Source organism: Saccharopolyspora indica (genome assembly GCF_027853965.1).
Classification (GTDB): Bacteria; Actinomycetota; Actinomycetes; order Mycobacteriales; family Pseudonocardiaceae; genus Saccharopolyspora; species Saccharopolyspora indica.
Map to the genome: position 1 here is coordinate 167,401 of NZ_JAQGLB010000007.1, position 112,884 is coordinate 280,284.

Annotated in this window: 109 protein-coding genes, 3 tRNA genes and 1 pseudogene (2 of these 113 cut by a window edge); 58 read left to right on the top strand and 55 right to left on the bottom strand. The window is 70.7% G+C overall.

Features of this window, described 5'->3' with window-relative positions; genetic code table 11:
- A protein-coding gene (locus OU416_RS17840) for a hypothetical protein (protein WP_270928113.1) crosses the window boundary here: on the bottom strand, positions 1-448 show its 5' portion. It extends 65 nt beyond the left edge of the window; the window shows 448 of its 513 coding nt (coding positions 1-448); the start codon lies at positions 446-448; the stop codon falls past the left edge of the window.
- 185 nt (positions 449-633) lie between these two features.
- On the opposite strand from OU416_RS17840, the pseudogene OU416_RS17845 reads away from it, so the two are divergent.
- From OU416_RS17845 to OU416_RS17860, 4 genes and pseudogenes are all read left to right on the top strand, one after another.
- Positions 634-903: pseudogene (locus OU416_RS17845) on the top strand (ArsR/SmtB family transcription factor); the annotation flags it as partial.
- Positions 900-1,379 (top strand): SRPBCC family protein, encoded by a 480-nt coding sequence (locus OU416_RS17850; protein WP_270928114.1) that lies wholly within the window; start codon positions 900-902, stop codon positions 1,377-1,379. The pseudogene OU416_RS17845 and the gene OU416_RS17850, both read left to right, overlap by 4 nt.
- Positions 1,380-1,516: 137 nt before the next feature.
- Positions 1,517-2,839, top strand: a complete 1,323-nt coding sequence (locus tag OU416_RS17855) for an MFS transporter (protein WP_270928115.1) — start codon at positions 1,517-1,519, stop codon at positions 2,837-2,839.
- 108 nt (positions 2,840-2,947) lie between these two features.
- On the top strand, positions 2,948-3,289 hold the full coding sequence (locus OU416_RS17860) for a helix-turn-helix domain-containing protein (protein WP_270928116.1): 342 nt from the start codon (positions 2,948-2,950) through the stop codon (positions 3,287-3,289).
- Between the two features lies 1 nt (position 3,290).
- On the opposite strand, the gene OU416_RS17865 is transcribed toward OU416_RS17860, so the two are convergent.
- Positions 3,291-3,881, bottom strand: a complete 591-nt coding sequence (locus tag OU416_RS17865; protein ID WP_270928117.1) for a ClpP family protease — start codon at positions 3,879-3,881, stop codon at positions 3,291-3,293.
- On the bottom strand, positions 3,878-4,504 hold the full coding sequence (locus OU416_RS17870) for a ClpP family protease (RefSeq protein WP_270928118.1): 627 nt from the start codon (positions 4,502-4,504) through the stop codon (positions 3,878-3,880). Before OU416_RS17870 ends, OU416_RS17865 begins: the two co-directional genes overlap by 4 nt.
- A 563-nt stretch (positions 4,505-5,067) precedes the next feature.
- Between OU416_RS17870 and OU416_RS17875 the strand changes: the two genes are divergently transcribed.
- On the top strand, positions 5,068-5,370 hold the full coding sequence (locus OU416_RS17875) for a tyrosine-type recombinase/integrase (protein ID WP_270928251.1): 303 nt from the start codon (positions 5,068-5,070) through the stop codon (positions 5,368-5,370).
- A 94-nt stretch (positions 5,371-5,464) separates the two neighbouring features.
- Here OU416_RS17875 and OU416_RS17880 read toward each other — a convergent pair.
- From OU416_RS17880 to OU416_RS17890, 3 genes are all read right to left on the bottom strand, one after another.
- Positions 5,465-5,537, bottom strand: a tRNA-Arg gene (locus OU416_RS17880).
- Between the two features lie 41 nt (positions 5,538-5,578).
- A tRNA-Ser gene (locus tag OU416_RS17885) sits at positions 5,579-5,668 on the bottom strand.
- A gap of 111 nt (positions 5,669-5,779) precedes the next feature.
- Complete coding sequence (locus OU416_RS17890) at positions 5,780-6,445, bottom strand: dienelactone hydrolase family protein (protein WP_270928119.1); 666 nt, start codon at positions 6,443-6,445, stop codon at positions 5,780-5,782.
- 198 nt (positions 6,446-6,643) lie between these two features.
- Between OU416_RS17890 and hisC the strand changes: the two genes are divergently transcribed.
- Entirely contained in the window at positions 6,644-7,693 is a 1,050-nt protein-coding gene (gene hisC / locus OU416_RS17895; RefSeq protein WP_270928120.1) for a histidinol-phosphate transaminase, read from the top strand.
- A 481-nt stretch (positions 7,694-8,174) separates the two neighbouring features.
- Here the strand turns inward: hisC and OU416_RS17900 are convergent, their stop codons facing one another.
- The 5 genes from OU416_RS17900 to OU416_RS17920 all read right to left on the bottom strand — a co-directional run bounded on the left by OU416_RS17900 (position 8,175) and on the right by OU416_RS17920 (position 11,238).
- Entirely contained in the window at positions 8,175-8,627 is a 453-nt protein-coding gene (locus OU416_RS17900; protein WP_270928121.1) for a hypothetical protein, read from the bottom strand.
- A gap of 46 nt (positions 8,628-8,673) precedes the next feature.
- A complete protein-coding gene (locus OU416_RS17905; RefSeq protein WP_270928122.1) occupies positions 8,674-9,462 on the bottom strand; it encodes a L,D-transpeptidase family protein in 789 nt (262 codons plus the stop codon).
- A gap of 329 nt (positions 9,463-9,791) precedes the next feature.
- On the bottom strand, positions 9,792-10,346 hold the full coding sequence (locus tag OU416_RS17910; protein WP_270928123.1) for a DUF4352 domain-containing protein: 555 nt from the start codon (positions 10,344-10,346) through the stop codon (positions 9,792-9,794).
- A 286-nt stretch (positions 10,347-10,632) separates the two neighbouring features.
- A complete protein-coding gene (locus OU416_RS17915; protein WP_270928124.1) occupies positions 10,633-10,902 on the bottom strand; it encodes a hypothetical protein in 270 nt (89 codons plus the stop codon).
- 18 nt (positions 10,903-10,920) lie between these two features.
- Positions 10,921-11,238: a zinc finger protein gene (locus tag OU416_RS17920; protein ID WP_333779643.1), complete on the bottom strand. Its 318-nt coding sequence runs from the start codon at positions 11,236-11,238 to the stop codon at positions 10,921-10,923.
- Between the two features lie 25 nt (positions 11,239-11,263).
- Here OU416_RS17920 and OU416_RS17925 point away from each other — a divergent pair, with 25 nt between their 5' ends.
- The gene (locus OU416_RS17925) at positions 11,264-12,112 is read left to right on the top strand and encodes a helix-turn-helix domain-containing protein (protein ID WP_270928125.1); all 849 of its coding nucleotides are present in this window, start codon (positions 11,264-11,266) and stop codon (positions 12,110-12,112) included.
- Positions 12,109-12,300, top strand: a complete 192-nt coding sequence (locus OU416_RS17930; RefSeq protein WP_270928126.1) for a DUF397 domain-containing protein — start codon at positions 12,109-12,111, stop codon at positions 12,298-12,300. Before OU416_RS17925 ends, OU416_RS17930 begins: the two co-directional genes overlap by 4 nt.
- Before the next feature lie 149 nt (positions 12,301-12,449).
- Here the strand turns inward: OU416_RS17930 and OU416_RS17935 are convergent, their stop codons facing one another.
- The 4 genes from OU416_RS17935 to OU416_RS17950 all read right to left on the bottom strand — a co-directional run bounded on the left by OU416_RS17935 (position 12,450) and on the right by OU416_RS17950 (position 16,184).
- Positions 12,450-13,859, bottom strand: coding sequence for a cytochrome P450 (locus OU416_RS17935; protein WP_270928127.1), 1,410 nt, complete (start codon positions 13,857-13,859; stop codon positions 12,450-12,452).
- Positions 13,860-13,976: 117 nt separating this feature from the next.
- Positions 13,977-14,747, bottom strand: a complete 771-nt coding sequence (locus tag OU416_RS17940; protein WP_270928128.1) for an ABC transporter permease — start codon at positions 14,745-14,747, stop codon at positions 13,977-13,979.
- Positions 14,744-15,727, bottom strand: coding sequence for an ABC transporter ATP-binding protein (locus OU416_RS17945; RefSeq protein ID WP_270928129.1), 984 nt, complete (start codon positions 15,725-15,727; stop codon positions 14,744-14,746). The genes OU416_RS17940 and OU416_RS17945 overlap by 4 nt, the downstream gene beginning before the upstream one ends.
- Complete coding sequence (locus OU416_RS17950) at positions 15,711-16,184, bottom strand: MarR family winged helix-turn-helix transcriptional regulator (protein ID WP_270928130.1); 474 nt, start codon at positions 16,182-16,184, stop codon at positions 15,711-15,713. The genes OU416_RS17945 and OU416_RS17950 overlap by 17 nt, the downstream gene beginning before the upstream one ends.
- Before the next feature lie 118 nt (positions 16,185-16,302).
- On the opposite strand from OU416_RS17950, the gene OU416_RS17955 reads away from it, so the two are divergent.
- The 5 genes from OU416_RS17955 to OU416_RS17975 all read left to right on the top strand — a co-directional run bounded on the left by OU416_RS17955 (position 16,303) and on the right by OU416_RS17975 (position 19,466).
- A complete protein-coding gene (locus OU416_RS17955; RefSeq protein WP_270928131.1) occupies positions 16,303-16,731 on the top strand; it encodes a MarR family winged helix-turn-helix transcriptional regulator in 429 nt (142 codons plus the stop codon).
- A 47-nt stretch (positions 16,732-16,778) separates the two neighbouring features.
- Positions 16,779-16,866 (top strand) — tRNA-Ser (locus OU416_RS17960).
- A 199-nt stretch (positions 16,867-17,065) separates the two neighbouring features.
- Positions 17,066-17,863 (top strand): bestrophin-like domain, encoded by a 798-nt coding sequence (locus OU416_RS17965; protein WP_270928132.1) that lies wholly within the window; start codon positions 17,066-17,068, stop codon positions 17,861-17,863.
- Between the two features lie 433 nt (positions 17,864-18,296).
- The gene (locus tag OU416_RS17970; protein WP_270928133.1) at positions 18,297-18,806 is read left to right on the top strand and encodes a hypothetical protein; all 510 of its coding nucleotides are present in this window, start codon (positions 18,297-18,299) and stop codon (positions 18,804-18,806) included.
- Positions 18,807-18,986: 180 nt separating this feature from the next.
- Positions 18,987-19,466 (top strand): hypothetical protein, encoded by a 480-nt coding sequence (locus tag OU416_RS17975; RefSeq protein WP_270928134.1) that lies wholly within the window; start codon positions 18,987-18,989, stop codon positions 19,464-19,466.
- A 57-nt stretch (positions 19,467-19,523) separates the two neighbouring features.
- Here the strand turns inward: OU416_RS17975 and OU416_RS17980 are convergent, their stop codons facing one another.
- Entirely contained in the window at positions 19,524-20,177 is a 654-nt protein-coding gene (locus tag OU416_RS17980) for a hypothetical protein (protein ID WP_270928135.1), read from the bottom strand.
- A gap of 106 nt (positions 20,178-20,283) precedes the next feature.
- A complete protein-coding gene (locus OU416_RS17985; protein WP_270928136.1) occupies positions 20,284-20,982 on the bottom strand; it encodes a VOC family protein in 699 nt (232 codons plus the stop codon).
- Positions 20,983-21,158: 176 nt separating this feature from the next.
- Here OU416_RS17985 and OU416_RS17990 point away from each other — a divergent pair, with 176 nt between their 5' ends.
- Positions 21,159-23,207, top strand: a complete 2,049-nt coding sequence (locus tag OU416_RS17990; protein WP_270928137.1) for a TIR domain-containing protein — start codon at positions 21,159-21,161, stop codon at positions 23,205-23,207.
- Here OU416_RS17990 and pcaD read toward each other — a convergent pair.
- Entirely contained in the window at positions 23,204-23,995 is a 792-nt protein-coding gene (gene pcaD, locus OU416_RS17995; RefSeq protein WP_270928138.1) for a 3-oxoadipate enol-lactonase, read from the bottom strand. The two genes, OU416_RS17990 and pcaD, sit on opposite strands and share 4 nt — an antisense overlap.
- Positions 23,996-24,096: 101 nt before the next feature.
- On the opposite strand from pcaD, the gene OU416_RS18000 reads away from it, so the two are divergent.
- Together OU416_RS18000 and OU416_RS18005 are read left to right on the top strand one after the other, a co-directional pair.
- Positions 24,097-25,011 (top strand): LysR family transcriptional regulator, encoded by a 915-nt coding sequence (locus tag OU416_RS18000; protein ID WP_270928139.1) that lies wholly within the window; start codon positions 24,097-24,099, stop codon positions 25,009-25,011.
- 60 nt (positions 25,012-25,071) lie between these two features.
- Positions 25,072-25,905, top strand: a complete 834-nt coding sequence (locus OU416_RS18005; protein ID WP_270928140.1) for a M15 family metallopeptidase — start codon at positions 25,072-25,074, stop codon at positions 25,903-25,905.
- Here the strand turns inward: OU416_RS18005 and OU416_RS18010 are convergent.
- Positions 25,902-26,582 (bottom strand): DUF899 family protein, encoded by a 681-nt coding sequence (locus OU416_RS18010; protein WP_270928141.1) that lies wholly within the window; start codon positions 26,580-26,582, stop codon positions 25,902-25,904. The two genes, OU416_RS18005 and OU416_RS18010, sit on opposite strands and share 4 nt — an antisense overlap.
- 69 nt (positions 26,583-26,651) lie before the next feature.
- A complete protein-coding gene (locus OU416_RS18015; protein WP_270928142.1) occupies positions 26,652-27,134 on the bottom strand; it encodes a cupin domain-containing protein in 483 nt (160 codons plus the stop codon).
- A gap of 110 nt (positions 27,135-27,244) precedes the next feature.
- Here OU416_RS18015 and OU416_RS18020 point away from each other — a divergent pair, with 110 nt between their 5' ends.
- Positions 27,245-28,135, top strand: a complete 891-nt coding sequence (locus tag OU416_RS18020; RefSeq protein ID WP_270928143.1) for a LysR family transcriptional regulator — start codon at positions 27,245-27,247, stop codon at positions 28,133-28,135.
- Here OU416_RS18020 and OU416_RS18025 read toward each other — a convergent pair.
- The gene (locus OU416_RS18025; protein ID WP_270928144.1) at positions 28,089-28,694 is read right to left on the bottom strand and encodes a cysteine hydrolase; all 606 of its coding nucleotides are present in this window, start codon (positions 28,692-28,694) and stop codon (positions 28,089-28,091) included. The genes OU416_RS18020 and OU416_RS18025 overlap by 47 nt on opposite strands.
- A 59-nt stretch (positions 28,695-28,753) precedes the next feature.
- Between OU416_RS18025 and OU416_RS18030 the strand changes: the two genes are divergently transcribed.
- Together OU416_RS18030 and OU416_RS18035 are read left to right on the top strand one after the other, a co-directional pair.
- On the top strand, positions 28,754-29,113 hold the full coding sequence (locus OU416_RS18030) for a VOC family protein (RefSeq protein ID WP_270928145.1): 360 nt from the start codon (positions 28,754-28,756) through the stop codon (positions 29,111-29,113).
- 140 nt (positions 29,114-29,253) lie between these two features.
- A complete protein-coding gene (locus OU416_RS18035; protein ID WP_270928146.1) occupies positions 29,254-29,985 on the top strand; it encodes a D-Ala-D-Ala carboxypeptidase family metallohydrolase in 732 nt (243 codons plus the stop codon).
- Positions 29,986-30,023: 38 nt separating this feature from the next.
- Here the strand turns inward: OU416_RS18035 and OU416_RS18040 are convergent, their stop codons facing one another.
- Positions 30,024-30,695 (bottom strand): hypothetical protein, encoded by a 672-nt coding sequence (locus tag OU416_RS18040; RefSeq protein ID WP_270928147.1) that lies wholly within the window; start codon positions 30,693-30,695, stop codon positions 30,024-30,026.
- Positions 30,696-30,879: 184 nt separating this feature from the next.
- On the opposite strand from OU416_RS18040, the gene OU416_RS18045 reads away from it, so the two are divergent.
- On the top strand, positions 30,880-31,422 hold the full coding sequence (locus tag OU416_RS18045) for a DUF4352 domain-containing protein (RefSeq protein WP_270928148.1): 543 nt from the start codon (positions 30,880-30,882) through the stop codon (positions 31,420-31,422).
- On the opposite strand, the gene OU416_RS18050 is transcribed toward OU416_RS18045, so the two are convergent.
- The 4 genes from OU416_RS18050 to OU416_RS18065 all read right to left on the bottom strand — a co-directional run bounded on the left by OU416_RS18050 (position 31,419) and on the right by OU416_RS18065 (position 36,128).
- Positions 31,419-31,949, bottom strand: coding sequence for an NADPH-dependent FMN reductase (locus tag OU416_RS18050; RefSeq protein WP_270928149.1), 531 nt, complete (start codon positions 31,947-31,949; stop codon positions 31,419-31,421). The genes OU416_RS18045 and OU416_RS18050 overlap by 4 nt on opposite strands.
- Before the next feature lie 41 nt (positions 31,950-31,990).
- Entirely contained in the window at positions 31,991-33,070 is a 1,080-nt protein-coding gene (locus OU416_RS18055) for an alpha/beta hydrolase family protein (protein WP_270928150.1), read from the bottom strand.
- Positions 33,071-33,121: 51 nt separating this feature from the next.
- Positions 33,122-34,285, bottom strand: a complete 1,164-nt coding sequence (locus OU416_RS18060; protein ID WP_270928151.1) for an endonuclease/exonuclease/phosphatase family protein — start codon at positions 34,283-34,285, stop codon at positions 33,122-33,124.
- A 337-nt stretch (positions 34,286-34,622) separates the two neighbouring features.
- On the bottom strand, positions 34,623-36,128 hold the full coding sequence (locus OU416_RS18065; RefSeq protein ID WP_372907183.1) for a M28 family metallopeptidase: 1,506 nt from the start codon (positions 36,126-36,128) through the stop codon (positions 34,623-34,625).
- A gap of 257 nt (positions 36,129-36,385) precedes the next feature.
- Between OU416_RS18065 and OU416_RS18070 the strand changes: the two genes are divergently transcribed.
- The gene (locus OU416_RS18070; protein WP_270928153.1) at positions 36,386-37,363 is read left to right on the top strand and encodes an NAD(P)H-quinone oxidoreductase; all 978 of its coding nucleotides are present in this window, start codon (positions 36,386-36,388) and stop codon (positions 37,361-37,363) included.
- Positions 37,364-37,465: 102 nt separating this feature from the next.
- Here OU416_RS18070 and OU416_RS18075 read toward each other — a convergent pair whose 3' ends face one another.
- Positions 37,466-38,665, bottom strand: coding sequence for a cysteine desulfurase-like protein (locus OU416_RS18075; RefSeq protein WP_270928154.1), 1,200 nt, complete (start codon positions 38,663-38,665; stop codon positions 37,466-37,468).
- Between the two features lie 227 nt (positions 38,666-38,892).
- Here OU416_RS18075 and OU416_RS18080 point away from each other — a divergent pair, with 227 nt between their 5' ends.
- The 6 genes from OU416_RS18080 to OU416_RS18105 all read left to right on the top strand — a co-directional run bounded on the left by OU416_RS18080 (position 38,893) and on the right by OU416_RS18105 (position 46,187).
- On the top strand, positions 38,893-39,420 hold the full coding sequence (locus tag OU416_RS18080) for a bacterial proteasome activator family protein (RefSeq protein WP_270928155.1): 528 nt from the start codon (positions 38,893-38,895) through the stop codon (positions 39,418-39,420).
- Positions 39,421-39,609: 189 nt separating this feature from the next.
- Positions 39,610-40,461 (top strand): galactan export ABC transporter permease subunit Wzm/RfbD, encoded by an 852-nt coding sequence (gene wzm, locus OU416_RS18085; RefSeq protein ID WP_270928156.1) that lies wholly within the window; start codon positions 39,610-39,612, stop codon positions 40,459-40,461.
- Between the two features lie 13 nt (positions 40,462-40,474).
- On the top strand, positions 40,475-41,293 hold the full coding sequence (gene wzt / locus OU416_RS18090) for a galactan export ABC transporter ATP-binding subunit Wzt/RfbE (RefSeq protein WP_270928157.1): 819 nt from the start codon (positions 40,475-40,477) through the stop codon (positions 41,291-41,293).
- A complete protein-coding gene (glfT1, locus tag OU416_RS18095; protein ID WP_093150243.1) occupies positions 41,290-42,204 on the top strand; it encodes a galactofuranosyltransferase GlfT1 in 915 nt (304 codons plus the stop codon). The genes wzt and glfT1 overlap by 4 nt, the downstream gene beginning before the upstream one ends.
- Positions 42,205-42,410: 206 nt before the next feature.
- On the top strand, positions 42,411-45,713 hold the full coding sequence (locus OU416_RS18100; RefSeq protein WP_270928158.1) for an arabinosyltransferase domain-containing protein: 3,303 nt from the start codon (positions 42,411-42,413) through the stop codon (positions 45,711-45,713).
- A gap of 207 nt (positions 45,714-45,920) precedes the next feature.
- Complete coding sequence (locus OU416_RS18105; RefSeq protein ID WP_270928159.1) at positions 45,921-46,187, top strand: hypothetical protein; 267 nt, start codon at positions 45,921-45,923, stop codon at positions 46,185-46,187.
- A gap of 171 nt (positions 46,188-46,358) precedes the next feature.
- On the opposite strand, the gene OU416_RS18110 is transcribed toward OU416_RS18105, so the two are convergent.
- Both OU416_RS18110 and OU416_RS18115 read right to left on the bottom strand, forming a co-directional pair.
- Entirely contained in the window at positions 46,359-46,856 is a 498-nt protein-coding gene (locus OU416_RS18110; protein WP_270928160.1) for an LppP/LprE family lipoprotein, read from the bottom strand.
- A gap of 209 nt (positions 46,857-47,065) precedes the next feature.
- On the bottom strand, positions 47,066-47,509 hold the full coding sequence (locus tag OU416_RS18115; protein ID WP_270928161.1) for a GtrA family protein: 444 nt from the start codon (positions 47,507-47,509) through the stop codon (positions 47,066-47,068).
- Between the two features lie 199 nt (positions 47,510-47,708).
- Here OU416_RS18115 and OU416_RS18120 point away from each other — a divergent pair, with 199 nt between their 5' ends.
- From OU416_RS18120 to OU416_RS18140, 5 genes are all read left to right on the top strand, one after another.
- Positions 47,709-49,073, top strand: coding sequence for an FAD-binding oxidoreductase (locus OU416_RS18120; protein ID WP_270928162.1), 1,365 nt, complete (start codon positions 47,709-47,711; stop codon positions 49,071-49,073).
- Positions 49,074-49,099: 26 nt separating this feature from the next.
- Positions 49,100-50,434, top strand: a complete 1,335-nt coding sequence (locus OU416_RS18125) for an FAD-binding oxidoreductase (RefSeq protein WP_270928253.1) — start codon at positions 49,100-49,102, stop codon at positions 50,432-50,434.
- Complete coding sequence (locus OU416_RS18130) at positions 50,431-51,186, top strand: decaprenylphospho-beta-D-erythro-pentofuranosid-2-ulose 2-reductase (protein WP_270928163.1); 756 nt, start codon at positions 50,431-50,433, stop codon at positions 51,184-51,186. The genes OU416_RS18125 and OU416_RS18130 overlap by 4 nt, the downstream gene beginning before the upstream one ends.
- A 390-nt stretch (positions 51,187-51,576) precedes the next feature.
- Entirely contained in the window at positions 51,577-52,833 is a 1,257-nt protein-coding gene (locus tag OU416_RS18135; RefSeq protein ID WP_270928164.1) for a hypothetical protein, read from the top strand.
- A gap of 137 nt (positions 52,834-52,970) precedes the next feature.
- Positions 52,971-53,516 carry a DUF4232 domain-containing protein gene (locus OU416_RS18140; protein ID WP_270928165.1) on the top strand — a complete coding sequence of 182 codons (546 nt, stop codon included), beginning with the start codon at positions 52,971-52,973 and terminating at the stop codon, positions 53,514-53,516.
- 3 nt (positions 53,517-53,519) lie between these two features.
- On the opposite strand, the gene OU416_RS18145 is transcribed toward OU416_RS18140, so the two are convergent.
- Positions 53,520-55,004: a hypothetical protein gene (locus OU416_RS18145; RefSeq protein WP_270928166.1), complete on the bottom strand. Its 1,485-nt coding sequence runs from the start codon at positions 55,002-55,004 to the stop codon at positions 53,520-53,522.
- A 185-nt stretch (positions 55,005-55,189) separates the two neighbouring features.
- Between OU416_RS18145 and OU416_RS18150 the strand changes: the two genes are divergently transcribed.
- The 5 genes from OU416_RS18150 to OU416_RS18170 all read left to right on the top strand — a co-directional run bounded on the left by OU416_RS18150 (position 55,190) and on the right by OU416_RS18170 (position 64,340).
- Positions 55,190-58,348 carry an arabinosyltransferase domain-containing protein gene (locus tag OU416_RS18150; protein WP_270928167.1) on the top strand — a complete coding sequence of 1,053 codons (3,159 nt, stop codon included), beginning with the start codon at positions 55,190-55,192 and terminating at the stop codon, positions 58,346-58,348.
- Between the two features lie 155 nt (positions 58,349-58,503).
- Positions 58,504-61,665, top strand: coding sequence for an arabinosyltransferase domain-containing protein (locus OU416_RS18155; RefSeq protein ID WP_270928168.1), 3,162 nt, complete (start codon positions 58,504-58,506; stop codon positions 61,663-61,665).
- Between the two features lie 2 nt (positions 61,666-61,667).
- The gene (locus OU416_RS18160) at positions 61,668-62,681 is read left to right on the top strand and encodes a glycosyltransferase family 2 protein (protein ID WP_270928169.1); all 1,014 of its coding nucleotides are present in this window, start codon (positions 61,668-61,670) and stop codon (positions 62,679-62,681) included.
- Positions 62,668-63,069, top strand: a complete 402-nt coding sequence (locus OU416_RS18165; RefSeq protein WP_270928170.1) for a GtrA family protein — start codon at positions 62,668-62,670, stop codon at positions 63,067-63,069. Before OU416_RS18160 ends, OU416_RS18165 begins: the two co-directional genes overlap by 14 nt.
- Positions 63,066-64,340: an NAD(P)/FAD-dependent oxidoreductase gene (locus tag OU416_RS18170; protein ID WP_270928171.1), complete on the top strand. Its 1,275-nt coding sequence runs from the start codon at positions 63,066-63,068 to the stop codon at positions 64,338-64,340. The genes OU416_RS18165 and OU416_RS18170 overlap by 4 nt, the downstream gene beginning before the upstream one ends.
- Before the next feature lie 37 nt (positions 64,341-64,377).
- Here the strand turns inward: OU416_RS18170 and OU416_RS18175 are convergent, their stop codons facing one another.
- Together OU416_RS18175 and OU416_RS18180 are read right to left on the bottom strand one after the other, a co-directional pair.
- Positions 64,378-64,932 carry a Uma2 family endonuclease gene (locus OU416_RS18175; RefSeq protein ID WP_333779644.1) on the bottom strand — a complete coding sequence of 185 codons (555 nt, stop codon included), beginning with the start codon at positions 64,930-64,932 and terminating at the stop codon, positions 64,378-64,380.
- Positions 64,933-65,118: 186 nt separating this feature from the next.
- A complete protein-coding gene (locus OU416_RS18180; RefSeq protein WP_270928172.1) occupies positions 65,119-65,871 on the bottom strand; it encodes an SDR family oxidoreductase in 753 nt (250 codons plus the stop codon).
- Positions 65,872-65,973: 102 nt separating this feature from the next.
- Between OU416_RS18180 and OU416_RS18185 the strand changes: the two genes are divergently transcribed.
- The gene (locus OU416_RS18185) at positions 65,974-66,801 is read left to right on the top strand and encodes a helix-turn-helix transcriptional regulator (protein WP_270928173.1); all 828 of its coding nucleotides are present in this window, start codon (positions 65,974-65,976) and stop codon (positions 66,799-66,801) included.
- A 66-nt stretch (positions 66,802-66,867) separates the two neighbouring features.
- On the opposite strand, the gene OU416_RS18190 is transcribed toward OU416_RS18185, so the two are convergent.
- The 5 genes from OU416_RS18190 to glf form a co-directional block, all read right to left on the bottom strand.
- Complete coding sequence (locus OU416_RS18190; protein WP_334270873.1) at positions 66,868-68,448, bottom strand: alkaline phosphatase D family protein; 1,581 nt, start codon at positions 68,446-68,448, stop codon at positions 66,868-66,870.
- Positions 68,449-68,596: 148 nt separating this feature from the next.
- On the bottom strand, positions 68,597-69,556 hold the full coding sequence (locus OU416_RS18195) for a decaprenyl-phosphate phosphoribosyltransferase (RefSeq protein WP_372907127.1): 960 nt from the start codon (positions 69,554-69,556) through the stop codon (positions 68,597-68,599).
- A gap of 301 nt (positions 69,557-69,857) precedes the next feature.
- Positions 69,858-70,439, bottom strand: a complete 582-nt coding sequence (locus tag OU416_RS18200; protein ID WP_372907126.1) for a phosphatase PAP2 family protein — start codon at positions 70,437-70,439, stop codon at positions 69,858-69,860.
- A 22-nt stretch (positions 70,440-70,461) separates the two neighbouring features.
- Complete coding sequence (locus tag OU416_RS18205) at positions 70,462-72,423, bottom strand: glycosyltransferase (RefSeq protein WP_270928175.1); 1,962 nt, start codon at positions 72,421-72,423, stop codon at positions 70,462-70,464.
- A 1-nt stretch (position 72,424) separates the two neighbouring features.
- Positions 72,425-73,615 carry a UDP-galactopyranose mutase gene (glf, locus tag OU416_RS18210; protein WP_270928176.1) on the bottom strand — a complete coding sequence of 397 codons (1,191 nt, stop codon included), beginning with the start codon at positions 73,613-73,615 and terminating at the stop codon, positions 72,425-72,427.
- A 294-nt stretch (positions 73,616-73,909) separates the two neighbouring features.
- Between glf and OU416_RS18215 the strand changes: the two genes are divergently transcribed.
- Both OU416_RS18215 and OU416_RS18220 read left to right on the top strand, forming a co-directional pair.
- On the top strand, positions 73,910-75,169 hold the full coding sequence (locus OU416_RS18215) for a glycosyltransferase 87 family protein (protein ID WP_270928177.1): 1,260 nt from the start codon (positions 73,910-73,912) through the stop codon (positions 75,167-75,169).
- A gap of 279 nt (positions 75,170-75,448) precedes the next feature.
- Positions 75,449-76,471, top strand: coding sequence for a peptidoglycan recognition protein family protein (locus tag OU416_RS18220; RefSeq protein ID WP_270928178.1), 1,023 nt, complete (start codon positions 75,449-75,451; stop codon positions 76,469-76,471).
- Between the two features lie 4 nt (positions 76,472-76,475).
- On the opposite strand, the gene OU416_RS18225 is transcribed toward OU416_RS18220, so the two are convergent.
- On the bottom strand, positions 76,476-77,288 hold the full coding sequence (locus tag OU416_RS18225; protein WP_270928179.1) for an HAD family hydrolase: 813 nt from the start codon (positions 77,286-77,288) through the stop codon (positions 76,476-76,478).
- Positions 77,289-77,410: 122 nt separating this feature from the next.
- Between OU416_RS18225 and OU416_RS18230 the strand changes: the two genes are divergently transcribed.
- Complete coding sequence (locus tag OU416_RS18230) at positions 77,411-78,283, top strand: LLM class flavin-dependent oxidoreductase (protein WP_270928180.1); 873 nt, start codon at positions 77,411-77,413, stop codon at positions 78,281-78,283.
- Positions 78,284-78,290: 7 nt separating this feature from the next.
- On the opposite strand, the gene OU416_RS18235 is transcribed toward OU416_RS18230, so the two are convergent.
- Positions 78,291-78,869: a helix-turn-helix domain-containing protein gene (locus OU416_RS18235; protein WP_270928181.1), complete on the bottom strand. Its 579-nt coding sequence runs from the start codon at positions 78,867-78,869 to the stop codon at positions 78,291-78,293.
- A 96-nt stretch (positions 78,870-78,965) separates the two neighbouring features.
- On the opposite strand from OU416_RS18235, the gene OU416_RS18240 reads away from it, so the two are divergent.
- A complete protein-coding gene (locus OU416_RS18240; protein WP_270928182.1) occupies positions 78,966-79,559 on the top strand; it encodes an endonuclease in 594 nt (197 codons plus the stop codon).
- A gap of 128 nt (positions 79,560-79,687) precedes the next feature.
- Here OU416_RS18240 and serS read toward each other — a convergent pair whose 3' ends face one another.
- The 3 genes from serS to OU416_RS18255 all read right to left on the bottom strand — a co-directional run bounded on the left by serS (position 79,688) and on the right by OU416_RS18255 (position 82,906).
- The gene (serS, locus tag OU416_RS18245) at positions 79,688-80,950 is read right to left on the bottom strand and encodes a serine--tRNA ligase (protein WP_270928183.1); all 1,263 of its coding nucleotides are present in this window, start codon (positions 80,948-80,950) and stop codon (positions 79,688-79,690) included.
- A 126-nt stretch (positions 80,951-81,076) separates the two neighbouring features.
- Entirely contained in the window at positions 81,077-82,246 is a 1,170-nt protein-coding gene (locus OU416_RS18250) for a glutathionylspermidine synthase family protein (RefSeq protein WP_270928184.1), read from the bottom strand.
- Positions 82,247-82,249: 3 nt separating this feature from the next.
- A complete protein-coding gene (locus OU416_RS18255) occupies positions 82,250-82,906 on the bottom strand; it encodes a hypothetical protein (protein ID WP_270928185.1) in 657 nt (218 codons plus the stop codon).
- A gap of 138 nt (positions 82,907-83,044) precedes the next feature.
- Here OU416_RS18255 and OU416_RS18260 point away from each other — a divergent pair, with 138 nt between their 5' ends.
- Together OU416_RS18260 and OU416_RS18265 are read left to right on the top strand one after the other, a co-directional pair.
- Positions 83,045-84,046, top strand: a complete 1,002-nt coding sequence (locus tag OU416_RS18260) for a septum formation family protein (protein WP_270928186.1) — start codon at positions 83,045-83,047, stop codon at positions 84,044-84,046.
- A gap of 17 nt (positions 84,047-84,063) precedes the next feature.
- Complete coding sequence (locus OU416_RS18265) at positions 84,064-84,414, top strand: metallopeptidase family protein (RefSeq protein WP_270928187.1); 351 nt, start codon at positions 84,064-84,066, stop codon at positions 84,412-84,414.
- Positions 84,415-84,451: 37 nt separating this feature from the next.
- Here OU416_RS18265 and OU416_RS18270 read toward each other — a convergent pair whose 3' ends face one another.
- Positions 84,452-85,096 carry a histidine phosphatase family protein gene (locus OU416_RS18270; RefSeq protein WP_270928188.1) on the bottom strand — a complete coding sequence of 215 codons (645 nt, stop codon included), beginning with the start codon at positions 85,094-85,096 and terminating at the stop codon, positions 84,452-84,454.
- Complete coding sequence (pheA, locus tag OU416_RS18275) at positions 85,093-86,016, bottom strand: prephenate dehydratase (RefSeq protein WP_270928189.1); 924 nt, start codon at positions 86,014-86,016, stop codon at positions 85,093-85,095. The genes OU416_RS18270 and pheA overlap by 4 nt, the downstream gene beginning before the upstream one ends.
- 186 nt (positions 86,017-86,202) lie before the next feature.
- On the opposite strand from pheA, the gene OU416_RS18280 reads away from it, so the two are divergent.
- The 3 genes from OU416_RS18280 (at position 86,203) to OU416_RS18290 (ending at position 88,075) form a co-directional block, all read left to right on the top strand.
- Positions 86,203-86,799, top strand: a complete 597-nt coding sequence (locus tag OU416_RS18280) for a macro domain-containing protein (RefSeq protein ID WP_270928190.1) — start codon at positions 86,203-86,205, stop codon at positions 86,797-86,799.
- A gap of 65 nt (positions 86,800-86,864) precedes the next feature.
- Positions 86,865-87,377, top strand: coding sequence for a DoxX family protein (locus OU416_RS18285; RefSeq protein ID WP_270928191.1), 513 nt, complete (start codon positions 86,865-86,867; stop codon positions 87,375-87,377).
- A 56-nt stretch (positions 87,378-87,433) separates the two neighbouring features.
- On the top strand, positions 87,434-88,075 hold the full coding sequence (locus OU416_RS18290) for a response regulator (protein ID WP_270928192.1): 642 nt from the start codon (positions 87,434-87,436) through the stop codon (positions 88,073-88,075).
- A gap of 13 nt (positions 88,076-88,088) precedes the next feature.
- Here OU416_RS18290 and OU416_RS18295 read toward each other — a convergent pair whose 3' ends face one another.
- The 4 genes from OU416_RS18295 to OU416_RS18310 all read right to left on the bottom strand — a co-directional run bounded on the left by OU416_RS18295 (position 88,089) and on the right by OU416_RS18310 (position 95,361).
- A complete protein-coding gene (locus OU416_RS18295) occupies positions 88,089-89,246 on the bottom strand; it encodes a GAF domain-containing sensor histidine kinase (protein ID WP_270928193.1) in 1,158 nt (385 codons plus the stop codon).
- Between the two features lie 152 nt (positions 89,247-89,398).
- Complete coding sequence (gene cydD / locus OU416_RS18300; RefSeq protein WP_270928194.1) at positions 89,399-92,647, bottom strand: thiol reductant ABC exporter subunit CydD; 3,249 nt, start codon at positions 92,645-92,647, stop codon at positions 89,399-89,401.
- A 180-nt stretch (positions 92,648-92,827) separates the two neighbouring features.
- Positions 92,828-93,841 (bottom strand): cytochrome d ubiquinol oxidase subunit II, encoded by a 1,014-nt coding sequence (gene cydB / locus OU416_RS18305; RefSeq protein ID WP_270928195.1) that lies wholly within the window; start codon positions 93,839-93,841, stop codon positions 92,828-92,830.
- 20 nt (positions 93,842-93,861) lie between these two features.
- A complete protein-coding gene (locus OU416_RS18310) occupies positions 93,862-95,361 on the bottom strand; it encodes a cytochrome ubiquinol oxidase subunit I (RefSeq protein WP_270928196.1) in 1,500 nt (499 codons plus the stop codon).
- 231 nt (positions 95,362-95,592) lie between these two features.
- On the opposite strand from OU416_RS18310, the gene OU416_RS18315 reads away from it, so the two are divergent.
- From OU416_RS18315 to OU416_RS18345, 7 genes are all read left to right on the top strand, one after another.
- Positions 95,593-95,802, top strand: a complete 210-nt coding sequence (locus OU416_RS18315; RefSeq protein ID WP_270928197.1) for a hypothetical protein — start codon at positions 95,593-95,595, stop codon at positions 95,800-95,802.
- A gap of 41 nt (positions 95,803-95,843) precedes the next feature.
- Complete coding sequence (locus OU416_RS18320) at positions 95,844-96,380, top strand: RNA polymerase sigma factor (protein WP_270928198.1); 537 nt, start codon at positions 95,844-95,846, stop codon at positions 96,378-96,380.
- Positions 96,377-97,168, top strand: a complete 792-nt coding sequence (locus OU416_RS18325) for a hypothetical protein (protein WP_270928199.1) — start codon at positions 96,377-96,379, stop codon at positions 97,166-97,168. Before OU416_RS18320 ends, OU416_RS18325 begins: the two co-directional genes overlap by 4 nt.
- A 1-nt stretch (position 97,169) precedes the next feature.
- Positions 97,170-97,877, top strand: coding sequence for an ABC transporter ATP-binding protein (locus tag OU416_RS18330; protein WP_270928200.1), 708 nt, complete (start codon positions 97,170-97,172; stop codon positions 97,875-97,877).
- The gene (locus OU416_RS18335) at positions 97,874-99,100 is read left to right on the top strand and encodes a hypothetical protein (RefSeq protein ID WP_270928201.1); all 1,227 of its coding nucleotides are present in this window, start codon (positions 97,874-97,876) and stop codon (positions 99,098-99,100) included. The genes OU416_RS18330 and OU416_RS18335 overlap by 4 nt, the downstream gene beginning before the upstream one ends.
- Positions 99,101-99,298: 198 nt before the next feature.
- Entirely contained in the window at positions 99,299-100,495 is a 1,197-nt protein-coding gene (locus OU416_RS18340) for an ABC transporter permease (RefSeq protein WP_270928202.1), read from the top strand.
- Positions 100,496-100,576: 81 nt separating this feature from the next.
- Positions 100,577-102,091: a glycosyltransferase family 39 protein gene (locus tag OU416_RS18345; RefSeq protein WP_270928203.1), complete on the top strand. Its 1,515-nt coding sequence runs from the start codon at positions 100,577-100,579 to the stop codon at positions 102,089-102,091.
- On the opposite strand, the gene OU416_RS18350 is transcribed toward OU416_RS18345, so the two are convergent.
- Positions 102,092-103,522, bottom strand: coding sequence for an aminotransferase-like domain-containing protein (locus tag OU416_RS18350; protein ID WP_270928204.1), 1,431 nt, complete (start codon positions 103,520-103,522; stop codon positions 102,092-102,094).
- 63 nt (positions 103,523-103,585) lie between these two features.
- On the opposite strand from OU416_RS18350, the gene OU416_RS18355 reads away from it, so the two are divergent.
- Positions 103,586-104,743, top strand: coding sequence for a trans-sulfuration enzyme family protein (locus tag OU416_RS18355; protein WP_270928205.1), 1,158 nt, complete (start codon positions 103,586-103,588; stop codon positions 104,741-104,743).
- Positions 104,744-104,791: 48 nt separating this feature from the next.
- Here OU416_RS18355 and OU416_RS18360 read toward each other — a convergent pair whose 3' ends face one another.
- The 5 genes from OU416_RS18360 to OU416_RS18380 form a co-directional block, all read right to left on the bottom strand.
- Positions 104,792-105,163 (bottom strand): hypothetical protein, encoded by a 372-nt coding sequence (locus OU416_RS18360; RefSeq protein WP_270928206.1) that lies wholly within the window; start codon positions 105,161-105,163, stop codon positions 104,792-104,794.
- Between the two features lie 90 nt (positions 105,164-105,253).
- Complete coding sequence (locus OU416_RS18365) at positions 105,254-106,126, bottom strand: NAD(P)H-binding protein (protein ID WP_270928207.1); 873 nt, start codon at positions 106,124-106,126, stop codon at positions 105,254-105,256.
- A 386-nt stretch (positions 106,127-106,512) separates the two neighbouring features.
- Positions 106,513-107,208: an IclR family transcriptional regulator gene (locus OU416_RS18370; protein ID WP_270928208.1), complete on the bottom strand. Its 696-nt coding sequence runs from the start codon at positions 107,206-107,208 to the stop codon at positions 106,513-106,515.
- A gap of 4 nt (positions 107,209-107,212) precedes the next feature.
- The gene (locus OU416_RS18375) at positions 107,213-108,418 is read right to left on the bottom strand and encodes a fumarylacetoacetate hydrolase family protein (RefSeq protein ID WP_270928209.1); all 1,206 of its coding nucleotides are present in this window, start codon (positions 108,416-108,418) and stop codon (positions 107,213-107,215) included.
- The gene (locus tag OU416_RS18380; RefSeq protein WP_270928210.1) at positions 108,415-109,281 is read right to left on the bottom strand and encodes a hypothetical protein; all 867 of its coding nucleotides are present in this window, start codon (positions 109,279-109,281) and stop codon (positions 108,415-108,417) included. The genes OU416_RS18375 and OU416_RS18380 overlap by 4 nt, the downstream gene beginning before the upstream one ends.
- Positions 109,282-109,566: 285 nt before the next feature.
- Between OU416_RS18380 and OU416_RS18385 the strand changes: the two genes are divergently transcribed.
- Complete coding sequence (locus OU416_RS18385) at positions 109,567-110,346, top strand: DUF2470 domain-containing protein (RefSeq protein WP_270928211.1); 780 nt, start codon at positions 109,567-109,569, stop codon at positions 110,344-110,346.
- An 86-nt stretch (positions 110,347-110,432) separates the two neighbouring features.
- Here OU416_RS18385 and OU416_RS18390 read toward each other — a convergent pair whose 3' ends face one another.
- Positions 110,433-110,792 (bottom strand): hypothetical protein, encoded by a 360-nt coding sequence (locus tag OU416_RS18390; protein ID WP_270928212.1) that lies wholly within the window; start codon positions 110,790-110,792, stop codon positions 110,433-110,435.
- 120 nt (positions 110,793-110,912) lie between these two features.
- On the opposite strand from OU416_RS18390, the gene OU416_RS18395 reads away from it, so the two are divergent.
- Complete coding sequence (locus tag OU416_RS18395; RefSeq protein WP_372907125.1) at positions 110,913-111,722, top strand: CPBP family intramembrane glutamic endopeptidase; 810 nt, start codon at positions 110,913-110,915, stop codon at positions 111,720-111,722.
- Positions 111,723-111,842: 120 nt separating this feature from the next.
- A protein-coding gene (locus OU416_RS18400; protein WP_270928213.1) for an arginine deiminase crosses the window boundary here: on the top strand, positions 111,843-112,884 show its 5' portion. 167 nt of this gene lie beyond the right edge of the window; only the first 1,042 of its 1,209 coding nucleotides appear in the window; its start codon is at positions 111,843-111,845; its stop codon lies beyond the right edge, outside the window.

The following is a 112,884-nucleotide window of genomic DNA, read 5'->3' on the forward strand; positions in this document are numbered from 1 at the left end:
CCCGCGGCGGGAAGATCAGCAGCGGCGAGACGTCCAGCCGGAACTGGCCGCTCGCGATGTGCACCCGGTCGCTCCGCGACGCGGTGCTGAGGTCCCACGTGTAGGGCTGGGGCGTGACGACCGCGAGCCGGTGCGGCCCCGCCTCCTCCTGGACGCCCAGGTACTGACCGGACTGCGCGCTCTGGATGGTGTAGCCGTCGCCCTTCGGCGCGATCACCCAGACCTGAGCGCCCTCGCCGCGGGGCAGCAGCACGACGGGCTCACCGGGCGCCGCGTCCCACGGCACGGTCAGCACCTCGCCGAAGGAGCTCGTGCCGAGCCCGATCTGGTAGGTGCCGGGCTGGACGTGCGCGCGCGACTGCGCAGCCGTGGCCGCGGGCGCGAAGGCGACCAGCGCCGCGATGGACATCAGCGCGAAAGCCCACGCCAGAGCACGTCGAAGAGTCATCGTTCGAGGTCCTTTCCCAGAAGCTGCCGCCCGGCCCCTCCCGGACGATCACGCCCTCTCCATCGGCCGCCCGACCTCCGCACCGATGTCCTCGACCGGCGGATTCCGCACCCCCGTCAGGTGACGCACCCCGCAGCAATCACCCGATCCGGTGGAGCCGTTGATCAACCACGGCCGACCCGCGCTCGACCGTCGGCGAGCTCGCCGAGCCCTACGAGATGAGCCTCCAGGCGATCTCCAAGCACGTGAAGGTGCTCGAGGACGCCGGTCTGGTGACCCGCAGCAGGGAAGCCCAGCGCCGACCGGTCCACCTGGACTCGGAGGTGTTCAGCCTGCTGTCGAAGTGGATCGAGCGCTACCGGCGGGGAGCCGAGGAGCGCCACCAGCGCCTCGACGCCCTGCTCGACCGGATGAACGAAGAGCAGCAGCCGAGCCGGACGGAGGACGCATCATGACCAACGCGACCAGGATCGCGGCGGACGAGAAGGCGCCGACGATCGAGATCACCCGGGAATTCGACGCGGCGCCCGAGCGGGTGTTCCGCGCCCACGTCGACCCCGAGCTCTACGCGCAGTGGGTCGGGCCGCGGTCGGTGACCACGAGGATCACCAGGTGGGACGCCCGGACCGGCGGTGCCTGGGCGTTCGCCAACGACCGCGACGGCGAGGAGATCGCCACCTTCTACGGCAGCTTCCACGAGGTGCGACCGCACGAGCGGCTCGTGCTGACCTTCACCTTCGAGGGCGCGCCCGACGGGGTCGCGCTGGAGACGCTGACCTTCGAGGAGCTCCCCGGCGGACGCACCCGGCTGCGGACGCTGAGCGTGGTGGAGGACTTCGAGACCCGCGACGGAATCCTGGCCAGCGGCATGGAAACCGGCGTCGACGAGGGCTACGAGACGCTCGACGAGCTGCTCGCGAAGGAGGCCTGAACCCGCAGGCGCCGCCGAACCGGTCGAATCCGCCGCGGCCGACGACCGATCCCCACGTTTGACATATACCTCTCAGGGGTATATACACACTTCCGGAACAGATACCCCCCAGGGGTATCGATCGGGAGGAGAGGGACATGGGGCTGTTCGCGATACGCGACTACCGGAGGCTCTTCAGCGCTCAGGTCATCGCGCTGTTCGGCACCGGGCTGGCCACGGTCGCGCTGGGCCTGCTCGCGTACGACCTCGCCGGACCGCGCGCCGGCGGGGTGCTCGCCACCGCGCTGACGATCAAGATGGTGGCGTACGTGGTCGTCGCACCGCTGGCGGCCGCGTACGTCGACCGGCTGCCCCGGCGCTGGTTCCTCACCGCGCTCGACGTGGTGCGCGCGCTGGTGGTGCTCGCGCTGCCGTTCGTCACCGAGGTCTGGCAGGTCTACGTCCTGATCGGCGTCCTGCAGACCGCGTCGGCGGCGTTCACCCCGACGTTCCAGGCGGTGATCCCGGACATCGTGACCAGGGAGGCCGACTACACCCGCGCGCTGTCCGCATCGCAGGTGGCCTCCACGATGGAAAGCCTGCTGAGCCCGGTGCTCGCGGCGGTGGCGCTCACCTTCATGACGTTCAACCTGCTGTTCCTCGGTACCTCGGTCGGATTCGCGGTGTCCGCGCTGCTGGTCCTGTCCACCCGCATCCCCGACGCGCGCCCCAGCGCACGCACGAACGCCTGGGACCGGGCGATGTCGGGCATCCGCACCTTCGCGGCCACCCCGAGCCTGCGCGGGGTCATGGCGCTGAACCTCGTGGTCGCCGCCGCCGGTTCCATCGTGGTCGTCAACACCGTGAACTACGTCCGCGACGTCCTCGGCGGAACCCAGTCCGACGTGGCCTGGATGCTGGCCGCATCCGGAACGGGCACGCTGCTGGTGGCCCTCGTCCTCCCCCGCGTCCTGGACCGGGTGGCGGACCGGCTGGTGATGCTGACCGGAGCCGCGGTGCTGCTGCTCGCGGTCGGCGCGGCGGTCGCGATGTCCGCGGCGAGCATCGCGGCATCGCTGCCGACCGGTGTGGTCTGGGTGGCGATCGGCGGCGGCATGGCGCTGATCATCACGCCGACCGGCCGGGTGCTCCGCCGAGCGGTCGACCCGAGCGGGATCCCCGAGGTCTTCGCCGCCCAGTTCTCGCTGTCCCACCTGGCCTGGCTGGTCACCTACCCCATCGCGGGCTGGGTCGCGACCCGCGCGGGCTTCACCACCACCTGGACGGTGCTGGCGGCCCTGGCGGCGATCGGAGCCCTCACCGCGATGGCCGTCTGGCCGCGCACCGAGCGGGTGCCCGCGGAGCAGCCCGGAACGGCGGCGATCCCCGCCGAGGACGGCGAACTCGCCACGGCGGCGGCCGGGGAAGCCGAGGAAGGCACCCTCATCGCGGGCCAGTGCTCGTGCGTCCGGACCGTGTGAGAACACGCGCCTCCCGCCCGCCGCTCGACCGGCGGGCGGGAGGCATTCGTTTCCGCCGGGAGCGGAACCGCGGCCCGCGGGCGCGGCGCCGGTGCCAGGATGGCGGGCATGGCGGACATCCTTCCCTTCCACCAGAAGCGCACCCCCGCGCCGGATCGCGAGCCGGACCCGCTGTGGCGCGAGGTGCTGGGCCGGAATCTGCGCGCCACCAGGGAGGAGCGAGGTGACCGTCTCGTCGACATAGCGGAGCGGGCCGGGATCTCGCCGCAGTACCTCTCCGAGATCGAACGCGGCCGCAAGGAACCCTCCAGCGAGATGATCGCCGCCGTCACGGGCGCGCTGGACGTCGACCTGGCGGAGCTCCTCATCGGCATCGCGAGCGACGTCCGGCGGATCCGCGGCACGAGCCCCGTGCGCCGCCCCGCGGGACCCGTGCTCATGGCGGCCTGAGTCAGGGCCGCTGGTCGAGGACCCGGTCCGCGAGCCCGTACTCGACGGCGCCCGCCGCGTCGAACACCCGATCCCGGTCGGTGTCGTGCCGCAGGTCCGCGACGGCGCGGCCGGTGTGCGCGGAGAGGATCTCCTCCAGCTGGGTGCGCACCCGCACCACCTCGTCGGCCTGGATGATGAGGTCCGGGATGGTGCCGCGGCCCTGCGCCGCGGGCTGGTGCAGCACCACCCTGGTGTGGGGCAGCACGGACCGGCGACCGGGCTCACCCGCGGCCAGCAGCACCGCCCCGGCCGCGACCGCCTGACCCACGCACGTCGTCGCCACCGGTGCCTTGATGTAGGTCATCGTGTCGTACAGCGCGAGCATCGCGGACGGGTCACCGCCCTCGGAGTTGATGTAGAAGTTGATCTCGCGATCCGGGTTGTCCGCCTCCAGGTGCAGCAACTGGGCGATCAGCGCGTTCGCCACCCCGGAGTCGATCGCGGTGCCGAGGTAGACGATCCGCTCCGACAGCAGGTGCGAGTAGACGTCCATGATCCGCTCGACGCCCGCGGTGCGCGTGATGACGTTCGGGATGGTGTAGGTGCTCATTCGCGGCCTCCCGTCGCCGAGGCGAGGCCCATCCGGTGCGTGCGCACGGGCAGGACCTGGCCGAGATCGTCGACGACGTGGTCGATGAACCCGTACTCGCGCGCTTGCTCGGTGGTGAACCAGCGGTCGTGCAGCGAGTCGGTGAAGATCCGCTCGACCGGCTGACCGGTGTCCTCCGCGATGATCCCGAGCACCGTGTCCCGGGTGTGCCGCAGGTCGTCGGCCTGCACCTCCACCTCGACCGCCGAGCCGCCGATCCCGGACGAGCCCTGGTGCATCAGGATGCGGGCGTGCGGGAGGGCGAAGCGCTTGCCCGGAGTGCCCGCGGACAGCAGGAACTGCCCAGCACTGCACGCCAGCCCCAGCGCGAGCGTCGCCACGTCGCACGGCACGAGCCGCATCACGTCGCGGATGGCCAGCATCGCGGGCACCGACCCGCCCGGCGAGTGGATCCACAGCGCGATGTCCCTGCCGGGATCCTCGCTCGCGAGGGACAGCAGCTGGGTGGTGAGCACCGTCCCGTTGTCGTCGTCGAGCACGCCGTCGAGGACCAGCACCCGCTGGCCGAAGAACCGCTCCCGAAGCCGATGGTCGAACATCGGCAGCTTCTCGTTGTCGCTCATGCCCCCGACGATGCCGCGATCCCGGCGCGCTCGGCCGCTCCTGCTGCTGTGAGCAGATCCGCCCACAGCAGCCCGGCAACGGCGCTGCACAACCGGGAATTCGTGTTGGAAGGCAGCTCGTCGACCTCGCCTGCCGGTTCCTCACGAGCCGCCTAGAACGTCAGATCTGCGCTGCGCCGCGTTTGCAACCTTCTGCGGCGATGCCCTCGGCAACGCCGTAGTACCTCAGCAATCCCACACACCGCTGCTGGTTCCCATTCGCAGCTTCAGTACACGCATTCGTTACGAGGCCTTCATCAACGCCGTTTTCCAGCAAGTACCTGTAGCACGCTGCCCCGTCCGCCGCCGCAGGCGATGCTGCAACCACCGGAACGGCGATGCTCGCTGCGCTCAGCATCACCGCTCCCATCGTCCGTCCAAACCGGGACATTCCGAACTCCTCCCCGTCGTGGCGTCGCGTGATCACGACCCGCACAAAGTGGAAGTCGAGCCGCTGCTGCCCGCTTGTCGAGCACGCACCTTTCGCTCGGAGGAGCCGAACCACCCCACATTGGAGGTAAAAGATCCGGGCCAGGCCAACAGGCAAGGTCAGTGCGCAGTTCGAGCGGCTCGTCGCCCGGCTGGAGCTGCTGCCGATCCGGTTCCACGATCTCCGGCACCTGGCCGCAACGCTCATGCTGGGCGGCGGCGCAGACATGAAGGTCGTCCAGGCACTGCTGGGACACTCGTCACTGTTAGTAACCGGAGACATCTACACCTCGGTCCTGCCGGACGTCGAGACCGCAGCCGCTGAAGCCGCCGCCACCCTCGTGCCCCGCGCTCCCCGAGATACCGCCGTGCACACCTCGTGCACACCTACGGGCTAGAAGTGAGCTGAATCACTCGACGGAAGGCAGGTGGGCGATCATGAAAAGCAAGGAACCCCCTGCTGGAGGGGGTTCCTGCTGTCTCGACCAGACGTGCGCCCGAAGGGATTCGAACCCCTAACCTTCTGATCCGTAGTCAGATGCTCTATCCGTTGAGCTACGGGCGCTTGTTCATTTGTGGGCTCCCACCTTACGGTAGGAACCGCTGCGGAGGCTCCGGGATTTGAACCCGGGAGGGGGCGTAACCCCCAACCGCATTAGCAGTGCGGCGCCATAGACCAGACTAGGCGAAGCCTCCCGGCGTCCTTCGTGGCCACCGGAGAAAAGACTACAGGGCCCTTCCAAGCCCTTTTCAAGGGGGTCCACTTAAGCCTGGATCAACCCGCTGAGCTGCGGAAACACATCCGGATCAGCGCAGGTGGAGGTCGAGCCAGTTCTTGGCGCGGCGCCAGGCCTCCGCCGCCGCGTCCGGATCCCGGTCGAAGCGGTGCCCCGCACCCGGGTAGCGGACCACGTCGGTCACCGCCGATGCCGCGTCAGCGGCCTCGCGGAGCTTGTCGACCTCGTCGGCCCCGACGCCCTCGTCGTCGCCGTACAGCCCGAGCCACGGGCAGGACAGCTCGTCGGCGATCTCCACCAGCGGCGGCAGCCCGTCCGACAGCGGGTCGAGGATGCCCCGGCCGCCGACGCTGACCGCCGCGCCGAGCGTGCGGCTCGCGGCCACCACCAGTGCTGCCGCGCCGCCGATGTCGAACCCGATGATGCCCTGCCGGTCGGCGGGCACGCCCTGGTCGGACAGCCACACGAAGGACGCGTCGGTATCGGCCAGGATCGAGTCGCCGGAGAGCCGCCGCACCTGGTCGGGCTCGTCGTCGCGGTGGTACAGGTGCGGTGCGACGGTGAGCCAGCCCTCCTCCGCCAAGGCGCTGCTCAGCTTGCGCACCCGGTCGGTGACGCCGCGGGTCTCGTGCAGGAAGACGAGCCCGCCGCGCACCACGTTGTCCGGTTCGGCGACCGTGAGGCGGAGTTCGCTGCCGTCGGTGAGCGCGAGCGTCTCGGTCCGGGTTTCGGTCATGCCGTGCAGGGAATCACGCCCAGGTGAACACGAGTCAACATCGTCATCCGGTCGGACCAGCGGCTGCTCCGCAAGATCACCGGAATGCGGCAACGGCTTGCACTGACCGGAGCCGGGCCGCGACGTCGAATGCGGGCTGCTTCGCGGGGCCCCGGCGGGTTAACGTCACCGTGACCGACCTCTGAAGGAGTCGCAGAGATGAGCGTGCGCACCCGTGCCGACCTCGACCAGCTGCCCGCCTACGTGGCAGGCCGCACCGTGCCCGGTTCGATCAAGCTGGCCAGCAACGAGGTCTCCGAAGGCCCGCTGCCCAGCGCGGTGGCGGCCATCAACCAGGCGGCCACCGAGGTGCACCGGTACCCGGACATGGGCGTCGGCCGGCTGACCGACGCGCTGGCCGCGCACTACCGGGTCGAGCCGGAGCGGATCGCCGTCGGCTGCGGTTCGGTGGCGCTGTGCGAGCAGCTGGTGCAGGCCACCTGCACCGCCGAGGACGAGGTCGTCTTCCCGTGGCGGTCGTTCGAGGCGTACCCGATCATCACGCAGGTCGTCGGCGCCAAGCAGGTCCGGGTGCCGCTGACCGGCGAGCACGCGCTGGACCTGGAGGCCATGCTCGCCGCGATCACCCCGGCCACCCGGCTGATGTTCGTGTGCACCCCGAACAACCCGACCGGCACGCTGCTGCGCAAGGCCGAGCTCGACGCGTTCCTGGACCGGGTGCCGCAGGACGTGCTGGTGGTCCTGGACGAGGCCTACTTCGAGTTCGTCAGCGACCCGGACGCGCCGGACGGCGTGGAGATCACCCGCGAGCGCAGCAACGTGGCCTCGATGCGCACGTTCTCGAAGGCCTACGGCCTGGCCGGCCTGCGCGTCGGCTACGCGATCGCGCCGCCGGAGGTCGCCGCCGCGCTGCGCAAGGTGATCATCCCGTTCAGCGTCAACGCGCTCGCCCAGGTCGCCGCGATCGCCTCCCTGGAGGCCCAGGACGAGCTGCGGAAGCGCTGCGCCAACGTGATCGCGGAGCGCGAGCGGGTGCACCGCGAGCTCGTGGCCCTCGGCTACGAGGTCCCGGAGACCCAGGCGAACTTCGTCTGGCTCCCGCTGGGCGACCGGACGGCGGACTTCAACGAGCACTGCCTGCAGAACCGCGTGGTGGTCCGGGCCTTCGCCGGCGAGGGGGCCCGCGTGACGATCGGCCAACCGGAGGAGAACGACGCCTTCCTCGCAGCCGCGAAGTCGTTCGTCTGAGCGCGGGAGGGAATATCCCGACGCAACATCAACAATTCTGACGTATTTCGCCACCAGGAGTCGGCTTCGCCGCTTATCGGACGAAACGTTCGGCAAGCGGCGAAGCCGCGCTCGGCCGCATGGGCGATTTCGCGCGAAATCGACATTCCGCGCTCAGGCGGGGTGACGATTTCGCGCGAAATCGCCCCGCCAACCGCAACACCGCTGGTAGCCGGGCATGCAGGTCCAGGGCTGGAAGCGCGCGCATGAGATCCCGCACCGTCGCGCGAATCAGCGGATTGAGCCGCAAAAAACGGTGGTGCCCAGCGAAGAGAGGGGGAGTACTTCGCCGGGCACCACCGCAGGGGGTGTGGCCGTCCGAGCCAGGACGACCACGTGGAGCGCGTAGTGATCTACGCAGCTCCGGAATGTAGTTGTGTTCTGCAATGCCCGCCAGCTTGAAAAGCGTCTTCTACCCGTTCAGGTGGCGGTATTAACGCGATCAGCCAGTGACCGCGTGGTGCCCGCGCACCAGAGCCGGAGCGGGGGCGGTGGGCAGCTCCTGGTTCGAGGGGTCCGAGACCTCGGCGGGCGGGGTCACGGCCTGCACCGGCGGCGGGGTGTCCTCCAGCGGCGGAGTCTTGCCGTCCACCGGCGGCATCGCGCCTTCGACCGGCGGGTGCACCGCCTGCACCGGCGGGACGTAGTCGCCGTCCGAGTGGTCGACGATCGGCGCGTTGACGCACTGGTTGCCCTGCGGCGACAGGATCGACACGACGGCACCGATCACCGTGATGTTGTTGCCGCACAGCTGGATCGGCGCAACGCTCAGGTTGTTGTCGTTGCCGGCGTTGATGCCGTCGTTGTCCGCGCTGTCGGCGAAGGCCGGGACGCCTCCGGCGAGCAGACCGGCGCCCGCGACGAATGCGCCTGCGAGGCAAGCAGTTTTACGCATAGATCCCTCCCAATTCGTTGTACTTCGGGGGTATTCCATCCGCGGACTACCGCAGGTGGACCAGGGTGCCCAGCGGCAGCGTGGTGAGCAGCTGGAGCGCGTCGTCGGGCACCCGGACGCATCCGTCGCTGCTGGCCTGGCCGAACACCGATGGTTCTGGCCAGCCGTGCAGCGCGACGGTGCCGGGTCCGCCGCCGTAGGTGCTGAAGGTGTTGGAGTGCGTGCCCAACGGCAGGATGATCGGGCTGAACTTGGTCACCGTCTCCTCGATCGCGGCCATGACGTAGGTCCGGCCGCGCGGGGTCGGTGAAGCCGGTGCGCCGACGCCGACCACCCACTCACCGATCGGCGCGCCGTCCTTGCGCACCACCATGCGCCGCGCGTCGATGTCGACGTCGACCACGTAGGGCGTGCGGGCGCGTTCGACCGGTCCGTCGGTGCGGACCCATCCGGTGCTGCCGTTCGGGCGGGACGGGAGCAGCACCTGCGCCCACGCCCCGCGCTCGGCGATGATCGGGACCCAGGTCGGGTTCTCCAGCTGCGTCGCCGGGAGCTTCGCGAACACCGGCCCGTCGGGGGCGTGGTGCACCGCGATGTCCTGCTTGACGCGCAGCACCACGCCGTCGGTTTCCCCTTCCGGCGCCGTGTCCTTCGGCGCGGTGGGGAACTCGGTGAAGGTGCTGGCCGGCGCCTGCATGCCGAGATCGGCCCTGGCCATGATCTGCTCGGGCTGAACCGCCGGAGCCGTGCCGCAACCGGTGAGCGCGACGCACAGCGCACCGAGCGCAGCACCCAGCCGGATCCTGCGCCTGGCGGCGGTCGTCCGTGAACTCATGATCGGCTCCTGGCCCGTCGGGGATGTGCTCGACAGCGTCCGGCGCAGGCCGGGAAGCGCCGCTGCGATCGGCCTTTGACCTGGGAGATCAAGTGCCGGGACGGACGCTAACCCGAGCCCTTCCGCCGTTGGCGCGGGCCGATGGGAGCGCGATCCAGCTGATCAACCGCCTGAACAGGACAAACGGGCCAGCTTGATCGATTGAATTAAATCGTTACTAAAAAGCCATCGCTCGATAGTGTGCGTTTTTTAGCTCTACCGAGCGACAAATGGCCGGATTGCTCAAGCCCGAGAGGACTCGAACAACCCGGCCAGGAGCGCTGGGAAGGTCACTTCCAGCTGGCGAGCACGCCCAGCTCCTTCTCCTGCGAGTCGGTCGGCGCGTACTCGACGGTGAACCCGGTCGCGTCCGCCGGAACGTCGTAGACGATCTTGCCGGAGACCGGCTCACCCTCGGTCAGCAGGTGCAGGAACATGTTGTCCAGCGACACGGTGGCCGCCTCGTACCGGTTGCCCTGCGAGTCGACCAGCGTGAACTCGTCATCGCTGATGTTGTCGACGGTACCCGCGAGCAGTTCCGCCTGAGCGTCGACGGCGACGTACTTGCCGCGCTCCGGCTCGAAGAGCGAGTCCGTCGGGGTGAAGTCGGCGGGCGCGCCGACGGACACCTTCAGCTTGGCGCCAAGGTCCTTGCTGACCTGGGCGAACTCACCGAAGGCCACAGGGCCGCTGGTCGTTTCCTCGGATGCCTGGCCGGTCTCCGAGGAGCCGGTCTCCGAGCTGCCGGACTCGGGATTGCTCGGCGGCGTCGGCATGCCGGGGACGCAGCCCGCCAGCCCGATCAGTAACGCAGCCGTGGCCAGGGGTGCAATCAGCCTCTTCAAGGTTCCTCGCACGAGAGATGTTCGGTTAGGGGGGATAGGAACAGGACTTTTGCACGTCGGAACGGCGTAAATCACCGGAATGGACTAATGTTCTTCAGGAAAGTTGAGCTGTTCTCCGGATGAGGAGCGGCCGAGTGCTCGCTCCCCGTCGGCGTACGGGCGAACGTCCCAGGACTTCCCGCAGCGGGGTGGCCGGTCGGCGCGCGGGGAGGGACGACGCGCCGACCGGCCGTCCGGCTCGACGCCGCAGGTCGGGGGAAGCGGCGGCGAACCGGGATTCAGGTGGTCAGAGGTTGCGGAGGCCGTCCAGCACGCGCTGCTGCAGCGCCAGCGGCGGGCCGGATTCGTCCGATGTGGACTCCGGTTCGCGAAGGCGGTGCCGTCCGCCCCGTTCCCGCTGCTTCCGCTCGGCCTCGACGTGCGCGATGAGCTGCCACACGGTCAGCGCACCTTCGCCGCCACCGGCGTGCTGCGCGCGGTGCGGGCGCCAGGTCAGGACGAGGTAGCAGGCGAGGATCGCCGAGATGTAGCCGATCTGCGGCATCAGTTCCAGCACGTCGAGTCCTCCTGGATTTCAGCAGTCGGCGATCCGCCGCGCGGCGGCGTGGCAATCGGTGCAGGTCCCCCAGAGCCAGGCGAGCTCGGAGTTGTCGGCGACGAGCTCCTGCCCGCACAGCACCCGAACCCCGGTCCCGCTCGGATACGCCAAAGCCCCATCAGGTCGCGCATCGGTACTCGCATGCCGCGCCCCACCAGCAGGAACCCAATGAAACGGATACACGGTCACCACCCAGTCAACAGTCGATCGGCCCCCACGTCCAAACTCGGACAAGGAAATTATCGGGAGCAATCCCTCCCTTTTAAATCCTTCGATCCGGTGTCGTTCCGCCACGATCGGGTCGCGCTACGCTCCTGCCATGCCGACCATCCCCACGCGGCGGAAGAAGCGGCTCGGCCAACATCTCGCGCGGCTTCGCGGGGAGGCCGACAAGACGCTCGCCGAAGCAAGTTCCCTGCTACGCGTCGGTGATTCGACGGTCAGCCGATACGAGACCGGGCACAACAGGCCTGGCTGGGCGACGTTGCAAGCGCTGCTCGCGCTGTACAACGCGAGCGAGAACGAGCGCACCGAAGCCGCCGCGTTGTGGGAAGACGCAGGCGAACGGGCTACGCGGATCATCACGCCGAACGGTTCGCCCAAGGCGTTCCGCGAATTCCTGCGCGCCGAAGCGGAAGCCGATTCCCTGCGCGTCCTCAGCCCACACGTCATGCCTGGCCTACTGCAAACCCAGGCGTATGCCCGGGCGATCAATGCGAGCGGCAGGCAGTTCCACACCGCAAGCGCCGAGCGCTACGTGAACGCCCGCATCAGCCGCCAGGCACGGCTGACCGCTCCGGCCCCGTTGCGGCTGCACGTCTTGATCGATGAGTCGGTGCTGCATCGACTCATCGGCGGACCTGACGTCATGGCCGAACAGTTGACGCACCTGATCGTCAGCAGCGAGCGCGACAACGTGACGATCCAGGTCATCCCGTTCAGCATCGGCCCCTACGGCACCATGACCGGCGGCTTCACGATCGTCGACTACAGCACTCCGGACGACCCTTCAGCCGTCTACCTGGAGTACATCGCGGGCGGATCATGGGTGGAGAATGCAGACGATGTGCGGCAGTTCCACGACATGTTCGACGAGATCGCCGCGTCAGCGCTGTCATCCGCGGAATCGTCGGAACTGATCCGTTCTAGGTCGAAGGAGTTGGCATGAACGACTTGAACTGGCGCAAGAGCAGCCGAAGCGGCAGCGGAGCCAGCGAGTGCGTCGAACTCGCCATCGGCGAGTCCACCACCTACATCCGCGACACCAAGGACCGCGACGGCGGCACCTTACGCGTGAACCACCCGTCCTGGACCGCGTTCCTCACCCGGATCAAATCCGGGCACCTCGACCGCTGAGCCACCCCGGGCGGGACCCGGTGAAGGGCACCTTTTAGCAACTTACTTGCCTAAAGGTGCCCTTCACCGGTCCCCTGAACGTGTCGGGGTGAAGGGCACCTTTCACCAAGTATGTTGGCGAAAGGTGCCCTTCACCTCGAAGGAGTCGGTCAGCGGGTGCGGGTGAGGTGGATGGGGAGGCCGTCGGTGGGCATGGGGCCCGTGCCGTAGCGCATCGGGGGTTCGTAGGCGGGGTTGACCTTCCAGCGGTGGCTGAGGAGGAGCTGGTGGAGGATCGCCTTCACCTCCATCATGCCGAAGTGCAGGCCGATGCACTTGTGCGCGCCGCCGCCGAACGGGGCCCACGCGTAGCGGTGGGTCTTGTCCTCACGGCGGTGCTCGGCGAAGCGCTCCGGGTCGAACGCGTCCGGGTTCGACCACCACTCCGACATCCGCTGCGTCGCGTAGACCTGGCCCGCGACCTTGGTCCCGGCCGGGATGTACTGGCCGAGGATCTCGGTGTCCTTGACCGTTTCGCGGAACAGGCCACCGACCGGGGCGTTGAGCCGCATGGCCTCCTTCACCACCATGTCCAGCGCGGGCAGCCGGTCCAGGTCGCCGTACTCGACGGCCGGTTTGCCCAGCGCCACCGACTCCTCGCGGACGCGGTCCTGCCACTCCGGGTGCTTGCCGAGGTAGTGGGCCGTCATGGCGAGCGTGATCGTGCTGGTGTCGTGCGCCGCCATCAGCGCGAAGATCATGTGGTTGACGATGTCCTCGTCCGAGTAGCTGTCGCCGTCATCGGACTGCGCACGGCAGAGCACGCTGAACAGGTCCTGGCCGGAGCCCGCTCGCTTGGCCGGGATCCGCTCCCGGAAGTAGTTCTCCAGGAACCGGCGTGCGCGCAGCCCGCGCGCCCAGGTGCCACCGGGCACGTCGGCGCGCACGAGCGCGTGGCCGCCGTGCACCGCTGCCACGAACGCCCGGCTGAGCTGGTCGGCTTCCGCACCGGGCCGTTCGCCGACGAAGACCTCGGTGGCCAGGTCGAGGGTGAGCCGCTTCGCCGCGGTGTACACCGGGAACCGGTCGATCGGCCGCCACTGCGCCAGGGCCCGCTCGATGGCCGGCGTCATCACGTCGAGGTAGCCGACGAGCCGGTCGCGGGTGAAGGCCTGCTGCATGATCCGCCGGTGGTGCAGGTGCTCGTCGAAGTCGAGCAGCAGGATGCCGCGGCGGAAGAACGGGCCGATCAGGTAGTCGTAGAAGCCCTCGTTGCCGAAGGCCTTGTCGCGGTTGGTGGCCAGCGCTTCCAGCGCGTCCGGGCCGATCACGGTGACCGTCTTCGCCCCGAGCGTCACGCCCCACGACACCGGCCCGAACTCCGCGTACCGGCGGCGCGAGGCCTCCAGCAGGTCGGTCAGCACGGTGACCGTGTGCCCGACCACCGGCAGCCCCGGGTTGCCGAACACCGGTTTCAGCCCGGATCCGGGCGGCGGCATGGCCAGCGGGCGAACCGGAGTCATCTGCTCGGCCCGGTAGATCGTGGATTGCAGCTGCCTGACGAGCGTCCGAGTCGTCACCGGCGTCCTCCCTGCGGAGCGGGGTCGCAAATCCCCCTACACGGAAGCACGGTACCGGCCTGAACTCATCCGCCGTCAGCGCGAACCTGTTCCGCCGAACGCCTGGACTTCCGGGCGTCAGTCGAGAGCCCGGCGGAGGAAGAACTTGATGCCCAGGGCTCCGAACAGCAGGCAGGAGATCAGCAGGGCCAGCACGCAGATCCACGGCGGCATGTGCGGGACGTCCGGGAGGAGCGCGCCGCGCATGCCCTCGCTGACGTAGGTCAGCGGGTTGATCGCGCAGAGCACCTGGAACCAGCGCAGGTGTTCCAGCTGCGCCCACGGGAACTGGGTCGCTCCGGTGAACATCAGCGGGGCGAGGATCATCGAGAACATGATGTTGATCCGCCGCGGCGGCACCGCGGCGCCCACCGTCATGCCGACCGCCGCACCGGCGAACGAGCCCAGCAGCATGCAGAGCAGCGCGAAGGCCAGACCGCTGTAGTTCCAGCTGATCTCGCCCAGCATCACCATGCCGATCGGCACCATCAGCACCGCGGCGAACAGCCCGCGCAGCGCGCCGAAGAGCATCTTCTCCACCGCCACCCAGCTGATCGGCAGCGGTGCCAGCAGCCGGTCCTCGATCTCCCGCGAGTAGGAGAAGTCCAGCGCCAGCGGGAAGGAGGTGTTCTGCAGCGCCACCAGGAAGGCGTTCAGCGCGATCATGCCCGGCAGCAGGATCTGCGCGTAGCCGGGCTGGGCGTAGCCGAGCTCGCTGAGCACCTTGCCGAAGATGAACAGCAGCGCCACCGGCTGGACCAGCACCTGCGCCAGGAAGCTCGGCAGCTCCCGGCCCGTCACGAACACGTCGCGGCCCAGCACCGCGGTGAAGGCGCGCACCGAGCTCATCGCAGTTCCCTCCCGGTGAGATCGATGAAGACGTCCTCCAGCGTGGCCGAGCCCAACGCCAGGTCGCTGACCGCAACCCGCTGCTCGTGCAGGGTCTGCGCGACCGGGCCGAGCAGCGCGGCCGGCTCGCTGCCGACGTAGAGCCGCAACCGCAGCTCCGCCTCGCCGTCCGCCGCGGTGCCGTCGCCGATCCGCTCCACCCGCTGCACTCCGTCCACATCGGACAGCAGTTTCGAGATGCGCTCCGGATCGTGGCCGTTCGGCCGCAGCATCGCGTCCACCGTGCCGCTGCCCGGCAGCGACTTGATCAGCGCCTCCGGGGTGTCCAGGGTGAGCAGCTTGCCGTGGTCGACCACGCCGACGCGGTCGGACAGCTTCTCCGCCTCGTCCATGTCGTGGGTGGTGAGCACGACGGTCACGCCCTCGGAGCGCAGGTCGTTGATCCGGTCGTGCACGAACAGCCGGGCCTGCGGGTCCAGGCCGGTCGACGGCTCGTCCAGGAACAGCACCTCGGGCTTGTGGATCAGGGCGCGGGCGATCATCAGCCGCTGCGCCTGCCCGCCGGAGAGGTCGTCGACCCGCGCCTTCGCCTTGTCCGCCAGTCCCATCCGGTCCAGCAGCTCGTCGGCGAGGCGGTGCCGCTCGGCGCGCGGCACCCCGTGGTAGGCGGCGTGCCAGATCAGGTTCTGCCGGGAGTTCAGCGAGCGGTCCAGGTTGACCCGCTGCGGCACCACGGCCACCTTGCTGCGCGCGGCCACCGGGTCGGCGGCCACGTCCACTCCGGCGACGCGGGCGGTGCCGCTGGTCGGCAGCACCCGGGTGGTGAGGATGCCGACCGTGGTGGTCTTGCCCGCGCCGTTCGGCCCGAGCAGCCCGAAGACCTCCCCCGCGCCCACCTGGAAGCTGAGCCCGTCGACCGCGTTGTTCCCGGCCTTCGGGTACCGCTTGACCAGGTCGGTCACTTCAACCGCAGTGGTCACATCCGCTTCCTTCCTCGCCGAGCCCGCTGAGGACCGCGATCAGGTACTGCCGGACGATCGCCGCCTCGGCCTCCGGGACGTCCGGTTCGATCCGCTGGAACTCCGCGCGCACCGCCTGCCACGCCGAGTGCAGCTCGGCGCGCCCCCGGGTGGTGATGCGCAGCCGCACCGCCCGCCGGTCGTTGCGATCCCGGTGGCGGGTGAGCAGCCCGCCTTCCGCCAGGGCGTCGACGACGGGGGTCAGCGTCGCCGGACGCACCCAGCAGCGCCGGGCGACTTCACGGTGGGTCTGGTCGTTCTGGTGGTCGAGCACGTTGAGCACGAGCAGGGCCGTCCGGCTCAGCTCGGTGGTGCGCGCCACGGTCCGCTCCCAGTGCTGGGACAGCCGCCGACCGGTCAAGCCCACCAGTCGGGTCAGCGGCATCCGCTGCGGGTCCTGCTCCGCGAAGCCGGGCACGCTCCGATGGTATCGGCGCCGAATGGTCAGGTGGCAAATCATTTTTCGGAGCGTCGGTCCCGGCAGGTAGCCTGATCAAGTGACGGAGCAGGGCACTCGATGGCTGAACGACCGCGAAATGGCAGCTTGGCGCGCCTACATCGTGGGCAGCGCGCTGCTGGAGCACCGCCTGAACAGGGACTTGCAGAACACCCACAACCTGTCCATCGCGGACTACGAGATCCTGGTCCGATTGTCGGAGCGCCCAGAGCAGCGGATGCGCATGAGCGAGCTGGCCAACGACGTCGCGCACTCCAAGAGCCGCATCTCGCACCAGATCCGCCGGCTGGAATCGGCCGGCCTGGTCCGCCGCGACGAGTGCCCGGACGACGGCCGCGGTGTCCTCGCGGTGCTGACCGAGGAGGGCGCGGCGAAGCTCCGCGAAGCGGCCCCGAGCCACGTGGCCAGCGTCCGCGAGAACCTGGTCGACATCCTGGACGAGCAGGAGCAGGAGGTCCTGGGCCGGATCTTCGACCGCCTGACGACCCACCTGGGCGGCATCAAGTAGCGGCCCGGCTGCACGCCGACCGGCCTCGGTTGGCTACGCTGCGCCCTGGAAGCGTGGCAGAGCGGCCGAATGCACTCGCCTTGAAAGCGAGCGTCGCGAGAGCGACCGGGGGTTCGAATCCCCCCGCTTCCGCCACATCGCCCCTGACCTGCGCGAACGCGAGTCAGGGGCGTTCGCGTCGGTACAGGGCCGAGCGAGCGCGGAAATGCCTGGTCAGGCGATGCTCACATCGGTGTTCAGCACGAGCGGTCATGCAGCGTGAGCCATAGCATCACTGTTCGTCATCAAGCTCGACTGGTGCCGCATCGTCGGCTCGACGCGCTGGACGGAACCCATGGTCGTCATCGTCATCGTGGTCCTGGTCGCCGCTCTGGCTTGCGGCTTGACCGCGAACCTCGTTCTGCGCCGCCGCGACGAGGACGCCGAACAAGGCGCGTCGGTCAAGGACGTGCTCAGCCCGATCATGACCCTCGCGGTCATCTTCCTCGCGTTCGTCCTGGTGCAGGGATCCACCTCGTTCGGTCATGCGCGCGATGCCGCCAGCGCCGAAGCCGACGCGGTCGACGACATCTTCGAGCTGGCCGACTACGCCCCCGGCGCTCAACGCGAGCAGATCCAAGGCGTGCTGGTCTGCTACGCGAGGGCCGTGATCCACCAGGGGTGGGGGAACGAATCCAACTCGCTCTCACCCGCCGTGAACACTTGGAGCAGCGCGATCCGGACGCCCTTCCCGGCTTTGAAGACGAGTGACAGCTCCCTGTTCGGGATGCTGGTCACCGCCGATCAGAAGCGGGCGGAAGAACGGACGAACAGGGTGGACGAGGCCACTGCCGACACCCCTGCGGCTGTCTACGCATTCGTGCTGGTGGCGCTGGCCATCGCCGTCGCGGGATACGCGTTCACCATCCCCGCGCGACGCAATTCCCGGAACATCACCGCGGTCGTCCTGCTCACGGCGATCCTGATCGGTGCGATCCTGCTCGTGCGCGACCTGGAGCTGCCGTACTCGGGTCCGATCAGCATCCAACCCACGGCCATGGAACGCACTGAGCAGGACATCGCCGGCGACTTCGCCACCGCCTTCCCCGCGAGCAGCCCGCCCTGCGACGACGTCGGACAACGCCTGCCGTGACACAGTCGGCGACCGGGCGCCCACGTCACCAACGCGAGCAACTCATGCACGCCCGTAAGCTGCGTCGAAGCCTCGAACTACGCGACGGTCAGCGGAATCGCGACCGAGAAGCTCGTTCACGTGCACGCGCCGGACAAAAAGCACTTCGCCGCATAGGTTTTCACTCTGCTCCAACCGGGGAACCTGCTCCCCGGCGGGGATCGTCCCAGCCGGGCTCCGTCGCGGCCGGTCTCGGTTCTCGTCTCAGTTGACCGTTCCGTTGTCTCGCCCGCGCACCGGCGACGCGCGGCCATCGACACCCCGGGTGATCAGCGATCGGGTCTTGCACTCGCACGGTGGTTGCGACGTGGGAGCTTCGCGGTCGCCCGTCAAGGCCGCTCGTGGGGCATCCGACGGTCAAGGAGGGGGTTCTTTCAGACTTGCTGGAGGCTTCATGCGACGCAGCACCCTCGGCTTCCTGTCCGCGTTGACCGTCTCAGCCGTGCTCGGCTCCGCCGCTCCACCGGCTACTGCCGACGGAGCCGGAGTCACCTGCACCGGGACCGACACCACCACCTACGACCCACCCGTCAGCGCCGTTCCCCAGCACGTCAAGGTGTCGATCCGGGGGACCTACCCGCTGTGCAGCTCGAACGATCCGGCGCTGACCTCGGCGACCACTCGGATCGAGGGCAGCGGCGTGCTCAGCTGCGGCGAGGGGAAGTTCCGCGGCGATCTCACCATTCGCTGGAACGACGGGCGCGAAAGCAGCGCATCCGGTGGGCGGGGAATTCACCACAGGCAGGACGACCACGTCTTCGTGATCGGGTCGGGGAAGATCATCGGCGGGGCCTTGCAGGGCCACGAGATCCGTCGTGTGGTCTCGATGTCCCACCGCAGCTGCGCTACCGGCCCGGTCAGCGAGTCCCAAGGCGAGGTGGTCCTGAGGCTGCAACCGCGCTGATAGCGACCAAGGACGCTTCCGCCACACCGCCTCTGACCTGCGGGTACGCGAGTCAGGGGCGATCTTGTCGGTGCTGGGCCGAGCGAGCGCGGCGCCTCCAGTGCACTCGCCTGGTGACATGGCGACGTCAGTCGGCGCTCGCAGCCCCCATGTGAGCAGAAAGGCTGGCAGACTCGACGAATGGACTGGCTCACACCGACCCTCACATTGGTCGGGACCCTCGCAGTGGCCTCCGCGGGAGTATATCAATTCCGGAAAACCGTACGGCGCAAGGCGGATTCTCAGTACGCGTCGCTGAAAGCTCAAGCGCTGACAGAACTTCTGGACAAGCTCCACAGCCTGGAACTCCAGTCACGAGAGCGCAAGATCACCTTGGATCAGCTGGACGAAGAACTCGTTCAACTCAACAAGAAATCCATTACAGAATACAGGTTCAGCCTTGACGCCCAAGAGCAGCAGTGGGCCCGCGACTACATCGAAGGGCTGACAGCAGTGCACGGGGAGCTGCAAAGCACGGCGACCGAGACCTACGAATGGTGGGAAACCACGATGGCACACTCGATTCCCCCGGAAATTCTGGAAGGCTTCACCAAGCTGCAGAAAGCTGACAACAACCTCAAGAAGCGGCTGAAGCAAGCCATGCGCAGTGCAGCCGGATGATGTACCTCCGGTGATCAATACGGCCTCAGGCGCCGTCTGCTGAAAGAGCCTCCGCGCTCACAGGCACGGTGGGCGGTAGGTGTCGACTTCCAGGCCTTGGAAGTCGAGGGTGTTCGGGGTTTTGCCGACGAAGACCAGGCCTCGGGCCTCGGTCAGGGCCGACTCGAAGGAGTAGGACGGTTCGCCCAGTTCCGGTAGCCAGGTCCAGCTTTCGGGGGCGAAGCTGAAGAACCTCCGTTCGAGGTTTCCACCGGTTGACGGCAGCGGGGTGAGCCACTTGTCGCCGCCGCTCCAGTGGGAGGCCGGGCGCAGCTGGACGTAGAGGTCCTCGGTCGCGCTGTAGGTCAGCCAGAAGCCGGACGATCCGGAGAGGTCGACCTGGGCTTCAAACTGATTGCCCAGCCACACGACGATCACGTGCCACTCGTCTTTCAGGAACTCGACCTTGGCCGCGTATCCGTCGCCCTCCGGCACGAGCAGGCTGCCGGACGCGGGCACGGTGGTGCCTTCGCCGGACGCGAGCCAGTGCTGGTACTGGTCGATCGACGGGGTCTCGCACTCGCTGCTCATCGCGGCAGGCCGACTGCTGCCGGAGGTGTCGTCCGCCTGAGCGACCGAGCTGGCGGGGAGCAGCGCCAGTGCGCAGAGGGATGCCGCGAATGCCCTGGCGAGCCGGACCGTCCCGCGATCGTTCACCGAAACTCTGCGCATTCTCGGGAAATTAGCAGATCAGCAGGCGCAGAAGTGGTCTTGGCGATTTACCATCCGTTGCCGGTTTGCGGGCCGTGAACGCACTCAACGCGGCGGTGGTTGCTGCTCACAGCCCTGCTTCGAGCTCGGCGGCGCGGCGGAGGTCGTCGGCCAGTTCCGGGCCGTTCGCCCCGGCTTTCCTGGTGCGGGTCAGCAGTTCTCGGGCCAGTTCCGGGTCGTCTTGGCGGATCGCCACGTCGGCGCGCAGGACCAGCAGCTTCACGAGCTGGGCCGCGGTCGGTTCCTCGTCGGTGCGGTGCAGAGCGCGGTCCAGGACCTTCACCGCCAGTTCCAGGTCTTGCTTGGAATCGGCGAACAGCGAACCCATGTGGATCGCGCGGTCGAAGGTGCCCTTCGGCAGCGGCCGGTGCCGAAGGTCCTCGCTGATCGGCTGGGCGATCTGGATGGTGTTGCCGCCGGGATCGATCATCAGGAACTGCCGCACGCCGTAGCTCATGTTCTTCAACGCCCCCACCCGCGGGACGCCATCGACGGGGACCGACCCGAAGGAGTCCTGCAGGCCTTCGGTGAAGGCCGCGTACAGGTAGTCGACGTCATCGGTTTCGACCAGGCAGCCGTGCGCGGAGGTCTCCGGGTCGAACTTCTTGTCCCCGTAGAAGTTCAGCTCGATGCCCCCGCGCTTCACGCTCAGGAACTGGTACGGCGCCGTCTGCCGGAACGTGATCTCGAAGCCCAGTGCGGTGTAGAAGTCGGCAACCGGCTCGATCGAGCGGGCCATCAGTCCGGGGATCGTCTTCTCGGTCATGCCCTCGACGGTAGGGATCGGCTTCGCCGCGCGCACATGACAGTGAAAACACCGATCTTTCCTGGGCATCCGCTGTTCAGTGCTATCTGCGGCCGCGCTGAGCGGGCGTTGCTCCATCGGAGTGGTGCGGTGGCGGCTCGGGGCCCGGAACCGCGCGGTGCGGGCATGATCGGCCCGTGGTGGGTCGGGTGTTCGTCAGCTATTCGCGCCGCGACTTCCACTTCGCCGAAGCCGCGGTGGCCGCGCTGCGGGCGGGTGGTCTGGATCCCTGGCTGGACGCGCACCGGCTCGTGCCGGGAGAGGACTGGGCAGCGGCGCTGGACGAGGCCCTCGCGGACGCCGACGCGCTGCTGCTGCTGGCTTCTCCGGCCGCGCTGGCCTCCGAGCACGTCCGGCGCGAGTGGGCCTCGGCGGTGGAGCGCGGTATCCCGATCCACATCGGTCTCGTGGCCGCTGTCGAGCTGCCCGGGGAGCTGGCCGACCGGCCGGTGCACGATCTGCGCACCCGGTTCCGGGCGCGGTCCGCGGCCCTCGCCGCGGCGATCGCCGGGAACCGCGCGGTGCCCGCCCGCGGGGCACGCGGCCTGCCGGTGCCCGCGCCCGTGGCCGCAGTGGTGGCATTGGCGCTGATCGCCGCGACCGCGACCGGCTGGGCGACTGCGATCCTGGTGGGGCTCGACCTGGCCGCGGCGCACTTCAGCCGGGACCTGGTCGACACCTCCTGGGTCTGGGAGGTCTCCGCCTGGGACGCGATGCTCGGGGCGCGCTGGCGGGGGACGGCGTACATCATGCTGGGGCTGACCGCCTTCGCCGCTCCGCTGGTCCCCATGCTGCTGGCCCCCGCGGTCGGGCTGCTGCGCCGTCGCACCGGCCCGCTCGCCCTGCTGGCGGGTGCCGCCGCGACTGCCTCCGTGGGGACGATGCTCTGCCTCGTGGTCGGCCTGGCCGTGGGCGGCCCGGGCCCGCTGGACGACACCTACTTCATCAACCGGGTCTTCCCGCCCCCGCCCGAGTTGGTCGCCGACGTGGCCGCGATGCGGGTGCTGCTGGTCGTCGCGGTCTCGTGCGCGCTGGCCCAGGCGCTGATCGTCCTGCTCTCCCGATCGGTGCACCTGTGGACGCCGACCGGTTCGGGCCTCGACGTCCACCGCAGGGCCGTCGCCGGGGTCCGGCCGCTGTTCGTGCCGCCGTCCTTCGGGACTCGGAGCCGGCGAGCCGGGCTCTACGACGACGACTTCGCAGCGTTGTGGGAGAACTACGCGGCACGGCTGGCCGAGCTGTCCGGGCCGGGCGCCCTGGTCGTGGAGGTGGAGTGCCTCGCGCCCCAGGACGAACCGGTCGCCGGGCTGATCCGGGCCGCCTGCCGGGATGCGGGCATGACCGGGGACCGCGGTTCGCGGTGGACCTTGGTGCTGGTCAGCTCGCACGTGTCGTGGCCCGGCGTGGTGCGCGCGGTCGACGCCTCGGCGCCGCGCGCGATCTGCGTCCTGGTGGACAGCGTGCAGTTGCCGCCGGACGGCGAGGTGCTGCGCCGCCACCAGTGGGTCGACTTCCGCGACCAGCGGCCGGAGCACCTGTTCCACCTGCTGGCCGCCCTGCGCGGTGGGGCGCCCGTCGAGTCGGCCCCGGCACCGGCACCGGTGGTCACGACCCGGTTCCGCGCCCCGTTCAAGGTGCGCCTCGCCGTCGAGTCGTGCCGCCACGTCGCAGCCGTGTTCCCCGGCTTCGCCCTGGTGGCACTGCTGTTCCGGCCGCTCGATCCGCGCAGCGCGGTGCTCGTGGTCATCACCGCACCGCTGGTGATGGGCATGGTGCTGCTCGCCCGCCGGATGGCCACGCGGCGGATCACGCTCGCTCGGTTCCGGTGGAGCCTCGCCGCGCTCTGCGCGGGAACCGCGCTGTGGTACGGCGCGGAGATGACCACGCTGCGGGAGTACCGGGAACACCGGGAGCGGTTGGGAACGCAGCCCACCGAATCGGAGGGTCTGGAGGCCCTCACGAGCCTGGTCCCGCTGGAGGTCGTGTTCGCCTCCCCGGCCGGAGCCGTCGTGCTCTGCGCGCTCCTGTGGCCCTTCTTGCTTCGGGGCTGGCTGCCGGGCTCGATCACCGGTGCGCAGATGCGAGCAGCCGGCCCGGAGGTCCGCGCCGGGTTCATCCCGCTGATGGTGGCGCCCGGAATCCTCCTCGCGCTCACCGTCCAGTACTACGCGACATACCCCTCTTAGGCACCTTCGGTGAGGAAGGTCAGGACCGCTTCCAGGAACTCCGGCTGGGCTTCGACGTTGGCCATGTGGACCGTGGGGAGGACGGTGAGCTCCGCGCCGGGGACCGTGGCCGCGAGTTCCTTTCCGTGGGCGGCCGAGGTGACCGTGTCGTGCTCGCCCGCGATGACCAGGGTCGGGTTCGGGATGAGCGTCGCCGTGCGGCGCAGGTCGTAGTCGCGGACCGCGGCCCAGCTGCCCGCAACTCCCTCGCGCTTGGTGGCGAGCAGGGTGCGGCGGAAGGGTTCGACGACCTCGTCCTGCAGCAGGTGGGCCGGGAACCAGTTGGTCAGGAACGTCTCCGCCGTGGCCCGCATGTCGGGGGCCGCGAGCAGGTCGGCGATCGGCTGGTCCCACTGGTTCGCCGGGCCGAGGTTCGCCGCGGTGTTGGAGAGCACCAGGCGGTCGACGCGCTCCGGGACGTGGATTCCCAGCCACTGCGCGACGATTCCGCCCAGGGACAGGCCCAGCACGTGCACCCGATGCAGGCCGAGGGCGTCCAGCAGCTCCACCACGTCGCGGCCCAGCCGGTCCAGGGAGTAGGGGCCGCTCGGGACGTCGGAGGCGCCGTGGCCGCGGGCGTCGTAGCGCAGCACGCGGAAGTGCTCGGTCAGGGCGGGCACCTGGCCGTCCCACATGTGCAGGTCGGTGCCGATGGAGTTCGAGAGCAGCAGCACCGGCTTGTCCTGGTCGCCGTCGAAGCGGTAGGCGATGCGGACGCCGTCGCCGGTGGCGATGGTCCGGGATTCCATGTCAGCTCCTGTGGTTCTCGGCGGTGATGTGCTCAGCCTATGAACGCCTCCCGCCGATAGCCATTACAAAGATCGGACGAACCCTGTAGGTTTGCCGGACAATGTTCACGTTCCACGAGTTGCAGTGCTTCAACGCCGTCGTGCTCGACGGCGGGTTCCAGGCCGCCGCCGAGCGGCTGCACCGCTCGCACCCGTCGGTGTTCGCAGCCGTCGCCAAGCTGGAGCGCCAGCTGGGCCTGGAGCTGCTGGACCGCTCGGGCTACCGGGTCCAGCTCACCGAGGCGGGGCGCGCCTTCCACCGCAAGGTGCGCTTCCTGCTGAACGAGGCCGAGGAGCTCCAGACCTACGCCGCGCAGCTGGCGATGGGCGAAGAGGCCGAACTCCGCGTGGTTCTCGGCGATCTGTGCCCGCTGCCGCCGGTGCTGGAGCTGCTCAGCCGCTTCTTCGCGCAGCACCCGCAGACGCGGCTGCACCTGCAGTTCGAGACGATCACCGGCCCGTGGGAGCGGTTGCTGGAGGACGAGGCGGACCTCATCGTGCACCGCGTTCCCAGCAGCGACGTGCGGATGGAGTCGATCGGTCTCGGCCGCGTCGCGCTGGTGCCGGTGGTGGCACCCGGTTTCCTGCCCTTCCCGCCGGACACCGACATCACGCCGCAGCGGATGCAGACCTTCACCCAGTGCATCGTCCGGGATTCGGCGCGCAACCCGTTCGAACAGGGGCACTTCCTGGTCGAGGGCGCGCCCCGGAGCTCGGTGCCGGACCACCTGATGAAGAAGGAGCTGGTCGTGCACGGCATGGCGTGGGGGCACCTGCCGCGGTTCATGATCGAGGAGGAGCTGCGCGACGGGCGCCTGCTGTCCATCGCCGGGCGGCACTTCCCCGGTGTCGTCGAGGAGCTCTCCGCGGCTCGCCGGCGCGACCGGCCGCACGGACCGGTCGCCGACCAGCTGTGGGACTTCCTGGCGGACAACGCGCCCGTCCTGCGCCCGGCGCTGGGCCGGGTGGCGCGATGAAGAAGCCACCGGCGGGCTAGGCGTCGGGCCTGGTGGGGCGAGCGGGGTTAGCGTGACTGCATGACCTGCTCCCGGCTCGCTTCGGCGGTGGCGCTGGTGCTGGCGGCGACGGCGTGCGGCACGACCGCGCCGCCCGCTCCGGCACCCGCGCCCAGCCCGCCCGCGCCGAGCCCGGCGCCCGCGCCCGCGGAGCAGGTCGAGCAGGCGCCCGCTGGTTTCGTGCCGCTGCGGGACGTCGACCCCTCGATCATCGAGGAGATCCGCTACGCGACGCCGCACAACTTCACCGGCGATCCGGTGCCCGGCTACGACGAGCCGATGTGCGTCGTGACGCGGCCGCTCGCCGAGGCGCTCCGCACGGCGCAGCAACGGCTCGCGCCGCAGGGCTACACGCTCAAGGTCTACGACTGCTACCGGCCGCGACGCGCCGACCAGCGCTTCGTCGCGTGGGCGAAGGACGTCGACGACCAGCGCATGAAGGCCGAGTTCTACCCGGGCCTGGACAAGTCGCGGCTGTTCGCCGACGGCTACATCGCCGAGCGGTCCGGGCACAGCCGCGGCAGCTCGGTCGACCTGACGCTGGTGCGGCTGCCCGCGCCCGCCCAGCGCCCGTACGTGCCCGGTGAGCCGCTGACCTCGTGCTCGGCCGAGCAGCGGTTCCCGGACAACAGCATCGACATGGCCACCGGCTACGATTGCTTCGACAGCCTGTCGCACACCGACGACCCGCGGGTGACCGGCGAGGCGAAGGTCAACCGGAACCTGCTGCGCGACGCGCTCACCTCGGTCGGCCTGAAGAACTACGCCAACGAGTGGTGGCACTATAACCTGCCCCGCGAACCGTTCCCGGACGAGTACTTCGACTTCCCGGTGAACAGCGCGGCCTTCCGCTAGTAGCCGAGCGTCGGGTACCAGTCGCCGCGGCCTCGGGGCGTCAGGTCGAGGATGTGCCAGACCGGGGCCAGCAGGTCTATGCCGCGCTCGTCGATCTCCTCGGACATGCGCGGGTGCACCGAGTAGGCGTGGCGCACCGCGCCGTCGTCGTCGCGGGTGAACACCGACACCGTCGAGTCCTGGTTCCCCTCGTCGTCCTCGCTGGCCAAATCGCGCTTGAAGGTGCTCTTCGCCGCGCTGAGGAGGCGCAGCCCCGTCCAGCCCCGGTCGCGGGCGTGCTGGCGGAGCGCGGGCAGATCGGCGGCCGCGACGACCGCGAAGTCGACGTTCTGCCGCACGTGGTGGACGATTCCGCTGAACCCGTCGATCCACATCGTGCACATCGGGCACGGCTCGGTCTGCGCCTTGCCGTACATGAGGTGGTAGACGACGAGGTCTCGACCGGGCCCGGTGAACAGCTCGCTCAACCGCACCTCGCGCACCGGCTCATCACCGGCGCCGAGGTCGGCGGGGCCTTCCTCGAACGCGTAGTCCTCGACGACAGGCCCCAGCGGTAGCCGACGGCGCTGGTCGGCCACCCGTTCGCGGTGGCGCATCAGCTCGATCTCGGCCTGGCGCAGCTCCTCCCGAGCGCGGACGTACTCGGCCGTCTCCCCGGCGAGATTGGTCTGGCGCATCGCTGCCTCCCCTCCAACGCAGCCGCTGCCTCGGTACCCATCGTCTGCTCGGCCGCCGGGGCCCGCCAATCACACCGCCGCGTCGGCGCGGGCCTGGCGCCAGCGCGGGCTGTCGACGTAGTGGTTGTCGTAGCGCTCGGAGGATTCCGCGATCTCCTTCGGGTCCGCCTCGCCGCGGGCCACCCGGTCGAGCAGCCGGTAGTAGTCGAAGCGGTCCATGCCGGGCGTGAAGACCACCAGCACGTCGGCGTCGGAGCCCGCGGCCGGGCCGAAGGCGTGCGGAACGGTCGGCGGCACGGCGAGGAAGTCGCCCTGCTCCAGGACGTGCAGTTCGTCGTCGACCAGGACCTGCAGCGCGCCGCCGAGGACGAAGAAGAACTCGGTGGCGCGGGTGTGGAAGTGGGCGGGCGTGCCGAAGACGCCCGCGCTCAGGGTGGCGCGGTTGGTGGTGAAGCGGTTCTCGGTGGTGTCCGAGTCGGCCAGCAGCGTGATCAGGCTGCCCGGGGCGTCGGCGAGGACCTCGGCGTCGGCGGCGCGGATCAGGGTGGTCATCGTTCCTCCTGGGTGGTGTTCGCTGGCACCACTCTTTCCCGGCTGACCTGGGCGAACAACGCCGAAGTGCGAATCGGTCGATAAGCTGCGGGTTATCGATGGGAGGTGGGATGGAGCGCAGGGACATCGAGGTCTTCCTGGCCCTCGCCGAGGAGCTGCACTTCGGCCGGACCGCGGAGCGGCTGCGCGTGTCGCAGGCCCGGGTCAGCCAGTCGATCAAGGCGATGGAGCGCCGGATCGGGGCACCGCTGTTCGACCGCACCAGCAGGCGGGTCGCCCTCACCCCGATCGGCCGACGGCTGGAGTCCGACATCCGGCCCGCGTACGAGCAGCTGCTCGCTGGCGTCGAACGCGCGATCGCGGCAGGTCGCGGCGTCGAGGGCACGCTGCGGATCGCCTTCGAGGCACCGGCGATGGCGCACCTGATCTCCGGCGTGCTCAGCGCTTTCCGCTCCCGGCACCCGGGCTGCGAGGTGGACGTCCGCGAGGCGCCGTTCGACGATCCGCTGGCCACGCTCCGCTCCGGCGAGGCCGATCTGGCCGTGGTACTGCTGCCCGTCGCCGATCCCGATCTCACCACCGGGCCGGTGGTGCGCACCGAGCCCATGGTGCTCGCCGTCGCCTCCGGACATCCTTTCGCCCGCAGGGAATTCGTCACCTTGGAGGACCTCGGCCGCGACGCGGTCCTGCGGGCCGCGCACCCGCCGCCCGCGTACTGGCGGGAACCGCCGGAGCCGTGGACGACGCCCGCGGGCAAGCCGATCACCCGCGGCCGCACCTGCCGCACCTTCCAGGAACTCCTGCTGCTGATCGGCGCAGGCGAGGGGATCTGCCCGCTGGCCGCGCACGCGGCGGAGTACTTCGCCCGCCCGGGCATCGCCTTCGTGCCGTTCCGCGACGCCCCGCAGGCTCAGTGGGGGTTGCTGTGGCGCAGCGCGGCGGAGACGGCGCTGGTCAAGGCGTTCGCGGCGACAGCCGGTGGAGGGCCTGCTCCGCGGTGATGCAGCCCGCCGTGGTCAGCTCCAGGTTGGCCAGGGAGGCCTCGCGGGCCGGTTCGTCGGCCGCTGTCGTGCAGTCGCTGACGACCTGGACGTGGAAGCCGAGGTCGGTTGCGTGGCGGGCCGTCTGCTCGACGGTCAGGTTCGTCGCCACGCCGGTGATGAGCACCGAGTCGACGTCGCGGGCGCGGAGCCAGTCGGCGAGGTCGTTGCCCGCGAGGCCGGAGAGCTTCTGGTTGTCCACCACGTGATCCGGCTGGTCCGCCATCGCGGCGATCAGGGCCGAGCCCGGCGCGTCGGGGCGGAACGACTCCTGCGCCTCGCCGACGGCCCGCATGAACCCGGTGTTGCGCACCAGTTCGCCCTCGCCGTCGGGGATGGTGAAGCGGGTGAACACCAGGGGTGCGCCCGCATCGGCCGCTGCCGCGTGGAACCGCGTCGCGCGCGCCACGACGCCGCTGCGGGCGACCGGCTCGGCGAGCATCCCGCCGAAGAACCCCTCGGGTTCGATCACGTTGACCTGCCAGTGAAGTGCCAGCACGGCACACCTGCGCTCACCCATCAGGCGATTCTGCCCCGGCCCGCAGCCGGTTGTCGGGGGGATCGGTCAGACTCCCCGGCATGGCTTCGCAGACCCACCACGCGCTCGACTACGTCGAGATCCCCGTCACCGACTTCGCCGCCGCGAAGGCGTTCTACGGCAACGCCTTCGGCTGGAGCTTCACCGACTACGGCCCCGGGCCCGCCTACGTCGGGATCCGCGGCGACAGCGGCGAGGTGGGCGGCTTCCGGCTGGCCGACGAGGTCACCCCGGGCGGCCCGCTGGTCCTGCTCTACTCAGCCGACCTGGACGCCAGCGCCCAGTCGGTCCGCGACGCCGGCGGAACGGTCACCCAAGGCCCCTACGACTTCCCCGGCGGCCGCCGCTTCCACTTCCACGACCCCGCGGGCAACGAGCTCGGCGTCTGGTCGGCGCGGTGAAGGGCACCTTTTAGCAAGTTACTTGCCTGAAGGTGCCCTTCACCGGGGCGAACACCTCGTGAGCAATATCCGACAAAGGTCATGTTCTTCGTGAACTTCTGACAGGCTGCGGGACTGGTCGGTTCAGGAAGGGGATGATCATGTCGATCGGTCCGTTGCGGGTCGTCGCCGCGCTGGTGATGGCCGTGCTCGTGTTCTCCGGGGTGGCCGCCGTCTCCGGGCCGGAGGCCGCTGCTTACGAGTGGAACCGCGAGCTCCGGGAGGGCGACAGCGGCGCGGACGTCGCCGAGTTGCAGATCAGGGTGGCCGGGTGGGCCGCCGATGGCGCCGAGCAGACCTTCGTCGCGGTGGACGGCGAGTTCGGCCCGGGCACCGAGGCCGCCGTCGTGCGGTTCCAGAAGGCCTACGGGCTCGACGGCAGCGGCGTGGTCGACGGCGCCACGCAGGAGAAGCTCAACGCGCTGGAGAAGGCCGACGGGTCGACCGCGCACTTCGAGTTCGCCGAGTTCCACTCCAAGGACGGGGCCGGTTTCGGCGGCGGGAACGTCGACGAGAGCACCGTGCGGGAGAACGTGCGGCGGCTGATGTACAAGCTGGAGGCCATCCGGAAGAAGGCCGGTGACGCCGCCATCACCGTCAACTCCGGCTTCCGCAGCAAGGCGCACAACGAGAACGTCGGCGGCGCGGCCAACAGCCAGCACACCTACGGCATCGCCGCGGACATCGTGATCAGCGGCAAGAGCGTCGGCCAGGCGATCGACCTGGCCAAGACCTCCGGCATGTCCGGCATCATCCGCTACAACACCTTCACCCACGTCGACAGCCGGATGGAATACCCCTACGGAACCCAGTACTGGTACTGGAAGGTGTGACTCCCGCGCGTTCCCGGGGCGGCCCGGCCGCTCCGGGGTCAGCGCAGCCGGTCCCGCAGGCGATCCCGCAGCGGGGTGAAGTCGTCCTCGGGGAACAGGGCCGGGAAGGCGCGCAGCATCGTCCTGATCGCCGTCACGACCCAGCCGAATTCGCTTCCGCGCAACGACATCTCGGCGAACAGGTACTGCCAACCGTAGGTGCCGCGGGTCAGCAGCAGCGCCTCCAGGTAGCCGGCGTAGTCGACGTCCAGCCGGTACGTCCCGCGCTTGGCGTCGACGAACCAGATCTCCGGGTTGGCCGCTCCGCAGCGCAGCGACACCAGTTTTCCATCGCCACCGCGGTGCGGGGCGTCGAAGACCCGGAACTCGCTGAACAGCCGCCGCTCGTCCTCCGGCGTGCCGGGGTGCGCCAGCGCAGGCGGTGGGTCCCCGAACGCGTCGAGCAGGTAGGCCAGGTCGAACTCGCCGGACACCGCGGAGTCGACGGTGCGCCACTGGACGGCGAAGGACTCGAACCTCGCCACGGCGGTCAGCAGCGACTCGTCCAGCGAGACCCCGTACCAGTCCGCGATGGCCGCCAGCACGCTGCGGGCGTCCGCACGTTCCGGGTCGAGCCCGCCCAGGTCCCGATGCTCGATCTCGATCCCGGGGCACGCTTCCAAGCCGTCGGCCATCCGCACCAACCGCTGCTCGAAGTCCAGCAGTTCCACCTGATCCTCCCGGTCGACCGAACGCGATCGCAGTTCCGACGCAGCGCACCGGAATTCGGTTCCCAGCCGCTGTTCCGCAGTGCAATTCAAATGATTCCGGGATTTGTTCCCGGGAATTCGTGGTCGATCCCGATATTCGCTGGCATCATTCGTCGCGTTCGTTTTCCCGACCCGATGAGGAAAAGTGAAGAAGTTCATCGCGCCGACCGTCGGACTGCTGCTGCTGGGGCTGGCCGGATGTGGCGCCGCCGACCAGGCGACCGCTCCCGAGCCGAAGTCCCAGACCGCCCCCGAGCAGGCGGAATCCGAAGCAGCGACGCCCGAGGTCGGCGGCAAGGACGTCGCATTCGGCGAAACCGCGGGCGTCACCAACGAATCGGGCGGCAAGTACGCCATCACCGCCAGCGCGCTGCAGGACGTCACCGAATTCTCGGTGGAACCGGTGGAGGGGAAGTACGTTTCCACCGATGTCGAGGCCTCGCTGATCAGCGGGACCGGAGGCGCCGTCGCCTCGGTCGGTTTCATGCTCGTCGACGCGGCCGGCAACGAGTACGTGAGCGCCGCGCCGAACGGGGAGAACATGGACGGCGTGCTCTTCGCGACGCTGCTGACCCAGGGCGATTCCGGCAGCGGGAAGGTGTTCTTCGACGTGCCCGCCGACGCCACCGGGCTGAAGCTGGTCTTCCAGCCGCTGACCGCCACCGAGCCGATCGGCAGCTGGAGCTAGGCAGCGCCCGCGAGGGTGCGGAGGACTTCGCGCAACCCGTCCCGGATGCCGGAGTCCTCCACCAGGCCGTCCGGGCCGACCGCCTCCCGCGGCACGAACAGCCGACCGCAGGCCGGTTCCACCAGATCGACCGTCAGGTAGCGCAGCACGGTGGTCAGCGTGCCGATCGCGCCGTCACCGCGGCCATCGGCCGCGACGTTGATCCAGGCCACCGGTTTGCCGTTCAGCTCGGTGCCGCCGATCGACCAGTCCAGCAGGTTCTTGAAGCTGCCGGGCAGCGTTCCGGCGTACTCCGGGGTGCAGAACAGCACCGCGTCCGCCGCGGCCACCCGGCCCCGGAGCTCGGCGACCGCGGGCGGCAGCGGGTCCACGTCGTCGTCCGGGTTGAACGCGGGCAGATCGGCCAGTCCTTCGTGGAGCACCGCCCGCACCCCGTCCGGCGCGACCTCCCGCGCGGTGCGCAGCGCGGCGGTGTTCGTGGAACCGCTCCGCGTGCTGCCCGTGATGAGCAGGATCTCGAACACCACCGCACCTCCGCACCGTCTCGTGCGATGAACCTACCGCCCGCTCACGGGTTTTCGAACCGGACCTCGGGATAGCGCGGGGACGGGCCGTCCAGCAGGTGCTGCGGGACGCCGCGCAGGTGGAAGTCCGCGAACGCGTCGAGGTAGTCGGCGGTGATGCGGGCCGCGCGGTCACCGGCGATCGGCTCCGGTCCCAGGTCGATGCCCAGCTGCTCGGTCAGCGGCGAGTAGTCGGTGAACGACCAGTGCGACGAGCCCTCGACGGAGAACCAGCGCTTCCAGCCGGTCAGGTGCGACCAGGTGCCGTCCCAGCTGGTGTCCGCGCCGGGCCGACCGTGCTGGTCCGCGCCCAGCATCAGCAGCGGGCGGTCGGAATCGGCGGTCAGGCCCGGGTGGAACGTCCCGTCCAGGTTCGCCGCCGCGCGGAAGCGGTCGTCGGCCAGCAGCGCGCGAGCCGCCGCCGCACCGCCCATGGAGTGACCCGCCACCACGACGCGGTCGCCGTCGATCCCACCGCGCTCGATCAGCTCGTCGAGCACGAACGACAGGTCGGCCGCGCGGTTCTCCGCCACCGCCACGCCGTCCGGTTTCGGCGTGTGCTCGCAGGCCAGGCAGCCGGTGACCCGGCCGTCCGGGAAGGTGATCGCCTTCGCCTCGTAGTTGTGGTCCACCGCGGCGACCGCGTAGCCGCGGCTGGCGAGGTCCTCGGCGAGGCCGGTCAGCGAGGTGCGCGGCAAGGAGAACCCGGGCGAGAGCAGCACCAGCGGGAGATCGCGGTCCGGCGGCTCCGCGTCGACGCCCGCGTGGGTCCTGGTGGTGCTGAGGATCTCCGGTGGCGAGCCGTTGAGTTCCAGTCCTTCGAGGATCCGGCGGGATTCCTCCGGCGTGACGTACTGGGCGCGCGGGGCGTCGTCGTCGCGGGTCGGGTACCAGAGCGAGACCACGAGCTCGCGCTTCTCCTGCGGGACCCAGGGATCCTGCCTGCTCTGGTCGACGAGGTGCAGCGAGGTGGTGCCGATCGCGTGCGGGCCGGACGGTTGCGGCAGCGCCGGAACCGGATCTGCCACCGCGGTCGGGCCCAGCAGCAGAGCGCTCGCCGAAACGGCGGCTATCAGCGTTCTCATGCCGTCAGCGTCGCGCTCCGGGATCACCTGCGGACCCGGGAGAACCCTGGTTCAGGCCCGCAGATCCACCCAGACGAGGTGGTGGTCCGAGGTGTCGTTGAGGCGGGACAGCTCCTCGTCCGACGTCGGCCAGAAGACCCCGGAGCGCAGCGGGATCAGCGGCGCGGACGGCAGCACGTAGTCGATCCGGAGGTTGCCCGGCTTCTCGTCGTTGAAGTCGCCCGTGTCGAAGTACGGGCTGCCGCGGTGGTTCTCGTTCGCGCCGCCCTGGGTCAGGCCCGCTTCGATCGCGCCGATGCTGCCCGGCCGCGGATCGATCACGCGCGGGGCGCCCAGCAGCTCGCGGATCCCGTTGCTGTCGCCGTCCAGCGGATCGGAGTTCTGGTCGCCTGCCACGACGAACCGGGCGCCGGGGCGCAGGCCGCCGCGCTCGCCCTGGTCGTCGTAGATGTAGTCGCCGCGCTTCGGCGTCACGTAGTCCGCCCAGAACCGGATCTCGTCCTGGTTGCGCAGGACGTTGCGCTTCTCCGGGCCGTCGAAGGCGGGCGGGGTCGGGTGCGAGGTGAGGAAGTGCACCGTGCGGCCGCCGACGTCGATCGGCAGGTCCCAGTGCGACTTCGAGGACAGGCGGACCTGCGCCAGCTCCTCCGGGGTGAACCAGTCGGCGGGCTCGGGCGTCGCCGGGTCGTCCGGCAGCCGCGCGCCCGGCATGTCGGCCCAGCGGAACTGCTGGAAGGTGCGGGCCTCGCCGATCGGGTACTTCGAGAGCACCACCATGCCGTACTGGCCGGGGAACACGCCGAAGCCGTGCGCGTCGCCCGGCCCGCCGATGGCGCCGTCCTTGTCGAGGTCCATCCCGGACGGCACACCGGTGTTGACCGGCGCGGTGTAGGCGTAGGGGTAGTCGATCGGGTCCGCGCCGTGCTGGCCCCGCGCGAGGTAGTTGGTGCGGAAGGCGTCGACCGCGGCGTTGCCCTCGACGTAGTCGAACTCGTTGAGCAGCAGGACGTCCGGGCGGGTCCGCTGCACCACCTCGGCCACCTTCCGCGCCTGCTCGTCGTCCGGTGTGGACAGATCGGCCAGCAGCTCGCCCTCGGCGGCCCGGTTCAGCGAGGCGTTGAACGTCGCGAACCGCACCGGCTCGGCCGCGTTCGCGGTCGGGGCGACCAGCGCGGCGGACACCGCGGCCGCCACCACCCATGCAGCTCGTTTCACGACGTCACCTCTCGCAGAACCGTTGTGCCCGACCACGGTGTCAGAGAACCGTGGTCGGGCACCCAACAGAAGCACAACTCCAGCTGAAGCTTTCATCTCGGTCGGAGACCGCAGCCGCGGCGCCCAACGCGCCACGCCGCGGAAGCGGTCGCATGCGCCGAAGGCGCATAACCCACCCTCGCAGCTGGCACCGCCGCGGGTTCTCAGCGTTCGCCTGGCGAGGACAGCCCGAGCGCCGTGTATTGGTCATACATAAGACCGGGATCCCGGAGTCCAGGCGGACGCTGAGGTTCCGCTACCCGCACCGCTACGCAGAACGAGTCCGGAAGAAAGCTCCTCAGCCCAGGTTGTGGCCGTGGCCGACCTTCGGGCCCTGGTCCTGGGCCATCATCGTGGTCTGCGCGGCCCGCAGCTGCGCGCGCTCGGCGCGGGTCTGCATGCCGTTGACCGCCTCGGTGCTCTGCGAGTAGGCCTGCACCACGTTGGCGATGCCCTTGGTCATCCGCTCCAGCGCGACCCGGTCCACGTTGGAGAGGTCGTCGCCCGCGCCGTGGTAGTTCGGGTCGAACGCGATGCCCGCGGTGCCGCCCCACTTGGCGGCCTGCTCCTCGGTCTTCAGGTCCTCGACACCGGTGTGCATGCCGCCGGACGGGATGCCCACCGCGATGAACTCGCCGTAGTCGGAGCGGCCGTTGAACTCGCTCGGCTCGGACTCGATGCCCTGCGCGGCCATCGTCGCGATGAAGTCGTCCTTGATCTGACCCGAGCCCTGCGGGCCCGACGGACCACCGGTCGAACCGTCACCGTCGTAGACGAAGTAGCCGGCGTTCGGCGAGCCGATCATGTCGAAGTTCAGGTACAGCGCGATGTCGAGCTGCTCCTCGAAGCTCAGGCCCTGCACGTACTGCGTCGAGCCGATCAGGCCGGACTCCTCCGCGCCCCACCACGCGAACCGGACCGCGTTCTCCACGTCCGGGCTGCTGCCCAACTTCAGCGCGGTCTCCAGCAGACCGGCGCTGCCGGTGCCGTTGTCGTTGATGCCCGGGCCCTCCGGCACGCCGTCCAGGTGCGCACCGGCCATCACCACGTTGTCGGTCCGCCCGGTCTTGGTCTGCGCGACGACGTTGCGGGTGGTCACGGTCTCGAACCGCGCCTGCACGTCGAGCTTCACCTCGGCACCGGCCTGGCCCGCCAGCGCCTCGCCGACCTGCTTGGTGACACCGGCGGTCGGGATGCGCCCCGCGTCCGCGCCGCCGAGCGTGCCGTTGAGCGGGCCCTCGGCGTTGTTGTAGATGATCGCGCCGACCGCGCCGGCCTCGGACGCCAGCTGCTGCTTCGTCGCGAAGTCGCAGGCGCCGCGCTGGATCAGCACGACGGTCCCGGTGACCTCGGTGGCCGCGAAGTCGGTGGCCTCGCAACCCGGGGTCTCGTCGACCGGCAGGACCGCCAGCGGCGCGGTCAGGCCGCCCTGCGGGGTCGCCGGGGAGTACTCCAGGGCGTCGCCCTCCGTCGGCTGACCGGCGACCGCGAGGCTGAAGGAGTCCTTGAAGTACGCCTCGTAGGTGAACTCCGGGGTGGTCACGTCGAAACCGGCGCGCTGCAGCTTGCCCGCGACGTAATCCACGCTGGCCTCGTAGCCCGGCTGCCCGGACGCGCGGTTCCCGCCGTTCTGGTCGGCGATGCGCTGGAAGGCGATCAGGTGCCGGTTCACGGCGTTGCCGGTGATGCTCTCGCCGAGGTCGGCCGGGGCCGCGCTGGCCGGGGTGACAGCGAGCACCGCCGCCGCGCAGCTCGCGGCCAGAGCGGTGATCGAACGCCTGGATGTGATGGTTCGCAAACTCATCATGCTCCCCGTTTCGGGTGGATTTCGTGGTGGCAAGCCTTGAGAGGATCACGCTGCGACGTCAAGGCCTTACCAGGAAGAGTTAAGAACCAGGGATCAATTCCCGTTTTTCCCGTATTGTGCGACTGGTCCGGTCCACTCGCACCGTCCGCTTCGGACTCCGGGGTCCGCCGGTGATCGCGCATCCGTACCCCGAGAGGCTGGCGCCGGGCGCACGCGCGCGGACGACTTCACCGACAGGCTCTACTGTCGCGGACATGTACGCCATCGCGATCCGTGAACCGGGTGAACCGGACGTCTTGGAGTGGACCGAACACCCCGACCCGCGACCGGGTCCGGGCGAGGTGCTCATCGACGTCGCCGCCAGCGCGGTCAACCGCGCCGACCTCAGCCAGCGGGAGGGCAACTACCCGCCGCCGAAGGGCGCCAGCGACGTCCTCGGCCTCGAATGCTCCGGCACCATCGCCGAACTGGGTGAAGGCGTCGAGGACTGGCAGGTCGGCGACGAGGTCTGCGCGCTGCTGTCCGGCGGCGGGTACGCCGAGCGCGTCGCGGTGGCCGCCGAGCAGGTGCTGCCCAAGCCCGCCGGGGTCGACCTGGTGGACGCCGCCGGACTGCCCGAGGTGTGCTGCACCGTCTGGTCCAACGTGATCATGGAGTCCGGGCTCCGAAGTGGACAGCTGCTGCTGGTGCACGGCGGTGCGGGCGGCATCGGGACCTGCGCGATCCAGATCGGCCGGGCGCTCGGCGCGCGGGTCGCGGCCACCGCGGGATCGGCGGAGAGCCGCCGGCTGTGCGCCGAGCTCGGCGCCGACCCGGTGATCAGCTACCGGGACGAGGACTTCGTCGCGGTCGTGAAGGCGCTCGGCGGCGCCGACGTCGTCCTGGACAACATGGGGGCGTCCTACCTGGACCGGAACCTCTCCGCGCTGGCTCCCGACGGGCACCTGGCGATCATCGGCATGCAGGGCGGCCGCAAGGCCGAGCTGGACCTGGGGAAGATGCTGGTCAAACGGCTGCACGTGTCGGTGCTGGGACTGCGCGGCCGCCCGCTGTCGGGCCCGCACGGCAAGGCCGCGATCGTCGCCGACGTGCGCGAACGGCTGTGGCCGCTGGTCGAAGCGGGCCAGGTGCGGACCCCGGTCCACGACCGCATCCCGCTCCGCGAAGCGGCGCGCGCCCACGCCGTCCTCGAAGCCGGCGACGTCCGGGGCAAGATCCTCCTGGTCCGCTGACCCGCGACGCTCCGCCCAACGCGGTGGTGGTCAATTTCGTACGAAATTGACCGTCACCCGGGTGAACGTCAATTTCGTACGAAATTGACGCCGCCCGCCCGGTCAGGTGAGTTCGGCGATGGCGCGGACGAGCTGGTCGACTTCCGCGGCGTTGGTGTAGTGGGCGAGGCCGACGCGGACCGCTCCGCCCACCTCGCCGACGCCCAGGACCGCGAAGACGCCGTGGGTGCCGGGGTCGGCGAAGGCGCAGACCCCGCGGTCGGCCAGGTGCTCGACCGCGTCCACCGCCTTCACACCGGAGACCGTGAACGCCATCGACGGGACGCGGCGCATCGCGTCGCCGATCAGCATCACGTGGTTCATCTTGCGGAGCCCGTTGGTCAGGTTCGCCAGCAGCCCCGCCTGGTACGACTTCACCGAGCCCAGCGAGGTCAGCAGCCGTTCGCGGCGCGGCCCCACCGCGGCGTCGTCCAGCGCCGCCAGGTAGTCCACCGACGCCACCAGGCCGGCCAGCAGCGGGTAGGCGGGCGGGCCGAGCTCCATGCGCTCCGCACCGCGCGCGCCGGGCTCCAGCGCCACCGACGGCAGCTGGTCGAGCATCGCGGCGTTCTTGAACACCAGCGCGCCCACCGGCGGTCCGCCCCACGCCGAGGCGTTCACCGCCACCACGTCGGCGCCCATCGAAGTGATGTCCAGCGGGACGAACGGTGCCGCCGCGGAGGCGTCCACCACGACCAGCGCGCCGTGCTCGGCCGCCGCTTCCGCGGCCTGCCGCACGTCCGGCCGGGTGCCGACCGCGCCGGAGGCGGCGGTGATCGCCACCACCTTCGTGCGCGGGGTCACCAGCTCCTGGTACTGCCAGGTGGGCAGCTCGCAGGTCTCGATGTCGACCTCCGCCCAGCGGACGGTGCCGCCGGAGCGCTGGGCCGCGCGCTGCCACGGCGCGACGTTGGCCGGGTGGTCCAGCCGGGAGACGACCACGTCGTCCCCGATCATCCACCCGTCGCCGAGCGCGTCGGCGAGTCGTTGCAGCAGAACGGCGGAGTTCGGACCGAGCACCACCCCGGCCGGGTTCGCCCCGACCAGGTCGGCAATGGAGCGACGGGCGGCTTCCACGATCGCCTCGGCGCGCTGCGATGCGGGGAAGATCCCGCCCGGACCGGATACCGGGGCCCGCAGCGCGGTGGACGCCGCGGTCGCCACTTGTTCAGGAACCTGCATGCCTGCCGGGGCGTCCAGGTGCACCCACCCGTCGCCGAGCGCGGGGAACAGCCCGCGAACCGCCGCGACGTCGAACGCCATGCAGCACACGTTACGTACGAGGCGGGCCGCACCGGCTGCCGGGTGGTCGATATCGCATCAATCCGCCGCGCGAGCGATCATCCGGTGACGTGGCGTGGTCGGCTGCCCGTTTCCAGGCCCGTGAGTACTTTGGGGTGCCATAGCGCCCCGAAACGCTCACGGGAGTCCACCCGCAGCTGGCGGACTCCGCCCACGCGAAGCGTCCAGCAACCCGCCAGGATGGAGACATGACCCGCGAAGACAGTGAGGGCAGGCCGCAGGTGTTCGTGGTCGGCGAGGACGGCAAGCCGCTCGGCGCCACCGCCGAAGGCGAGCAGCCCGAGCGCGGCGAGGACATCAACGAGCTGGTCGAGCAGCCCGCCAAGGTGATGCGCATCGGCACCATGATCAAGCAGCTGCTGGAGGAGGTCCGGGCAGCGCCGCTGGACGAGGCCAGCCGCAGCAGGCTCAAGGAGATCCACCAGTCCTCCATCCGCGAGCTGGAGCAGGGCCTGGCGCCGGAGCTCATCGAGGAGCTGGAGCGGCTGTCGCTGCCCTTCGCCCAGGAGAGCACGCCGTCGGAATCGGAGCTGCGGATCGCGCAGGCCCAGCTGGTCGGCTGGCTGGAGGGCCTGTTCCACGGCCTGCAGACCGCGCTGTTCGCCCAGCAGATGGCGGCCCGCGCGCAGCTGGAGCAGATGCGCCGCGGCCTGCCCGCGGGCAGCACCGCCGAAGCCGAGCACCCCCACCCCCGCGGCACCGGCCAGTACCTCTGAGGCATCGGGGTGGCCGCGGTTTCAACCGGGACTGAACCACATTTCCGCTGAGACCGTGGTCACCCCTGAGCGCAGTTCGCGGTTTCGAGCGGCACGCGCACTGTGCGTGGGGGCGCCGCAGCGGTGCTCGCGCCGTGGAGTGATGCCCTGGCCCGGAGTGCACACCATCGATCGGTACTCTGACGCACTGTGCAGTCCACGAGCACGGTAGACCGCCCCCCAGCGCCCCCCGAAACTTCGTCGCGAACTTGGCGCAAGGCAGCCAAGGACCTCGGCGACGGTTTCCGGCAGAAGCAGCTGTGGGCCCACCTCGGCTGGCAGGACATCAAGCAGCGGTACCGGCGATCGGTGCTGGGCCCGCTGTGGATCACCATCGGCATGGGTGTCACCGCCGGTGGGCTCGGCCTCATGTACTCCACGATCTTCGGCCTCAAGGCCGCGGACTACGTGCCGTACATGACCGTCGGGTTCATGATCTGGTACTTCATCCAGGGCTGCCTGCTCTCAGGCACCGAGGTGTTCATCCACAACGAAGGCCTGATCAAGCAGCTGCCCGCACCGATCACGGTGCACGTGCTGCGCACGGTGTGGCGGGAATTCCTGCTGTTCCTGCACAACCTGGTCGTCTACGCGGCCATCCTGCTGATCTTCCAGCCACCGATCACCTGGTCGGTCTTCCTCGCGATCCCGGCCATCTTCCTGCTGCTGCTCAACGGCGGCTGGGTGGTGCTGCTGTTCGGCGTCGCGAGCACCCGGTTCCGCGACATCCCGCCGGTGGTCGGCAGCTTCATCCAGCTGCTCTTCTTCCTCTCCCCGATCGTCTGGCCGATCGAGATCCTGGAGAAGAACGCCGGGGAACGGGCCGCGCTGGCCCAGCTCAACCCGATCTACCACTTCGTGGAGATCGTCCGGGCACCGATGCTCGGGACGCCGCAGTCCTGGCACCACTGGGTCGTCGTGCTCGGGTTCACCGTCGGCGGCTGGCTGCTGGCGCTGTTTGTCATGCGCAACTACCGCGCACGTGTCGCCTACTGGGTCTGAGTGAGGTCGAACTGTGGTCAGCATCGACGTCTGGAACGCAGCGGTCGACTTCCCGATCTTCGACGCGAAGTCCCGCTCGCTGAAGAAAGCCGTGCTCGGCAAGGCCGGCGGCAAGATCGGCACCGACAGCCGGGTACCGATCATCGAGGCGCTGCACGACATCAACTTGTCGCTGCGGCACGGTGACCGGGTGGCCCTGGTCGGCCACAACGGCGCGGGCAAGTCCACCCTGCTGCGGCTGCTCAGCGGCATCTACGAGCCGACCCGCGGCAGCGCCCGGGTGGTCGGCAAGGTCGCGCCGGTGTTCGACCTCGGCGTGGGCATGGACCCGGAGATCTCCGGCTACGAGAACATCATCATCCGCGGCCTCTTCCTGGGCATGACCCGCAAGGAGATGGAGAAGCGGATCGACGACATCGCCGAGTTCACCGAGCTCGGCGACTACCTGGCGATGCCGCTGCGCACCTACTCCACCGGCATGCGGGTGCGGCTGGCGCTCGGCGTGGTGACCTCGATCGACCCGGAGATCCTGATCCTGGACGAGGGCATCGGCGCGGTCGACGCGGAGTTCCTGGAGAAGGCCCGCGACCGGCTCAACGACCTGGTCAAGCGGTCCGGCATCCTGGTGTTCGCCTCGCACTCCGACGAATTCCTGATCGAGCTGTGCAGTTCGGCGATCTGGATGGACAAGGGCGGCATCCGCGAGCAGGGCTCGCTGCGCGAGGTCCTGACGCACTACAAGGGGTACGACCCCTTCGAGCACCTCAGTGAGGAAACCCTGGCCCGGATCGGCGAGTCCGCGGCCACGATCGGGAGCAAAGAAGGCGCATGAGCACCGACTCCGCACAGCAGCTGCCCGCCGGATCCGTAGTCGCGGTGATCGTCACCAGACACCGTCGCGAGCTGCTGGCCGAGTCCCTGAAGGTGATCGGCAGCCAAACCAGACTGCCGGATCACCTGGTGGTGGTCGACAACGGTCCGGACCAGTCCGCCGAGGACGTGGTGGCGGACTGCCCCATCCCGTCGACCTACATCGCCTCGCAGCGCAACCTGGGCGGCGCGGGCGGCTTCGCGCTCGGCATGCTGACCGCGCTGTCGCTGGGCGCCGAGTGGGTGTGGCTGGGCGACGACGACGGCCGCCCGGCCGACGAGCAGGCGCTGGAGACGCTGCTGGAGGTCGCCACCAAGCGCCGGCTGGCCGCGGTGTCGCCGGTGGTGGTCAACATCGACACCCCGGACAAGCTGGCGTTCCCGCTGCGCCGCGGGCTGACCTGGAAGCGGCGGGTCAGCGAGCTCGGCGCGGGCGATTTCCTGCCCGGCATCGCCTCGCTGTTCAACGGCGCGCTGTTCCGCGCCTCGACGCTGGACGTGGTGGGCGTGCCGGACTACCGGCTGTTCTTCCGCGGTGACGAGGTGGAGATCCACCGGCGCGTGCTGCGCTCCGGGCTGCCGTTCGGCACCACGCTGAAGACCCGCTTCCTGCACCCGGACGGCTCGGCGGAGTTCAAGCCGATGCTGGGCGGCCGGTTCCACGCGCAGGACCCGTCGGACGCGAACAAGCGCTACTACACCTACCGCAACCGCGGTTACCTGCTGTCGCAGCCGGGCATGCGCAAGATCGGCGCCCTCGAGGTGATCCGGTTCGGCCTGTACTTCGTGGGCCAGAAGCGCGACCCGAAGGCCTTCAAGGAATGGCTGCGACTCGTGCGCCAGGGCCAGCGCGAGCAGTTCTTCCGCCGCTGACCGACGAGGGGGCGCGAGCGCGCGAAGCTCGCGCCCCCTTCTCGTCGCCAGACCGGCTGCGGTGAAATGGAAAAGCTGTCACCGGCCGGTCACGAAATACTGAGAGTGGCCTGAGACCGCAGCTCACGGGGTTGGCCGAGGTGTTCGGTTGCACACCCGCGGAATGCCGCGAAAGGGCCCGGACCAGCAACTACTATTCTCCACCCGTGCTCAGTGGCCAGGAGGAAAGCCGCCGAACGGACGATGCGTCGGCGCGCACCGAGACGAACCGGAAACCGCCCGCGAAACGGCTGAAGATCTTCGCGTCGGTCTTCGGGCTGCTCGGCACCGTGCTCGCGCTGGCGGTGCCGTTCCTCCCGGTCAACTACGACATCACCACGCTGAAGTGGCCGACGGCCGAAGGCACCAAGTCGGTGTCCGCCCCGCTGCTGAGCTATTCGCCGCTGTGGCTGAAGGCCGACGTCCAGTGCGCCTCGGCGCGCAGCCTCGACGCGCGCACCAACGGCCCGGGCATCCTGCTGAGCACCAACCCGCCGTCCTCGGACTACGGCAACCTGACCGGCCTGGTGCTCCAGGTCGACAACGGGCACCTGACGCTGCTCAACAAGGGCCAGCAGATGGGCACCGTGCCGCTGCCAGGGGGCGACTGCGCGATCTCCCTGCGCTCCGACGCCTACGAGACCACCGCGACCGTGGGCGCCGAGTCGCTGGCCAGCCTGCACGGCGACCAGCGGCCGCAGCTGACCGGCATCTACTCCGGCCTCAACGACGCGATCGACGACGTGCGCGGCCTGTCCTTCGAGGCCCGCGTCGACAACCGCTACGAGAGCCAGGCGACGGCCATCAAGCTCACCGCGATGGCGCTGGCCGTGGCGGCGTTCATCGGCTCGCTGATCTGCCTGCGGCGGCTGGACGTGCGCGCCGGGCGACGCCCGCCGAAGTGGGCCCCGGCGGGCTGGTGGAAGCCGACGTTCCGGGACGCCTCGGTGATCGGGGCGCTCGTCGTCTGGTGGGCCATGGGCGCCATGACCTCGGACGACGGCTACATCCTGAACATCGCGCGAGCGCGCGAGAGCTTCGGGTACGTCAGCAACTACTACCGCTGGTTCGGCGGACCGGAAGCGCCGTTCGGCTGGTTCTACGAGCTGTACGCGCTGTGGGTGCAGGTCTCCACGGCGACGCCGTGGGTGCGGCTGCCCGCGCTGCTGATGGGCATCGTGTCCTGGCTGCTGATCAGCCGCGAGGTGCTCCCGAGGCTCGGCCAGCAGGTGCGGCGCTCCAACGCCGCGGGCTGGGCCGCCGCCGCGGTGTTCCTGGCGTTCTGGCTGCCCTACAACAACGGCCTGCGTCCCGAGCCGGTCGTGGTGCTGTTCTCGCTGCTGGCGCTGTGCGCCGTCGAGCGCGCGGTGGCCACCGGACGGTTGATGCCCGCCGCGCTGGGCCTGGTCGTGGCCGCGCTGTCGGTCGGCGCGAACCCGCACGGCCTAGTGTCCGTGCTGCCGTTCATCGCGGCGCTGAAGCCGCTGTTCCGGCTGGTGCGCAAGCGGGCGCAGGAGTTCGGCTGGCTGCCGGTGCTGGCGCCGATCGCCGCCTCCGGCTTCGTGATCCTGACGCTGGTGTTCTCCGACCAGACGTTCAAGTCGGTCATGGACGCCACCGAGCTGCGCACCGACCTCGGCCCGAGCCAGAGCTGGTACGAGGAGCTCAGCCGCTACAACCTGCTGTTCAGCTCGACGCCGGACGGCTCCATGACGCGCCGCTTCCCGGTGCTGCTGGTGATCCTGTGCCTGGTGACCTGCGCCGTGGTGCTGCTGCGCCGCAGCCGGATCCGGGGCGCCGCGCTCGGCCCGAGCCGACGGCTGCTGGCGATCACCGCGATGTCCTTCGGCGTGCTGGTGCTGACGCCCACCAAGTGGTCGCACCACTTCGGCATCTTCGCCGCCTTCGGCGGTGCGCTGGCCGCGCTGACCGCGCTGGCCACCAGCAGCACGGTGCTGCGCTCCAAGCGCAACCGCGCGGTGTTCGTCGCGATGCTGATGGCGATCCTGGCGTTCGCCGCCACCGGCCCCAACGCGTGGTGGTACGTCTCGGGCTGGGGCGTGCCCTGGTTCAACATGCCGCCGCAGATCGCCGGCTACAAGCTGAGCACGATCTTCCTGGTCGTCGCGGCCATCGCGCTGATCGTGGCGTTCATCGAGCACCTGCGCATCGACGAGAACAACCCCAAGGTCGTCGACGAGCGCTTCGGGCGCGAGGAGAAGCGCAGCCGCGCGCTGCGGCTGGGCACCGCGCCGCTGTCGATCGTGTGCGCGCTGCTGGTGCTGTTCGAGCTGGCCAACTTCGGCAAGGTCATCCAGAAGCAGTGGGGCAGCTACAGCATGGGTGCCGACAACGTGAAGCAGATCGTCGGATCGAGCTGCGGGTTGTCGGACTACGTCTACGTCGAGACCAACCCGCAGTCCGGCATGCTGCGGGTCTCGCCCGAACAGCCGAGCACCGGCGCGCCGTCGCAGGACGTGCGCATCCCGATCCCGCCGAAGCGGCTGGAGGGCAAGGAGGACATCAACGAGTTCATGCGGGCCAAGATGGTCGGCTTCAACCGGCCCGGCCTGCCCGCGGGCGACGGCACCGACCCGCAGGAACCCGACTGGAAGCCGCCGCACCAGTTCGGCAACGACCGGGCACCGGTGTGGGGCAGCTACGACCAGGCCGGAACCGGCACCGGCGAGCTGCGCACCCAGTGGTACGACCTGCCGGAGCGGGCCCGGACCGGTGAGGTGCCGGTGGTGATCTCGCTGGCGGGCAACGAGTTCGGCGCGAACTCGATCTCGCTGGAGTTCGGCCACGACACGCCGGAGGGCTTCCTGATCACCGCGCGCAAGTACGTGGTGCAGCCGGGCGGCCCGGGCTGGCGGGACTTCCGGTACACCGTCGGCGGCCTGTCCGAGGGCGCCACCAAGATGCGCGTGGTGGCCACGGACAACTCGGTGGGCCCGAACGGCTGGATCGCGATCAGCGCCCCGCGCGCGCCGCAGCTGGTGAACATGACCGACTTCGTCGGCGACCAGCCGACGTTCGTGGAGTGGACGGCGGCGCTGGTGCACCCGTGCCTGCAGCTGCCGGGCGTGCACAACGGCGTGGCGGAGATCCCGAAGTTCCGGGTGGCGGCGGGCGCCGAGGTGCGCGAGGTCGGCCAGGGCTGGTCGTCGCCGGACGCGGGCGGGCCGTTCGGCTGGCTCAACGTGGCGACCAGCATGCGCGAGCTGCCGACGTACCTGAAGAACAACATCCACCGGGACTGGGGCTCGCTGTACGCGGTCGACCCGTACGAGCCGGACGCGCTGCCCGCGCAGGCGGCGATGCAGGTGCACCGCGAAACGCACTGGGGCACCTGGACGCCGGGCCCGCTGTCGAAGACGGTCCACCTGCCGGGCGACGTCCCGAGCAGCGACGACCGCAACGACGTCAAGGCCTTCGAGGTCCCGGAGGAACCGGAACCCGAGCAGTGACGGAGCGGATCCGTCCCCTCGGTGTGCGATTTCAATTGAAATTGCGTTCTCGGCGAGCCGCTGGTGGTACGCCTTGGGCGAAATGCGCTGGTGAGCGGGGTTTCGGGCTCTGCCGAGGGTGAAACCGGGTGTTCCGGCCGGGCCGGGCGTGGTGCCCTGGAATCCGGGTCCTCGACCGCCGGGGGCCGCTGCGATCGGAGGGTTCCCATGCCCGACATGCGACCTGGCCTGGTGCTGCACCTCGCGGGCGTCGGCCAGCCACTGCACATCGCGCTCGACCAGTCCGAGGCGGACACCCTGCGCGACGTGCTCGCCGACCTGATGGCCAACGGCGAGACCAAGGCGCTCACCACCGCCGACGGCGGCAGCTTCGCGGTGAACTTCGCGCACGTGGCCACGGCGCACGTGGAGACGACGCGCTCCGACGCCAACGCCTACGGCGCCCCGGCCCGGGGCACCGGCTTCCGCAACTGAGCCCGCCGGACCGTCCCGGTCGTCGAGCGATTTCGCGCGAGCTCGGCGTTCCGCAGGCACGCCGGGAGACGACTCCGCCGCGCACGGGCCGTCAATTTCGTACGAAATTGACGTTCACCCGGGTGACGGTCAATTTCGTACGAAATTGACCGCTGGCCCTGCGGCTGGGGCTCAGCTGTCGCCGGGGCGGTTCGGGTTGGTGGAGATGGGAGGGTCGGCCTGGAGCTGGTCGCCGACCAGGCGGATCGTGTGCTGCGTCGGCGTGCCGCTCGGGCAGCAGCCCGGGTCGTCGGCGTTGTACACCGGGAACTCGACCCGGACCGCGGTGCCGTCCTGGGAGAGGATGCGCACCATCCCGAAGGCGCCCGTCTGCTGCGCCAGCCGCTGCCCGTCGAAGAAGAACAGGGCCTGGCAGCGGCCGTTCGCGCTGCCGGTGCACATCGCCTGGATCACCCGGACCGGCCCGGCCAGCTCGCCTTCCGGCGGCGTCGGGGTGAACCCGGCCGCCTCGATCTCGGCCAGCGCGGCGGCGAGGTCGAAGCTCTCGACGACGGGCTGGCTGGTCGCGGGCGGCGGAGGCGGCGGAGCGGCCTGCTCGGGCTCAGCGGCCTGACCGCAGCCGACGAGCAGAACGGCGAGAAGGGACAGCAGCCCCGCAGTACGACGCACCAGATCCTCCGAAGTCCGAGCTCCCCGGTGGGACGTGCCGAGCCGGCGTTCCGTTCCCCGCTCCGGCAGAACGCGAAGAGCTCCGTTTCCCCTGTTCAGCCCCCGTGAGTGGTTTGTGGGGCTATAGCACCCCAAACCACTCACGGGCTTTTACCAGCGGAAACGGAGCTCATGGCTCGGCCTTCACATCGGTGCCGAGCGCGGCGTGCTCAGTCGCGGAAGACGACCCACTTGAGCATCACGAAGTTGATCAGGGTGCCGAGGCCCTGGCCGACGATCCAGCACAGCGTGACCAGCCACGGCGTTCCTTCCGCGCCCGTCATCATCACCAGCAGCTGGTTCGTTCCCCAGTTCACGAAGAACGTCACGATGTAGACGAGCGCGAACCCACCGGCCTTGGCCTTGGTGTTCCCGGTGTTCGCGCCTTGGAAGGTGAGCTTCCGGTTGATCAGGTAGGAGGCGGAGGTGCCGAGGATGAAGCTGATCCCCCTGGACAGCCACACCGGCCAGCCGAGCACGCCCAGCATGAGCGAGTAGGTGCCGAAGTCGATGACGGCGCAGCCGCCACCGATCAGGACGAATCGGATAAGCTGGTTCACAACGCCTAGGCGCTTGGGCTCCGCCTGGTCCGTCTGGGCTTCGGCCACGGCCACTGGTTCACCTCGGGATCGACGACAGGTCGTTCGGCGTCCAGGGCTTCGTCGCTCCGGAGCACCCGGCTGGGCGCCGAAGACGCGGGGCTCGAACTGGCGCACACGTCCCGGGCGAGTGTAGCGATGACGCATCGCACACCGCCTCCGACCGCGCGCACCCGCGGCTGTCGGTCACCGCTGCGCGGATAGACTCGGCTGGGTGGGATCGGTAAAGGACGAGCTTCAGACGCTGACCGGCTGGGGGCGCACCGCGCCCACCAGGGCCCGCGTCGTCAGCACCCCGGACGTCGAGGCGATCTCGAAAGCCGTCCGCGAGGCAGGTCCGCGCGGTGTCATCGCCCGCGGCCTGGGCCGCAGCTACGGCGACCCGTCGCAGAACGCGGGCGGCACCGTCATCGACATGACCGCCCTGGACCGGGTGCACCTGATCGACGTGGACGACGCGACGGTGGTCGTGGACGCCGGTGTGTCGCTCGACACGCTGATGCGCCGGCTGCTGCCGCACGGGCTGTGGGTCCCGGTGCTGCCCGGCACCCGCCAGGTCACCGTCGGCGGCGCGATCGGTTCCGACATCCACGGCAAGAACCACCACTCGCAGGGCTCGTTCGGCAGCCACGTGCTGGCGCTTGACCTGCTCACCGCCGACGGCGAGGTCCGCACGCTGACCCCGGACGGCGAGGGCGCCGAGCTGTTCTGGGCCACCGTCGGCGGGATGGGCCTGACCGGCATCATCCTCAAGGCGACGATCAAGCTCAAGCGCGTCGAGACCGCCTACTTCCTGGTCGACAACGTGCAGACCAAGAACCTGGACGAGCTGATCGAGCACTTCACCGACGGCTCGGACGACAACTACGTCTACTCGGTGGCGTGGTTCGACTCGCTGGCCCGCGGCGACAAGCTGGGCCGCGCGCTGCTGACCCGCGGCAACTCGGCCAGGATCGAGGACCTGCCGAAGAAGCTGCGCAAGGATCCGCTGAAGTTCACCGCGCCGCAGCTGATGACCGCACCGCCGATCTTCCCGAACGGGCTGGTCAACAAGCTCACCATCACCGCGTTCAACGAGGTCTGGTACCGCAAGGCGCCGACCAGGTTCGGCCTCGTGCAGAACATCACCCAGTTCTTCCACCCGCTCGACCTGGTCGGCGAGTGGAACCGGGTGTACGGCCCGAACGGCTTCCTGCAGTACCAGTTCATGGTGCCGTTCGGCCAGGAGGCGATGTTCCGCCGCTCCATCGACAAGATCAGCGCATCGGGCCACGTGTCCTTCCTGAACGTGCTCAAGACGTTCGGCGAGGGCAACCGGGCGCCGATGTCGTTCCCCCGCAAGGGCTGGACGCTCACCGTCGACATCCCCATCACACCGGGCCTGGACCGGCTGTGCACGGAGCTGGACGAGATGGTCCTGGAGGCAGGCGGCCGCCTGTACCTGGCCAAGGAGTCCCGCACCACGGCGGAGATGATCGAGCGGATGTACCCGCGCATCGGCGAGTGGCGCAAGATCCGCGCCGCCGTCGACCCGGAGGGCGTCTTCCACTCCGACCTGTCCCGGAGGCTTGACCTGTGACCGCAGCACTGGAGACCAAGGAACTGATGGGCTGGGCCCGCACCGCTCCCTCGCGGGCGCGCGTGCTCAGCACCACGGACCTCGACGCGATCGCGGAGGCGGTCCGCACGGCCGACGAGCGCGGCGTCATCGCCCGCGGTCTGGGCCGCAGCTACGGCGACGTCGCGCAGAACGCCGGCGGCACCGTCATCGACATGACGCGGCTGAACCGGATCCACGAGATCGACCCGGACACCGCGATCGTCGACGTCGACGCCGGTGTCAGCCTGGACCAGCTGATGAAGGCCGCGCTGCCCTACGGCCTGTGGGTTCCGGTGCTGCCGGGCACCCGCCAGGTGACCATCGGCGGCGCGATCGCCAACGACATCCACGGCAAGAATCACCACAGCGCGGGCAGCTTCGGCAACCACGTGGTGTCGATGGATCTCGTCACCGCGGACGGCGAGATCCGCACGCTGACGCCGGAAGGCCCCGAGTCGGAGCTGTTCTGGGCGACCGTCGCGGGCATCGGCCTCACCGGCATCATCCTCCGGGCGAAGGTCAAGATGACCCGGACCGAAACCGCCTACTTCTTCGCCGACGTGGACCGGACGGCCAACCTCGACGAGACGATCGAGCTGTTCAGCGACGGTTCGGACGACAAGTACACCTACTCGTCGGCGTGGTTCGACTCGATCTCGACGGGTTCGAAGATGGGTCGCGCGGCGTTCGGCCGCGGCTCGCTGGCCACGGTCGACCAGCTGCCGCCGAAGCTGCGCGCGAACCCGCTGAAGTTCGACGCGCCGCAGCTGCTGACGCTGCCGAACGTCTTCCCGCCGCGACTGGGCAACAAGCTCACGTTCAGCGCGATCGGCGAGCTGTACTACCGGAAGACCCCGAAGCGCGGGCGCGGCCTGGTCCAGAACATCAGCGCCTTCTACCACATGCTCGACCTGATCGGCGAGTGGAACCGGGCCTACGGTTCGCAGGGCTTCGCGCAGTACCAGTTCTCCGTGCCCTACGGCAAGGAGGAGGACCTCAAGCGGATCACCCGCAAGGTCGCGCACTCCGGGCACGTCTCGTTCCTCAACGTCATCAAGAAGATGGGCGAGGGCAACCGGGCACCGCTGTCCTACCCGCACCCGGGTTGGCTGGTGTGCCTGGACTTCCCGATCGTCAACGGGCTGGGCCGGTTCTGCACCGGGCTCGACGAGGACATCCTCGCGCTCGGCGGCCGGCTGTACACCGCGAAGGACTCCCGGACCACCGCGGAGACCTTCCACACGATGTACCCGCGGGTGGAGGAGTTCCGGAAGATCCGCCAGACCGTTGACCCCGAAGGCATTTTCGCTTCAGACATGAGCCGGAGGCTTGAGCTGTGATCGACGCCGTTGGAAACCCGCAGTCCCTGCTGCTGCTCGGCGGCACGTCCGACATCGCGCTGGCGACGGCCGAGAAGTACGCCGCGCAGCGGCCGCTGCGGATCGTGCTGGCCGCCCGCGAGTCGGAGCGCCTGGACGCCGCCGCCGAGCGGCTGCGCAAGACCGGCAGCACCGTGGTGACCGTGCCGTTCGAGGCGCGCAAGATCGACACGCACGCCGAGGTCATCGACAAGGCCTTCGCCGAGGGCGACATCGACATCACGCTGGTGGCGTTCGGCGTCCAGGGCGACAACGAGCAGGGCTGGACCGACGTCGAGACCGCCCGCGAGATGGCCGAGGTCAACTACGTGGCGCCGATGACGCTGGGCGTCCGGCTGGCCGAGAAGCTGCGCAAGCAGGGCCACGGCCACCTGGTCGTGATGTCCTCGCCGGCCGCCGAGCGCGCTCGCCGCTCGAACTTCGTCTACGGCTCGTCGAAGGCCGGTCTGGACACCTTCTTCAGCGGCCTGACCTACGCGCTGGACGGCTCCGGCGTGAAGGTCACCGTGGTGCGCCCGAACTACGTGCACACCAAGCTGACCGAGGGCATCAAGCCCGCGCCGATGGCCCAGCAGCCGGAGCAGGTCGCCGACGTGATCGTCGACGCGGTCCGCAAGGGCAAGGAGCAGGTCTGGGCCCCGGCCCAGATGCGCTGGGTGATGACGGTCCTGCGGCACGTGCCGCGCGTCATCTTCCGCCGCCTGCCGTTCTGATCGTTCCCGCGAACGGGGTCGCCGAGGTCCGTCCCGGCGGCCCCGTTCGTCTTTCCGGGTGTACGGAATGTCCGTCCATAACGTTTTGGTCTTTCGGGCAACGTTCCGCGATCCGGATGCGATCACCTTTGTGACGGCGCTGTTGCGCCGCCCCGATTGCTTCCCGACGCGCTGCGCGCTGGGGGAAGGCGGATGCCTGGAGAAGTGGGGTTCACCGGGTAGCCGTATCCGTGGGCCCTCCACCTGCCCTGTTGTCCGGGGGGCCCACGGAGCGTCGCCGGTGTCCCGGTGCGCTCGAACCGCCGAACACGCGTGAAAACCCCGAAATCCCGGGCAACCGGAACGCGCCGCCGCGCGATCAATGGTTGACCGAGCGAAAAGGGGTTTCGCGTGACCGCAAGAAGAATCGCGGCGTCCACCGCCGCGGCAGCAGCACTCGCCCTGGCCGTGACCGCACCCGCCGCGGCGCAGGACGAGCCGACCACGGCGCCGGACTCGTCGACATCCGTTCCGACCACGGCACCGGACACCTCGGCACCAGCGCCGACCACCGCACCGGACACCTCGACGTCGGTGCCGGGCACGTCGATTACCGCCGAACCGGACCCGGGCGACGGCGCGATCCAGCAGCGCTACGAGTCGATGTCCGAGCAGGAGCGCGCGGAGGTCGGCGAGCCCGTCGGCGACGAGGTGGTGGTCGACGCGGGCCTGCGCTGGCAGGAGTTCACCCACGCCCGCTTCTACTGGACGCCGGACACCGACGTCACCGTCGTCCGCGGCCTGATCCACCAGCGGTTCCTGGAGCTGGGCGGGCACGACGAGGTCGGGGTTCCGATCACCGACGAGCTGGCCAGCAGCGGCGGGGGCCGCTACAGCGACTTCCGCTCCCGCGACGGCGCGGTGCACTCGGCGATCTACTTCTCCACCCGCACCGGCGCGCACCGCGTCGTCGGGCCGATCCTGGAGCACTTCCGCGCGCTGGGCGAGGACGCCCACTTCGGCTTCCCGGCGACCGACACCCGGCTGACCCCGGACGCGTTCGGCGCCTACAACCACTTCGTGATGCCGGATTCCACCCACCAGGACGCCTCGATCTACTGGACGCAGCCGAACGGGGCGAACGCGGTGCAGGGCGCGATCCGGGAGAAGTGGGCCGAGAGCGGTTGGGAGGCCGGGCCGTTGGGCTACCCGGTGAGCGACGAGTTGACCGCGCCGGACGGCGTCGGCCGCTACAACCGGTTCAACGGTGACGGCGCGTTCCCGGCGGGCATCGCGTGGAGCCCGGAGACCGGCGCGCACTCGGTGCAGGGCGTCATCGCCCAGCGCTACGTCGAGCTGAGCGGGCCGGGCGGCGTGCTCGGCTACCCGACCTCCGACGAGCTCGGCACGCCGGACGGGCGGGGCCGGTACAACCACTTCACCGGCACCGGCGGGGCGTCGATCTACTGGACGCCGCAGACCGGCGCGCACGAGGTGTACGGCGGGATCCGTGCCCGCTGGGCGCAGCTCGGCTGGGAGCGCTCCTACCTGGGCTACCCGGTGAGCGGCGAGCACGACGTCGAGCCCGGCCGGGCCAGCGACTTCGAGCACGGCGTCATCGAGTGGCACCGCGACACCGGCGAGGTCGTCGACCGCCCGAACCAGTGATCCGCTGATCGCGAGTGGCGGTGGCCGGGCCATCGCCACTCGCGAATTCGCGCGACCCGGGACGCAACTGCGCCCCGCGCCGCGCGTCTCTTGAGCAGAAGAGCGTTGGCAGCACTTGTTCAGGGGAGCAACGGAAAATGCGCGTGCACACCATCGGGAAGAGCCTGCTCGCGGCGACGGTCTGCGTCGTTTCGCTCAGCGCCTGCGGGAACATGTCGGCGTCCACTGAGGACGGCAAGACCGGTGCGGCGAACCTGGTCGCCGCCGACGGTTCCGACTCGTGCACGACGGAGCAGCTGGAGCCGACGTTCGTGCTCGCCACCACCGGCAAGGTGGCAGGCCACGTCTCGGTCGCCAACACCGGCAGCGAGCCCTGCGTGCTGGAGGAGCCCTACCCGACCATCGACTTCAGGAACCGGGACGGCCTCCCCGTCGAGGACGCCAGGTACGTGCAGGGCAACCCCGGCAGCGGCCCGATCACCCTGGCGCCCGGCGAGTCCGCGGCCGCGGAGCTCGACTGGGACGACATGGGCCCCGAGTGCGTGGCCCGCGTCTGGGCGATGCACCTCTCGGTCCGCCCGGAGGACCAGCCGAAGTCGGTGGACCCGCTGCTCAACGACAAGCCATGGGTGTTCGACCTGTGCAGCACCGAGGTCACCGTGCACGGCTGGCAGGAGGTGTGACCGTCACCGGGGTTCGAGGACGAGGTGGGCCTCGCCCGCCCAGGTCGAGGTGATGGTCCAGGCCCCGGCCGGGCCCGGCTCGCGGCGGAGGGTGTGGGTGATCGGGCGCGGGGGCTCCGGGGTGAAGTTGCGGTAGTTGAGCTCCAGCAGCGCGCGGACCGGTGGGCTCGCCGTCGCCAGGCGCCGGGCCAGCTGGTCCGGGAGGTAGCCGCGATCGGAGAGGCCGTCCACCACCGCGCAGTCGCAGAAGTACGCGAGGGCACCGATCTCGCCCGGGCTGGTGACCGTGCCCTCGCCCACCAGGCGGCCGACTTCGGTGCCGACGCGGGCGTAATCCTCGGCGCTCGCCCAGTTCGTCGCGATCGCCGCCTCGCGCCACGGCGTCCCGTGCGCGGCCGCGAACCACGCCTGCGCGACGAGCAGAGCGCAGCCCAGCAGCAGTGCGAGCTCCCGCCGGATCGCCCCGAGAACACCGGCCAGCAGCAGGGTGAGGCCGATCATGCTCGGCGCGTAGTACCAGTGGTAAGGCGGAACCCCCAGCAGCGTGTAGACGTAGTAGTGCGCGACCCCGCCGATGCCGAGCAGCGCCCACGGCCACAACCGCACCGCGCGGCGCAACGGGCGCAGCGCGCACACCACCAGCAGACCGGCCAGGCCGAGCAGCGGCGGGATCAGCGAAATCACCACCGCCGTCGGGAAAGCCTCGTGGTAGAGCCAGAGCCCGTTGCTGAAGTCCCAGTCGCCCCAGGACTTCTGCAGCTGCTTGATGACCAGCGTGTCCGGCACCGCGGAGCCGAAGTGGAACCAGCTGAAGGTGAACCAGGGCAGGGCGATCGCGGCGGCGCTCAGCAGCCAGCGCCACCAGCCGCGCCACAGCGCCGGCCTGCCGATCAGCACCACCAGCACGAAGACCGCCAGATCCAGCCTGGTCAGCGCGAGCAGCCCGGCCGCCACTCCGAACAGGACCGGCCTGACCTGCACCGATGCCAGCAGCAACAGGCCGAGCAGCGCCGCGGCCAGCGTCATCTCCAAACCGACCGACGAGAGCACCAGCGGATTGCCCGCGACCAGCAGCGCGCCCAGCGGCCCCGCCCAGCCGGGCAGTCCCGAACTGCGGGCGGCGGCGCGCAGCAGCAGTGCCAGCGCGATGTTGGCCAGGACGAACACCGCGCCCAGGGCGACGACGGGCTGCCTCAGCACCGCCGTGAACGCGGCGAGGACGAGCACGTTCAGCGGCGCGGTCGCGGAGTTCGACACCTCGCCACCGATCAGGCCCCAATGGCCGTGGAACGCCAGGTTCCGGGCGTAGCTCAGCGTGATGTAGGCGTCATCGATCAGGGCACCGTGCACCGCCCAGAACACCACCGCGGCAACCGCTCCGACGACCACCGCCCACCCCGGCCAGCCGCTCCTGCCCCGCTTCTCGTCCACGTCGACGCAGGTCCAACCGTGGTCCGGGCGCAATGCGGCACCCTCTGCAACACGCACTCGCGCTCTCCCCTCCGCTCGACGTGTGCACGCCGCTGCGGACGGGTTCGTTGCCCCGATCGGGGAACTCGTTGTGTGATGCCTATCGTCAGTCGGCCGGACGAATTCGGCGCGCGGCGGCGGTGCTCGCGCAACACGTTCGACAGGATTACCCGCGGCGCCCCAGAAAAACGCCGGGAGGACTTTTGGAGCACCCGAGCAGCTCCGCGCAGCTCGAACGACCCGCCGAGCCCGAGCCGGCCGAGCCACCGCGCAAGTCCCGGCTCGGCCGGTGGCTGGCGCACCTGCTCGCGCTCTGCGTCGGCGTCATCGGGCTGGTCTGCGCGTTATCGCTGCCGTTCGCGCCGGTGTCGGTGGATCGCACCGAGGTGCACTGGCCGGGCGCGCGGGCCGAGACCACGACCGCGCTCTTCACGCCCTACCGGCCGGCCGCGTTCGAGGCGTCCGTGCCGTGCCCGGTGCTGCGCAACGCGCTGGAGCGGCCGGGGCGGACCACCGTTCTGACCACGCTGCCGCCGGGCAGCGACCGCGAAGGCCTGGTGCTCACGACCGAGGACGGCAAGCCGCGGCTGCTGCTCGGCCAGCAGCAGGTCCAGCTGCCGCCGAACGCCTGCCGACTGGACATCAGCGCCGACGCGCAGAGCTCGCTGGTGACCGTCGACGGCCGGACACCGATCGCGCTGCCCGGCCTCGCCGCGCCGGAGATCTTCACCTTCGCCACCGACCTCGATCCCGAGCAGCTGACCGGGATCTCCGTCACGGCCCGCACGTTCTCCTGGTTCGACACCTCGCCCACCGAGGTCAAGACGACCCTGATCACCGCCGCGCTGGCGCTCGCGCTGGTCTCGCTGCTCCTGCTCCTGGTGCACGCCCCACCGGCGTTCCGCTCGATCCGGGTGGCGCTCACGCCGCTGCCGGTGGACCTCGCGGTCGCCGCCGTGCTGGCCGGATGGCTGGTCATCGGCCCGCTGACCGACGACGACGGCTTCGCGATGATGACCGTCCGCAACTACGACGACGCCGGGGACATCGGCAACTACTACCGCTGGTTCAACGCGTCGGAAACGCCGTTCACCCTGGTCCAGCACCTGATGCGGTGGTGGTCGGCGGACGACCTGACGCCCGTTTGGCTCCGGGTGCCCAGCGCGGTGGCCGGTCTGCTGACCTGGTTCGTCGTCAGCCGCGGCATCGTGGCACCGGTCTGCCGGGGCACCCGGCGGTTCCCGCTGCACCTGGTCACCGCGGTGTTCTTCCTGGCCTGCTGGCTGCCGTTCGGCCTGGGCATCCGGCCCGAACCGTTCCTCGCGCTGGGCACGTCCGCGCTGGTCGCGGCGCTGCTGAAGCTCGACCGGACGCGCGCCCCGCAGCTGTGGCTGGGCATCGCGGCGCTGACCGCGGGGCTGACCGTGGCGATCACCCCCACCGGCGTCAGCGCGCTGATCATCGTGCTGGTCTTCGCGCCGCGCATCTGGCGGGTGCTGGCCCAGCCCGGCGCGCTGCCGCGCTGGGTGCTGGTGCCGACCCGCGCGGCGCTGGCCGCGTGCCTGGCGGGGACCGGTCTGGTGGCGATGTTCGCCGACTCGTCGTGGCGCGGTGTCATGGCGGCCACCGAGATCCACGACGAGTTCGGGCCGAGCCTGGGCTGGTACCAGGAGATCGACCGGTACGCGGCGCTGCTGGGCACCTGGATCTGGGGCACCTCGGCGAAGCGACTGGCGGTGTTCCTGGTGATCACCGCCGCGCTGCTCGCCGGTGCCTGCGCGATGCGGCAGATCCACCGCTGGACCTCGGTGGGCGACCTGCCGGTGCTGCTCGGCGCCGCGGTCGCGGTGCTGGCCGCGCTGTGGCTGACGCCGTCGAAGTGGACCCACCACTTCGGCTCGCTGGCCGGGGTCGGATCGGCGCTGCTCGCGGTGGTCGTGGTGGTGCTGCTGCGGGTCGGCAGGCTCCAGCACGCGAAGCGGGAGGCCCGGCTGCTCGGCGCGATCGGCGCGATCGCGGCGTCCTTGGCCGCGGCGCTGGCGTTCATGGGCCCGAACATCTGGCCGATGCAGTCCGACTTCGCCGTGCCGTGGTCGGATTCCCCGGTGCGGCCCGGTGTTCCGCTGGACAGCCCCGCGTTCTGGCTCGCCGGAGCCGTCCTCATCGGACTGCTCGCGCTCAGCTTCCTGCACCTGCGCACGGCGGTGTGGTCACGGCCGCGCAACCGTCTGATGTGGACGATCATGCCCGCATCGGTGCTCAGCGGGGCGGCGCTGGCCTCGGTGCTGGTGCTGCTCGGCTCGCTCGCCGCCGCACCGCAGGTCATGGGAGACCGGTTCTCCGTGGCGCGGATGAACTGGCAGGGCCTGCGGAGCGGCACCTGCGGGCTGGAGGACGAGGTCCAGGCGCTGCCCGTCGCCGAGCAGCTGTGGCCGCTGGTCGGGAAGGCCGAGCTGGACGGCTTCACCGAAGGTGGCGCGCCGCCGCAGGAAGCGGACGTGACCAACGGCGAACCGCTGCAGGTGACGCCGCCGGAGACCGAACCGGAGAAGGGCCCGCGCGACGAGGTGCAGGCGACGTCGGCGAGCGAGCACTCCTGGACGAGCCGCACCGGCGGCCCGCAGAACACCGGCTCGCTGATCAGCCCGTGGTTCGGGATGCCGCAGCTGACCAACGACCAGGCGCTGTCGCTGTGGATCGCCGGGCGGCCCGAGCAGGGCAACTCGCTGGTGCTGGAGTTCGCCGCCGCGGACCGCCCGCTGGGCGTCCGCGAACTGCGCGACCCGCCGCCGACGGACCTGCCGTTCGACGACCCGCGCCACGGCCGGCCCGTCGACTGGCGCAACTTCCGCGACTGGCGACTGCACACCATCGACGCCCGCGACGTCCCGCGCGGCGCGGACCGGGTGCGGATCCTCGGCGAGGACCGCACCACCGACGAGCAGGGCTGGCTGGCGGTGAGCGGCCCGGTGGTGCGCGACGTGGTGCCGCTGCGGCAGGCGCTCGACGCCCGCGGGCCCGCGCTGATCGACTGGACGATGAGCTTCGTCTTCCCGTGCCGCAGCGACTACCCGCAGGTCGCGGGCGGGGTGGCGAGCAGTCCGCGGCTGATGGTGACCCCGCCGACCGGTGACTGGGGAATGGCCGTCGACCCGGGCTGGGGCGGGGTCTTCGCGGGCGCGACGATGCTCTCCCGCCGCATCGAGATCCCCACCCGGCTGCGCGGCGCGCCCGGCCACACCTGGGGCCACCTCTACGCGGTCAGCTACGGCATCGAACGCGACGCCTACACGACGACCCGCACCCGCGAAACGATCGGCGGAGCCCACGGCGACCCCCCGTACCCCTTCAAGGAGCACTGACCGCCTCACCCGGGCGGCGGTCAATTTCGTACGAAATTGACCAAGCCCTGCGCGGGGCGGGGAGACGGGTGACGCCCGTTCAGGTGCTGCGGGATCCGGTCGGCTGGCTGAAACTGGTTCGCATTGTGCATCCAGCCAGTTGACCGGGGGGCATCGTGGCGGACCGGGCGGGAGCGGCGGAGCTCGATCGCCCGCTGCCCGCACCGGCCCCGCGCAAGAGCCGGTTGCCCGGCGCCGTCGGGTTGCTCGTCGGAGTGCTGGGCGTGCTGGTCGCGCTCGCCGTGCCGCTGGCGCCGGTGATCACCCAGCAGGTCACCGCGACCTGGCCGAAAGCCGGGCAGCTGCCCGAGAGCACGCTGGCCTTCGTCGTGCCGTACCACCCGGCCGAGGTCCACGCGCGCGTCCCGTGCCCGGTGGTCCGCGCCGGGCAGCAGCGCGGCACCCCGACCACGCTGGTCGCCAGCCGACCGCCCGGCCAGCCCACCGAGGGCTTCGCCGTCACCACCGCGAACGACCACGTGATCGCCCTGGTCGGCGGCCGCGAAGCGCTGCGCGCGCCGATCACCGCGGCCTGCGACGTCGCAATCGACGCCGACAGCGCAGGCAGCCGGGCGCGGATCGGCGACCAGGTGGTGGAGCTGCCCGGCGTGCGAATCCGGGACGTCGTCGCGTTCGCCACCGACCTCGAACCCGAGCGGGCCGCCGGCCTCCAGGTCCGCGTGACCACGGCGAACTGGTTCGAGAACTCCCCCACCACGACCAAGATCCTCCTGATCGCAACCCAGGCCGTCCTGGTCCTCCTGGCCTTCGCCGCCCTCCTCGCCCACGACCGGTCCCGCCGGAGGCACGCGATTTCAACGGAAATCGGATCTCCGACTTCAATGGAAGTTGCGGATCATCGGCGTGTCGCCGTCGGACACTCCGACGGAGCGTCGGACGGTGACGCGATTTCAATGGAAATCAGACGTCCGGCTTCCATTGAAATCGCGGCGCGCAGGCGGACTCCGGCGCTCGGGCACCTCGTCGATCTCGGCCTGTTCGCCGTGCTCGCCGGCTGGTGGGTGCTCGGGCCCACCACACCGGACGACTCGTTCGCCGCGATGACCGTCCGCAACGGCCTGCTGACCGGCGACATCGGCAACTACTACCGCTGGGAGAACGCCTCCGAAGCCCCGTTCACGCTGGTCCAGCACCTGCTCGAACCCGTCGCCGCGTGGAGCGCCAACCCGCTCGCGCTGCGCATCCCGAGCGTGGTCGCGGCCGCGCTGACCTGGCTCGTGCTCAGCCGCGGCATCCTCGGCGCGGTGCTGCCGGAGCACTCCCGGCGCAGTCCGGTCCGGCTGCTGGCCGCGGTGAGCTTCCTGGCCTGGTGGCTGCCGTTCGGCCTGGGCGTGCGGCCGGAACCGTTCGAAGCGCTGGGCCTGGCCGCGGTGCTGGCCTGCGCACTCCAAGCGGTGCGGCGCGACCGGGTCGCGTGGCTGGGGCTCGCCGCGCTGGCCGCCGGGCTGTCGGTCGCGGTGAACCCGATGGGCATCACCGCGCTCGTGCCGTTCGCGGTGCTCGCACCGCAGCTGCGGCGGCTGCTCAGCGCACCGGTCGTGGCGCTGCTCGGCGGTATCGCCGCCGTCGGCGTGGTGGCGATGTTCGCCGACCAGTCGCTGTTCGGCGTCCGGAAGGCGACCGAGCTGCACGCCCAGTACGGGCCGGACGTGCCCTGGTTCCAGGAGGTCCTGCGCTACCAGTACCTGCTGGGCTTCGACCTGCAGGGCGACGTCGCCCGGCGTGCTCCGGTGCTGCTGACCGCGCTCGTCGCCGGCTGCAGCGGCTTGCTGCTGCTGCGCGGCGCCCGGCGCCTGCCCGGCATGGCGCTGGCGCACGTACCGCCGCTCTGCCTGCTGCTGAGCGTCGTCCTGATGATCACGACACCCTCCAAATGGACGCACTATTTCGGCGCGCTGGCCGGAGTGGGAGCCGCTACGCTGACCGCAGGTGCGGTCCTGATCACGTTCGCCGCCCGGCACCTCGCCCGCGACCGGGTGGTGCTGGTGGCGGGTGGGCTGTGCACCGCCCTCGCCGCGCTCGCCGCGGCGCTGGCGTTCGCTGGAAAGAACAACTGGTTCCTGCACTCCCAGTTCGGAGTGCCTTGGGGAGAGCAGCCGGTGCGGCCGCTGAACAACCCCGCGTGGTGGTTGATCGCGGTGGTCGTGCTGCTGGCGGTGTCCGTCCTGCGTGGACGCTCCGGCGGGGTTCGGCGGCTGCTCGTCCGGATTCCCGCGCTGGTCGGCGTGGGCGCGGTGGGGGTGACGGTGGCGATCGTGCTCGGTTCGTTCGTCCTCGCGCCCATCCGGCAGGCCGACGCCTACTCCATCGGTGGTCAGGGCCTGGCCGCGCTGTCCGGCGGCAGCTGCGGCATCGCGGACCACGTCGTCGCCACCCCGGACGTCCCCGGCGGCGCGCTGGTGTCGAGCGGGCCTGCCGAGAGCTACGGCTTCAGCGCGGGAACCGGGCACGCACAGGAGTTCGCGCCGCCCGGAGGAGTGCGCGAGTTCTGGGGCAGCCTCGGCGGCGGCCAGATCTCCACCGGCGAGCTCACCACCGGCTGGTACGCGCTGCCCGCGCTCGCCCCGGACCAGGAGCTCGCGGTGGCGGTCGCCGGGCGGAGCGGCGACGGCAACCGGGTGGCGCTGGAATTCGCCTCCCCCACCGGCGTCCTCGGCGAGCGCGTCCTGGACGACACCTGGCTGGACGCCGACGAGCGCCCGGCCTACCCCAGCGACCACGTGGCGCCGGACCTCCCGCAGGACCACCCGGCGTGGCGCGACCTGCCCGTCGCCGCCCAGGACATCCCGGCCGGGACGACCGCGGTGCGGATCCGCGCGGTGGACGGCACCACCGATCCGGCCGGTTGGCTCGCGGTGGCCGGACCGCGCGTCCGGGACGTCGTGCCGCTCGCCGAGCACCTGCGCGGCGAGGCACCGGTCCTGGTGGACTGGTCGATGACCTGGAACGCGCCGTGCCTGCAGGACATGCCGCGGGTGGCGGGCGGACTGGTCGAGCCGCCGACGCACCTGGTGGTCCCGCCGAGCGGCACGGGTTTCGGCGGCAGCGCCGCGTACGTCCGCGGCATCGGCGGTGTCTTCGCCGGTGTGCGGGAAGTCGGTCACCAGAAAGAAGTACCGACCCGACTACTCGGCGTCGAGAAAACCCCGGAGTACTCCGAATGGGGCCACCTCATCGAGGTGGATTACCCGATGCCGGGCAACGAATACGACGTGCAGCGCGTTCCTGTTCCACGGTGGGGTTGGCGAGGGGAGTGACCATGGCCGACACGATGCGCCAGCAGGTCCGGATTCCGGTGCCGCAGCAGCAACCGCGCAGCAGCGGCCCGGAAGGTCCCCCGCTGGTCTCCTACGTGCTCCCGGTCTTCAACGAGGTGGACGGCATCCGCCACTTCCACGAGGAGCTGGCCACCACCACCGCCACCCGGCCCGAGTTCGACTACGAGTTCGTCTACGTCAACGACGGCTCCGCGGACGGTTCGCTGGAAGTCCTGCGCGACATAGCGAAGAACGACCCGCGGGTGCGGGTGGTGGACTTCGCGCGCAACTACGGCCACCAGATCGCCATCACCGCCGGGCTGGACCACGCCCGCGGCGACGCGGTGATCGTGATGGACACCGACCTGCAGGACCCGCCGCAGGTCAGCCTGGAGCTGATCGACGCGTGGGTGGCGGGCGCGGAGATCGTGTCCGCGCGCCGCCGCACCCGCCAGGACACGCCGTTCAAGCGCGCCACCGCCGCCGGGTACTACCGGGTGCTGCGGCGCTGCGCCGAGGTCGACATCCCGGTGGACACCGGCGACTTCCGGCTGCTCAACCGCCGCGCCGCCGAGGAGCTGCGCGGGTTCCGCGAGCGCAGCCGGTTCATCCGCGGCATGGTCGCCTCGATGGGCTTCGAGCAGCACGAGGTGCTGTTCGACCGCGACGAGCGGGTCGCGGGCGAGACCAAGTACCCGATGCGCAAGATGCTGCGGCTCGCCGCCGACGGCGTCACCGGGTTCTCCACCGTTCCGCTCAAGATGATCACCCGGATGGGGTTCATCACCTTGGGGCTGGCGCTGCTCGGCATCATCTACGCGGTGACGCTACGGCTGTTCTTCCCCGCGGTGACGGTGTCCGGCTGGACCATGCTCATGGTCGCCATGCTGTTCCTCGGCGGGTTGCAGATGCTCTCGCTCGGGGTGATCGGCAGCTACGTCGGCCGCATCTACAGCGAGGTGCAGCAACGCCCGCTCTACATCGTGCGGGATGTGATCCGGCATGACGCGGACTGAACAGCGGGCACGGCCGCTGGTCAGCCCGGAGCTGCTGCGCTACGCGGCGATCGGCGCCAGCGGGGTGCTGCTGGACTACCTGCTGTTCCTGCTGCTGTACAACGCCTTCGGGCTGCACGAGCAGGTGGCCAACGTGATCAGCACGACCGCGGGCATCACCAACAACTTCGTGCTCAACGCGCTGTTCAACTTCCGCAAGCGGGACCGGATCCTGGTGCGCTTCCTGCGGTTCTACGCCGTCGGCGTGGCGGGCATCGGCCTGACGTTCGCGCTGCTGCAGGTCTTCTCCGGCTGGCTCGGCATCGACCCGAACCTGGTCAAAGCGGCGTCCCTGCCGATCGTCCTGATCGTCCAGTACACCATCAACAAGAAGTGGAGCTTCGGATGAGAGTCGGCATCGTCGGTGCTGGTGCGACCGGGTTGACCGCGGCATACGACGCGGTCAAGGCCGGGCACGACGTGACGGTGCTGGAGGCCTCCGCCGAGCTGGGCGGGCTGGCCGCGTCGATCGAGGTCGGCGGCACGCCGCTGGAGCGCTTCTACCACCACAGCTTCCGCACCGACCGGGCCATGATCGGGCTCGTCGAGGAGCTCGGGCTCGGCCACCTGCTGTGGTTCCACCGCCCCACCACCGGGGTCTACGTCGACGGGCGGCTGCACGACTTCGGCACCCCGCAGGAGATGCTGCGGTTCCCGGGCTTCTCGCTGCTGGACAAGTTCCGCTTCGGCGCGACGGCTGCGGCCTTGAAGGCGGTCCGCGGCGGGCAGCGGTTCAACTCGGTGCGGGCGCTGGAGTGGATGCGCCGCTGGGCCGGGCGGCGCGTCACCGAGAACATCTGGGAACCGCTGCTGGAGGGCAAGTTCGGCATCCACGCCGAGCAGATCTCGATGGCCTGGCTGTGGGCCAGGATCCACTACCGCACCTTCGAACTCGGTTACGTGCACGGCGGTTTCGAGCAGGTGTACCGCGCGCTGCTGGACGCGGTGACCGAGCGCGGCGGGAAGGTCGAGTTCGGCAAGCCGGTGGCCACCATCCGCCAGCCCGGCGCGACGGTCCTGGTCGGCGCCGGGGACGGCAGCAGCTACGAGTTCGACCGGGTGATCGTCACCGTCCCCCAGCCGGTGTTCGCCCAAGCGGCGGGCATCGAGAACGACGACGTGCTGTGGCGCAACCAGTACCTGGGAGCGACGTGCTTCATCCTGGAGTGCGACCGCAGCGTCATCCCGCACTACTGGCTGAACATCAACGACACGGCGTTCCCGTTCCTGGCGGTCGTGGAGCACACGAACATGGTCGATCCCGCCGAGTACGGCGGCAGGCACATCGTCTACGTCGGCAACTACGTGCCGCGCGACGACTGGCGCTTCAAGACCGACCCGGCCGAGCTGCTGGAGCGCTACGTGCCCTGGCTGCGCAAGCTGAACCCGGAGTTCGACCGCTCCTGGATCCGGAACTGGCACTTCTCCAAGGCGCCCTTCGCCCAGCCGATCGTGACGCCGGAGTACCGCTCGCTGATCCCCGGCCACCGCACGAAGATGCCCGGCGTGACCCTGGCGACGATGTCCCAGATCTACCCGCAGGACCGCGGCCAGTCCTACGCGATCGCCATGGCCCACGAGGTCACCGACCGCCTCGGCCTCAGCAACCGGCGCCCGTAGCGGATGGGCTGGCCACCTCTCGTGACCAGCCCGTCGCTCATTTCGGAAGCAACGGCGCCGGATCGACGGTCAGCTCTGCAGGAGCGCTGAGCTGCAATGCCATCGCGCTTTCCTCGACCGCCAGGTAATGCCCGTCCTTCAACGCGAACACGGCGATGCTCACCGGTTTGCCCAGATCAACGATCCAGTAGTTCGGAATCCCGGCCTCGGCGTATTCCGCGAACTTGGTGACGCGGTCGGTGCCGACGGATCCGGGTGAGACGACCTCAACAGCAAGCAGCACGTCCTGCGCGGGGTAGCGCGGTGGGCTTTCCCTGGCTCGCTCCACCGGGACGACGACAAGATCCGGGACCCGCACGATCGCCGGCCATTCCTTCCGCAACACCACTTCCATCCTTGGAAGGACGACGAGGTGTTCGGGCAGCTGGGTGCGCAACTGGTAACCGAGTTCCATCAGCGCCCACTGGTGGTCGGACACCGGCCGAGAGCTCACGCGCAGGACCCCTTCGTCGAGTTCAACGTGATGGCTGTTGTCCTCGGGAAGGGCGGCCCAGTCCTCCAGGGGACAGCAAACGGTCCGGCCATGCCACAGCGCTCATCGCGCCCTCCTTCTCAGGCCCGGTACCGGTACTCGACCATTCTGCCCTCATCACCCAACAGTGTCCCTGGTCAACGCCCCCGGTAAACACGAAAGCGCCCCCGGTCGGGGTGACCGAGGGCGCTGTTCGGGTTGCTCAGAGGTAGCAGACCCGGTGAGGTCCCATCGGGTTCTCCTCGTTCAGCGCTGGCGGGTCGGTCGGACGACGATCTCGTTCACGTCCACGTCATCGGGCTGGTCCAGGGCGTAGGACACCGCGCCGGCGATGGCGTCCGGTTCCATCGCGTGCTTCCGGTAGGTGCGCATCGCCGCCGCCGCTCCCGGATCTGTGATGGAGTCCGCGAGTTCGGAGGTGACCACGCCCGGCGAGATGGTCGTGACCCGGATCGCGGGGTCGGATTCCTGGCGCAGGCCCTCGGTGATCGCCCAGGCCGCGTACTTCGTGCCGGAGTACACGGCGCTCGTGGGCACCACCTGGTGCGCTCCGACGCTCGCGATCGTCACGAAGTGCCCGCTGCCCTGCGCGGTGAAGTGCGGCACCGCGGCGGCGATCCCGTGCAGCAGGCCGCGCACGTTGACGTCGATCATCCGGTCCCACTCGTCGACGAGCAGGCTGTCCAGGCGCGAGAGCGGCATGACGCCTGCGTTGTTGACCAGGACGTCGACGCGACCGAACCGCTCGCGGGCGAGCTCGACGAACGCGGCCACGTCCGCCCGGTCGGTGACGTCGAGCCGAACCGGGTGCAGGCTCCCGCCCGAGCGATGCGCCCGCGGTGCGGTGCGCTCGGCCAGCTCCTGCAACCGGCCTTCCCGTCGCGCACCCGCGACGACGTGGTGCCCGCTGCCGAGCAGGCGGGTGGCGATGGCCTCGCCGATCCCGCTGCTGGCCCCGGTGACGAGCACGATCTTCTGGTTGTGCGATTCGTCGGTCATGCTCACGACGATGTCCGGGCTCACCGGCTCGCGGGAGGCTGCGGCTCTCCTGGGAGCACTGCACCCACGACGGCCGCCGGTCGGCTCGCCTACGCTGCCGACGTGGGACCATCCGAACTCGGCGAGTACCTCAGCGGGCGGCGGGCGCGGCTCGGCCCGGACCAGGTGAACCTGCCCAGCACCGGCCCCCGCCGCGTTCCCGGGCTGCGGCGCGAGGAAGTCGCCCTGCTGGCCGGGGTGAGCGTCGACTACTACATCCGGCTCGAGCAGGGCCGGGAGCGGACGCCGTCGGCCCAGGTGGTCGATGCCCTGGCCACCGCGCTCCGCCTCGGCGAGGACGGCCGCCAGCACTTGTTCCGCCTGGCCGGGCTGAGCCCGCGCGCCCGCGCCGCCGCGGTGCCCGACCGGGTCGACCCGAGCCTGCTGGAGCTGATGTCCGCGTGGCCGCACAACCCGGCGATCGTCCACAACCGGGCGTTCGACGTGCTGGCGTCCAACGCGATCGCGGACGCGCTCTTCCACGACTGGACGCACTCGCGGAACCTGATGCACGTCGTGTTCACCGATCCGGCGGCGCGGACGTTCTACCGGGACTGGCGCGAGGTCGCCCGCAACTCCGTCGCGGGTTTCCGCCTCGGGCACGGCAAAGCTCCCGACGACCCGCGGATCCAGCAGGTGCTCGCGGAGCTGCTCGACGTCAGCTCCGCGTTCGCCGAGCTGTGGGGCAGCCACGACGCCCGCGGCAAAGCGCTGGAGCGCAAGGACTTCGAGCACCGCGACGTCGGACCGCTGACGCTGACCATGCAGACCTTCGACGTGCGATCCAGCCCAGGCCAGGAACTCGTCGTGTACCACGCCGAACCGGGCTCACCCAGCAGCGAAGCCCTGGCACTGCTCGGCACCCTCGCCGCGACGGGTCGGAGCACCTGAGCCGGGTACCCGTGAGTGCTTTGGGGCGCTATAGCACCCCAAAGCACTCACGGCACCTGGCCGGCATCAGGCCTCGTTGAGGCCTGGCCTGCCGTCCTCGATCACGAACGAGGCCAGGGTTTCCACCGGGGCTCCCGGCTTGGAGACGTACGGCAGGACCCGGTAGTCCGCGCGCAGCTCGTCCGGCGTGATCCTGGTGCTGATGTAGCCGCGCTGGTTGCTGTAGAGGCGGACGTGCGGGTTCTCCTTCAGGTAGGCCTTCTCCTTGTCCGTGAGCTTCGCCGAACCGTCGCCGCCGCTGGTGATCGACGTCGTGGTCAGCTCGGTGCCGACGATCTCGTCGCGGTGGTGGACGTCGTTGGCCCAGTGGGTGTGCACGTCGCCGGTCAGCACCACGGGGTTGCGCACCTTGGCCCGCTGCCAGCCCTGCACGACGCGCTCGCGGGAGCCGACGTAGCCGTCCCAGGCGTCCGGGTTGTAGCCCTTCTCCTCACCGCTGAGGTAGTCGATCTCGGCGAACATGACCTGCTGGCCGAGCACGTCCCAGCGGGCGTTGGACCGCTGCAGGCCCTTCAGCAACCAGCGCTCCTGCTCCGCGCCGGTGAGGCTGCGCTTCGGGTCGAGCCGCGCCGGGTCCTGGGTCGGGAACTTGTCGCCGCCCACCTGGTCGTCGCGGTACTGGCGGGTGTCGAGCATGTGGAAGTTGGCCAGCCGGCCCCACTGGACGCGGCGGTGCAGGCGCAGGTCGATGCCGCGCGGGATCTGCGCCCGGCGCAGCGGCATGTTCTCGTAGTACGCCTGGAAGGCGGCCTTGCGGCGCTCCAGGAAGTGCGGCTGCGGGATCTCCGGCTTCTCGTGGACCTCGTCGGCCCAGTTGTTGTCCACCTCGTGGTCGTCCCAGACCACGACCCACGGGGCCGCCGCGTGCGCGTGCTGGAGGTCCGGGTCGGCCTTGTACTGGGCGTGCCGCTGCCGGTAGTTCGCCAGCGTCTCGGTCTCCGGCCCGGCGTGGTCGCGCGGGTTGCCGCCGGGCGCCACGTAGACGCCCGCCTCGTACTCGTAGTTGTAGTCGCCCAGGTGCAGGACCAGGTCGGGGTGCTCGTCGGCGAGGTGGCGGTAGGCGGTGAAGTAGCCGTGCTCGTACTGCGCGCACGAGGCGAACGCCATGGACAGGCTGGTCAGCGCACCAGGCAGCGGCGCGGTGCGGGTGCGGCCGGTCGGCGACAGCGAACCCTCGGCGCGGAAGCGGTAGAAGTAGTCGCGGTCCGGGCGCAGGCCGGTCAGCTCGACGTGCACGCTGTGCCCCAGTTCCGGCGCGGCCTGCACCTCGCCGCGCTGCACGACGCGGGTGAACCGCTCGTCCTCGGCGACCTCCCACTGCACCGGGAGCGCCTTGCCCGGCATCCCGCCCATGCCGTCCTCGGCGAGCGGGTCGGCGGCCAGGCGGGTCCACAGCACCACGCCGTCGGGCGCGGGGTCACCGGAGGCGACGCCCAGGGTGAAGACCTCACCGCGGCGGGGCGAACCGGCTCCCGGCAGCGCGGCGACGGGCAGCGCGGCGGCAGTGGTCAGCGCTGCGGCGCCGGCGAGCGTTCCACCCAGCAGCACGCTGCGCCGCGAAAGGGAATCGGACACGAAGACCTCCATCGTTCGGGAAACGGGCTCAACCCTCACCCCGAGCGGTGAAGACGCGCTGCCATCCGGGTGATCGAGAAATGAACAAGCCGTCACCGCGCCGCCCCGGTGAACGCGAAAGCGCCCCCGGTCCGGGGACCGGGGGCGCTGTTCGGATCGATCAGAGGTAGAAGGCCAGGAAGAGGCAACCGGCCAGGACCAGGCCGAGGACCATCAGGACCTTGTCCTTCAGGACCACTTCTTCCGGTTCGCCCGCCACGCCCTTGTCGATGTCCACCGCGTAGCGCAGGATCGCCACCACCATCGGGACGATCGAGATCAGGCCCCAGCGGGACATCTCGAACTCGCGGATGTCGTAGGCCCACAGGGCGTAGGACATGATCGTGATCGCGGCCGCGATGGCCCACACGAACCGCAGGTAGGACGGCGAGTACGCCTTCAGCGACTTGCGGATCTTGGCGCCCGTCTCTGCCGCCAGCTTCACCTCGGCGTAGCGCTTGCCCGCCACCATGAACAGCGAGCCGAACGCGACGATCAGGTAGAACCACTGCGTGATCATCAGGCCGGCGGCGGCACCACCGGCGATGGCGCGCAGCAGGAAGCCGGACGCCACGATGCACAGGTCGATCACCGGCTGGTGCTTCAGGCCGAAGCAGTAGCCCAGCTGGACGGCGATGTAGACCGCCATCACCGCGAACAGCGACATGCTGGTCAGGCCCGAGATCAGCAGCGATCCGCCGAGCAGCAGCACGCACATCGCGTAGGCGATCGGCAGCGGGATCAGGCCCGCCGCGATCGGCCGGTTGCGCTTGGTCGGGTGCTGGCGGTCCGCCTCGACGTCGATCGCGTCGTTGACGAAGTAGATGCCGGAGGCAGCCATCGAGAACACGATGAACGCCACCACGGCGTGCCAGAGCACGGGCGGGTACAGGATCTGGCCCGCCGCGAACGGCACGGCCAGCACCAGGACGTTCTTTACCCACTGCTTGGGGCGGAGCTCCTTGATCAGGCCGGTGACCAGGCCCGCCGTGGTGCCCGCCTTCGCGGTGACCTTCGCGTGGTAGGCGTCCGAGGACTTGTCCTTGATGTCGTCGGACTTCTTCGGCTCGGGCTCCAGCACCTCGTCGCCGAACTCGGCACCGATGGTGCCCTCCGCGTCGGTCTCCACCTCGATGCGCCTGGCCTCGGCCCTCGCCTCGGCCTCAGACTCGGTCTTCGCCTCAGACTTGGCTTCGGTCTTCGCCTCGGACTTGGCTTCGGTCTTCGCCTCAGACTCGGTCTTGGCCTCGGCTTCAGTCTCGGTTTCGGCCTTGATCTCGGCCGCGTTCTCGGTCAACGCCTCGCCGACGCGGGCACCGTTGCTGCTGCCGTCGGCCTCGGCCGCATCGGTCTCGCCGGTGTCGGCCTCGGTTTGCTTGTTGTCAGCCACGGTTCCTCCGCCGTCTCATGAATCGCCGCACGCCCCACGCCACGGCACCGCCGAGCGCAGAACCGGCGACCACATCGCTCGGATAATGAACCCCCAGGACAAGGCGGCTGACCATCATCGGCGGCACCACCGCCGGGGTCAGCTTCTTGCCCGTCAACCCGCCGTAGAGCACCGCGGCGGCCGTCGTGGACGTCGCGTGCGAGGACGGGAAGCTCAGCTTGCTCGGCGTGCCGACCAGCACCTGCACCTCGGGGTCGGACGGCCGGCGGCGGCGCACCACGCGCTTGATCGCGATCGACGCTCCGTGCGCGACGGCGACCCCGGCGGCGGCGGTGAGCCACTCGCCGCGGCGCTCGCGGTCCACCAGCGCGCCGATCGCGCCGATCGCCAGCCAGCCGCCCGCGTGCTCGCCGAACAGCGACATCGCCCGAGCGGTCTTGACCACGGCTGGCTTGGCCAGCGCGCCCTGCACCTTGCGCAGCGCGACGGTTTCGGGTGTGACCGTCGCCGGTGCTTCGTCGGCGGATGCGGCGACTGCCTCTTCGGGACCGGTCGCCGTCGTCAGCTCTGCCACATCGTCTCCGGGTGGATCGGGGTCACTTCTGGTCGAAGGCCTGTTTCCAGGACTCCGGGCTGGTCAGCTCGGGCAGCGCCGCGCGGTAGACGGCGCACAGCCGGCTCCACTCCTGGCCGAGCCGCCGGTAGTTGGCCATGGCGCGCATGCCCAGCCGGCGGAACTCCTCCGGGTCGCGGCGCCGGAACGCCACCCCGCTGCCGTCGGCGTTGGACACCGTCGCGCTGTCGAGGTTGCCCAGCAGGAACCACCGGGCGCTGGCCGCGGGCACGTTCAGCTGCGGCCGCTCGCCGGCGTCCTTGGCCGGTTCCTTGAGGTTGTGCAGCAGCGCCTTGGAGGCGCGCGCCGCGATCACCGCCGGGTTCACCGGCGGCTTGAGCAGGCCTTCGGCCATGATCGGGTTCGCCGAGGGCGGCGGGAACTCGCGGGCCGACGGCAGCGTCTTGGCGTCGTCGTAGTCCTTGCGCAGCTCCCGGACCTCCGGCAGCGCCGAGCGGAGGCTGTCGAACAGGCCCTCCGGGCCCGCCATGAAGTCCTCCAGCGCCTTCTGCTGCACCGCGACCGTGGAGTACTCCATCGACAGCAGGTGCCGCAGGGTGAGCTTCAGGCCCTGCTTGATGATGTTGTTCTTGACCACGTCCGGGCTGTGCAGCGCGGCGAGGATCAGCCGGTTGCGGGTGTGGAAGTACGCCGTCCAGTCGGTGGCGTCGTTCTTGTCCGTCCACGGCATGTGCCAGATCGCCGCACCCGGCAGCGTCACCGTCGGGAACCCGCGCTCGCCCGCGCGCAGCGAGTACTCCGAGTCGTCGTGCTTGATGAACAGCGGCAGCGGCAGCCCGGTCTTCTCGATCACCTCGCGAGGGAACAGGCACATCCACCAGCCGTTGTAGGTGGAGTGGATGCGCTGGTGCAGCTTGGTGGTCTTGCGCAGCGGCTTCTTGGCGAAGTCGTGGTCGGTGACCGCGCCCGGCGCGGCCCGCCAGATGCCCTGGCCGAGGTCCACGACCTCGCCCATGGTGTGCAGCCGCGAGCGGGCCTGCAGGTTCAGCATCTGGCCGCCGACGATCACCGGGTTCGTCGCGGCGCGGGCGAAGGCGTTCGCCCGCAGGACGCCGTCCGGTTCCAGCGCGATGTCGTCGTCGATGACCATGACCTGGTCGGCGTCGGAGTTGTAGATGCCCTCGTACATCACGCGGCCGAAGCCGCCCGAGCCGCCGATGTTGTCCTGCTCGATGACGTGCAGCTTGTCGCCGATCCGGCGGGCCGCCTCGTCGAAGCCCTCGGTGTCGCGGATCTTCTGCGGGCCCTGGTCGGCCACGACGACCCGCTGCACGACCTCCATGACCTGCGGGTCCTCGCCCAGCGTCTGCAGGGCGAGCACGCAGTCGGCGGGCCGCATGGTGGTGGTGCCGATGACGACCTGTTGCTTGGGCAGCGGCACGTCGGTGGTCCAGGCCGCCTCGTCGATCTCCAGCGGCACGTCGTTGGTGAACAGGTCGAACCAGATCCACCCGCCGTCCTCGAACGGCGTCAGCGACACGCGGAACTCCAGCGACGTCCAGTCCTGGCTGTCCACCGGGGTGCCCTGCAGGTGGACGCTGTCGCCGTTGGCCTTCGAGCGGTAGACGTCGAGCCGACCGGCCCCCTTGACCTTCAGCCGCAGCACGACCTCGTCGACCTTGGTCCAACGCTTCCAGTAGCTGGCCGGGAACGCGTTGAAGTAGGAGGCCAGGGAGATCTTGCGGTGCGCGGGCACCAGCAGCCGGCGCCGCGACACGACGGTCGCGGCGCTGTCCAGCGACGCGGGCTCGTCGATGTACAGCGGGCGCACGTCCAGCGGGTCCTCACCGCGCGGGAACACCACGCGCTGCAGGACCTGCTGGGACGACACGTCGGCGGTACCGGAGCGCATCGACGTCACGTCGCTGATCTTGCTCTCCCCCGCGGCGGGAGAACGGTCCTCTCGGGGGGTCCGGTCGGTCACGTCAGTCCTCCAGCGAGCCGTCCAGCGAACGGCCCTCGGTGAAGTATGGAGCGATCTTGTTGTCGAACATGCTCAGCGCCGAGCCGATCGCCATGTGCATGTCCAGGTACTTGTAGGTGCCCAACCGCCCGCCGAAGACGACCTTGCGCTCCTTGGCCTCCTTCTTGGCCAGCTCGCGGTAGGCCTCCAGCTTGCGCCGGTCCTCCGGGGTGTTGATCGGGTAGTACGGCTCGTCCCCGCTCTCCGCGGACCGCGAGTACTCGCGGACGATGACCGTCTTGTCCTTCGGGTAGTAGTCCCGCTCCGGGTGGAAGTGCCGGAACTCGTGGATCCGGGTGTACGGGACCTCTTCGTCGGCGTAGTTCATCACCGACGTGCCCTGGTAGTCGCCGGTCTGCACGACCTCGGTCTCGAAGTCCAGGGTGCGCCAGCCCAGCTCGCCCTCGACGTACTCGAAGTAGCCGTCCAGCGGGCCCGTGTAGACCACCGGGACGTCGGTCGGCAGCTCGCCGCGCACGTCGAAGAAGTCGGTGTTCAGCCGGACCTCGATGTTGTCGTGCTCGGCCATCTTCTCCAGCCACGCGGTGTAGCCGTCGACCGGCAGGCCCTCGTAGCTGTCGTTGAAGTACCGGTTGTTGAAGTTGTAGCGGACCGGCAGGCGGCTGATGACGGCCGCGGGCAGCTCCTTGGGGTCGGTCTGCCACTGCTTGGCCGTGTAACCGCGCACGAACGCCTCGTACAGCGGGCGTCCGATCAGCGAGATGGCCTTCTCCTCGAGGTTCTGCGCGTCCGCAGTCTCGATCTCGGACGCCTGCTCGGCGACCAGCGCCTTGGCCTCGTCCGGCGTGAAGGCGCGTCCGAAGAACTGGCCGAGCAGGCCCAAGTTCATCGGGAAGGAGTAAATCTGGCCCTGGTGCTTGGTGAACACGCGGTGCTGGTAGTCCGTGAACTCGGTGAACTGGTTCACGTAGTCCCACACGCGCTTGTTCGAGGTGTGGAAGAGGTGCGCACCGTAGCGGTGCACCTCGATGCCTGTTTCGGGCTCCGCCTCCGAGTAGGCGTTGCCCCCGATGTGGTCACGACGGTCCAGCACCAGCACCCGCTTGTCCAGCTGGGTGGCGGCGCGCTCTGCGATCGTGAGGCCGAAGAATCCGGAACCAACAACGATCAGGTCATAGCCTGCGAAGCTCACAGCCGTCGAGGGTACTGGGGGCGAAACGCCGGCCCGAAACCGCGTTGACGTTCGCGGCTACGCATGGCTACAGGGCGTGGCGATATCGCCGCAAACGGCATTTTCTCGGCATTTTGAGCGTTCTGCTCTCACTCGCACCGGGCAAGAACAGCACTACGGATGGCAACTATTCGTCACTGCTAATACCTGTCGGGCGATCCGCCCGGCGTGTCGTGACCCGAGTAGCATCACGGATCGCATTCTGCTGCGCCCCGCTCCCACCGCTCGCGAGCGCGGGCACCGGATCCTGGGGTGGTGAGCATCGGGGTGACACGTGCTCGTGACGGGCGGCACCTGCTGGTCGCGGCGATCGTGCTGGAGATCCTCGCGATCTGGTTCGTGCACTGGATCGACACCCGCGGCTACATCGACACCGAGATCTACCGGCTCGGCGCCCGCGCCTGGCTGAACGGCTACGAGGTGTACGGCGACGACCTCACCCCGGAGTCGCCGGACTCGGGCACGCTGCCGTTCATCTACCCGCCGTTCGCCGTGCTGCTGTTCGTGCCGCTGACCTGGCTGTCCGGCGACACCGCGGTGGTGCTGGTGTCGGTGATCTCGCACCTGGCGATCCTGGTCACCGCGTACTCGCTGGCCCGCTCGTCGAGCTACCTCGCGCCGCGGGCCGGGCAGCTGGCGGTGGCCACCGCGCTGCTGCTGCCGTGGCTCACGCTGATCGAGCCGACGCGCGAGACGCTCAACTACGGGCAGATCAACCTGCTGCTGATGGGCCTGGTGGCGGCCGACTGCCTGCTGCCGCGCACCCGCTGGCCGCGCGGCCTGCTGGTCGGCATCGCGGCCGCGATCAAGCTGACGCCGCTCGGGTTCCTGCTGCTGTTCCTGCTGCGCCGCGACTTCCGCGCGATGGCGGTGACCGCCATCACGTTCGCCGCGACGGTGGTGATCGGGCTGATCGCGATGCCGAAGGACTCCGCGGACTGGTGGCTGGACTCGATGTTCTCCACCGGCGATTCCCTCGGCACCGTCTACGTGGGCAACATGACGCTGCGCAGCCTGATCGCCAAGCAGTCGGTGACCGGGTTCGAGCTCAACGCGCTGTGGGTGCTCGGCTCGCTGCTGCTGCTCGCGATGGCGGTGCTCGGCATGCGGTACGCGCTGCGGGTCGGCAACCTGCCACTGGCGGTGTGCCTGAACGCGGTGTGGATCCTGCTGGTGTCGCCGATCTCCTGGTCGCACCACTGGGTGTGGGCCGGGCCTGCGCTCGCGCTGCTGTTCGCGATGTCGTTGCGGCACCGCTGGTACGGGGTGCTGTTCACGGTGGTGCTGTGCGCGCTGACGGTGCTGATCGCGCCGCAGTGGTACCTGCCGAACACCGGGGACAAGGAACTGGCCTGGACGTTCTCGCAGCAGGTGGTCGGCAACTCCTACACGCTGATCGGCATCGGATTCCTGGTCGCCGCGGCGGTGGCCTACGCGCGGTTCCGGCCCGGTGCCGTCCGCGCACCGGCGCCCGTCGAAGTGCCACCGGCGGCCGCGCCCCAGCACTACCGCTGATCCGACGCTCCACCGGCGCGTCGTGCTCCCGACACACCGGTGTTTCCGCGATTTCAATGGAAATTCGACGTCCGGTTTCCATTGAAATCGCGTCAGCCCGGCGCCGACCGCGGCCGCGGAATCCGTGCTCACCGGAAGCCCGGACCAGTCCACTGGGGACGGCGGTCACCCGGACAGAGCAGTTGACCAGCGGCTGATCGGAGTCCACCGCATACTCGCTTCGGTCCACGAACCGGTTCCGGCCGACGGCCGGGGCCCTGCGCGGAAACGAGGTGCCGCATGCGTCGTCGGCTGGGATTCCCGATCGCGCTGCTGCTGGCCACGGCGGTGCTGCCCGCGGCCAGCGCCGCCGCCCCGGAGTCGAGCACCCGGATTCCGCTGCGCGACGCTCCGCTGGATCGCACCCAGACCCGCGAGGTCCGCACCTCGACGCCGTTCGACCTGGTCGGATTCGCCTGGGAGGGACCGGCACCGGACCAGGTCGAGGTCCGCACCCGCGGCTCCGGGGAGTGGAGCGAGTGGACGGAGCTGGAAGCCGAAGCGCGCGGCAGCGAACCGCTGTGGACCGGGCGGGCCGACACCGCGCAGGTGCGCGCCAGCCGCGGCGGCGCGGACGTGACCGGCGACCTCGAACTGATCGCGATCGACCCCGGCACCAGCTCCGCCACCGCCCCGGACACCCGGATCGCCGGGTCGCCGCCGGTCGTCGGGCGCGCGCAGTGGGGCGCCGACGAGAACCTGATGACCTGGCAGCCCGAGCCCACCCGGACCGAAGCCGTGATCGTGCACCACACCGCGGGCACCAACGACTACAGCTGCGCGCAGTCCGCCGACATCGTGCGGGCGATCTACCGCTACCACGCCGTCGAGCTGAAGTGGGGCGACATCGGCTACCACGCGCTGGTCGACAAGTGCGGCACCGTGTTCGAGGGCCGCGCGGGCGGGCTGCGCGGCGACGTCGTCGGCGGGCACGCGCGGGGCTTCAACCGCAACACCTTCGGCGTGTCGATGCTCGGCAACTACGACCTGGCCGCGCCGAGCGCCAAGACCGTCGAGTCGGTCGCTGAGATCAGCGCCTGGAAGCTGGGCACCGCGGGCGTGCCCGCCGACGGCCGGACCGAGCTGGTCGCCGAGCCGGCGAACAACTCGCACCACCCGGCCGGGGCCGAGGTCTCGCTGCCGACGATCTTCGGGCACCGCGACGTGAGCCGGACGGCCTGCCCCGGCCAGCGCGGCTACGAGAAGCTCGACCCGATCCGCTCCCGCGCGGCAGTCCTCCAGCAGCGCCACGCCCGGCCCTGAACCATCACCACCAGCGGTTCAGGAACTCGGCCACGCCGTCGTCGGTGTTGCTGGTGGTGACCTCGTCGGCCGCGGCCAGGGCCGCCGGGTGGGCGTTGCCCATCGCCACTCCGCGGCCCGCCCAGGACAGCATCGGGACGTCGTTGGGCATGTCGCCGAAGGCGATCACGTCGGCCTGGTCGACGCCGAGGTCGGCGGCCACCGCGGCCAGGCCGGTCGCCTTGTCCACCCCGGCCGCCGAGAGCTCGATCAGCCCCGACGACGTCGAGTAGGTCAGTTGCAGCTGGGAGCCGAGCACCGCGCCCGCCGCCTCCGCCATCTCCGCGCTCGTCATGTGCTCGTGCAGCACCAGCAGCTTGACCGCGGGCTTGCCGGTCAGCTCGTCGGTCCCGGCGACCCGGATGTCCGCGTTCGGCCACACCCGGCGGAAGTCGGCCTCGGCCAGGAACTGCTCGTGCGGCCGGTCGTGCGCGCCGTCGGTCGTGCGCTCCACCGCGAAGGCGCAGCCGGGCAGCTCGTGGCGCAGCTCGCGCACCACGTCGTGCAGCTCCAGGGCCTCGATCACGTGGCTCTGGAGCACCTGGTCGGCAGCGGCGTCGTAGAGCACCGCGCCGTTCGCGCACACCGCCACGCCGGCCACCCCGAGGCCGTCGACGACCATCGGCATCCAGCGCGGCGGTCGGCCGGTGACCAGCACGAACGGGGTACCCGAGGCGACCACCCGCTGCACCGTCCCGGCGGTTCGCGAGCTCACCCGCTCCATCGGGTCGAGCAGGGTTCCGTCCACGTCTGATGCCACCAGGCCGGGTTTGCGCACGCCGCCATCCTGCCTGGTGCGGGCGGGCGGACCCGCACCCAGCACCCGCCAACGCGATCCGCGCCACCGCGCATCACCTGATCGGGTCGATGGCGGTGGTGCTCGACCAGTACGGTCGACGTGTGCGAGTTGGGATCGTGATTCTGCCGGAGCACCGTTGGTGGGCCGCCGAGCCGCTGTGGCGGATGGCCGAGGAGTACGGCTTCGCCCACGCCTGGACCTACGACCACCTGGGCTGGCGGTCCCTTGTGGACAAGTCGTGGTTCGACGCGGTGCCGACCTTGACCGCGGCCGCGATGGTCACCTCGACCATCCGGCTGGGCACCCTGGTCGCCTCGCCGAACTTCCGGCACCCGGTGCACTTCGCGCGGGAGCTCACCGCGCTCGACGACATCTCCGACGGCCGGATCACGCTCGGCATCGGCGCGGGCAGCGCTGCCTTCGACAGCCGGGTGCTCGGCCAGCCGGAGCTGACGCCCGCCCAGCGCTCCGACCGGTTCGCCGAGTTCCTGGAGCTGCTGGACCGGATCCTCACCCACGACTCCACCGACTACTCGGGCACCTACTACTCCGCCGTGGAGGCCCGCAGGCACCCCGGCTGCGTGCAGCTGCCCCGGCTGCCGTTCGTGGTGGCCGCCAACAGCCCCCGCTCGATGCAGCTGGCCGCCCGGTACGGCAAGGGCTGGATCACCACCGGCCGCGCGCGGGAGGACCAGGAGACCTGGTGGCGGTCGGTCGCCGAGCTCTCGCTGCGGTTCGCCGAGTCGCTCGCCGAGCAGGGGCGGGACCCGGCGAAGGTCGACCGATACCTGCAGGCCGACGCCGGACCGGTGTTCTCGATGTCCAGTGTGGAGCACTTCCGCGACGTGGTGGGCCGCGCACGCGAGCTCGGCTTCACCGACGTGATCACCCACTGGCCGCGCGCCGACGGCCCTTACGCGGGCAAGGAGTCGACGGTCGAGGAGATCGCCTCGGAAGTCCTCCCGGAGATCTGATCAGACCTCACCGCGAAGCGAGCAGCGTCGCGCCGACCGCGAGGAACTCGGCGGGCGCGCCGCCCAAGGCCGAAAGGCGGTGCGGGACGCGGGCGCTGAAGCTGACGCTGTCCCCGGCCCGCAGCGTCGTCGCGCCCTGGTCGAAGTCCACGTGCAGCTGGCCGCTGAGCACGTAGAGCCAGTCGTGCCCCTCGTGCTTGACCGGGCGCACGCCCTCGCTGGTCGGGGAGATCCGGTAGCGCGCGGCGTAGAGGCCGGGGATCACCGCGCGCGGCGTCAGCACCTGCAGCGCCATGCCGTCGGTGTCGACCGTCGGGACCTCGTTGCCGCGCAACACCATCGCCGCCGGTCCCGGCCTGCCGTCGGTGAACAGCTGGGACAGGCCGACCTCCAGCGCGGTCGCCAGCCGGGCCAGCACGTCCAGCGCCGGTGTCAGCTCGCCCTGCTCGACGTTGACCAGGTGCGACACGTCGAGCTCCGCGCGGGCCGCGAGCTCGCCCTGGTCCAGCCCGCGGGCGGCCCGCAACCGGCGGATCCGGTCGCCCAGCCCGGCGAGAGCACGCGAACTACCAGGGTTGTCGGACACGTCGAACACCATAAGTCGGGCGCGGCGGGTTCGCTGCGATCGCGCGTGTGCCCCGATGCCCCGCCGGGTAACCGTGTTCGGCAGGAGGTGGTGGTGATGTCGGTTCGGGAGACAGTGCAGCGCCTGCTGGACGACGAGGGCACCACCTACGCCGCCGAAGCCGGGATCAAGCTGGAGAACAAGCCCGCCCCGCTGTACCGGCTGCTGGTGCTGGCGGTGCTGATGTCCACGCGGATCAAGGCGGAGCTGGCGGTGTCGGCGGCGCGGGAGCTCGGCGAGTTCGGCACGCCGCAGAAGATGTGCGACGCGACCTGGCAGCAGCGGGTGGACGCGCTCGACCGCGGGCGCTACGCCCGCTACGACGAGAGCACGTCGACGGCGCTCGGCAAGGGTGCTCAGCTGCTGATCGACCGCTACCACGGCGATCTGCGCCGGATGCGGGCGAAGGCGGACGGGGATCTGGACGTGCTGCGGGAGCTGCTCACCGAGGTGCCGCGGATCGGCCCGGTGGGCGCGGACATCTTCTGCCGCGAAGTGCAGCTGGTGTGGCCCGAGCTGCGGCCGTTCTTCGACGAGAAGGCCCTGGCCGGCGCGCGGAAGCTGGGCCTGCCGACCAAACCGGAACGGCTGGCCGAGCACGTCGAGGGCCACGACCTGGCGCGGCTGGCGGCAGCGCTGGTCCGGGCGTGAGCGGCGGTGCGCCCGACACGCCGACGGCGTGTCAGGCCGGGCGCCGGTTTTGCCGGAAACTGCCCCGGCGTTCCGGGCGCAGCAGCGTGCCAGTTTCCGGCAAAACCGCCGCTCACGAGCGGGAACCGCTACTTGGGTTCGAGGACCTCGCGGCCGCCGAGGAACGGGCGCAGGGCCACCGGGACCCGCACCGAACCGTCGGCCTGCTGGTGGTTCTCCAGGATCGCCACGATCCAGCGGGTGGTGGCCAGCGTGCCGTTGAGGGTGGCCGCGATGCGGGTACGGCCCTCCTCGTCGCGGTAGCGGGTGTTGAGCCGCCGCGCCTGGAACGTGGTGCAGTTCGAGGTGGAGGTCAGCTCGCGGTAGGTCTGCTGGCTGGGCACCCAGGCCTCGCAGTCGAACTTGCGGGCCGCGCTGGCGCCGAGGTCACCGGCCGCGGTGTCGATCACCCGGTAGGGCACCTCGATCTTGGCCAGCATGTCCTCCTCCCAGGCCAGCAGGCGCTGGTGCTCCTCCCGCGCGTCCTCCTCGCGGCAGTAGACGAACATCTCCAGCTTGTTGAACTGGTGCACGCGGATGATGCCGCGGGTGTCCTTGCCGTAGGAGCCCGCCTCGCGGCGGAAGCAGGTCGACCAGCCCGCGTAGCGCAGCGGACCGTCGGAGAAGTCCAGGATCTCGTCCGAGTGGTAGCCGGCCAGCGGCACCTCCGAGGTGCCGACCAGGTACAGGTCGTCGGCCTCCAGCCGGTAGACCTCGGTGGAGTGCGCGCCGAGGAAACCGGTGCCCTCCATGATCTCCGGCCGGACCAGCACCGGCGGCACGACCAGGCTGAACCCGCTGGCGGTCGCCTGCGCGGCCGCCATGTTCAGCAGCGCCAGCTCCAGCTGCGCGCCGATGCCGGTGAGGAAGTAGAACCGGGCGCCGGACACCTTCGCGCCGCGCTCCATGTCGAAGGCCCCGAGCGCGTTGCCCAGGTCGACGTGGTCCTTCACCTCGAAGTCGAACTCGCGCGGCACGCCGACGTGCTTGAGCACCGCGTAGTCGTCCTCGCCGCCCGGCGGGACGTCGGGCTCGACGATGTTCTGGACGGCCTTCTGCGCGCGCAGCAGCTCGTCGTCGGTCTCCGACTGCGCGGCCTCGGCCTCCTTGACCTGCGCGGAGAGCTCCTTGGCCTGGGCCAGCAGCGCATCGCGCTCCTCGCCCTTGGCCTTGCCGACCTTCTTGCCGAGCTGCTTCTGCTCGGCGCGCAGGTTGTCCGCGCGGGACACCGCGGACCTGCGACGCTCGTCGGCGGACAGCAGCGCGTCCACCAGGGACGCGTCTTCGCCCCGCGCACGCTGCGAAGCGCGCACGGCTTCCGGATCATCGCGTAGCGTCTTCAGGTCGATCACAGCTGGTCAGCGTAGTCCTACCGACCCGGCCTCCGACGCCTGGGTGGGCTTGTGGTCAATTTCGTACGAAATTGACCATCACCCGGGTGAACGTCAATTTCGTACGAAATTGACGCCCCGCCCCGCTCAGCTGGTGCCGGGGATGCGGTGCGGGACGAAGGCCGCGCCGTCGTCGGTGATCAGGCCCGCCGTCTCGCGGATGCCGAGGCCCGCCGAGGAGTCGCCGACCACCCAGGCACCGAGGGCCGGGCGCATCCCGTCGAACTCCGGCAGCGGGTCGAACGCCTGGTAGACGTAGCCCTCCTCGCCGTAGATGCCCGCCGTCTCGGTCTCCCAGCCCGGCGCCACCACGGAGATGTTGTTGCCCTCGCGGCCCAGCCGCGGCTTGCGGACGTACTCGGTGAGCAGACCCGGCTGGTCCAGGAACGTCGGCAGCAGGTTCGGGTGCCCGGGGTGCATCTCCCACAGGATCGCCAGCAGCGCCTTGTTGGACAGCAGCATCTTCCACAGCGGTTCGATCCACTGGGTGGCGGGCAGCGTGCTGACCGCGTGCTTGCCGAACTCGTCGTCGACCATCCACTCCCAGGGGTAGATCTTGACGACGGAGTTCATCGGCGCCTCTTCGAGGTCGACGAAGCGCTCCAGCAGGCTGTCCCAGCCGATCTCCTCGATCGCCAGGCCGACGGTGTCCAGCCCCGCCTCCGCCGCGGTCTCCTGCAGGTAGGCGGCGGTGATGTTGTCCTCACCGGTGGTGTCGGCCGACGACCAGGTGAAGTGCGCCTCGTTGGTCGCCAGCTGGTCCTTGATCTCGCCCCAGCGCTCCACCAGCTTCTCGTGGATGGAGTTCCACTGGTCGTCGCCCTCGTGGCACTCGGTCAGCCAGTGCCACTGCACGACCGCGGCCTCCAGCAGCGAGGTCGGCGTGTCGGCGTTGTACTCCAGCAGCTTGGCCGGGCCGGTGCCGTCGTAGCGCAGGTCGAACCGGCCGTAGAGGTGCGGGTCGCTGCGCTTCCAGGACTCGGCGATCTTCGGCCACACCCACTCCGGGATGCCGAAGTCCTTGTAGCGCTCGGTGGTGACCACGTGGTCCACCGCGTCCAGGCACATCGAGTGCAGCAGCTCGACGTCGGCCTCCAGGGAGAGCACCTCGTCGAGGCTGAACTCGTAGTGCACGCCCTCGTCCCAGTAGGGCCTCGCCGAGCCGTCCGCCGCGCGGGCGGGCGTGCCGAAGACGAGCCCCAGCTCCTCGACCTTGGCCTGCCAGTCCGGCCGCCGTTCGGTAGTCCTGCGTCGCACCCGTCAGCTCCCGCTGCTGCCGCTCTTGTTGTTGATGCCGAAGCCACCGCGCTGGATGGTCTTGCCGCTGGTGTCCTTGATGGTGGACCCGGACGGCTTGGTGAAGGACGATCCGCTCGCCGGCGACCCCACCGGCGGCGCCGACACACCGGCGGGCGTGTAGGCGTAGCGGTAGGAGGCCTGCCCCATGCCACCACCGGGCAGGAAGATCGGCATGAAGAACATGCCGCCGCTGACGTGACCGCCGTGGCTCTGCACGTAAGCCGGGTCGCAGAACTGGTCCTCGTCCCGGACGCCCGGCTGGCCGGACTGGTCGGTCGCGCAGTACTGCTCGCTGGCATTGGCCTCGTTGCTGACCTCGGACGCCGAGTACATCGCGGCGACCAGCGCCACGACGCCGACCGTCACGCCGCCGCCGATCATCACCCGGCGGCGCTTCTGGCTCTTCTGCTCCGCGGCCTGGAGCTCGGCGCGTTCCTTCTCCTCGCGGCGCTTCTCCGCCGCGATCCGGGCGCGCTGCTCCGCTAGCGTCGGTTCGCGCGGGGTCGTGCTCTCGGCATCCTGGTGCCGGATCTGACCACGCGCCGGTCCCGCCGTCGGCTGCTCGGGCTGCTGCGGAGGGTTCGGCGGCGTTCCCCCACCCGACTGCTCGTCTGCCACTGGCTTGCCATCTTCCGTCATAGCCCCACTCCCGGAAGCAACATTACCTACCGAGCTGACGGCCCCGGCAACGAATCGGTTCCGAAGCAGCCGCAGGTAACCGCGCAACGCGATGTCGAACCAGGCATCATGTCCTCGATGGCCGCGCCCGATGCACCCCAGAGTCCCAGCCGGAAGAAGCCCAACACCCGGCTCGTGATGATCTGCGCCGTGCTCGGCGCGCTGCTGGTCCTGGTGGTCAGCGCGCTGCTGAACTGGCCGACCGGCGGGTCCTCGCGCAGCGGCGGGCCCAACCAGCTCGGCGAGTCCCCGGCACCGAAGGTGGTGTTCAGCGCACCGCCGGGCAGCTGCCTGAACTGGGCCGAACCCGATGCCTCGGACATCCGCCAGGTGACCTGCGCCGAACCGCACCTGTTCGAGGTCACCGGGACCGCCGACCTGGGCCCCGAGTTCGGCCCGCAGGCCCCGTTCCCGAACACCGAGCAGTGGCAGGAGCTCAAGCAGGAGCGCTGCGTGGAGGTCTCCACCGGCTTCCTGTCCGGCCGGTTCGACCCCAACGGCCGGTTCAGCGTCGGCGCCTTCACGCCCAGCGAGGACGGCTGGGCCGACGGCGACCGGAAGCTGCACTGCGGCCTCCAGCAGCCCGGCCCGTCCGGCAAGCTCTACCCGATCACCGGCAGCGCCTCGACGATGGACCAGTCCAACACCTACCCGGAGGGCCGCTGCCTGGGCGTCAACGGCACCGCGGTGTGGGACCCGGTGGACTGCGCGCGGCCGCACTCGGTGGAGATCACCGGCGTGGTCGACCTCGCCGAGCAGTTCCCCGGCGGCTTCCCGGAGGAGAAGGCCCAGGACGACTTCCTGTTCGGCCGGTGCGAGGAGATGACCGGCCGCTACGCGGGCGGCCCGACGGTGGCCAAGGACAAGGGCCTGGTCGTCTACTGGGACACCCTCCCGCAGGAGAGCTGGGACGCCGGATCGCGGCAGGTCAACTGCAAGGTGAGCGCGCAGTTGCCGGACGGCAGCGGGCTGGCGCCGGTGACCGGCAGCGTCAAGGGCGAGGTGCGCGTCGGCACCGAGCCCGCGCCGCGCGCCACCGCTCCCGGCGAGCCCGGCGCACCCGCCACCGAGCCGCGCTGAGCTGGTAGAACGGGTCCATGCCGGTGGAGATGACCCGCGCCCGGTTCGAGGAGCTCGTCGCGGACGCGCTGGATCTGCTGCCCGCGGAGTTCGCGGCCGCGATGAACAACGTCGTGGTCCTGGTCGAGGACGCCAATCCCGAGGACCCGACGCTGCTCGGGCTGTACGAGGGCATCGCGCTGACCGAGCGCGACAGCACCTACGCCGGGGTCATGCCGGACCGGATCTCGATCTACCGCGAACCGCTGCTGGAGATGTGCGCCGACGAGGAGGAGCTGGTCGACGAGATCGCGGTGACGGTGATCCACGAGATCGCCCACCACTTCGGCATCGACGACGACAAGCTCCACGCCCTCGGCTGGGGCTAGCAGCCGGGCGCGCGTCAATTTCGTACGAAATTGACCATCAGCTCGGGAGGCCGTCCCAGGAGGGGCAGGTCCAGCCGGTGGGGGCGTCGGGGTCGGACTCCAGGACGATCACTCCGGTGTTGGGCAGGAGGACCGAGTTGGCCGTTGCGCCGTCGACGTTCGAGGCCAGGGCGGCTGCCGCGAGGCGGAGCATCGCGCCGTGGCTGACCAGGACCACCGAGCCGTCGCCCGCTCCGTCGATCGCGGTGCGTGCTCCGGCGACGAACCTGGTCAGGGCCTCGCGGCCGGTCTCGCCGCCCGGCATCGGCACGTCGAGCTCGCCGCCGTGCCAGAGCGAGTAGACCTCGTGGAAGCTCCGCAGCGCCGCCACGTCGCCCCGGCGTTCCAGGTCACCGGCGTAGACCTCGTGCGTGCCCTCGACGATCTCGACGGGCAGCCCGTGGCGCTGCGCCAGCGGCTGCGCCGTCTGCTGCGCGCGGATCGCCCGGCTCGCGTGGATCGAGACGATCTTCTCCTCGGCCAGCCGCACCGCCAGCTCCGCCGCCTGCCGCTGCCCCAGCTCGGTCAGACCCGGGCCGGGCGGCAGCGTGTCGAGCACGTGATCCACGTTGGCCGGAGTCTGCCCGTGCCGGATCAGGACCAGGCGCAGTCCGGTGGGCGCTGCGAGCTCGAACCCGTTCATGCCAGCCGCCCTGCTCGTACGTCCTCGACCCACTGGGCGGAGAGGCGGAAGGCCTGCTCCGAGGCCGTCTCGCGCACGCTGGCCGGGGATTTGTCGGCCTTCGGGTAGGAGCCGAGGAACCGGACCGTGCTGCACCGGCGGCGCAGGGCGGTCAGCGCGTCGCCGATGCGGGCGTCCGCGACGTGGCCGTCGAAGTCCAGGAAGAACCGGTACTCGCCGAAGCGGTCCTTGATCGGCCGGGACTCGATGCGGCTGAGGTTGATGCCGCGCAGCGACAGCTCGGCGAGCAGCTCGGCGAGCGAGCCGACCTCGTCGCCGATCACCGCGCACACCGAGGTGCGGTCCGCGCCGGTCGGTTCCGGGAGCTTGCCGGGGCGGCGGACCAGCAGGAAGCGGGTCACCGCATCGCGCACGTCGGCGATGCCGCCGACCAGCCGCGCCAGCGACGGGTAGTGCTCGACGGCGACCGGTGCCGAGATCGCCGCGTCGAACTCGCCCGCCGCCACCGCCGCGGCACCGGCCGCGGTCGAACTGGTGGCCCGCACCTCCGCGCCGGGCAGGTTCGCCGCGAGCCATTCGCGGACCTGCGCGAGCGCGTGCGGGTGGCTGGCCACGGTGCGGATCGCGCGCTGCTCGGTGCCCGGCCTGACCAGCAGGTCGAACTGCACCGGCAGCAGGGTCTCCTGGACGGCGACCAGCGGCTCGTCGGTGGTCAGCGCGTCGAGCGTCGCGGGCACCGAGCCCTCCACGGAGTTCTCCACCGGAACCCCGGCCGCCAGCACCTCGCCGCGGCGCACCGCGGCCAGCGCCAGCGGGACGGTCTCGAAGGGCACGAGTTCGGCGTCGAAGTCCCCGGTGAGCGACCTGGTGGCTTGCTCGGTGAAGGTGCCCGCCGGGCCGAGGTACGCGATTTGTGGCACACGACCACCCTAGAGAAGTCCTCCCGGCCAGCCCGCGCTACGGGTCGGATCCGTGAGCGTTTCGGGGCGTCATGGCACCCCGAAACGCTCACGGACCCCACCCCCGCGAGGCGACCGCGGCGTCCCGAACCCGCAATGCGCTCCAGGTGTGACCTACCCGATGCCACTTGTTCGGGCTTTCCTGCGATGCTGTGTGTCGTGACCGCGTCGGAGGGAGCTGAGCCGGAGCTGCAGCTCGTCTTGTGCGCGTTGGACGAGCCGCTGGCCGCAGCCTGGCAGGAGATCGCAGACGACCGCGTCGGACTCAGCGTCCACCGGGGTTCCGTGCTCGACCTGACCGTGGACGCCGTGGTGAGCCCGGCGAATTCCTACGGCTGGATGCGCGGCGGCATCGACGCCGTGTACGCGCGGGCCTTCCCGGAGGTGGAGGAGCAGGTGCGCAGCGCCGTGCTCGCCTACCACGGCGGGGAGCTGCCGGTCGGCGAGGCGCTGCTGGTGCCCACCGGGGCGCCGAACCCGATCTGGCTGATCAGCGCGCCCACCATGCGGGAGCCCGGGGAGCTGTTGCCCGTCGACACCGTGCACCCCTACCTGGCGGCGCGCGCGGTGCTGCGGCTCTGGGCCAGCGCGGTGCTGGAGAACGGCGCGCTGGTGCGGCAGGTGGTGCGGTCGATCGCGATGCCCGGGCTGGGCACCGGCGTCGGCGGCGTGGCGCCGGACCTGTGCGCGCGGCAGATCGCCGCCGCGTGGGACGAGGTGTTCACCCACGTGGACCAGCGCTGACGATCAGGCGGAACCGGGCGGTGATGAGTACCGTCGGGCGCACCGACCACCGAGGAGGTTCCCCGATGCTGATTCGCCGTTTGGCCCGGCCGATGCTCGCCGCGGTGTTCATCTACGGCGGGATCGGGTCGCTGCGCGATGCGCCGAACCACGCCAAAGCGGCGGCCCCGCTGTTGGAGAAGGCCACCGGACCGATCAAGGACTCGCTGCCCGAGCAGGTGCCCACCGACCCGGAGACCCTGGTGCGCATCGACGGCGCGGTCAAGATCGGCGCGGGTGCGCTGCTGGCGCTCGGCAAGTTCCCGCGGCTGTCCGCGCTGCTGCTGGCGGGCAGCGTCGTGCCGACGACGCTGGCCGCGCACGCCTTCTGGGAGATCTCCGACCCGCAGGAACGCGCCAACCAGCAGGTCCACTTCCTCAAGAACGTCGGGCTGCTCGGCGGCCTGCTGCTGACCGCGGTGGACACCGGCGGCAAGCCCTCCGTCGGCTACCGCGCCAAGCGCCGCGCGCGCAAGGTCTCCGCGCAGGCCCACCAGACCGTCGGCGCGGTCAAGGGCGTGGCGAAGATCAAGAAATAGCGCCGGATCCGACCCTAAGCGCACCTGCTGGCGGGTACCTACGTAGCGTGGGTGTCGTGCCGGTGAGCGTGCTGCTAGTCGATGATCATGAGGTGGTCCGGCGCGGTCTGCGCGACCTGCTGGACACCGAGGAGGACGTCACGATCGTCGCCGAGGCCGGTGGTGTCGGCGAGGCCTTGGTGCGCGCGCAGGCGACCGGTCCCGACGTCGCCGTCATCGACATGCGGCTGCCCGACGGCGACGGCCTGGAGCTGTGCCGACGGCTCCGCGAGCTGCCCGAGCCGCCGTACTGCCTGGTGCTGACCGCGTTCGACGACGAGGCCGCGCTGGTCGGGGCGATCAACGCCGGGGCGTCCGGCTACCTGCTCAAGCAGGTCCGGGGCCAGGACCTGGTCAACGCGGTCCGCGAGGTGGCGGCGGGCCGGTCGCTGCTGGACCCGATCACCACCGGCCGGGTGCTGGCCCGGCTGCGCCAGTCGAGCAGCCCGGAGCAGGACGAGCTGGCGGCGCTGACCGAGCGGGAGCGCCGGGTGCTGGAGCTGATCGGCGAGGGCCTGACCAACCGCCAGATCGCCGAACAGCTGTTCCTGGCGGAGAAGACGGTGAAGAACTACGTGACCTCGGTGCTGGCCAAGCTCGGCATGGAACGCCGCACCCAAGCCGCCGCCTGGGTAGCCCGCCGCCAGGGCCAGCTCTGAGAGCCGAACTTGCCTACTTGCTCGGGCTGAGCGGTACTTCCCAGGTGACTGTGGTTCCGCTGTCGGGGGATGAGGTCAGGACGCAGCGGCCTCCTGCTGCGACTGCTCGTTCTTCGAGGTTTCGCAGGCCTCGCTTGCTCACGTCGCGGGGGATTCCGCAGCCGTCGTCGACCACCTGCAGGAGGAGTCCGGCCGTCGAGCGGCGGACCCGGACCAGCACCGCCTTCGCCCCGGCATGCCTGACCACGTTGGACAGCGCTTCGCGCAGGGCGGCGCGGGCGTGGTCGGCGACCTGGACCGGCACGTCCGACAGGTCGCCCTCGATCTCCAGCCGCGGCGGGCGGCCCAGCAGCTCGCCGGCGATCTGCACCTCGGAGCGCATCGAGTCGTCCAGCGCGGGCGCCTGGTCGGGTGTTTCCGGGTCGGCCGAGCGCAGCGTGCGGGCGGTGGCCCGGACCTCGGCGATCGCCTGGTCGATCTGCTCCATGGTCTCCGCCAGCCGGGAGGCGTCGGCGGGCGCGAGCTGCCCGGACAGCCGCCGCTCCAGCACCTCCAACTGCACTCCGGTGGCGTAGAGCCGCTGCACGATCACGTCGTGCAGATCGCGGGCGATGCGCTCGCGCTCCTGGTACACCGCGATCCGCTGCCGCGCGGTGGAGCCCTCGGCGAGCACCAGCGCCAGCCCGGCCTGCGCGGCGAACGAGGTCAGCACGTCAACCGCGACCCGCGTGAACGTGCTCGCGCCGCGCCTGCGGTACACCGCCAGCGCGCCCAGCCGGCGCTCGCGGGTGCCGAACGGAGCGACCGCGAACGGGCCGTAGACCCGCAGCGCAGCCGGGACGTACGGGGCCGTCAGCGGGTCGTCGATGAGGTCGTCGACGACGACCGGGACACCGCTGCGGGCGACGCGCGCGGCGGCGGACCGCGAGGACAGGACGGTGCCGACCGGGTCGCCGAGCGGGCCGGTCGCGGATGGCGCGCCGTAGGCCGCTTCGACGGTCAGGCGGCCGTCGTCGGCGCGGACGGTGACGACGCCGAGGTCGGCCTCGGCGAGTTCGGCTGCGCGGCGGACGACCAGCGGCAGCACCGCGTCGGGATCTTCCGCGGACAGCGCCACGCGGGTGATCTCGGTCGATGCCGCCAGCATTCGCCGGGCGAGGGAGGAATCCATGTCGTGCACGAGGCTATAGCTCCCAACCTGTCGCTGGCGCCTCCTGACGACGCAGGTCACAGGCGGTGGGCTGCGCGAGGAACACGACCCGACTTCCTACCGCGACGCGGGCGGCCGGTGCGACATCGGCTTCCGGCCAGCGGAGCTCCCGCTCAGCCGACGACCGCACGGCCCTGCCCGGCTTCCGCTCGGACCACTCCGTTCTCCACGCGCAGGACGACGTCGGCGCGCTCGGCTTCCGACCAGCGGTGCGTCACGTGCACCAGCGTGCGACCGCGCAGCTCGTGCGTCAGGCGCTCCAGGAGCGCCTCAGCGGTCGGGACGTCCAAGTGCGCCGTCGGCTCGTCGAGCAGCACCAGCTCGGCGTCGGGGACCAGCAGCGCGCGGGCCAGCGCCAAGCGCTGCGCTTCGCCCCCGGACATCGCCGTGCTGCTGACCACGGTGCCCAGGCGCTCGTCCCAGTGCGGCAACCCGGCCAGCCGGAGCGCCTCGACCAGTTCGTCGTCGCTCGCTCGCGGCGCGGCCACCCGCAGGTTCTCGCGCACCGTCGTCGACACGAGCTGCGGTTCCTGCGGGCACCAGGCGATCCGCTGCGGCACCCGGGCCTCGCCGCGCTCCTCGCGCAGGAATCCCAGCAGCAGCGCCAGGAGCGTCGACTTGCCGCCGCCGGAAGGCCCGACGATCGCCACGTGCGTCCCGACCGGCACGCGCAGGTCGACGCCGCGCAGCGCCGGTTCGGCAGCACCCGGCCAGCGCACGTCGACGTCGGCGAGCTCGATCTCGCCGTCCGTGCGCGCGCTCCGCTCCTGGACGTCGTCGGACACCGCGAGCAGCGGCTCCAGGCGGTTCTGCGCGGCGCGCAGCGAACGCCACTGCTGCGCGGCCGGTGGCAGCAGCGCGACGGCTTCGGCCACCGCGAGCGGCACGAGCCCGAGCAGCGGCGCCAGTTCGGGTGCCAGGCGGCCTTCTGACACGGCGGCCGCGCCGAGCCACGCACCACCGAGCACCGCGATGCCGATGAGCAGGGTGATCACCGCTGTCGCGGCACCCGCGCCGAAGGCTGCGCGCCGGGCTCGCGCGGCGAGCCGCGTGTCCTCCGCCGCCAGCTCAGCGCGCTGTCCGGTGTGCGCGCCGAAGGCGAGCAGTTCCGCCGCGCCGTCGAGGAGCCCCAGGACGCGGGCCGCGACCCGTCGCCGCCCCTCGGCCACGGCAGTCGTCGCGCGTCGCTCCGCCAGCACCGCCGCGAACGGGCTCGCGAAGCACGCCACGAGGAGCACGACGGCGAGCAGCACGCCGGCTTCGGGCAGCACCAGCGCCTGCACCACGACCGCCACGACCATCACGATCACGGCCACCAGCGGCGGGAAGATCACCCTCGGCACCAGGTCGCGGACCGCGTCGACGTCGTCGACGAGGCGGGCGACGCCCTCGCCCCGGCGGAGCCCGGCGGTGCGCACCGGTCCGAGCCGCACCAGCGCGTCCCACAGCCGACGCCGCATCCGGCCGGACATCCGGAACGCCGCATCGTGCGTGACCAGCCGTTCCACGTAGCGCAGCACCGCGCGCGAGAGCGCGAAGGTGCGCACGCCGACGACCGCGACCGACAGCGTGAGGATCGGTGGTTGTTGCGAAGCGCGGGCGATCAGCCAGGCCGACGTCGCGGCCAGCGCGAGGCCGGAGAGCAGCGACAGCGCGCCGAGGCCGGTGCCGACGAGCAGCCGCGGCGAGAGCAGGTCGCGGAGGCGACCGCGGGCAGCGGGCAGGTCGGGCGCAGCGGCCGGGGCGGTCGCGAGCGCCTCCTCGGAGCGTTCCGCGGCGGCGTCCGGCCGGTGGCTGGCGAGCACCACGGTGGCACCGGCGTCGGCCGCGCGGCGGATCGCCGTGTTGATCTGGTGCGCCGTGGCGGTGTCGAGGTGCGCGGTGGGCTCGTCGAGCAGCAGGATCGTCGCGTCGCCGCGCAGCCGCAGCAGCGCGCGGGCCACCGCGACCCGTTGACGCTCCCCTGTGGACAGTTCGTCGGTGCGGCGGTCGCGCAGGTGCGCCGCCGCTGCCTCGGCCAGCGCTTCGCCGACGTGGGCCGAGAGGTCCGGCTGGTCGGCCGCGGCGAGGGCGAGCTCGCCCTCGACCGTGCCGCCGGAGAACGTCGGGCGCTGCGGCACCCAGGCGATGCGGCGGCGCCACTCCGCCGGTGCGAACTCCGCGATGTCCACGCCGTCGCAGGTGATCGTGCCGCTCGCCGGTTCGGCGAAGCCGAGCAGCACCGCCATCGCGGTGGACTTGCCGCTGCCGCTGGGGCCGATGCCGTCGAAGCCCTCCAGCCGCACGATCTCGCCCGGCCGCGCGGTGAAGCTCAGCCCGTCCGGCGCGAACCCGTCCCGCCGCCGCACCCGGAGCCCGGTGACGCGCAGCTCTCCGGAGAGCGGGTGGCCGGAGCCCGGCCGGTGGTCGCCATCGCCGCTCACGATCTCGTCGACCCGGCGGACGGCCTCCACGCCGTCCTCGCTGGCGTGGTGCGCGGCGCCCGCGGCGCGCAGCGGGAGGTAGCACTCCGGGGCCAGGACCAGCACCAGCAGGCCGGTGGCCAGGTCGAAGTCGCCGGAGACCAGGCGCAGGCCGATGCCCACCGCCACCATCGCCACCGACAGCGACGAGAGCAGCTCCAGCACCAGCGCGGACAGGAACGCGACGCGCAGCGTGGCGACCGTGGTGCGGCGGTGCGAGTCGCTGACCCGGCCGACCACCTCGCCCTGGGCCCGCGCGCGGCCGAACGCGGTGAGCACCGGCAGCGCGCGGATCAGCTCCAGCAGCTGCCCGGACAGCCGCTGGACGGCGTCGGCCGCCCGCGAGGTGCGCTGCTCGGTGTACTTGCCGACCAGCCAGGCGAACAGCGGGATGAGCGGCACGGTGATCACGATGACCAGCGCGGAGACCCAGTCCGACCACAGGATCCAGGCGCCCACCAGCGGCGGCACCACGGCCGCCGTCACCAGCGCGGGCAGGTACTTGGTGAAGTAGGCGTCGAGCGCGTCGAGGCCCTTGGTGGCCAGCGCGGTCAGCTCGGCCGGGCCGCGCCGCTGGATCCACTCCGGGCCGCGGCGCAGCGCGGAATCCAGCAGCAGGCCGCGCAGCTCCTCCTTCGCGCCCGCCGCGGCGCGGGCCGACACCGACTCGGTCGCCCACGCCAGCGCGGCGCGCGCGACCACGGCACCGGCCAGCACGATCAGGTGGTCGCCGATCTCGCCCGGCCCGGCGCCGCGCGTCACCACCGCCGCTAGCGCGCTGCCCAGCGCCCAGGCCTGCACGATCAGCGCGACCGCGTTGCCGACCGACAGCAGCCCGGCGACCACGAGCGCCCGGCGAGCCGACGCCGACAACCGCGGCAGCGCACCCAGCGGACCCATCACTCGCTCCTCACCAATCGTCCTGCGACCTCCGCCTCACAGTGTCGAGGCGACCGGCGATTCCGCGGTGCTCGACATACCGCGGCGTGTCCGGCGCCCGACACGCCGAGAACCCCGCGCGATTTCAATGGAAATCGGACGTCTGATTTCCATTGAAATCGCATCGAGCGGCGGGCGGCGTCATGCGGACGGCGCGTGCACCGGCGGGATGTGCTTGGTGCCGATGCGCTTGCGGAACACCCAGTACGTCCAGCCCTGGTAGATCAGCACCGCCGGAGTGCCGAAGGCCGCGACCCAGGTGACCACCGTCAGCGTGTACGGGCTGGACGCGGTGTCCGCGATCGACAGCGAATTCGCGGCGTCCAAAGTGGACGGAATCACGTTCGGCCACAGCGCGCCGAACAGCGTGATCACCACGCTGGCCAGCGCCACGCCCTGCAGCACGAACGCCTGGCCGTCGCGCCACCGGTACAGCCGGGCGAGCCCGGCCAGCGCCGCCACCAGCGCGATCACCAGCGGCACCCACGTCCACGCGGAGCCCTCGGTGAACTGCGCGATGAACAGCAGCGCGATCACCGGCAGCAGCAGCGGCACGCCCATCCGCAGCGCGAACCGCCGGGCCCGCTCGCGGATCTCGCCCTCGGTCTTCAGCGACAGGAACACCGCGCCGTGCAGCAGCGAGAACCCGCACACCGCCAGCGCGCCGACGACGCTCGGCACGCTGAAGATCGTCCACCAGCCGCCGACCCGGTCACCGTGCTCGTCCAGCGGCAGCCCGAAGACGTTGGCCGACAGCACCAAGCCCACCACCAGCGGCGCGATCCAGGAGGCGAGCACGATCACCCGGTCCCAGTTGCGCCGCCACCGGTGGCTGTCCACCTTGCCGCGGTACTCGAACGCCACGCCGCGCCCGATCAGCACCAGCAGCAGCACCAGCAGCGGCAGATAAGCGGTGCTGAACAGCGAGGCGTACCAGCCGGGGAAGGCCGCGAACATGGCGCCACCGGCGACGATCAGCCACACCTCGTTGCCGTCCCACACCGGGCCGATCGTGTTGATCAGCACCCGCCGCTCGACGTCCTTGCGGCCGAGGATCGGCAGCAGCATGCCGACGCCGAAGTCGAAGCCCTCCAGGAACAGGTAGCCCAGCCACAGCAGGGCGATCACGCAGAACCAGAAGGTGGGCAGATCCATCGCTCGTCCTCTTCAACTCGTCAGTACGCGAAGGACAGGGCTTCGTCGGCTTCTTCGCCCTCGGGCGGCTTAGGCGGCAGCACCGCGTCGAACCCGCCGCGCACGTAGCGCACCATCAGGAAGATCTCCACGATCGCCAGCACGCCGTACAGCGCGGTCAGCGCGATCACCGAGGTCAGCATCTCGCCGGGCGTCACCCCGGCGGAGACCGCCTGCGCGGTGTACATCCACACGCCGTCGATGCCGGAGGGATCGGGGTTGGGCGCCACCACGAAGGGCTGGCGGCCCATCTCGGTGAACACCCAGCCGGCGATGTTCCCGGCGAACGGGAGGCCGATCGCCGCCACGGCCAGCGGCGCCCACCAGCGGCCCTTGGGGAACTTCTGCTTGCGGGTCAGCCACAGCACCGCCACCGCGCCGAGCGCCGCCAGACCGCCGAAGCCGATCATGAACCGGAAGCCCCAGTAGGTCACCGGCAGGTTCGGCGTGTAGTCGATGGGCTGCCCGGCGAACTGGCCCAGCCGCGGATCGTCCGGGTAGTGCGTGCCGTACTTCGCCTGGTACTCCGGGATGAGCGCCTGGACGCCCTTGACCTCGCTGGTGAAGTCGCCGTTGGCCAGGTAGGACAGGATGTAGGGCACGGTGATGCTCTTGACGTTCTCGCAGTCCGGGCGGGCCACGTCGCCGACCGCGAAGATCGAGAAGCTGGCCGGTGCCTCGCTGTGGCACAGCGCCTCCGCGGAGGCCATCTTCATCGGCTGCTGCTGGAACATCAGCTTGCCCTGGATGTCGCCCGAGATCGCCAGCCCGGCGAAGGCGATCACCGCGACCCAGGCGCCCAGCCGCAGCGAGCCGTGCCAGGCCTTGCGGTCCTCGTCGTCGACGGCGGACTTGCGGTGGTGGCGGGCGATCTGCCAGGCCGCGATGCCGATCAGGAACGACCCGGCGACCGCGAAGCAGCCGAAGACGGTGTGCGGGAACGCGGCGAGCACGGTGTTGTTGCCCAGCACCGCCCAGATCGAGTTCAGCCGCGGCCTGCCGTCCACCAGCTCCACGCCGACCGGGTGCTGCATCCAGGAGTTGGCGGCCAGGATGAAGTACGCGGACAGCACCGTGGCCAGCGAGAACGCCCACGCGCACGCCAGGTGCACGCCCTTGGACAGCTTGTCCCAGCCGAAGATCCACAGGCCGAGGAAGGTCGACTCGACGAAGAACGCGAGCAGCCCCTCCATCGCCAGCGGCGCGCCGAAGACATCGCCGACGAAGCGCGAGTAGGCGCTCCAGGCCATGCCGAACTGGAACTCCTGGACGATGCCGGTGACCACGCCCATGGCGAAGTTGATCAGCATCAACTTGCCCCAGAACTTGGTCATCTTGAGGTAGCGGTACTTGCCGGTGCGGTACCAGGCGGTCTGCATCCCGGCGACCAGCACCGCGAGCCCGATGGTCAGCGGCACCATCAGGAAGTGGTAGACGGTCGTGATCCCGAACTGCCATCGGGCGATGTCGAGCAGATCCACGGGTCCACTCTGGCCACCCCGGGGAGAAATCCGCAGAGGCAAGGGCCCTTTATCGCCCGGACGAGGGTCCTGCGGCGGACAGGACCTTGGTCCCATCGACGCAACGCATTCATCCTCACCGGTCGGATTACTTCTTACCAGCCGCATCGGGTGACGGGAAAGATGTTCTGGCGAAAACCGGATCAGCGCGCGGTGCGTACTACCCGGTGGGACCAACGGAGAGGATCTGCCATGCGGACACCGATACTCGCCGCCGTCGGCGTGCTCGCCGCCGTGGTCGCGCTGCTGACGAGATCGCGCCGCCGGAGGAGCGCACCGCCGCAGCGCGGGCTGCGCGCGCTGCCGGGCGGGCACCGCCGCACGGCGCGGCGATTAGCGCGCACCGACATCGTCGTGGTCGCCGAACCCGGTGGTCAGGCGCCCGAGCGGCGGTGCGGATGAGCGCCGAAAACCGTTTCACGTTCTGCTGCGTCTGACCAGACGTGCGGGAGGAACAGAGCGACGAGGAGCTGCTGCGGGCCGTGGCCCGCGGCGACCGGGCCGCGTTCGACGCGCTCTACCAGCGCAACGCCGGGTGGCTCGCCGCGCGGCTGCGGCGCCGCTGCGACGACCCCGGGCTGGCCGCCGAGGTGCTGCAGGACTGCTTCCTGCTGGCGTGGCGCTCAGCGCGGTCGTTCGATCCGCAGGGCAACGCCGCCGCCTGGCTGTGGACCATCGCGTCCCGGCGGCTGATCGACGCGCACCGCCGCCGCGGCGCCCGCGTCCGGTCGGCAGGCGAACCGGCCGAGTCGGCGCTCGTCGCGGACTCGGCCGAGGCCGAGGTGATGGACCGGACCCTCGCCCCGGAACTGGCCGAGGCGATCCGGCTGCTGTCCCCGGAGCTGCGCGCGGTCCTGCAGGCCACCGCGCTCGACGGGCGCACGGTCCGGGAGACCTCGGCGCTGCTCGGCATACCCGAGGGCACGGTCAAGACCCGAATGCGCAAAGCGCGCCGCATGCTGAAGGAGGCACTCGCATGACGCACTTCTCCGCGTCCGCCCTGCGTGCCTACGCCGCCGGCCGAGCCGACGAAGCCGACGAGATCGAGGACCACGCGCTCGGCTGCGCTCCGTGCAGGCAGCTGATCAACGAGGCGGTGGCCGACGACCCGCTGCTGGCGCAGGTGCGCGCCTCGCTCACCTCGCTGCCACCGCAGTGGCCCCGGCCCAGCCGGTGGCGGCGGATCCGGGTGCTGCTCAACTCCGCGCCCGCCACGCGCGGCGCGTGGCTGTTCGCCGTGCTCGTGGCGCTGGCGTGCGCCATCGGGCTCGACCAGCTCGCCCCGGAAGAGGGCTGGTGGTCGCAGCACGGCTCCGCGCTGCTGCTGTTCGCGCCCGTCCTGCCGGTCCTCGGCGTCGCGCTGTGCTTCGGGCAGTTCGGCGACCCGGCTTACGAGATCACCGCGGCCACGCCGTTCGGCGGGTTGCGGCTGGTCCTGTGGCGCACCATGTCCGTCCTGCTGACGACCGTCCCGGCCGCCGCGCTGGTCGGCGCGCTCACCGGGCGCGCGTCGGTCACGACCTGGCTGCTGCCCTGCCTGGGGCTGACCGCTCTCACGCTGGCGCTGGGTTCGCTGTTCCGGCTGGAACTGGTCGCGGTCGGAGTCACCGTGCTCTGGTGGCTGCTCACAGGCGCGCCGCTGCTCAACGAGCAGGTCCCGGTGCTGCTCGACCGGCCGTTGCCGCTGCTGTGGTCGGCGCTGATCGCCGCCTCCGCCGCCGTGCTCTACCTGCGCCGCACCCGACTGCACTCGAACTTCGGGAGTTGAGTTGTCCACCGAGATCCGCGACCTGACCATCCGATTCGGCCGCCGGACCGCGCTGGCCGGGATCACCGCCGACCTCGACCACGGCGTGCTCGGCCTGCTCGGCCCCAACGGCGCGGGGAAGTCGACGCTGCTGCGGGCGCTGGCCACGCTGATCGCGCCGACCAGCGGCTCGATCCGGCCGCTGGGCCGCACCGACCTGCGCGAGATCCGCCGCCGGATCGGGTACCTGCCGCAGGAGTTCGGCTACTACCCGAGGTTCACCGCGCGCGAGTTCGTCGAGCACTTCGCCTGGCTGAAGGAGGTGCCTGCCGCCGAGCTGCCGCTGGCGGTGGACCGGGCGCTGACCCGCGTCGGGCTGGCCGACCGCGCCGACGAGAAGCTCAAGAAGCTCTCCGGCGGCATGCGCAGGCGGGTCGGCATCGCGCAGGCCATCGTCAACGACCCGGAACTGCTGCTGCTCGACGAACCGACCGCCGGGCTGGATCCCGAGCAGCAGGTGGAGCTCCGCGAACTCCTCCGCGAGCTCGGCGAAACCCGCTGCGTGGTGCTGAGCACGCACGTGATGGGCGATGCCGGTGCTTGCGACCAGCTGTGGGTCCTGGAGTCGGGGCGGCCGCTCTTCCGGGGCGCACCGGCCGAGCTGGGCAGCGGGAACCTGGAGGAGAGCTACCACGCGGTCCTGCGCGCGAACCGGAAGAGCGCGGCGTGATCAGGGCGCTGCGCCGGGAGTTCCGCGCCGCGGTGCTGCTGTCGCCGGTCGTCTTCGCCGCGCTCACCACGCTGCTGTTGGTGCAGCCCTGGGGAGCGCTCAGCTGGAACGCCGTCGCCCAGTCCATGCGGTTCGGCCTGCTCTACGCGGGCCCGCTGGTGGCGACGGCCGGTGCGTGGCAGGCAGGCCGAGAGCTCCGCCGCGGCACCGGCGATCTGCTGGCCACCACTCCCCGGCCGGTCTGGCAGCCGTACGTGGCGGCCTGGGCGGCGCTCACCGCGGCTGCGCTGCTCGGCCTGGTGCTGGCCTGCGGAGTCGCAGCGATCTTCGTGATCCCGCTCGCCGGGAGCGACGCGCTGTGGATCCTCGAGCTGTTCCTCTGCGTTCCGGCTTTCGGCGCGCTGGCCGCGTTCGGGATGGCGCTGGGCCGGTTGGTTCGCTGGCGGTTGGTCGTCGTGCTGACCCCGGCGCTGACGTTCCTGGGCATCCTCTTCGCCTCGGTGCGAGGCTGGTCCGCCCCGGTGTCCCTGACGATGAACGCGGGCCCGGCGAGCGACTACGCGACGTTCACCGGCCTGTCCAGCGCGCTGCAAACTGCGTGGTACGCCGCCATCGCGGTGGCTCTCCTCGCCATCGGCGTGGCGCGCCGGCGTTGGCTCGCCCTGCCGCCGATGGCGCTGGCCATCGCGATGTCGGTGCAGCTGGCCTCGATGCCCTACGAGGAGCACATGCGCGACGACCCGGCGGCCGTCCAGCAGGTGTGCACCACGACCGTCTGCGTACCGCGCTACCAGGAGCCCGTGCTCGACGAACTCGCCGGTCTGGTGCAGCCGATGCTGGCGCGACTCGACGGAATCGCCTCGGCTCCGACAGCAGTGCGGTTCTCCCACGATTCGGCCGGCGGACCGGCCTGGACGTTCGACTCGACGTTGACCGGGCGACTGGAGGATCCGCAGCGCAATCGCGTAGCGCTGGCGCACCTGCTGCTGTCCCTGGAACCGGATGGACGGCACTACGCCGACTGCACGCCAACAGTGAACGGCGAGCACGTGGCCGCCGCAGAGGCCGCCCAGCACTGGCTGCTCGACGACATCCCGCGAGCACAGCAGGCCCTCGGCGGAAGAGCCCCCGACCGCGAATGGATCGCCGCCTTCTTCGCGGCCAAGGCGAACTGCGACGGCGAGGCGATGCGCGCACTGATTCCGGCCACCACGAGTCCCTGATCGCACAACGAAATCGCGACGCCGTCCGGAGGAGGACGGCACACCAGAACCACGCGCGGTCGAGTCTCGCTGCCGCACACCCGGAAAGGACCTGGAAATGACGTCGATCAGCGCTCCTCGACCGCGTGCGGTCCTGGGGAACACCATTCCGCCGCTCGCGGCCCGCCCGGTGCTGCGCGCGAACCGGGAGAGCACGGCGTGATCCGGGCGCTGCGCCGCGAGCTGCGCAGAGCCGCACCGCTCGCACTGGTGGTGGCGGCCCTGTTCATCGGGATGGCGTTCCTGCAGCCGTGGTGGGCGGGCAACTGGAACGCGCTCACCATGGCCCTCCGGTTCAGCGTGCTCTACGTGGGCCCGGTCATGGCCGCCGCGGGAACGTGGGCGGCAGGTCGGGAGACCCGCCGCGGCACCGGTGAAGTCCTGGCCACCACGCCCCGGCCGGGATGGCAGCCGTTCGTCGCCTCCTGGCTGGCGCTGACCCTGAGCTCGGTGCTCGGCATGGCGATCGCGGTCGCGGTCGCGGCGTTCTTGATCATCCCGATCGCCGTCCCGACGAGCGGTTTGTGGGTGCTGGCGCTGCTGGCGTGCGGGCCGCTCTTCGGCACCATGGTCGCCTTCGGCATGGCGCTGGGCAGGCTCGTGCGGTGGCCGCTGATGGTCGTGGTGACCCCGCTGCTGACGTTCGCGCTGATCACGTTCGTCTCATTCCCCACCTGGGGGAGGGCGGTGGCCATGTCGCTCGGCCCGAACCGGTACTTCGAATCCAGCATCTTCTCCGGATTCTCGAGCGCGTTGCAGGTGGTGCTGTTCAGCGCCATCGCGGGCGCGCTGCTCATCGGCGCCGCAGCCCGGCGACGATGGCTCGCCCTGCTGCCCGCAGCGCTGGCCGTGGTCCTGTCGGTGCAGACCTCCGCGATCCCGTACGACCAGCACGCGCTCTTGGACCCGCCGTCGGTGGTCCCGGTGTGCACGGTCAGCGGTCCGCGGGTCTGCGTCCCGGCCTACCAGGAACCCGCGCTGGCCGAGATCGCCGCCTTGACGCAGCCGATGCTGCGCAAGCTCGACGGGATTCCGGGGGCTCCGGAGGAATTGCGCACCGGCAGCGGCAGCCCCGCGGACGGGGACCTGAACGTCTACCGGCACGCCACCACCGTCACCGGCCGGCTCGCGGACCCGGAGTACGAACGCGAGCTGATGGCGTCGTACCTCCTCTTGACGCGCAAGGTGGCGTGCACCGGCCAGATCTTCCACGAGGGATACCTGACCGCCATGTCCTGGCTGACCGAAGAGCGCACCGACAACGCTCCCGACCGGGAGTGGATGGCCGCGTTCTACGCGGCGAACCAGACCTGCGACGCCGAGACCATGGGGGAATTGGTCACCGACATCCGATAGCGCAACCGAACAACGAAATCCGCACGCCTGAATTCGACGAATTCAGGTGCTGCCCCCGCACACCCGGAAAGGGGCCCGGACATGACCACCGTGCTCGAGAGAACCGTTCTGCGAAAAGAAGATCCCGCGCTGCTCCCGTTCGCGTGGCGGCCGGTGCTGCTGATCGCCTCGGCGATGGCCGCGGTGCTGGTGCTGGTCAGCCCGCGCTACGGGTACTTCGCCGACGAGCTCTACTTCATCGCCGCCGGGCACCACCCCTCCTGGGGCTACGCCGACCAGCCTCCGCTGATACCGCTCATAGCGTCCACTTTGGACAACGCGGCTCCCGGTTCGCTCGTCGCCCTGCGCTTTCCGGCCGCGCTCGCCATGGCGGCGGGCGCCGTGGTCACCGCGCTGATCGCGCGCGAGCTCGGCGGCGGTCACCGCGCGCAGATCGCGGCGGCCGGGACCTGGGCGGTCACGGCGCAGTTCGCCAGCGCCGGGCACATGCTCACCACCTGGTCGATCGACCCGGTCCTGTGGACGACCGCCACCTGGCTGCTGGTCCGCTGGACCCGGCTGCGCGACGACCGGCTGCTGCTCTGGGCGGGCGCGGTCACCGCGGTCGCGCTGCAGGTCAAGTTCCTGATCCCGGTCCTGTGGCTCGGCGTCGGGATCGCCGCACTGCTGATCGGTCCGCGAGAGCTGCTGCGGCGCCCGATGCTCTGGTGCGGCGCGGCCCTCTGCGCGCTCACCCTGGCGCCCACGCTGCTCTGGCAGCACGCCAACGGCTGGCCGCAGCTGCGGATGCCGGCCACGGTCGCGTCCGAGAACTCCACCGGCTGGCTGACCCTCCCGTTCGCCGTGGCCTGCGCCGGGCTCGTCGGCGCTGTCGCGATCTGCTTCGGCACGTGGCGACTGCTGCGCTCCCCGCGCCTGCACCAGTACCGCTACCTGGGCTGGGCCGCGGTCGGCATCGCGTTGGCCTTCGCCGCCGTGGACGGGCGGCCGTACTACGTCGCCGGGATGTTCGGCCTGCTCTACGCCGTGGCGGCGGTCGAGTGGGAGCACCGGCCGATCCGCGGCTGGATCGTCGGCACCGTCTACGCGGCCTCCGCGGCCATAGCGATCGCTGCGCTCCCGATCCTGCCGCTGTCGGCCGTTCCGAAGCACGACGTGTTCGCCCGCGGCAGCATCGGCTGGCCCGAGCTGACCGCCGCGGTCGCCGACGCGCACCGCCGCACACCACCGGGCACCGAGGTCATCACGCACGACTACTGGTCGGCGAGCGCTCTGCACCACTTCGGCCCGGCCGTCGGGATCACCGAGGTGCACAGCGGGAGCCGTGGTTTCTGGCACCTGAGCCGACCGAGCGGCGGCCAGGTGCTCTACGTCGGCGGCACCCGCGACTACCTGCTCCAGCACTTCCGCGAGGTCCGCCCGATGACCGCAGTGGACACAGGGCTCGCGGTGGACACCTACTACGAGGGCGCGACGATCTGGCTGGCCACCGGCCCCCGGGAGCCCTGGCCCGATCTCTGGCCGGATTTCCAGCGCATGGGCATCTTCGACGGCGCCACCGGCACCGGCACCGAACTCCCGGGCGCGATCACATGACTAGACGACGACCGCGCGCAACGCGGTGACCGAGGCCGTGCCGTCGTAGGAGTTCCACGCCTCGGCCATCCGGCGCACCGCCTCGGACAGCTCGTCGGGCGGTAGCACGAACGGGATGCGCAAGCTCCGGCCGCTGCGCAGCTCCGGGTCCATCGTCTGCCCGGGGAGCACCGCGACACCGAAGCGAAGCGCGTGCTGGGCGAAGGCCCCCGCATCGCCGTGCGGCAGCGCTACCCAAGCGGTCTGGCCACCGGAGGGCACCTGGAAGGTCCACGGCAGGTTCGCGGCCAGCTCCTCGCACAGCCGGTCGCGGCTGGCCCGCAGCTCGCGCGTCCGGCGCTCGCGGACGGCGCCGAGCCGCGGCAGCAGCTCGGCGGCCAGCCACTGGTCGAACACCGCGCTCCCCAGGTCGTGCATCGCTTTCAGCCGCGCCAGCCGGTTGATCACCGGTTCGCTCGCGCGCACCCAGCCGACCCGCAGACCACCCCAGACGAGCTTGCTCAGCGAACCCACGTTGATCGCGCCGTGCAGCGGTGGTGGTGCTGCGCCGTCGAGGTCCAGCTCGGCCAGCACCTCGTCGTCGATCAGCGGAACGCCGTGCAGCAGGCAGGTCTCCGCCAGCCGGGTGCGCTGCAGCTCGGTCAGCAGTTCGCCGGTGGGGTTGTGGAACGCGGTGATCGCGTAGGCCAGCGCCGGGCGGTCGGCCACCGCCCGCAGGTAGCCCTCCAGGTCCAGCCCGTCGTCGGCGCGCACCGCGCGGATCCGCGCACCGGCCTCTTTGGACAGTTCGAACGCGCCCGGGTAGGTGGGGGCGGCGAGCAGCACCTCGTCACCGGGCGCGACCAGCAGCCGCACCAGCAGCGACAGCGCCTGCTGCGCACCGGTGGTGACGAGGATCTGCTCGGCGGAGGTGGGCAGACCGCGCTTCGCGTAGTGGTCGGCCAGCGCCTGCCGCAGCTCGGGAACACCGGCCGGGTGGTAGCCCATGTCCGCGCCGACCGCGCCGAACTTCGCCGCGGCGACCGGCTGGAGCTCGACGAGTTCCGGCGGTGGCTGCCACGGGCTCGCGCAGGTCAGCTGGATCGCGTCGTCCGAGGGCTCCAGCAGGTGCAGGAACAGCGGACTCGCCGACTCGACGGCGGCGGTTCGAGCGGCGCTGAGCAGCGCGGTGCCGACCCGCGTACCGCTGCCCTGCTGGCGCTCGACCCACCCCTCCTCGCCGAGGGTCCGGTACGCGGCGATCACGGTGTTGCGGCCGACCACGAGCGCACCGGCGAGCGCGCGGTCGGACGGCAGCAGCGCGCCGGGCGGCAGGCTGCCGTCGGCGATCAGCTGCCGCAACCGGGTGGTGAGCAGCTCGTGCAGCGTTCCGCGCTGCACCGCCCAGCGCCCGAGCAGGCCGATGATGCGCTCCAGAGAAATTGGCTCCATCGAGGAACCAATCTAGCTGAACTGGCCCTTCCACCACCGATGACCACCGGAAATCCTGTTTCCATGAACCACCAGAGCACCACCTGCGTGCACGTCCGCACCCCGCGGCCCCCGGCCGGTCAACCGCTGAGCACGCCCATCCACCAGACCTCGGGCTTCGCCTTCACCGACCCGGACACCTTCGCCGAGGGCATGGCGCGCCCCGACGCCGAACCGGTCTACACCCGGCTCGGCAACCCCACCGCGCAGGCGCTGGAGCTCACCGTCGCGCAGCTGGAGGGCGGCGCCGCCGGTTTCGCGACCAGCTCCGGCATGGGTGCGATCAACGCCGTGCTGATGACCTCGCTGCGCTCCGGCGACCACGTGATCGCCCAGCGAAGCCTCTACGGCGGCACGTTCGCCTCGCTCGAAGCGCTGGCGCACCGGTGGGGCGTCGAGGTCAGCTACGTCGCCGACCCGGACGAAGCGCGCGCCGCGCTGCGCCCGAACACCCGCGTGCTGTACGCGGAGACGATCTCCAACCCGGTGGTCCGGGTGGCCGACCTGCCCGGCCTGTTCGCCGTGGGGCGCGAGGCCGGGTTGCTCAACGTCGTGGACAGCACCTTCGCCACCCCGCTGCTGTGCAGGCCGATCGAGCACGGGGCGGACGTCGTGCTGCACTCGACGTCCAAGTACCTGGGCGGCCACTCCGACGTGATCGGCGGTGTCGCGGTGTTCGCCGACGCCGCCCGGCACCGCGAGCTGTGGCCGGAACTGGTGGAGTTCGGCGCGCCCGCCGACCCGTTCGCGGCCTGGCTGACCCTGCGCGGCGTGCGGACCCTCGCCGTGCGGATGCGCCAGCACTGCGAGAACGCCCAGCTCATCGCGGAACGGCTCGCCGAGCACCCGGCGGTCCGCGCGGTCCACTACCCCGGCCTGCCGACGCACCCGGACCACGACCTGGCGCGTGCGCTGCTGACCGGTTCCGGCGGGGTGCTCAGCTTCGAGCTCGCCGACCGCGCAGCCGGTCTGGAGTTCACCCGCTCGGTCCGGCTGGCCTCGCTGGCCCCGTCGCTGGGCGGGGTGGAGACGCTGGTCCTGCACCCGGCGAGCACCTCGCACCGCCAGCTCACCGCGGATCAGCTCCGCGCCGCGGGCATCGGCGAGGGAACGATCCGCCTCTCCGTCGGCATCGAGCACCCGGAGGACGTCTGGGCCGACCTGGAGCAGGCCCTGGCCTGAGCGCCCGGGCCGCGCCCGCCGCACCGGGCGGGCGCGGCCCGAGTGCCGTCACGCCGACTGCATCGCCTGCGGCGTCATCTGGCGGCACATCGAGGCGCACTGGTTCATCATGTCCGCCAGCTCGGTCATCTCCCGCGATTCCATGCGGCGGCACATCTCGGCGGTCATGTCGCACATGTCGGCGCACATGCCGCACATCCGCACGCACATCTGCACCATGTCCGCGCTGGCCTTCGCCATGCTCGAACAGCGCATCATCATGTCCGCGCACATCCGGCACATGTCCGCGCAGGAGATCATCACCATGCTCATCTGCATGGCCTCGTCGCTGCGCTTCTCCATGCAGTGCGACAGCATCCGCTCGCACATGTCGTGGCACTTGTGGCACATGTCGATGCACTGCTGCATTTCGGTGGTCATCTGCCGCGTCATCCTGGGCCTCCAAAGCACTCGGGAAGGACCCGGGCGCCCGCGCGGGCGCCCGAGGGGCCTGGAGTACCCCCGACCGGCCTAGATCGCACGCGCGAAGTCCGCCGCGTGGTCCCGGGCCCACTCCGCGAAGCCGCGGGCGCGGCCGGTGACCGGCGCCGAGGTCGGCATCGGCGGGACCGCCGACTTGTCGAAGTCCGCGAGCGCCGAGGGGTCGGCTTCCGCTCCGGAGTAGTCCTCGAAACCCAGCAGGAAGTCGGCGTTCGCCGCCGCGAAACCGCCCTGGGCCCGGTAGAACTCCCTGGCCTCGTGGGCCGTGACCTCCGCGAAGCGGATCTCCCGGCCGACGGCTTCGGCGATGAGCTCGACCTGCTCGCGGTGGGTGAGCAGGTCGGGGCCGTTGACGTCGTAGGCGCGGCCGGAGTGCCCGTCGGCCAGCAGCGCCTCCACTGCCACGTCGGCGATGTCCTGCTCGTGCGTCGGGTACCAGGCCACGGCGTCCGGGTTCGGATCCCGCACGACGCCTTCGGCGCGGATCGACGGCCCCCACAGCCACAGCTTGTTCAGCGCGAACTCGCCGGGCCGCACGTGCGTCCACGCCATCCCGGAGGCCTCCACGGCCTGCTCCACGGGCAGGTGGAAGTGGGTGTCGAAACCGCCGGTGACCGCGCCCGACGACAGCACCACGACGCGCTGCACACCGGCCCGCTCCGCGGCGGCCACCACCTCCCGCGCGGTTTCCGGCACGGGGAACAGGAACAACCGCTCGACGCCGCGGAACGCCTCGGCCAGGCCGTCCGGTCGTGCGAGGTCACCGCGCACGACCGGCACTCCGGCGGGGAACGCTGCCTGCGGATCGCGGGTAAGCGCCCGCACCGGCTCACCCGCGTCCACCAGCCGCCGCACGACGCGGCTGCCGACGTTCCCGGTGGCCCCGGTGATCAGGAAGGTCATGAGCAGTCCGCCTCGCTGTCCCGCCTCTCCGCGTTTTTCAGTGGTGGTTGCGTATGGATTGATCTCGCGTTTCGCGGTTTCTTGTGGCTGGGCTGCATCACGGTCCCCTGAGGTGCGGTTGAACAGCACTCCGGTTGGCACGAGGGCGTCATTACGTCCTCTCGACGAATCGGTTCGGGATGTCGAGCACTCGAAGACGATTCATCCTGCCCCGCCCATCGCCCGCCGGGCAAACATGAACACGTTGTTCACATAATCCTCTGACCTGCGAAAACAATGAACCGAAGAATAGGAGGGAATTGCTTTTTCCAGCGCGCGAAAACCCGCGTCGAACTGGGAGAACATCGCACCGGAGAACGGGCGCGGAAAATATTTCCGAGCGGACCTCAGCGGAGGGCTTCGGCCACCGATTCCGCCGTTTCCAGGACCAGCGGGCCGATCTCCTCCGGCACCAGCGGCTGCAGCGCCACCACGCCGACGCTGGCGCGCAGGCCCGGCACCCCGCGCACGGGTGCCGCCACGGCGAACGCGCCCGGCTGCAGGTCACCGCTGCTGGCGATCCACCGCGGCCCGCCCGGCGGGAGGTCCACCGCCCGGCCGGCCGCGCCGCGCTGCACCGGATGACGACTGCCCACCCGGTACGACACGTGGTAGCTGGTCCACGACGGCTCCACCACCGCAACGGCCTGCGCCTCGCTGCCGTCGGCGACGGTCAGGTGCACCGTCGAACCGACGCGCTCCGCCAGCGCGCGCAGCGCGGGCAGCGACGCCACGCGCAGCTGCGGCAGGACCCGTCCGGCGAGCCACAGCACGCCGAGGCCCAGCCGCACCTTCGAGCCCTCCCGGCGCACCAGACCGCGGCTCTGCAGCGGCCCGAGCAGCCGGTACACGGCCGCGCGGCTGACGCCGACGGTCGCCGCCAGATCGCTGATCGTCGGCGCTTCGCTCTCCGACTCCGCCACCGCCTGCAGCAGGCTCAGCCCGCGCTCCAGCGTCAGCGAGCTCTCCTTCGTCGCCGGCGGGGAGTCGCGGGGTGCGCCGAGCGGGGTGCGGATCGGCTCTGGAGTGGTTGGTGGGGCCATCGCGTCACCTCCGGGCGGCGGCCAGCACCGTGCCGGTCACCTCACCGAGCCCGATCACCGCTCCGCCGGGTCCGGGCGCGGTCCCCCGCAGTGTCACCCGGTCCCCGTCCTGGAGGAAGGTGCGCTGCTCGCCGTCCTGCAGGGTGATCGGCTCGGCACCGCCCCAGGTCAGCTCCAGCAGGCAGCCGCGCTGCTCGCGCTGCGGCCCGGACACGGTGCCCGACGCGAACAGGTCGCCCGGCCGCACCGGGGCACCGTTGACGGTCAGGTGCGCCAGCTGCTGCGCGGGCGACCACGACATGTGCTCGAAGCGCGGCCGGGCCAGCACCGTCTCGTTGCAGCGCACCTCCAGCTGGAGGTCGAGTCCCCACGGCTCGGACTCCAGCAGGTAGGACTGCAGCACGTGGTCCGGCTCCGGCAACGGGATGCGGGCGTCCTCGAACGCTGCCAGCGGGGTGATCCAGCCGGCCACCGAGGTGGCGAAGGACTTGGCCAGGAACGGGCCGAGCGGTTCGGACTCCCAGGCCTGGACGTCCCGCGCCGACCAGTCGTTGACCAGCGCCACGCCGAACACGTGCTCGGCGAAGTCCGCGGTCGGCACCCGGGTGGCGGGCTCCCCGCCGCAGACGAACCCCACCTCGGCCTCGAAGTCCAGCCGCCGGGTCGGGCCGAACGCCGGGTGCAGGTCACCGGCCGCCTTGCGCTGCCCGCTCGGCCGGTGCACGTCGGTGCCCGAGACGTAGACCGTGCCCGCGCGGCCGTGGTAGCCGACCGGCATGTGCGTCCAGTTCTCCGGCACCGGCGCGGCGGTCCGGCGGAGGATGCGGTTGACGTTCTCCACGTGGTGCCGCGAGGAGAAGAAGTCGACGTAGTCGGCGACGGCGAACGGCAGCACCAGGGTGTGCCAGTCGGTGCGCACCAGCCGCGCACCGGCAGGCGCGCGATCGGCCGAGACCAGCTCGGTGAGCCGCTCGCGCAGCTCCTGCCAGCGCTCCCGGCCGGCCGCCAGCAGCGGGTCGAGCGAATCGGCCGAGACCAGCTCGGCGAGTCGAGGTCCGAGCGCCTCGGCGACGCCGCGCAGCGGCAGCGCGTGCCGTCCGACCCGCACCGCGACGACCGGCCCGCTGCCGGTCACCAGCACCCCGTAGGGCAGCGTCTGCGGGCCGAACGGCTGGTCCGGGGCGAATTCCGGATCCTCGATCCAGGTCAAATCAGTCCCAATCCTTCGAGCTCGACGACCGGGTCCTTCAGCGATCGTGCCCCGTAGGAGGCGAAGACGTCGCGCACCGCGTTCGCCGCGTCGTCGGACAACGCCTTGGCCTCCTCGGCCAGCGCGGCGCCGTCGGTGCTGGCCAGCGCTTCCCGCACGTCCTTGCCGGACAGCGAGCGCGCGGCGGCGACCAGCAGGTTGAGGAAGCCGTGGTTGGTGAACCCGGTTTCCGGATCGGTGCCGCGCACCGCGGTGTGCAGGCCGGTGGTGGCCTTGAACGGCACGTCGAGGCTGGCGGCCACGGCCAGGAAGTCGGTGACCACGTCGACCGACGGCACCGATTCGGCGGTCTGCCCGCCGCAGCGCAGCTTCGGCCAGCAGCCGTGCTCGGCCACCCGGCGGATGCCGTCCAGCCAGCCGTCACCGCCGCGCCGCGGCTCGACGACCCGGATGATGTCCTCGGGCACGAACTCCGAGACCCGCTCCAGCCAGATGTCGTCGACGTCCGACGGCGCGGGCATCTCCACCATCCGCAGCGCCAGCAGCTCCTGGCGGCCCTCGATGATCGACAGCGCCTTGGGCACGCCGCCGAGCCCGGTGTCGCACACCAGCGACAGCGGCACCGGCGCGCTCGGCTTGGCCTTGGCCAGCTCGGTGATCAGCTCGGCGAGCCGCGAGGCCTGGCACAGGATCGGCCCGAGCAGTCCGGTGAGGGCGCCGCCGCGCGCGTCGAGGTGGTCGGCCACCACCTGCGGGACGGCCGGCGCTCCCGGTGGGAACAACGAGGCGTCGTCGACCAGACGGGCGAACAGTGGCGGGATGCCGCGCGGACCGGGCGCGCGAAGCTCAACAGCGCTTGACACGGCTGACACGCTAATGCCGTATCAGCCAGTGAACAAAGGTGCCCGATAAACGGACGTCTGGCGGGGTCATGGGCTCCTCCCTCGCCTGGTTCAGACCTCATCATCCACCCAGCACCGACAGCGGCCGACAGCGGCCTTCCCCCGCTGCGTGAGATCGGCTCCCGCTGCGGCGTTCCAGCTGGTACTAAGAAGCGTGCAGCCGTGGTTCCCGGGTGAGATCCCACGGGTGGAGTACTTCCAGACCCCGCGCAGATAAGTTAGGCTTACCTAAGTTGGAGGTGAGCGGTGAGCGAGACGACGACCCGGAGACCTGCCACGCCGAGCCCGGCGGAGCGGGCCAGGAGCATCGCCAAGCGCGGTGGCCGGGCCGCGCTCCTGCCGTCCGGCGAGGCAGCGGTGCGCGTCGCGCCGCTGCTGCACCACGTGCACGCGGACGGCTCGGCCACCGTGCTGCTCGCCGACGACCACCCGCTGATCTCCACCGCCTGGCAAGCCCCGCGCAGCGAACTGGCCGCGGTGCTGGAGGTCGCGGACCCGACGCCCGTCCGGCTCCGCGAACCGGTGCGCGGCCTGCTGTGGCTGACCGGCTGGATGAGCCTGCTGCAGGGCGCCGACGCCCGCGCCGAAGTGCTCGCGGTCGCCGAAGAGCGCCCCGACCCGAGACTGCTGGACGCCGGGCACGGCGCGACCGTGCTGAAGCTGGAGTCGGCGTCGCTGGTGCTGGCCGACTCGGAGGGCACCAGCTCGGTCGAGCCCGCCGACTTCCAGGCCGCCGAGCCCGACCCGTTCTGCATGCACGAGGACTCCTGGCTGCGCCACCTGGAGCTCTCGCACCGCGACGTCGTCGGCCTGCTCGGCAGGCACCTGCCGGAACAGCTGCGCGGCGGCCACATCCGCCCGCTCGGCCTGGACAAGTACGGCCTGCGCCTGCGCGTGGAGTCGGCGGACGGCGACCACGACGTCCGCCTGGCCTTCTCCCGCCCGGTGACGACCACGGAGCACCTCGGCACCGAACTGCGCCGCCTGGTCGGCTGCCCGTTCCTCGCCCAGCAGCGCTCCGGCTGACAGCACTGACGGCGTAGCCGTCCTCATAGGCGGCACCAGCCGCTTGGAGCACGCAAGCAGGTCGACCACCAGCAGGCTTTGACCCGTCAGTCGTCCTGGACGGCTTCGGAGTCCAGGGGTTCCAGGTGCTGGATCCGGCCGCCGCGGAAGCGCAGGCGCGTCTCCCCCGGCCCCACCAGCAGCGCTTCGTCGACGCCGCCGCGGCGGGTGATCATCCACAGGAACGAGCGCGCGACGACCGCCGCCCGCCCGGACCGGGTCCCGTCGACGAACCGCACCAGCAGCCCGCCCGGATCGCTGTGCCGCAGCTCCACCAGGACCCCGTCGCGCACGCCGAACAGGTCCGCCGCGCCCACCGGCCCGTCGAGCGCCTCGAACTCGCGCATCGCCTGCAGCACGCGCACCGCGCGTCCGGTGTCGGCCGAACCCCACACGAACACGTCCATGCCCACCTCCGCCGGGCCGTCACCGATCCGACGCCACCGCCGCGCGGGCCGTTCCGGCGCGGGTTTCCCGGTTTTGCCAGACCGGGCGGGCGCCGCGACCGGCCCGGGTAGGTTCGTCGCGTGAGCACCCTGCGCGCCTGGTTGGCCCCCGCCCGCCCCGGCGACCCCGCCGTCGTCACCGACCGCCGGGAGCGCAAGGCGATCACCATCGAGCTGGTCGTGGTGTTCGCCGTGACGCTCGGGATGTCCGGCCTGCAGAGCCTGCTGTCCCTGCTGGACGCGCTGCTGCGCCCGGAGCCGCTGGCCGACCAGCACGCCGCGATCAACGTCCCGCGCGCCGACCTCGGGCTGCTCGACATGCTCCAGCAGCTGACGAACGTCGCCCGGCTGGTCGCCTGGGGCGCGCTGGGCGCGTTCCTGCTGTGGCGCGGCGGGATCGCGCTGTGGCGGGTCGGCCTCGACCGCACCCGGCCGGGCAGCGACTTCGTCCGCGGCGTGGGACTCGCGGCGCTGATCGGCATCCCCGGGCTCGGGCTCTACCTGACCGCGCACGCGCTCGGCCTCAGCCTGACCGTGCAGCCCTCCACGCTGGACGAGGCTTGGTGGCGGGCGCCCGTCCTGACGCTGGCCGCCTTCGGCAACTCCTTCGCCGAAGAGGTCCTGGTGGTGGCCTACCTGCTGACCCGCCTGCGGCAGCTGGGCTGGTCGGAGAACCGGGCGCTGTGGTTCGCGGCGGTGCTGCGCGGCAGCTACCACCTGTACCAGGGCATCGGCGGTTTCGTCGGCAACGTGGTGATGGGGCTGGTCTACGGGCGGATCTGGCAGCGCTCCAACCGCCTGTGGCCGCTGATCGTGGGCCACGCCCTGATCGACGTCGTCGCCTTCGTCGGCTACGCGGCCCTGCGCGGCACCGTCGGCTGGCTCCCGTAGCGCTTCGATCCGGCCGTTCTTCACAACGAAGCGGCGTTCGCAACAGCGTTTCCGTTAACGATCCATCGAAAAACGCGCCGAGTGCAGATGTTTTGCATCGTCGTGGCTACGCTGCGAATCGTGACCGAACCACACGTCCAGAGCGAGGTCGGGCCGCTGCACGCGGTGCTGCTGCACCGGCCGGGCACGGAGCTGAAGCGGCTCACCCCGCGCAACAACGACCAGCTCCTGTTCGACGCGATCCCGTGGGTCGATCGCGCGCAGGAGGAGCACGACGCCTTCGCCGAGGTCCTGCGCGGCCGAGGCGTCGAAGTGCTGCTGCTGCGCGACGTCCTCACCGACGCGCTGCAGGACTCGCGGGCCAGGGCGGCGGCCGTGCTCAGCGGCGTGGACGAGCTCAAGCTGGGCTCCGACATCGCCGACACCCTGCGCTCCCACCTGTCCACTGTGGACGAGGCCGTGCTGGCCGAGATCCTCATCGCGGGCATGACCTTCGAAGAACTGCCCGCAGCCGAGGGGCAGTCGCTGGTCCGCCGCATGCACCAGCCGCACGACTTCGCCATCGAACCGCTGCCGAACCTGCTGTTCACCCGCGACTCGTCGGTGTGGGTGGGCGACCGGGTCGCCATCGCCGCCCTCGCGATGCCCGCGCGCCGCCGCGAATCGGCCCTCACCGACCTGATCTACGCCTACCACCCGCGCTTCTCGCACTCGGCCCGCGCGTACGGCGCGCACTCCGCCCCCGTCGAAGGCGGCGACGTGCTGCTGCTCGCGCCGGGAGTGGTGGCGATCGGCGTCGGCGAGCGCACCACGCCGGCCGGCGCGGAGTCCTTCGCGCGCTCGGTGTTCGCCGACGACCTGGCGCACACCGTGCTGGCGGTGCCGATCGAGCAGACCCGCGCGTCGATGCACCTGGACACGGTGTGCACGATGGTCGACCGCGACGCGGTGGTGATGTACCCGGCCATCCAGCACTCGCTGCGCGCCTACACGTTGCGCCCGGCGGGCGACGAGCTGAAGGTGTCCGGCCCGACGCCGTTCCTGACCGCGGCGGCGGAAGCGATGGAGATCGACCACCTGCGCGTGATCGACACCGGCCTGGACCCGGTGACGGCGGAGCGCGAGCAGTGGGAGGACGGCAACAACACGCTGGCGCTGGCCC

What these genes read in the sequence shown, in the direction of transcription:
- OU416_RS17850 (WP_270928114.1), top strand. Translation starts at nt 900, where the DNA reads ATGACCAACGCGACCAGGATCGCGGCGGACGAGAAGGCGCCGACGATC.
- OU416_RS17855 (WP_270928115.1), top strand. Translation starts at nt 1,517, where the DNA reads ATGGGGCTGTTCGCGATACGCGACTACCGGAGGCTCTTCAGCGCTCAG.
- OU416_RS17860 (WP_270928116.1), top strand. Translation starts at nt 2,948, where the DNA reads ATGGCGGACATCCTTCCCTTCCACCAGAAGCGCACCCCCGCGCCGGAT.
- OU416_RS17865 (WP_270928117.1), bottom strand. Translation starts at nt 3,881, where the DNA reads ATGAGCACCTACACCATCCCGAACGTCATCACGCGCACCGCGGGCGTC.
- OU416_RS17870 (WP_270928118.1), bottom strand. Translation starts at nt 4,504, where the DNA reads ATGAGCGACAACGAGAAGCTGCCGATGTTCGACCATCGGCTTCGGGAG.
- OU416_RS17890 (WP_270928119.1), bottom strand. Translation starts at nt 6,445, where the DNA reads ATGACCGAAACCCGGACCGAGACGCTCGCGCTCACCGACGGCAGCGAA.
- hisC (WP_270928120.1), top strand. Translation starts at nt 6,644, where the DNA reads ATGAGCGTGCGCACCCGTGCCGACCTCGACCAGCTGCCCGCCTACGTG.
- OU416_RS17900 (WP_270928121.1), bottom strand. Translation starts at nt 8,627, where the DNA reads ATGCGTAAAACTGCTTGCCTCGCAGGCGCATTCGTCGCGGGCGCCGGT.
- OU416_RS17905 (WP_270928122.1), bottom strand. Translation starts at nt 9,462, where the DNA reads ATGAGTTCACGGACGACCGCCGCCAGGCGCAGGATCCGGCTGGGTGCT.
- OU416_RS17925 (WP_270928125.1), top strand. Translation starts at nt 11,264, where the DNA reads ATGCCGACCATCCCCACGCGGCGGAAGAAGCGGCTCGGCCAACATCTC.
- OU416_RS17930 (WP_270928126.1), top strand. Translation starts at nt 12,109, where the DNA reads ATGAACGACTTGAACTGGCGCAAGAGCAGCCGAAGCGGCAGCGGAGCC.
- OU416_RS17940 (WP_270928128.1), bottom strand. Translation starts at nt 14,747, where the DNA reads ATGAGCTCGGTGCGCGCCTTCACCGCGGTGCTGGGCCGCGACGTGTTC.
- OU416_RS17955 (WP_270928131.1), top strand. Translation starts at nt 16,303, where the DNA reads ATGGCAGCTTGGCGCGCCTACATCGTGGGCAGCGCGCTGCTGGAGCAC.
- OU416_RS17965 (WP_270928132.1), top strand. Translation starts at nt 17,066, where the DNA reads ATGGTCGTCATCGTCATCGTGGTCCTGGTCGCCGCTCTGGCTTGCGGC.
- OU416_RS17970 (WP_270928133.1), top strand. Translation starts at nt 18,297, where the DNA reads ATGCGACGCAGCACCCTCGGCTTCCTGTCCGCGTTGACCGTCTCAGCC.
- OU416_RS17975 (WP_270928134.1), top strand. Translation starts at nt 18,987, where the DNA reads ATGGACTGGCTCACACCGACCCTCACATTGGTCGGGACCCTCGCAGTG.
- OU416_RS17980 (WP_270928135.1), bottom strand. Translation starts at nt 20,177, where the DNA reads ATGCGCAGAGTTTCGGTGAACGATCGCGGGACGGTCCGGCTCGCCAGG.
- OU416_RS17985 (WP_270928136.1), bottom strand. Translation starts at nt 20,982, where the DNA reads ATGACCGAGAAGACGATCCCCGGACTGATGGCCCGCTCGATCGAGCCG.
- pcaD (WP_270928138.1), bottom strand. Translation starts at nt 23,995, where the DNA reads ATGGAATCCCGGACCATCGCCACCGGCGACGGCGTCCGCATCGCCTAC.
- OU416_RS18000 (WP_270928139.1), top strand. Translation starts at nt 24,097, where the DNA reads ATGTTCACGTTCCACGAGTTGCAGTGCTTCAACGCCGTCGTGCTCGAC.
- OU416_RS18005 (WP_270928140.1), top strand. Translation starts at nt 25,072, where the DNA reads ATGACCTGCTCCCGGCTCGCTTCGGCGGTGGCGCTGGTGCTGGCGGCG.
- OU416_RS18010 (WP_270928141.1), bottom strand. Translation starts at nt 26,582, where the DNA reads ATGCGCCAGACCAATCTCGCCGGGGAGACGGCCGAGTACGTCCGCGCT.
- OU416_RS18015 (WP_270928142.1), bottom strand. Translation starts at nt 27,134, where the DNA reads ATGACCACCCTGATCCGCGCCGCCGACGCCGAGGTCCTCGCCGACGCC.
- OU416_RS18020 (WP_270928143.1), top strand. Translation starts at nt 27,245, where the DNA reads ATGGAGCGCAGGGACATCGAGGTCTTCCTGGCCCTCGCCGAGGAGCTG.
- OU416_RS18025 (WP_270928144.1), bottom strand. Translation starts at nt 28,694, where the DNA reads ATGGGTGAGCGCAGGTGTGCCGTGCTGGCACTTCACTGGCAGGTCAAC.
- OU416_RS18030 (WP_270928145.1), top strand. Translation starts at nt 28,754, where the DNA reads ATGGCTTCGCAGACCCACCACGCGCTCGACTACGTCGAGATCCCCGTC.
- OU416_RS18035 (WP_270928146.1), top strand. Translation starts at nt 29,254, where the DNA reads ATGTCGATCGGTCCGTTGCGGGTCGTCGCCGCGCTGGTGATGGCCGTG.
- OU416_RS18055 (WP_270928150.1), bottom strand. Translation starts at nt 33,070, where the DNA reads ATGAGAACGCTGATAGCCGCCGTTTCGGCGAGCGCTCTGCTGCTGGGC.
- OU416_RS18065 (WP_372907183.1), bottom strand. Translation starts at nt 36,128, where the DNA reads ATGAGTTTGCGAACCATCACATCCAGGCGTTCGATCACCGCTCTGGCC.
- OU416_RS18070 (WP_270928153.1), top strand. Translation starts at nt 36,386, where the DNA reads ATGTACGCCATCGCGATCCGTGAACCGGGTGAACCGGACGTCTTGGAG.
- OU416_RS18075 (WP_270928154.1), bottom strand. Translation starts at nt 38,665, where the DNA reads ATGGCGTTCGACGTCGCGGCGGTTCGCGGGCTGTTCCCCGCGCTCGGC.
- OU416_RS18080 (WP_270928155.1), top strand. Translation starts at nt 38,893, where the DNA reads ATGACCCGCGAAGACAGTGAGGGCAGGCCGCAGGTGTTCGTGGTCGGC.
- glfT1 (WP_093150243.1), top strand. Translation starts at nt 41,290, where the DNA reads ATGAGCACCGACTCCGCACAGCAGCTGCCCGCCGGATCCGTAGTCGCG.
- OU416_RS18105 (WP_270928159.1), top strand. Translation starts at nt 45,921, where the DNA reads ATGCCCGACATGCGACCTGGCCTGGTGCTGCACCTCGCGGGCGTCGGC.
- OU416_RS18125 (WP_270928253.1), top strand. Translation starts at nt 49,100, where the DNA reads ATGGGCTGGGCCCGCACCGCTCCCTCGCGGGCGCGCGTGCTCAGCACC.
- OU416_RS18140 (WP_270928165.1), top strand. Translation starts at nt 52,971, where the DNA reads ATGCGCGTGCACACCATCGGGAAGAGCCTGCTCGCGGCGACGGTCTGC.
- OU416_RS18160 (WP_270928169.1), top strand. Translation starts at nt 61,668, where the DNA reads ATGGCCGACACGATGCGCCAGCAGGTCCGGATTCCGGTGCCGCAGCAG.
- OU416_RS18165 (WP_270928170.1), top strand. Translation starts at nt 62,668, where the DNA reads ATGACGCGGACTGAACAGCGGGCACGGCCGCTGGTCAGCCCGGAGCTG.
- OU416_RS18170 (WP_270928171.1), top strand. Translation starts at nt 63,066, where the DNA reads ATGAGAGTCGGCATCGTCGGTGCTGGTGCGACCGGGTTGACCGCGGCA.
- OU416_RS18180 (WP_270928172.1), bottom strand. Translation starts at nt 65,871, where the DNA reads ATGACCGACGAATCGCACAACCAGAAGATCGTGCTCGTCACCGGGGCC.
- OU416_RS18190 (WP_334270873.1), bottom strand. Translation starts at nt 68,448, where the DNA reads ATGGAGGTCTTCGTGTCCGATTCCCTTTCGCGGCGCAGCGTGCTGCTG.
- OU416_RS18220 (WP_270928178.1), top strand. Translation starts at nt 75,449, where the DNA reads ATGCGTCGTCGGCTGGGATTCCCGATCGCGCTGCTGCTGGCCACGGCG.
- OU416_RS18240 (WP_270928182.1), top strand. Translation starts at nt 78,966, where the DNA reads ATGTCGGTTCGGGAGACAGTGCAGCGCCTGCTGGACGACGAGGGCACC.
- OU416_RS18260 (WP_270928186.1), top strand. Translation starts at nt 83,045, where the DNA reads ATGGCCGCGCCCGATGCACCCCAGAGTCCCAGCCGGAAGAAGCCCAAC.
- OU416_RS18265 (WP_270928187.1), top strand. Translation starts at nt 84,064, where the DNA reads ATGCCGGTGGAGATGACCCGCGCCCGGTTCGAGGAGCTCGTCGCGGAC.
- OU416_RS18270 (WP_270928188.1), bottom strand. Translation starts at nt 85,096, where the DNA reads ATGAACGGGTTCGAGCTCGCAGCGCCCACCGGACTGCGCCTGGTCCTG.
- OU416_RS18280 (WP_270928190.1), top strand. Translation starts at nt 86,203, where the DNA reads ATGCTGTGTGTCGTGACCGCGTCGGAGGGAGCTGAGCCGGAGCTGCAG.
- OU416_RS18285 (WP_270928191.1), top strand. Translation starts at nt 86,865, where the DNA reads ATGCTGATTCGCCGTTTGGCCCGGCCGATGCTCGCCGCGGTGTTCATC.
- OU416_RS18295 (WP_270928193.1), bottom strand. Translation starts at nt 89,246, where the DNA reads ATGGATTCCTCCCTCGCCCGGCGAATGCTGGCGGCATCGACCGAGATC.
- cydD (WP_270928194.1), bottom strand. Translation starts at nt 92,647, where the DNA reads ATGGGTCCGCTGGGTGCGCTGCCGCGGTTGTCGGCGTCGGCTCGCCGG.
- cydB (WP_270928195.1), bottom strand. Translation starts at nt 93,841, where the DNA reads ATGGATCTGCCCACCTTCTGGTTCTGCGTGATCGCCCTGCTGTGGCTG.
- OU416_RS18315 (WP_270928197.1), top strand. Translation starts at nt 95,593, where the DNA reads ATGCGGACACCGATACTCGCCGCCGTCGGCGTGCTCGCCGCCGTGGTC.
- OU416_RS18325 (WP_270928199.1), top strand. Translation starts at nt 96,377, where the DNA reads ATGACGCACTTCTCCGCGTCCGCCCTGCGTGCCTACGCCGCCGGCCGA.
- OU416_RS18345 (WP_270928203.1), top strand. Translation starts at nt 100,577, where the DNA reads ATGACCACCGTGCTCGAGAGAACCGTTCTGCGAAAAGAAGATCCCGCG.
- OU416_RS18350 (WP_270928204.1), bottom strand. Translation starts at nt 103,522, where the DNA reads ATGGAGCCAATTTCTCTGGAGCGCATCATCGGCCTGCTCGGGCGCTGG.
- OU416_RS18355 (WP_270928205.1), top strand. Translation starts at nt 103,586, where the DNA reads ATGAACCACCAGAGCACCACCTGCGTGCACGTCCGCACCCCGCGGCCC.
- OU416_RS18360 (WP_270928206.1), bottom strand. Translation starts at nt 105,163, where the DNA reads ATGACCACCGAAATGCAGCAGTGCATCGACATGTGCCACAAGTGCCAC.
- OU416_RS18365 (WP_270928207.1), bottom strand. Translation starts at nt 106,126, where the DNA reads ATGACCTTCCTGATCACCGGGGCCACCGGGAACGTCGGCAGCCGCGTC.
- OU416_RS18370 (WP_270928208.1), bottom strand. Translation starts at nt 107,208, where the DNA reads ATGGCCCCACCAACCACTCCAGAGCCGATCCGCACCCCGCTCGGCGCA.
- OU416_RS18390 (WP_270928212.1), bottom strand. Translation starts at nt 110,792, where the DNA reads ATGGACGTGTTCGTGTGGGGTTCGGCCGACACCGGACGCGCGGTGCGC.